The sequence below is a fragment of the Bradyrhizobium sacchari genome, from assembly GCF_002068095.1.
In the GTDB taxonomy this organism is placed as follows: domain Bacteria; phylum Pseudomonadota; class Alphaproteobacteria; order Rhizobiales; family Xanthobacteraceae; genus Bradyrhizobium; species Bradyrhizobium sacchari.
Window position 1 is genome coordinate 1 of sequence record NZ_LWIG01000060.1, and the last position, 106060, is coordinate 106060.

At 60.7% G+C, this 106060-nt stretch carries 76 protein-coding genes, 1 tRNA gene, 5 pseudogenes and 2 riboswitches; of the genes and pseudogenes, 40 read left to right on the forward strand and 42 right to left on the reverse strand.

Annotation, left to right across the window (positions count from 1 at the left end):
• Together A5906_RS36480 and A5906_RS46295 are read left to right on the forward strand one after the other, a co-directional pair.
• A pseudogene (locus tag A5906_RS36480) lies at positions 1 to 532 on the forward strand (integrase core domain-containing protein); the annotation flags it as partial.
• Positions 533 to 545: 13 nt separating this feature from the next.
• Positions 546 to 722 (forward strand): annotated as a pseudogene (locus A5906_RS46295) (nodulation factor fucose acetyltransferase NolL); the annotation flags it as partial.
• A 230-nt stretch (positions 723 to 952) separates the two neighbouring features.
• Here A5906_RS46295 and A5906_RS36485 read toward each other — a convergent pair.
• Positions 953 to 2713, reverse strand: coding sequence for a carbohydrate porin (locus A5906_RS36485; RefSeq protein ID WP_245327100.1), 1761 nt, complete (start codon positions 2711 to 2713; stop codon positions 953 to 955).
• An 865-nt stretch (positions 2714 to 3578) separates the two neighbouring features.
• Here A5906_RS36485 and A5906_RS36490 point away from each other — a divergent pair.
• Entirely contained in the window at positions 3579 to 4187 is a 609-nt protein-coding gene (locus tag A5906_RS36490) for a hypothetical protein (RefSeq protein WP_245327101.1), read from the forward strand.
• 384 nt (positions 4188 to 4571) lie between these two features.
• On the opposite strand, the gene hemN is transcribed toward A5906_RS36490, so the two are convergent.
• Positions 4572 to 5909, reverse strand: coding sequence for an oxygen-independent coproporphyrinogen III oxidase (gene hemN / locus A5906_RS36495; protein ID WP_080140001.1), 1338 nt, complete (start codon positions 5907 to 5909; stop codon positions 4572 to 4574).
• Positions 5910 to 7100: 1191 nt separating this feature from the next.
• Positions 7101 to 7817: a sulfite exporter TauE/SafE family protein gene (locus A5906_RS36500; RefSeq protein ID WP_080140002.1), complete on the reverse strand. Its 717-nt coding sequence runs from the start codon at positions 7815 to 7817 to the stop codon at positions 7101 to 7103.
• 1368 nt (positions 7818 to 9185) lie between these two features.
• Here A5906_RS36500 and A5906_RS36505 point away from each other — a divergent pair.
• On the forward strand, positions 9186 to 9911 hold the full coding sequence (locus A5906_RS36505; RefSeq protein ID WP_080140030.1) for a LuxR family transcriptional regulator: 726 nt from the start codon (positions 9186 to 9188) through the stop codon (positions 9909 to 9911).
• Positions 9912 to 10263: 352 nt separating this feature from the next.
• On the opposite strand, the gene A5906_RS36510 is transcribed toward A5906_RS36505, so the two are convergent.
• From A5906_RS36510 to nodD1, 6 genes are all read right to left on the reverse strand, one after another.
• The coding region (locus A5906_RS36510) for an outer membrane protein (protein ID WP_245327102.1) at positions 10264 to 10823 on the reverse strand (560 nt) is incomplete at its 5' end.
• Between the two features lie 1047 nt (positions 10824 to 11870).
• Positions 11871 to 12113: a hypothetical protein gene (locus A5906_RS36515; protein ID WP_080140003.1), complete on the reverse strand. Its 243-nt coding sequence runs from the start codon at positions 12111 to 12113 to the stop codon at positions 11871 to 11873.
• Between the two features lie 563 nt (positions 12114 to 12676).
• Entirely contained in the window at positions 12677 to 13039 is a 363-nt protein-coding gene (locus A5906_RS36520) for a NolY (RefSeq protein ID WP_080140004.1), read from the reverse strand.
• 1768 nt (positions 13040 to 14807) lie between these two features.
• Complete coding sequence (locus A5906_RS36525) at positions 14808 to 15521, reverse strand: MerR family transcriptional regulator (protein ID WP_186465199.1); 714 nt, start codon at positions 15519 to 15521, stop codon at positions 14808 to 14810.
• A gap of 933 nt (positions 15522 to 16454) precedes the next feature.
• Complete coding sequence (gene nodD2 / locus A5906_RS36535; RefSeq protein ID WP_080140006.1) at positions 16455 to 17447, reverse strand: transcriptional regulator NodD2; 993 nt, start codon at positions 17445 to 17447, stop codon at positions 16455 to 16457.
• Positions 17448 to 18053: 606 nt separating this feature from the next.
• A complete protein-coding gene (nodD1, locus tag A5906_RS36540; RefSeq protein ID WP_080140007.1) occupies positions 18054 to 18998 on the reverse strand; it encodes a transcriptional regulator NodD1 in 945 nt (314 codons plus the stop codon).
• An 837-nt stretch (positions 18999 to 19835) separates the two neighbouring features.
• Between nodD1 and A5906_RS36550 the strand changes: the two genes are divergently transcribed.
• From A5906_RS36550 to A5906_RS36640, 16 genes and pseudogenes are all read left to right on the forward strand, one after another.
• On the forward strand, positions 19836 to 20468 hold the full coding sequence (locus tag A5906_RS36550; RefSeq protein ID WP_080140008.1) for a NodA family N-acyltransferase: 633 nt from the start codon (positions 19836 to 19838) through the stop codon (positions 20466 to 20468).
• On the forward strand, positions 20423 to 21124 hold the full coding sequence (nodB, locus tag A5906_RS36555; protein WP_167523762.1) for a chitooligosaccharide deacetylase NodB: 702 nt from the start codon (positions 20423 to 20425) through the stop codon (positions 21122 to 21124). Before A5906_RS36550 ends, nodB begins: the two co-directional genes overlap by 46 nt.
• Positions 21125 to 21142: 18 nt before the next feature.
• Positions 21143 to 22513, forward strand: coding sequence for a chitooligosaccharide synthase NodC (gene nodC / locus A5906_RS36560; protein ID WP_080140010.1), 1371 nt, complete (start codon positions 21143 to 21145; stop codon positions 22511 to 22513).
• A gap of 11 nt (positions 22514 to 22524) precedes the next feature.
• Positions 22525 to 23154: a nodulation methyltransferase NodS gene (nodS, locus tag A5906_RS36565; protein ID WP_080140032.1), complete on the forward strand. Its 630-nt coding sequence runs from the start codon at positions 22525 to 22527 to the stop codon at positions 23152 to 23154.
• A 13-nt stretch (positions 23155 to 23167) separates the two neighbouring features.
• Complete coding sequence (nodU, locus tag A5906_RS36570) at positions 23168 to 24877, forward strand: nodulation protein NodU (RefSeq protein WP_080140011.1); 1710 nt, start codon at positions 23168 to 23170, stop codon at positions 24875 to 24877.
• Position 24878: 1 nt separating this feature from the next.
• Positions 24879 to 25799, forward strand: a complete 921-nt coding sequence (nodI, locus tag A5906_RS36575) for a nodulation factor ABC transporter ATP-binding protein NodI (RefSeq protein ID WP_136615747.1) — start codon at positions 24879 to 24881, stop codon at positions 25797 to 25799.
• 3 nt (positions 25800 to 25802) lie between these two features.
• Positions 25803 to 26591: an ABC transporter permease gene (locus tag A5906_RS36580; RefSeq protein ID WP_080140012.1), complete on the forward strand. Its 789-nt coding sequence runs from the start codon at positions 25803 to 25805 to the stop codon at positions 26589 to 26591.
• Between the two features lie 320 nt (positions 26592 to 26911).
• Positions 26912 to 28939 (forward strand): carbamoyltransferase family protein, encoded by a 2028-nt coding sequence (locus A5906_RS36590; RefSeq protein WP_080140034.1) that lies wholly within the window; start codon positions 26912 to 26914, stop codon positions 28937 to 28939.
• Positions 28940 to 29105: 166 nt separating this feature from the next.
• Positions 29106 to 30218, forward strand: coding sequence for a nodulation protein NodZ (locus tag A5906_RS36595; RefSeq protein ID WP_080140013.1), 1113 nt, complete (start codon positions 29106 to 29108; stop codon positions 30216 to 30218).
• A gap of 748 nt (positions 30219 to 30966) precedes the next feature.
• On the forward strand, positions 30967 to 31803 hold the full coding sequence (locus A5906_RS36600; protein ID WP_080140014.1) for an SDR family NAD(P)-dependent oxidoreductase: 837 nt from the start codon (positions 30967 to 30969) through the stop codon (positions 31801 to 31803).
• 186 nt (positions 31804 to 31989) lie between these two features.
• A complete protein-coding gene (nifA, locus tag A5906_RS36605; protein ID WP_080140015.1) occupies positions 31990 to 33801 on the forward strand; it encodes a nif-specific transcriptional activator NifA in 1812 nt (603 codons plus the stop codon).
• 1059 nt (positions 33802 to 34860) lie between these two features.
• The gene (locus tag A5906_RS36615) at positions 34861 to 37008 is read left to right on the forward strand and encodes a prolyl oligopeptidase family serine peptidase (RefSeq protein WP_080140016.1); all 2148 of its coding nucleotides are present in this window, start codon (positions 34861 to 34863) and stop codon (positions 37006 to 37008) included.
• 536 nt (positions 37009 to 37544) lie between these two features.
• Positions 37545 to 37663: pseudogene (locus A5906_RS36620) on the forward strand (IS5/IS1182 family transposase); the annotation flags it as partial.
• A 145-nt stretch (positions 37664 to 37808) separates the two neighbouring features.
• Positions 37809 to 38675: an electron transfer flavoprotein subunit beta/FixA family protein gene (locus A5906_RS36625; RefSeq protein ID WP_080140017.1), complete on the forward strand. Its 867-nt coding sequence runs from the start codon at positions 37809 to 37811 to the stop codon at positions 38673 to 38675.
• Between the two features lie 1004 nt (positions 38676 to 39679).
• Complete coding sequence (locus A5906_RS36635) at positions 39680 to 40903, forward strand: GFA family protein (protein WP_080140018.1); 1224 nt, start codon at positions 39680 to 39682, stop codon at positions 40901 to 40903.
• Positions 40888 to 41565 (forward strand): 2OG-Fe(II) oxygenase, encoded by a 678-nt coding sequence (locus A5906_RS36640; RefSeq protein ID WP_080140019.1) that lies wholly within the window; start codon positions 40888 to 40890, stop codon positions 41563 to 41565. The genes A5906_RS36635 and A5906_RS36640 overlap by 16 nt, the downstream gene beginning before the upstream one ends.
• A gap of 883 nt (positions 41566 to 42448) precedes the next feature.
• Here A5906_RS36640 and A5906_RS36645 read toward each other — a convergent pair.
• Both A5906_RS36645 and A5906_RS36650 read right to left on the reverse strand, forming a co-directional pair.
• The gene (locus A5906_RS36645) at positions 42449 to 43519 is read right to left on the reverse strand and encodes a cytochrome-c peroxidase (RefSeq protein WP_080140020.1); all 1071 of its coding nucleotides are present in this window, start codon (positions 43517 to 43519) and stop codon (positions 42449 to 42451) included.
• Between the two features lie 361 nt (positions 43520 to 43880).
• Positions 43881 to 45245, reverse strand: a complete 1365-nt coding sequence (locus A5906_RS36650) for a preATP grasp domain-containing protein (protein ID WP_245327103.1) — start codon at positions 45243 to 45245, stop codon at positions 43881 to 43883.
• Positions 45246 to 45306: 61 nt separating this feature from the next.
• On the opposite strand from A5906_RS36650, the gene A5906_RS42195 reads away from it, so the two are divergent.
• Positions 45307 to 45696 (forward strand): hypothetical protein, encoded by a 390-nt coding sequence (locus A5906_RS42195; protein ID WP_136615749.1) that lies wholly within the window; start codon positions 45307 to 45309, stop codon positions 45694 to 45696.
• A gap of 1286 nt (positions 45697 to 46982) precedes the next feature.
• Here A5906_RS42195 and A5906_RS36660 read toward each other — a convergent pair.
• Both A5906_RS36660 and trpD read right to left on the reverse strand, forming a co-directional pair.
• Entirely contained in the window at positions 46983 to 47159 is a 177-nt protein-coding gene (locus A5906_RS36660) for a P-loop NTPase family protein (RefSeq protein ID WP_245327104.1), read from the reverse strand.
• Positions 47160 to 47412: 253 nt separating this feature from the next.
• On the reverse strand, positions 47413 to 48426 hold the full coding sequence (gene trpD, locus A5906_RS36665) for an anthranilate phosphoribosyltransferase (protein ID WP_080140023.1): 1014 nt from the start codon (positions 48424 to 48426) through the stop codon (positions 47413 to 47415).
• Between the two features lie 4018 nt (positions 48427 to 52444).
• Here trpD and A5906_RS46555 point away from each other — a divergent pair.
• Together A5906_RS46555 and A5906_RS36685 are read left to right on the forward strand one after the other, a co-directional pair.
• Positions 52445 to 52666, forward strand: a pseudogene (locus tag A5906_RS46555) (DUF7694 domain-containing protein); the annotation flags it as partial.
• Between the two features lie 726 nt (positions 52667 to 53392).
• Positions 53393 to 54241 (forward strand): YopT-type cysteine protease domain-containing protein, encoded by an 849-nt coding sequence (locus tag A5906_RS36685; protein WP_080140027.1) that lies wholly within the window; start codon positions 53393 to 53395, stop codon positions 54239 to 54241.
• A gap of 299 nt (positions 54242 to 54540) precedes the next feature.
• On the opposite strand, the gene A5906_RS36690 is transcribed toward A5906_RS36685, so the two are convergent.
• The 3 genes from A5906_RS36690 to A5906_RS36700 all read right to left on the reverse strand — a co-directional run bounded on the left by A5906_RS36690 (position 54541) and on the right by A5906_RS36700 (position 59304).
• Entirely contained in the window at positions 54541 to 54750 is a 210-nt protein-coding gene (locus A5906_RS36690; protein ID WP_161495483.1) for a hypothetical protein, read from the reverse strand.
• A gap of 2550 nt (positions 54751 to 57300) precedes the next feature.
• The gene (gene groL / locus A5906_RS36695) at positions 57301 to 58941 is read right to left on the reverse strand and encodes a chaperonin GroEL (protein WP_080140029.1); all 1641 of its coding nucleotides are present in this window, start codon (positions 58939 to 58941) and stop codon (positions 57301 to 57303) included.
• Positions 58942 to 58989: 48 nt separating this feature from the next.
• Positions 58990 to 59304, reverse strand: a complete 315-nt coding sequence (locus A5906_RS36700) for a co-chaperone GroES (RefSeq protein ID WP_025037205.1) — start codon at positions 59302 to 59304, stop codon at positions 58990 to 58992.
• 401 nt (positions 59305 to 59705) lie between these two features.
• Here A5906_RS36700 and A5906_RS36705 point away from each other — a divergent pair, with 401 nt between their 5' ends.
• Positions 59706 to 59993, forward strand: coding sequence for an usg protein (locus A5906_RS36705; protein WP_018648592.1), 288 nt, complete (start codon positions 59706 to 59708; stop codon positions 59991 to 59993).
• Between the two features lie 197 nt (positions 59994 to 60190).
• On the opposite strand, the gene A5906_RS36710 is transcribed toward A5906_RS36705, so the two are convergent.
• Positions 60191 to 62317: an O-linked N-acetylglucosamine transferase, SPINDLY family protein gene (locus A5906_RS36710; RefSeq protein ID WP_080134261.1), complete on the reverse strand. Its 2127-nt coding sequence runs from the start codon at positions 62315 to 62317 to the stop codon at positions 60191 to 60193.
• 213 nt (positions 62318 to 62530) lie between these two features.
• Here A5906_RS36710 and A5906_RS36715 point away from each other — a divergent pair, with 213 nt between their 5' ends.
• The gene (locus tag A5906_RS36715) at positions 62531 to 63058 is read left to right on the forward strand and encodes a cupin domain-containing protein (RefSeq protein ID WP_080134262.1); all 528 of its coding nucleotides are present in this window, start codon (positions 62531 to 62533) and stop codon (positions 63056 to 63058) included.
• 134 nt (positions 63059 to 63192) lie between these two features.
• Here the strand turns inward: A5906_RS36715 and A5906_RS36720 are convergent, their stop codons facing one another.
• On the reverse strand, positions 63193 to 64443 hold the full coding sequence (locus A5906_RS36720; protein ID WP_080134263.1) for a NupC/NupG family nucleoside CNT transporter: 1251 nt from the start codon (positions 64441 to 64443) through the stop codon (positions 63193 to 63195).
• 161 nt (positions 64444 to 64604) lie between these two features.
• Here A5906_RS36720 and A5906_RS36725 point away from each other — a divergent pair, with 161 nt between their 5' ends.
• Entirely contained in the window at positions 64605 to 65843 is a 1239-nt protein-coding gene (locus tag A5906_RS36725) for an MFS transporter (protein WP_080134385.1), read from the forward strand.
• A gap of 210 nt (positions 65844 to 66053) precedes the next feature.
• On the opposite strand, the gene A5906_RS36730 is transcribed toward A5906_RS36725, so the two are convergent.
• The 7 genes from A5906_RS36730 to A5906_RS36760 form a co-directional block, all read right to left on the reverse strand.
• On the reverse strand, positions 66054 to 66812 hold the full coding sequence (locus A5906_RS36730) for an SDR family oxidoreductase (protein ID WP_080134264.1): 759 nt from the start codon (positions 66810 to 66812) through the stop codon (positions 66054 to 66056).
• Between the two features lie 25 nt (positions 66813 to 66837).
• Entirely contained in the window at positions 66838 to 67596 is a 759-nt protein-coding gene (locus tag A5906_RS36735; protein ID WP_057740901.1) for a proteasome-type protease, read from the reverse strand.
• Positions 67597 to 67808: 212 nt separating this feature from the next.
• Positions 67809 to 68216 (reverse strand): carboxymuconolactone decarboxylase family protein, encoded by a 408-nt coding sequence (locus A5906_RS36740; protein WP_080134265.1) that lies wholly within the window; start codon positions 68214 to 68216, stop codon positions 67809 to 67811.
• 53 nt (positions 68217 to 68269) lie between these two features.
• A complete protein-coding gene (locus A5906_RS36745; RefSeq protein ID WP_245326602.1) occupies positions 68270 to 69409 on the reverse strand; it encodes a flavin-dependent monooxygenase in 1140 nt (379 codons plus the stop codon).
• A 160-nt stretch (positions 69410 to 69569) separates the two neighbouring features.
• Positions 69570 to 70418 carry a transglutaminase family protein gene (locus tag A5906_RS36750; RefSeq protein WP_080134267.1) on the reverse strand — a complete coding sequence of 283 codons (849 nt, stop codon included), beginning with the start codon at positions 70416 to 70418 and terminating at the stop codon, positions 69570 to 69572.
• 110 nt (positions 70419 to 70528) lie between these two features.
• Positions 70529 to 71473 (reverse strand): alpha-E domain-containing protein, encoded by a 945-nt coding sequence (locus A5906_RS36755; RefSeq protein ID WP_080134268.1) that lies wholly within the window; start codon positions 71471 to 71473, stop codon positions 70529 to 70531.
• A 4-nt stretch (positions 71474 to 71477) separates the two neighbouring features.
• On the reverse strand, positions 71478 to 72896 hold the full coding sequence (locus A5906_RS36760; protein ID WP_080134269.1) for a circularly permuted type 2 ATP-grasp protein: 1419 nt from the start codon (positions 72894 to 72896) through the stop codon (positions 71478 to 71480).
• Positions 72897 to 73118: 222 nt separating this feature from the next.
• On the opposite strand from A5906_RS36760, the gene A5906_RS36765 reads away from it, so the two are divergent.
• The 3 genes from A5906_RS36765 (at position 73119) to A5906_RS36775 (ending at position 75143) form a co-directional block, all read left to right on the forward strand.
• Positions 73119 to 73856: a competence/damage-inducible protein A gene (locus tag A5906_RS36765; RefSeq protein WP_080134270.1), complete on the forward strand. Its 738-nt coding sequence runs from the start codon at positions 73119 to 73121 to the stop codon at positions 73854 to 73856.
• 37 nt (positions 73857 to 73893) lie between these two features.
• Positions 73894 to 74421: a xanthine phosphoribosyltransferase gene (gpt, locus tag A5906_RS36770; RefSeq protein WP_080134386.1), complete on the forward strand. Its 528-nt coding sequence runs from the start codon at positions 73894 to 73896 to the stop codon at positions 74419 to 74421.
• Positions 74422 to 74525: 104 nt separating this feature from the next.
• Positions 74526 to 75143, forward strand: coding sequence for a hypothetical protein (locus A5906_RS36775; protein ID WP_080134271.1), 618 nt, complete (start codon positions 74526 to 74528; stop codon positions 75141 to 75143).
• On the opposite strand, the gene A5906_RS36780 is transcribed toward A5906_RS36775, so the two are convergent.
• Both A5906_RS36780 and A5906_RS36785 read right to left on the reverse strand, forming a co-directional pair.
• On the reverse strand, positions 75140 to 75367 hold the full coding sequence (locus tag A5906_RS36780; RefSeq protein ID WP_080134272.1) for a hypothetical protein: 228 nt from the start codon (positions 75365 to 75367) through the stop codon (positions 75140 to 75142). The two genes, A5906_RS36775 and A5906_RS36780, sit on opposite strands and share 4 nt — an antisense overlap.
• 5 nt (positions 75368 to 75372) lie before the next feature.
• Entirely contained in the window at positions 75373 to 76395 is a 1023-nt protein-coding gene (locus A5906_RS36785) for a methionine synthase (RefSeq protein WP_080134273.1), read from the reverse strand.
• A 135-nt stretch (positions 76396 to 76530) separates the two neighbouring features.
• Here A5906_RS36785 and A5906_RS36790 point away from each other — a divergent pair, with 135 nt between their 5' ends.
• The 3 genes from A5906_RS36790 (at position 76531) to A5906_RS36800 (ending at position 78960) form a co-directional block, all read left to right on the forward strand.
• Entirely contained in the window at positions 76531 to 77232 is a 702-nt protein-coding gene (locus tag A5906_RS36790; protein WP_080134274.1) for a glutathione S-transferase N-terminal domain-containing protein, read from the forward strand.
• 142 nt (positions 77233 to 77374) lie between these two features.
• Positions 77375 to 77983, forward strand: a complete 609-nt coding sequence (locus A5906_RS36795; protein WP_080134275.1) for a 2-hydroxychromene-2-carboxylate isomerase — start codon at positions 77375 to 77377, stop codon at positions 77981 to 77983.
• Positions 77983 to 78960 carry an NADPH:quinone oxidoreductase family protein gene (locus tag A5906_RS36800; RefSeq protein WP_080134276.1) on the forward strand — a complete coding sequence of 326 codons (978 nt, stop codon included), beginning with the start codon at positions 77983 to 77985 and terminating at the stop codon, positions 78958 to 78960. Before A5906_RS36795 ends, A5906_RS36800 begins: the two co-directional genes overlap by 1 nt.
• 139 nt (positions 78961 to 79099) lie before the next feature.
• Here the strand turns inward: A5906_RS36800 and A5906_RS36805 are convergent, their stop codons facing one another.
• From A5906_RS36805 to A5906_RS36845, 9 genes are all read right to left on the reverse strand, one after another.
• On the reverse strand, positions 79100 to 79990 hold the full coding sequence (locus A5906_RS36805) for a crotonase/enoyl-CoA hydratase family protein (RefSeq protein WP_080134277.1): 891 nt from the start codon (positions 79988 to 79990) through the stop codon (positions 79100 to 79102).
• 138 nt (positions 79991 to 80128) lie between these two features.
• On the reverse strand, positions 80129 to 81550 hold the full coding sequence (locus A5906_RS36810) for an amidase (protein ID WP_080134278.1): 1422 nt from the start codon (positions 81548 to 81550) through the stop codon (positions 80129 to 80131).
• A gap of 2 nt (positions 81551 to 81552) precedes the next feature.
• Complete coding sequence (locus tag A5906_RS36815; RefSeq protein WP_080134279.1) at positions 81553 to 82716, reverse strand: M20 aminoacylase family protein; 1164 nt, start codon at positions 82714 to 82716, stop codon at positions 81553 to 81555.
• A 13-nt stretch (positions 82717 to 82729) separates the two neighbouring features.
• Positions 82730 to 84235 carry a M81 family metallopeptidase gene (locus tag A5906_RS36820; RefSeq protein WP_080134280.1) on the reverse strand — a complete coding sequence of 502 codons (1506 nt, stop codon included), beginning with the start codon at positions 84233 to 84235 and terminating at the stop codon, positions 82730 to 82732.
• 212 nt (positions 84236 to 84447) lie between these two features.
• Positions 84448 to 86097, reverse strand: a complete 1650-nt coding sequence (locus A5906_RS36825) for an ABC transporter ATP-binding protein (protein WP_080134281.1) — start codon at positions 86095 to 86097, stop codon at positions 84448 to 84450.
• A gap of 126 nt (positions 86098 to 86223) precedes the next feature.
• Entirely contained in the window at positions 86224 to 87111 is an 888-nt protein-coding gene (locus A5906_RS36830) for an ABC transporter permease (RefSeq protein WP_018647026.1), read from the reverse strand.
• 18 nt (positions 87112 to 87129) lie between these two features.
• Positions 87130 to 88071 carry an ABC transporter permease gene (locus A5906_RS36835; RefSeq protein ID WP_018647027.1) on the reverse strand — a complete coding sequence of 314 codons (942 nt, stop codon included), beginning with the start codon at positions 88069 to 88071 and terminating at the stop codon, positions 87130 to 87132.
• Between the two features lie 182 nt (positions 88072 to 88253).
• The gene (locus tag A5906_RS36840; protein WP_080134282.1) at positions 88254 to 89555 is read right to left on the reverse strand and encodes a D-amino acid dehydrogenase; all 1302 of its coding nucleotides are present in this window, start codon (positions 89553 to 89555) and stop codon (positions 88254 to 88256) included.
• 63 nt (positions 89556 to 89618) lie between these two features.
• A riboswitch (glycine riboswitch) is annotated at positions 89619 to 89728 on the reverse strand.
• A 1-nt stretch (position 89729) separates the two neighbouring features.
• Positions 89730 to 89834, reverse strand: a riboswitch (glycine riboswitch).
• Between the two features lie 94 nt (positions 89835 to 89928).
• Complete coding sequence (locus A5906_RS36845) at positions 89929 to 91059, reverse strand: M20/M25/M40 family metallo-hydrolase (protein WP_080134283.1); 1131 nt, start codon at positions 91057 to 91059, stop codon at positions 89929 to 89931.
• A 270-nt stretch (positions 91060 to 91329) separates the two neighbouring features.
• Here A5906_RS36845 and A5906_RS36850 point away from each other — a divergent pair, with 270 nt between their 5' ends.
• The 3 genes from A5906_RS36850 to A5906_RS36860 all read left to right on the forward strand — a co-directional run bounded on the left by A5906_RS36850 (position 91330) and on the right by A5906_RS36860 (position 96499).
• Positions 91330 to 92937 carry an ABC transporter substrate-binding protein gene (locus A5906_RS36850; RefSeq protein WP_080134284.1) on the forward strand — a complete coding sequence of 536 codons (1608 nt, stop codon included), beginning with the start codon at positions 91330 to 91332 and terminating at the stop codon, positions 92935 to 92937.
• Positions 92938 to 93047: 110 nt separating this feature from the next.
• Positions 93048 to 94655, forward strand: coding sequence for an ABC transporter substrate-binding protein (locus A5906_RS36855; protein WP_080134285.1), 1608 nt, complete (start codon positions 93048 to 93050; stop codon positions 94653 to 94655).
• A gap of 212 nt (positions 94656 to 94867) precedes the next feature.
• Positions 94868 to 96499 carry a glycosyltransferase family 39 protein gene (locus A5906_RS36860; RefSeq protein ID WP_347337590.1) on the forward strand — a complete coding sequence of 544 codons (1632 nt, stop codon included), beginning with the start codon at positions 94868 to 94870 and terminating at the stop codon, positions 96497 to 96499.
• Between the two features lie 8 nt (positions 96500 to 96507).
• On the opposite strand, the gene A5906_RS43390 is transcribed toward A5906_RS36860, so the two are convergent.
• From A5906_RS43390 to A5906_RS36870, 3 genes are all read right to left on the reverse strand, one after another.
• Entirely contained in the window at positions 96508 to 96648 is a 141-nt protein-coding gene (locus tag A5906_RS43390; RefSeq protein WP_167523487.1) for a hypothetical protein, read from the reverse strand.
• A gap of 54 nt (positions 96649 to 96702) precedes the next feature.
• Entirely contained in the window at positions 96703 to 97953 is a 1251-nt protein-coding gene (locus tag A5906_RS36865; RefSeq protein ID WP_080134387.1) for a multidrug effflux MFS transporter, read from the reverse strand.
• A 151-nt stretch (positions 97954 to 98104) separates the two neighbouring features.
• Entirely contained in the window at positions 98105 to 98689 is a 585-nt protein-coding gene (locus A5906_RS36870) for a TetR/AcrR family transcriptional regulator (RefSeq protein WP_080134287.1), read from the reverse strand.
• Positions 98690 to 98778: 89 nt separating this feature from the next.
• On the opposite strand from A5906_RS36870, the gene A5906_RS36875 reads away from it, so the two are divergent.
• The 3 genes from A5906_RS36875 to A5906_RS36885 all read left to right on the forward strand — a co-directional run bounded on the left by A5906_RS36875 (position 98779) and on the right by A5906_RS36885 (position 102348).
• Positions 98779 to 99558 carry a crotonase/enoyl-CoA hydratase family protein gene (locus A5906_RS36875; protein WP_080134288.1) on the forward strand — a complete coding sequence of 260 codons (780 nt, stop codon included), beginning with the start codon at positions 98779 to 98781 and terminating at the stop codon, positions 99556 to 99558.
• A 175-nt stretch (positions 99559 to 99733) separates the two neighbouring features.
• A complete protein-coding gene (locus tag A5906_RS36880; RefSeq protein WP_080134289.1) occupies positions 99734 to 101056 on the forward strand; it encodes a hypothetical protein in 1323 nt (440 codons plus the stop codon).
• Positions 101056 to 102348, forward strand: coding sequence for a hypothetical protein (locus A5906_RS36885; protein WP_080134290.1), 1293 nt, complete (start codon positions 101056 to 101058; stop codon positions 102346 to 102348). The genes A5906_RS36880 and A5906_RS36885 overlap by 1 nt, the downstream gene beginning before the upstream one ends.
• Position 102349: 1 nt before the next feature.
• Here A5906_RS36885 and A5906_RS36890 read toward each other — a convergent pair whose 3' ends face one another.
• Positions 102350 to 103852: a hypothetical protein gene (locus A5906_RS36890; protein WP_080134291.1), complete on the reverse strand. Its 1503-nt coding sequence runs from the start codon at positions 103850 to 103852 to the stop codon at positions 102350 to 102352.
• A 289-nt stretch (positions 103853 to 104141) separates the two neighbouring features.
• On the opposite strand from A5906_RS36890, the gene A5906_RS36895 reads away from it, so the two are divergent.
• Positions 104142 to 105074, forward strand: coding sequence for a hypothetical protein (locus A5906_RS36895; protein ID WP_136614992.1), 933 nt, complete (start codon positions 104142 to 104144; stop codon positions 105072 to 105074).
• A 141-nt stretch (positions 105075 to 105215) separates the two neighbouring features.
• On the opposite strand, the gene A5906_RS36900 is transcribed toward A5906_RS36895, so the two are convergent.
• Positions 105216 to 105304 (reverse strand) — tRNA-Leu (locus A5906_RS36900).
• Positions 105305 to 105474: 170 nt separating this feature from the next.
• Here A5906_RS36900 and A5906_RS36905 point away from each other — a divergent pair.
• Positions 105475 to 105900, forward strand: a complete 426-nt coding sequence (locus tag A5906_RS36905) for a twin-arginine translocation pathway signal (protein ID WP_080134293.1) — start codon at positions 105475 to 105477, stop codon at positions 105898 to 105900.
• Positions 105901 to 105921: 21 nt separating this feature from the next.
• Here the strand turns inward: A5906_RS36905 and A5906_RS45695 are convergent.
• Positions 105922 to 106060: pseudogene (locus tag A5906_RS45695) on the reverse strand (FAD-dependent monooxygenase); the annotation flags it as partial.

Sequence of the window (106060 nt, forward strand, 5' to 3'; positions counted from 1 at the left end):
CGACGCTTCCGCATCCTCAACATCGTCGACGACGTCACCAAGGAATGCCTGGGCGCCATTCCGGAGACGTCGATCTCGGGGCGGCGCGTGGCCCGCGAACTCACGGCAATCATCGAGCGACGCCGCAAGCCAGGAATGATCGTGTCCGACCATGGCACCGAGTTCACCTGCAACGCCATGCTGGCTTGGTGCAAGGACGCAGCCATCGATTGGCACTTCATCGCACCGGGAAAGCCCATGCAGAATGGCTTCGTCGAGAGTTTCAACGGCCGGATGCGCGATGAGCTACTCAACGAGACTCTGTTCTTCGATCTCGACGACGCCCGCACCAAGATCACCAAGTGGGTCGCCGACTACAATCACCAGCGTCCACACTCGTCGTTGAAATACCTGACCCCCGCGGCCTACGCCGCCCACCTCACCGGCAACGGACGATCGGCTGCGCAACCCCGACCAGCTCCGCCGATCGTCCGTTGCTCCACCCGCGCCACTTGGCGTACAAAACTCCGAGACTCTAACTGCCGCTGGATGAAAATTCAGTGGCAGGTCACATGGATCCCATACAGTATGGAGAACTTTGGGACCCCACAATGAGGTCTGCCGCGGCTGCATTTCTCGGGACAATAATGGTTGCCGTCGCGCTAGCGGTTCGCTGGACCGTGTGCGACATTCCTTATCTGTCCCAGCTCATGCTCGGAGTGCCACCCCGCTCACTTCGATAAGTAGCTGTAACGGAGATCTGATCATGAGGCTCTCGCAAACCATCCCTGAACCTGCTGTCTGCGCAAGGCAAGACAATCTGGAAAAATGTCCTCGGAAATTGGGTCGTTGCCCTCACGTAATTTGCTTCCCCCGAACGTCTATCGCAGATGCGGCCGATCCCTTCGAGGGGGCGCGAAGGCCCGGTCCCATGCGTCACGATAACGTCCGAGCAGAACGGCGCTTGCGATGATCAGAAGAATATCAACGTGGATACCACCAGATTGAGTGCATGCTCCATTTGCGCCCTGTGTGTGATGCTTGTCGGGTGATGAATGTATGACAGCCCTACGCCTGCATATATTCCCGGAGCGAGACGGGCGGTATATGTTCCGGTGATTGCTGTTGTTTCGCGATGCGCAAGCTGCCCTTTGGCGAGGGCAGCGTCCACCGCAAATTTGCTCCAGCTCGTGTTGCTTGCGACGAGCGCAATTAGATCATTGGGCCGACTGTCAAATGCTCCCTTCGCGTAAAGACGAAGCTCGTAATACCGGCTGATCCTGTTCAGGTCCGGCGGAGCTCCCATGATGGAGAAACCGCCATAGATGCCGCGAGATGGGGTCCCGAGGGCGTCACTCTGCCAGAGCTGCCTGTCCGCAGCGATGTAGTGAAAGTTGTTCCCGCTCTCCCTTTGTTGCTTCGGATCCGCCACATTCGAATAGCGACTACTGTTGACACCAACGCCCGCACGCAGCCACGTGTCGTGAACGTCGGCAGCAGCCTTGCTCTTGTAACCGGCTTCTTCAACGAGAAGGATGCCTGCATTGGGCGTGCTCCAGTTCAAGCCAATGGGATCCCCGGTTATGTGGGCATAAAGACCATCCGGGCTGATCGATCGCTGGACGGAGACCTTGTTGTACAAGCCGTCGCCAATATTGTACTTCAAGTTGACCGCAGGTCTCGGGGCGGCATTGGTGCTCATCCCTCCCTGGAGCAAGGCAGACATGTTCGATCCTGTAATCCCTCCGAACAATGTGCCAGTGAATTCATTTTGGTTTCTGAGGTAACCAAGTTTGAGTTCGAGTGTCCTGTCGAAGAAAGTCTGGTAGTAGGCAAGCGTATTGATCCCCACTCGATCTGGCCCCGGCCGATCCCAAGTCCAGTATTGCTGCTCGGCGCCTACGACAATCTGTCCGTCTGCAATGCCAAACCGGCTAAGATCGTAAGTGACGATCATGAAGTTTGCCGACGCGAAGGTCGGATTCTGGCCCATATAAAGCTGGTTTGCGGTGGTGCTTCTGGCTGCATTCGGCAGCTGATTATTTGCAAAGCTGTTGTGCGACCAACCGATATAGCCGATGCCGACATCTGCCAGCGCCGATCTAACGCCGCCCTTGTCCTGATCAATCGTGTCCGCAGGGCCAGGTATGTTGAGCCATGACCCTTTTTCGCGTAGATTTTCGAATCTTGCGAATGGATCGCTCGTCTTTTGCGATCTCGTCTGAGCGATCCCGTCCGGTTTGCCGCTCTTCTTCAAAGGCACACCCGGGCTTGGTACTGGCGCTGGGGCAGGAGGGCTGATGGCCTGATGGATCAGATCGATCCGGAGCTTTTCGGCGCGATCGGATACCTGTCGTCTTTTGCTGGCCTGATCCACAGGGTGGCTACTTGGATCAAGCCCGCTTCCGGTTTGTGCCAATACGGAATTGCCAACCAGACAAGCCGCTAGCGGAAGTGCGATGAGAAGCCGACCTTGCTTTTCTCTTGATCTCAAACAGAAAGAAAGTCCTGCCATAGCCGAGTGTGTCCAAGGCTCAGGCGTCGCATCAAAGCAATGGCGCAGGGCCCACTTCGGATCCATCTCTGCCGGTAATGAATAGAACGCACCATGGCTTGATTGGCCCAGCATAAGCGCCCGGCGATTTCGCGTATGAGGGCGAGCAAAAGGAGCCAGAACACGATTTATGAACCACTCAGAGTCCCCAAAGCTCTCAGCTCCCGGCGCGATGATCATCTGGTTCGCAGCTTTGTCTTTCTGGATGACTGGGTGCGCCGCGGGCCAGCCGCGAGTGTTGGCTCGGCAAAATGCGCTGGACGAGCGCGCAGGGCTCGCTGTCATGGACACAAAAGCACTGCGGATGCCCACCTTGCTCGAGTTAGACGATTTTCGGCGGCGCTGCGCATCCGCATCGCAGGCTGCTCTGGGGACCAAACGGCAACCACGGCGAAGCAGCGCTCGCGGGCACGAGGCCTGGCTTCACAAAGCGTTTCATTGGTATCGTTGCCGCCGAAACAGGCGAGGATCGCCCAGCTCGCCGAAGAGCCTTTGAATCTGCGCGCCGGTCAATCACACGACAAAGTCCAACCTGGCGGCCCGGGAGACCGGAGGGGCCAGTCATGGAGTAGCTTTGTCGCCGATCGGCGAGCAAGTTGCTGGCCACTTCAGCGCCGTTGGTGCGGCAAAATCTGCCTTTCATCCGAGTCCTTGACGTCCGCAGCGTTCGTTGGTCAGGCTTGCGACGTCCCGTCATCTCGCACAACCTGCCGGAACTGGTGGTTGACCAGGTGTAACGGTAGCGGTCCAATCGGCCATTGCGGCTCGGTCGCCCACGCGTTGGGCTTACGTGGCGTGTCCAAGATGAAGTTGCTGGCCTCGTCGAAGCATGAGGTGGGCTCCAGCCAAAACACTGCTCAGTGGACGGTGGCGTTCGTGCAACGCTGAGAAAATCTGGAAGGTTCTTGTGAATGATGAGAAAGTACTGTTCAGTTCAAGACGAGAACCCTCGCTCGCTGCTGATGCTATCATCAAGAACTCAACCGGTTTGTCGCGTTGAGGGAAGTATCGAAGCCAGGGCAGCCAATCAGGAAGGTCCCCAAAATTGACTATTGGCGACGCGGGCAGCTCTGCAGCGCGTCGGCATCGCGCGCTGTCGCATCGGCAAGTAAGCTTGGATTTCGAGCCGGTGACAATGAACTTGATTGATCAAGCGGCCACCTCAGAGGTGAGGCCGCTCTTGCACACCCCGCCAAGACGGATTCTCCTGGCTTCGCTGCTCCCGCTTGTCCTCGCCGGCTCGTGTACTGCTGGCGCCTGGCTCTGGGCTGACCTTGAACAGGCAATCGAGACACCGCAGGTCCAGGAAGTCGCTCCAACGATGAGCTCGTCACCACAGGACAGTGCGTCCCTGTTAGAGATAAAGTGGGCGCAGCAGAAAGTTGGCGACGAGATCGCGGCGCTCAACCGCCAGATCGGCGCCCAGCGGGATGACCTGAAAGCGCTTCTGGATCAGATCACCATGCTGACTTCGCGGATCGAGTCGCTGCAGACCTCAACACCTGTCTCTTCTGCAGCTTCGGTAGCGCCTTTACCGCCAGTCCCGGCTATTTCAAGCGTCGCAAGGAAACGCATGAAGGGAGCCAAACCACAAGGACCTGTTTCTGTCGGAGGAGCGCCACTGATTGCAGGACCGAAGAGAGCCGAACCTTGAGGTCTAGAACCCCTCTCCAACTGCTCTCGAGAAGGCGGACCGTAGCTTCGCAAAGCTATTCGGGCCGTAAAATGCCCGAAGTTTGTGCGGGAGCCGGCGTATCGAGCGGGATTTTGCTGAACGGGCCGTCACCATCATCGAGAGAACTTTGGGTGTATAGGGCAAAGCCCTTTTACGGATGGTCGTAGGGGGCGAAACGGTGGAACCAGCTGCGCTTCTCTTTCAATCAGCTCCCATCTGTTTAGTCGGGTTCGAGCCCACGTTCGAATGATCGTGTCATCCCACCGCCGCTGCATCCTCGAATCTGCCTGTCTGCCTGACGCTCTTCTTCGAATCGCTGTATGCAAGAACTCAGCGGTTTGGGATCCCGTCCACATGTCTGACCTAACTAAGCGGGATACGGTCGAGATAAGTATCGAAAGCAGCAGCAACGGCACGAATGACAAACCGGTGCTCCTCCCTGATCCGAATGACGCCCTTTTCAAGGTCTACTATCCCGTCTTCGACAAGCATTCCCAGGCGGTCGGTCGAATCGAGAAAAGGAATTGGATCAAATCCGTGAGTAGCGCAGATCGCTGGTACGTCGGCCTGCAAGTCGCACATCAGACGCTCGATGATTACAGCGCGGAGGCGATCTTCACCGGTCAGACAGTGGCCTTTTGCGGTTGCCAGACGGCCCGCGCGAATGTGTTCGTGATAGGAAACGGTTGCGATCTCGTTCTGGACGTAACCCTCACGCAGACGGCCGATGGCTGACGGACCTAAGCCGATTACGGTTTCGCAGGTATCAGCCGAATAGCCCAGGGAGTTGCGGCGCAGCCGACCCGCTTTCTGCGCCAGCGCGAGCTCGTCGTTGGGCAGGGCGAAATGGTCGAGCCCGATCTGGCGGTAACCGGCCGAGACCACCGTATCTGCAATGGCCGCGGCTTGCTCGGCGCGCGCCACATTGTCCGGCAGCGCCGTCTCATCGATCTGGCGCTGGCGTTTCATATAAGAGGGAACGTGAGCATAGCCGAAAGCCGCAAGCCGGTCTGGCCGCATGGCCAGAGCCGTCCGTGTAGAGTCCACGCAAGACCGCACCGTCTGATGCGGCAGTCCGAAGAGGAGGTCGAAATTGATGCGGCTTATCCCATGCTGGCGAAGAGTTTCGACGACAGACGCCGTCTGCACCTCACTCTGCACGCGGTTGACCGACCTTTGAACGATCGCATCGAAGCTTTGCACGCCGATGCTCGCACGGTTGACTCCGGCCACTTGTAATGTTTCGGCCATCTCGGCCGTGAACGCACGCGGGTCGATTTCTATGGCGATGGTAGCTGATTTGCTGAACGCGAAGCAGCGACGCAGGAGTTCCATCAAGGCGAGGAAATCGGCCGGTGCAATGGTGGTTGGCGTCCCGCCGCCGAAATGCACGTCGCTTACCGGCAGAGCGCGAGGCGCTTGCTCTGCGACCAAACGTATCTCGGCATGTAACGCTGCCAAGTAATTGCGGATCGGTCGCTCGCTGCGAGTGAGGCTTGTAGGGAAGCCGCAATACCAACAGATAGAACGACAGAACGGAACGTGGATGTATAGCGACACGGGACCGTCGGGCGGCAGCCGCCTCAACCATGTCTCACAAGTCTTGGCACGGACGGTCGCGGAGAAATCCGGCACGGTCGGGTATATGGTGTACCAAGGCAGGCGAGCGTCGCAATACTTGTTCAGGAGAGACGTCTGCAAAGCCTAACTTTCTCATAGTCAAACGGCATAGTGACCGATGCTCACTGTTATGTCTTTGCGTTGTGTCAAATGGGTCTAACGGGTCCTGAGATCTGGCCTGCTCTCGATTACTGCCAAACGCAGCGTAGGGGTTCAGGCCTGGAAGCGAGCGCCGCTCGTCCGCAATTATTCGGACGTTTATGGTGGCATATGAATTTCTACGAAGTCGCTCGAATGGCGCGACGTGCCGCGACCGGCCTGCGCGCAGTATCAATCCTCGCCGGGCAGCGTCGTTTCCGCATTCCCTGGCGTGCAGCCTTTTTGCGACGGAAACGGGGATCTGAAGACCTCAGCTGAGCTTGTCGCTGGACCTTCAACCCGGGTGTGCGAGGAAAGGCCGATGTGGTTGGTCCGCAATCGACGGACACGCTCCCGTTCAAGGCCGGCGTGTCACGGAGTTGCTTGTTAGATGAGAGCGCCAGGTGCGATTGCAGCATGTGACGCTACGTGCGATTCAAGTCCTTTGGAGCAGCTCACCAAAAACATTTTTTGATTTCAACTATAAAATCAATGAGCCTCAATTCCGCCACGCTGCTTGTCTCATTGCCGCAAGCATCATCACGGATGTACTGATGATGTTGGGGTGGCCCCGGCGCACTTCACCGCCCCCGGCATAAGTGCGTCGGGACGCCTTGGTTCGGCGGCGTCTCGTTTAGATCTGATACAGCAACTCGCAACGACTTGGACGTCGTGCTGATGGCAACGCGAGCTCGGCGAGAGACCTCAGACACGCGAGTTGCTATAGTTTCTATTCTGCTTGATCAGTTGAGGCGTTTTGTTTGGTATCACCTCGCAGCTATTGATCGGCCCAGATCGCAGATCTAAGCAGTTGTTCTTCTGCGTCGCATCACCATGAAGGGATCGGCGTACGCCTTATCTGCTCGCCCGAGCGGCCGACGTTAATCCTCCCGCCGATTGGGAGGCGCGAACCGGATGAGACCTAGTAATGACCAGCTCATGACGAGTAGCCGGAACGCGCTCGGGGATCCGCCCCACTGTCGCTCGACTCTACGGCTTTTCGCGATCGTGTTGGCGGCTTTCAGGGGGGCAAGGGGCTTGGACAAGGCTTGAGCTGCAGCTTGCATCATGTTGTACTTCGAGCTGACCGCGCTGGATCGCTTGCCAATCCCAGGAAAGATGGGAGTTTCGACTTCAAGCGCAAACCAATTGGATGCCAGCAACGAGCAGAACCGCCACGAGGATGAACTTGGTACCTGTCTGGCTCAACCATTTCAGGCCGATTACTGTTCCAGCGACCGCACCCGCTAGCGCGGCGATGGCGTAAAGAGCTAAATTCGGGGACGGAAATTGGCCGGTGAAAAGAGCTCCGACGAAGCCGACCGTGGAATTAGCGAGAATAAAAGGAGCTGATAACGCGGCAGTCTGCTTAGGTGATGCCCAATTCAATGCGATAAGCGTCGGGGCGAGAAACACTCCACCGCCCACGCCGGTCAGGCCGGAAAGCAAGCCAAGGACCGCGCCAATGCTCACGCTTGCCCGGAGCGAAGTTTGGCAAACGCGAGCGCCAGCTCGGCCGCGCCGCATGATCATCACGGCGCTCGCCAGAAGAAGAACGATACCGGTCAGTGTTTTGTACATGTGTTCACCGAGCACAATCAGGCCACCGGCAAGCGACGTTGGCATCGATGAAAGGAGAAGCGGTCGCAGGATTGTCCAGTCTACGACCTTGTTGCGGTTAAAGAGCCACGTAGAATAACTTGCGACAACCATGTTGAGACCAAGCGCCGTCGGGCGCATCTCTGAGGATGGCATATCAAAGAAAGCCATTAGCGCGAGGAAGGCAGTGCCGCCAGCCTGGCCAGCGCTCGCATAGAGCAGTGAGATGATCGCGAAGAGCAGAGAAAGCATGCCTCACCGATCCCTGGCGAAGTTCTCGCCGTTTCCACTAACCCCATCATGATTCGGCATCGAGCGCCGGCCCTATTGCTTTCCCGCTCGGGGCGGATTTCTGAGAGCTAGCCGAGAATGGCCGGAAGTGCAGGTCCAAGTTCTTTAATGAGTGCCATGTGTCGATCCTGCCATCAATTGTCAAAGTTGGCACTTGACTGAGGTGCAAGGTGGCTGAGCTTGGAGCCTGAGACGGTCGGCTCGAGGCGCCGGCGAGAAAAGCAGAACGTCTTGCTCTAGGGCACCTCGTGCCGCGGCTCGCGCAGGCGGTCTGTCGTCTTCTCCCGATGGCATGAATGCTTCGATACGCCCTACATCGGAACCAAACGTCCCCTTGATCTCTTGCAAGGTTGGATTTTGGCGAAATCAACAGTTGGTATGGCACTTGCTAGTCTGACCCGGGGTCCTCTCGCGTCTGGAGATGCGCATGCAAAGTGTCCTCAGCATCAAGCAGGTCTCGCGAGTGCGCGTATCTCTCGTTGCGCCTTTGACTTGGCCCTTTGCTGTACGTTCCGTTCGTTTGCGCTGGACGTGCCGGGCGGGCCCGCTGAGAGGCCGGGCAATGATGCGGAGAATACGGCTTCTGCCCTGGCTGTTCCGTGTTGCGCATCGATCGCGTAGCCGGCGCCGTCACAGAGCGGAGGATCAGGGAACTGTTAGGGATGGCAATTCGCAAGATTGGGGAGAGAAAGACCCTCCTGTTGTGTTTGTCGCTAAGCAGAGAGTGGGTGCTGACAAGGCGCGCGTCGACTCTCGCACCGACAAGCGCATCGGCGTGCTCTACTTTACCCGTATCGCCCAGTTCACTGCCCACGATCTCCTCGTGCTCAGTCGCGACACAAAGCAAAGCGTCGTTCGGACGCAACCGCGCTTCTCGCCATGCAATCTAAGCAGAGCCGAACCTCTATCGCTAGTGCCGTGTGGTTCTTGTCGCCAGCCCAGTCCAGTGCCCATCCACGTTCGATCACTGCCGGCATCAGCAAGCGGGCACCCTTGGAGTCCCATCGATGGCACGGATCATCAACACGGATAATGAGGCGATGATCTCAGCTCTCGTAGTGCGGCATGGCGAGCCGGACCGACCACTTTGCCGTTCAGCGTCGGGGCGGAAATGATGACGCTATCTCCGCTGTTTTGATCAGACGAACGTGCCGGTGAGTCGACGGCAAAGGAACGTATTTGGGAAACGACCTGTGATACATTGCGGGCGCTCAGAGCACCTTAACAAACCTTAGAGTTCAGCTCATGGACTGGAATGTGGTTCCGCCTGACACAAGCGCACTCGAACACGATGACGGGGAGCTCGATCGGCGTGCCGAGGCGCCCGTCATGGACCACTTCAGCTTCACGGAGTGCGCGAACCAGACTCATTCGCTCAGAGCGCTATTCGAGCTTCTTGTAAGCTGTGCCACTAAGGAAGGCTTCAGTGAAGTAGCTTACGGCGCTCTCAACTTCGATGAGCCACTCAGGCTGGCGGAGTATCCACCTCCGACTGTGGCTGTGAAGTGGCCGCCGGACTGGTGCGACCGATACTTCAAACGCAAGTACCATACTATCGATCCGGTGATCCGGCGGACGCCGATGCTTTCGCGGCCGTTTTTGTGGGATCAACTCGCCGTCCACTATCAACTTCAGCCGGACGAAAGGCGCGTACTGGATGAGGCGAGAGAGGCGGGCCTCAAGCATGGCATGAGCGTGCCGTTGTTTGGGCCGTCGGGCAGGGTATCCGTGGTGTCGTTTGCATCTGCGTGCGACGATGCCAATCCTCGGGACCGCCTCGGTCATCTCAACGCGCTGGCTTGTCTCTTTCATGCCGCCCATAGCGAGATCGCCCGCCCCTGCAATGATGGTTACGAGAGAAAAGTGGCACTATCCAAGCGAGAGATCAGTTGCATGCGGTGGGTAGCCGAAGGGAAATCGTCATGGGAAATTGGAATGATCCTGGGAATTAGCCAGAATACAGTCAGTTATTATGTCAAGAATGCGATGCGAAAGCTGGGTGCGACCAGCCGAATTCAAGCGGTGGCTATGGCTATTCGCCTCAATGTTCTTTGAATTTGTAGGAACGAGCACCAAGTGCCAGGTCGTTCGTTTCCAGCTTCTGACAATTTGAGCATGCCACCTTCGGGCAACTCGCCGACACAGCGCTCCTCGGCGCAAGTCTTGAATCTCACGCTGCGTGAGGTTGCGGGACTTCATAAGCTCGATGAGATGTCGAATCGACTGGAGCGTTCCCCAGTGGGTTGGAGGCATGGCGGCCAACACGCCATCCAGCTGATGATCCATTGCTCAGACGAGCTCGCACCTGGTGCTTCGGAGTTGGGGTCGGTGCAGGCAAGGAGAGGAGCTATTGAGGTAAGAGCCCCGACCGCGGTCGGGGCTCCCGACTCCCGCTACCGCGCGGAGATCACCATTTGGGGAACGGCGAGCTGAACTTGTAATTGAGCCGTGCCGTGAGGAGATCGACGTCCTGGTGGACTCGATCCGCGCCAACGGCTGCCGGGAAGCTTATGTTGCTGCGCTGCATGAACAAGTGGTTATACTCCACGCCAGCTGACCAGTTCGGCGTGAGACTGACTTCGGCTCCGGCGCCCAGCACGCCACCCCAACGCACATCATTGCTGTTGGCAATCTCGGCGCCAGTCGCCACCGAGTTGACGTGATAGGTGTTGCTGGTCACCGCAGCACCGCCCTTGCCGTAAAGTAGCACGGCATTGAAAGCGTAGCCGATATGGCCCGTGAGTAGACCAAATGCATCTGTCTTGGTGCCAACGCTGTCTGCCGGGAAGGCGGTGCTGACGTTGGAGCCGCTGAAGTCGGCCCAGTTGCCCTGGCCTTCGAGGCCGTACACCATGTTGAAGATGTGCCAGCGATAGCCAATCTGGCCGCCAATGGTTCCGCCAGTGGAATTATGGCAGCCCTCGGGAGTGAGGCCATTGAAATCCCAGCAATTGCGGCTCGTTCCCCNCCCCACCCGCCATTGACACCGAGATAGTAGCCGGACCAATCGACAATCGGGGCTGCGACCGGCGGCGGCGCTGCCTTCACCTTGACAGGCTGCCCGGCCAAGTCCGTGCCGAATGAGGGAGCGGCCGCACTGAGTGCGCCGATGGTTGCGGTCAGAATCAGAAAAGTTTTCATTCGAGTGTCGTTTCCTTTCGGTGCCCCCCGGCGCCGTGCGTTTAACAATCTGATCGCGAATTGCTGTAACTGCCGCACAACATGTCTTGGAAAGAAATGCGTCCAATCGTACGCAGCGTAAGATTGTGGAGCGCGGCAACTTGCCGCTGCTCCGCCTCCACCGAGATGCTGCGAGGCGCCAGTATCCGCCTTGGGCGGCTTCTTCTTGAACACGATCCGTTCATAATGACCTACAATGCGGCGCAATGTTGGGAGGCCGTTTCGCTCCTTCTGTCGCGAACGAGCACTAAAGCAGCTGCGCCTGCACGCTCCGTGCACGCTGGCTGTTCAGAGAGTTCGGCAATGAAGACTGTCGATCGAGGGCGCGCGTCGGGCGCTCAAGGTCGCGCTTCCGGCAACGCGGCCGTTCTATCGCGGTAATCGCGAGCGACGCCGTGATGCTCGGTCGATCACAGGCTCGATCGCGTTGGCCCCGCGACCTATCATAAATGTGGCACAATGTTCGTCGACTTCTACTTCGACCGACAGACGTCGAGAAGCGATGCGGCTACGTTTGACAACGCTCTTGCTTGAAGTTGCGGCAACATCTGCCGAGCTCAAGGTCAGGGAAGAAAACAGTAGCCGGCCCGCTTGCACCAGCAAATACCAGCGCGGCCGCCCCGTCTCGTCGCCGATGGCTGTGGCGTCTAGCTTCTTGGTTTCGGAGCGCCACGAGAGCTGCAGAGGCAACAGCACTCGCGAACGTTGTCGTCTCGAAGGGAACCGAACATGAGTGGAGGAAAGTTTGCTCGACCACCCGATTGTCCTATCGCATAAGGCCCCTTAAATGCCTTAAGGAAGCTAAATGCTCCCAGCAGTACAGGTGCAAGCGCCTCATTGTCGTCTCGACGATGCCAGCTCAGCTCGCAAGTTGCGTATCGCCTCGTTTGCCAGATTCAGAGTATTCCGCTCCCCGTTTCTTATCAAACACTCAAGGTAAGAGCGCAACCTGCTATGAAGGACCGTTTTGAGATTATGGGCCAGCAACGGATCCTTCTCAACAAAGCCCCAAGCCTTGTCAAATGCGACGCTCACGACAGCATCAGGCACCTGCACTCGGTCGTAGAATTGATCCATCTCAAACACTCCTCGACATCCTGATAGAAGAAGTACCTTCCGGGATTTTGCAGCGTGTCCCAGCAAGCAAGACATCAGCGTCGCAGACCTCTTATCGGGCTGCTCCCGATGCTTCACTAGGACTTATAGATGTTTGTTGAAGTCCGGATGACCGAATGTCGTATTGCCAAGGCGGCATTCGAATAATTCTGGAAGGAGTGAATCGAGTAGGGGTTGTCACGCACGTCCCTGCCCTAGTAGTCCTGTTGGTTGGCGTCGTTCATAAGTTGGCTCCTGTTCCTGCAACAGGAAGATCGGCGTGCGTAGGCTGCCCCGATCCGACCTGCGGGACAGCTCATGCGGCAACGCGCGTTACAGTGTCGAAACTCCGCGCGCGCGGCCTGGCTCGCCTGAAGAGGGGCACGCGACTTGATTCGGGATTGGCGGAAGCGGCGAGCTTGCGGATGAAGAGCCCATAAACCGCAAACCTTCGAGCCCTGGTGCGTACGGCCTTCACCACTGTCAGCCCAGCGACACACCTTCGATCAGCGGCGTCACCCTCCCCAAAAACACCAAATCAAATCTTAGTCTGCAGCTGCACGTAAAAAAATTAGCTTGGCGATCGTCATTCGATTTGCGGGAGTCCGCAGTGCTTCCGGTAATGCCGTCACAGTCTGATCGAAAACGCGTCCCAGCACCTGAAGGTCCTCAGGGTAGTAAACGCCACGGTCTCGCGACAGTCGCATTCGTCGATCGCCGGGTCTCGTATCGGCAAGGTGGCCAAGCTCCAGTTCCGCCGTGATCATTTGGCTTGTGAGTGCGTTGAGAAGTCTTATCGCTTCTAGCGCGTTGCCTTCTTCGCGCATAAGGGTAGCCACGATGTCGAGTTGAAGGTCGATGCGATCCTCAAGGTCCCGTATGCGTGAATTGGAAGGGTCAAGTTCCACGGTATTTCTCCAAGGTGGTGAAATGCAAAACAGGCTGAATAAAAGGTACCGTTTCCCGTTCGCTGGACCGCGCACGCGTCGCAGGAGCGAATGACTGCTGCACAAGCGATGCGCACGGTCGCCAAGAGAGGAGCGCACAGATGTGCCGCGAGATAGGGGAGAGCGAACAGCGTTGTAGATCGCCCGGGACTTGGCTGGAGCGCCGAGCCGTCCAGCGCGTCGGGCCATGGCAGTGACTCCAGTCGACGTCCGGCAGCCAATTGTGCTGTTTTGCTTGGAAGCCGCGGCGACAGCTTGAATTGTTGACGCTGGCGACCTAGGCAGGGCGATAAGTCCAGCCCGCATCGGTGTAAAGGGCAGTTCGCCTGAGCAAGTTCCATGCTGCGGGCGCATGTACCCTCGCCGAAGAGCATGTGTGAGAGCTCTCTCCCTGGAGCCATCAAGTATCATAGCGAAGGGTAGGCGAGAACGTGTTAGATTGCGCGCAAGACGTTGCGATTGGTCATCGCAGTGTATTCGCGTCCCGTATGCCTCGAATGTGAAGCATTGCGTGATGCAGCCACGAGAGGCGTGAATTGGGCTGCGTCCAGGCTGAAAAGGATCCATTGCCTCGTGACATTCGTGAACTGTGCTTCCGTAAACCGGCGATCTTATGCGGTGTTTGGCTCGAATTAGTAAAATCGAAAGTGTTGATGGGATGCATCCAGTTCGTTGATAGCGCACGCCAGCAGTTTCATCGCCTTCATCGAGAACTGGTTGGATGGTTTTCGACGGCGCTCGCCTTAGTGGTCCTGAGCCTTACCATTTGGTCTAGAAGAGGCGTGCCGCTAAGCGAGGCAGAATTGTAAATGTCCGCTTCAGAGGTTCTGGGCTGGAGGGCGGATCAAACGACAGAGCTACTATTTGTCTATCATCGGACGTAACTCCTCCCTCAGTTCGACCCTGGGTAGCTCTGCGAGCGCCGCAACGAACGCGAAAAACGCTGCGAGAGCCGCAAGTATAAAAGAACTGGTGAGCATCGCTGCTCCAAAGTGCTGAGGCGGTCTCATCGTTCGCGACGCGTTTGGTTTGGTAGGCAGCGTTGAATGCCGATCAGTACTTCTTGGCACTTTCAACATAGCCGTGGCGCCAGCGGCTAAACCAAAAATCCGGAAGCCGAGTTGTCTCCCGATCTTTCGAACTGGACCGGGCCGATCACGATATCGATCTGCCGTGAACGAGGTGCGCTTGCTACACGCGCAGCACTGAAGTAGCTGGTCCGGTTCACCGGCTCTGCCCAGACTGAGCTTGGTATCGGCGGGAAGTAGACCCGAAGCGTTGAAGGCCTCGACCTCGGCAGCCGAACCATCGCGCATTTGCGCGCGGAACGCAGCGCGTCTTCCGCTCTTTGCGCTGGCCAAGGTCATCCCTACTTCGGAGCCGCGCGCAGTCGGAGCGGCGAGAGGAGAGAATGCTGCACTCGCAACAGAAGCGTGCCGCCTATTTACCATTGTGTAGGTCCCAATGCTCACCTGAGGTGAACCGCCAGTAGCTCTGATCAGACGTGTCTGCAAGTCGAGGCTGCCCGCCAAGCCAAACGTGCGTTGGCTCGGCGAACTTCCGACTACGGTAAAGCCTACAATCTGACGTTACGTGCGGATCAAGCCCCATTTGGGACAGCGATGGGTGCGTGGGAGCGCAAATTGGCGGGGCGTGACAATCTGTCCGCTCGAGTCCATAAAACTCTAGCCCGCATCAGAGAAGCGGCGATCAACCTAGCATGTGCACGTCAGTACGGCTGATCCTCCAAACCAGCAAGGGCGAGATCGAGATATTGCATCAGGCAGGGATCCCAACCAGCCAGACTGCGGGGTGCGCTTAACCGTGCAAGTACTTTCAAGATCATCGACACGCGTGAATCGGCGCCGGCGATTTCGCTGATCAGCAATCGTGCTGCAACCGCGACAGCTTTTGCGCGTTCGCCGGAAGGGTGCTCGCCGCGGTCCAAACAGTCGCGAAGGTCGTCACGGATCCGCCGCCACCGCTCCTCGCGCTCCGCAGCTAAGTTGCAGGTGCATCGAGCCGCCTGACTACGCGTCTCGACCCGCGACATGGCATTCAGGGTGGCAGGCAGCTCATCCACGCTTACCGGCACCTCGCTGTCGATGGTCATGTTGCGCAAACGGTCGCGCAACAGAGTTGCTCGAGCGACTTGAAGTTCTATGCGCTCTAGATGTTTGCGCAGCAAGTCCGTGAGCGAGGTCGTGCCTTCCATAGCTTTACGGATCTCGATCAGCGAGAAGCCAAGCTCACGCAGGGCGCGAATCTGGTGAACCCGTTGCACGCTTTCGCGGTCATACATCCTGTGGCCGCCGTCAGTACGCTGTGTGGCTGCTAGGAGGCCCGTATGCTCATAATGATGCAGCGTGCGTACCGTTACTCCGGTCGCCTCCGCAAGTTCGCCGATGCGCCATTGACGCCTTCTTGGTGTAGCTCTGTTCATGTTGTTCAATTTTCAAAGCCTACAACCTGACGTCACGTATGATTCAAGCTGCTTTCAAAGCTCCAGCTGAATGTCTTGCATTCGAGCACGAGCACGAGAGTGGTGACTATCCTTAGAATGGCGGCGGATCAACCCTGAGGGGAAAGGGTGATCAACAAGTTCGTCAGGCATGCCAGTTGAGCCTCGCTAGCAGCTGTACGCTCCAGGATGAGCTTAGCGATTGCTGTGCAATTTTCCGGAGTCCGCATCGATGATGGGAGCGCACTGACAGCGCCGTCATAAAGGCGTCCGAGGGCAGAAAGCTCTTCTGGATCGAATACCCCGCTGCCTAATTTCAACGTTCAGCTCCTTGTTTGTCATCGCGTCCAGAGCCGCGCACGTCGTCCAGGCGTTTGGCTGCGGTAGGGCGAAAAGAAGTCATTCGCGCGGCGGAGAGCTATGAAGGTGCGATCCACGACTGCGCGATGCGGTATGGCCACACGCGTGCGGGTTTCTTGATTCGACGGCGCGGCACATCCCGGCCATATGCATCATCGATGACCACTGTGCCCACAATGCCTGTCGGTACGAGTCCGAAGCACCCGATCGTCTCCGTGCATCGGGAGCAACTACTAACTCGGACGGTTGACGACGAGAGCCCTGTGCCGGTCCACCTTCTCGAGACAGGTCCGCACTGCGGCGCGGTTGCAACGCAAAACGCCCGGCTTAGGCGCGAACGCGTTGCTCCATCCCGCTCTCCAAAACCAGGCTAACAGGCTGAGCCGCCGGTCGGACATCGCGCCGAACGCCAACCTGAGAAGGAACCAACAAACGTCTCCTGATGTGCGCCAGGACGATCTTTATCCCGCGATAATGAGCGTAAGCCAGACGAGTTGAATTGTATGTTTGGAGACATGTGTTGGAACATGTGGCTTGTGGTTTTCGCGAACGTCCTTACGACAACGGCGAGACAGATCGTGCAAAATCTTCGGCAGGGTCCCCACCCTGCGAGATGCTGGTGACGGGGAGTTCTTGTGCAGTTGCCATGCGGGTGGCCTCCTGTAACAATATCTCTCGCATCCACAGGCTTTCCGGGTCGCTATTGTGGAGCGCGGGCCATTGGACCGCCTCAGTAAAGGCGGGGAATGGATGCGGAAGCTCGGCGATCTGAAGGGGCATCGTTCTTTGGAAATGCTTTACGAGCCCCAATGGCATCGTCCCTATGCGATTCGTCCCAACCAGCAGAGGCGGGATCATGCTGAAGCTCTGCACGAGAATGTCGATGCGCCGGTCGCGGCCGAGATCGATTAAAAGGGATTGCTCGACCGGCGTCTTGCGCGCACCTTCCTGCTTAACCGCAACGTGGCCCATCGAGATATATCGATCAAAGGTAAGTCGGCGTAGTAGTTCCCTGTTCGTGCGGCAACCTACGCAGACGAGTCTTTCCTCGAATAGCGCCGCCTTGGGATGAGCGCCGGACATGAAGAAGTCCGGCAGGATAACAAAGTCGAGTTCGCCGCGGCGGAGGAGCTCCTCGTGCTCGTCGGTAGGCGCAACCAGTTCGAAGCTGACAGTGGGGGCTTCTCGTGCGACGCGCCCCACGACATTTCGGAAGAATACAACTGTTATGAAGTCAGAAAGGGCGATCCTGAATCGCCGGTTCGATCGAGCTGGATCGAACACGTCTCGCGCCATAATTGAGAGTTCAATGTGCGTCAGAGCGTCGCGCACTGGAGCTGCGAGCGCTTCCGCGCGTGAGGTGAGGACAAGTTCACGGCCCCTCATTCCAAACAGCTCATCGCGGAAATAGGAGCGCAGCCGGGCAACGGCTGCGCTCATGGCCGGCTGACTGAGATTGATCTTGCGTGCCGCTGAGGTGAGGTTGCGCTCGGCTATTAGGGCATCAAGCGCGACGAGAAGATTCAGATCCAGACCCTTAAAACGCATCTCTTCTTTTCCGGCACAAACGTTCTTGCGGCACATAAAACGAGCGGGGCGGCATCTGAAGCGGCCGTATTGGCTCGCCCGAATGGACATTGGCTCCATCCTGCCATCGCGAAAAGATGCTCGCGAAACGACCGCAAGAATGGAGAGCAACCGGTAAGCCGATCAGGAGCGGTGGGAAAGCGTCAGGAGCCTCCAAGCTGATCAGTCTCGCCGCTTCCGGCGGGCCACGCAACTGGACCCGGTCAGTTCGCTAAGGGCAGATCAACCGCAGTGTCCGGTCAGCACCGTGAGCTCGGCAAAGCGCTCGTTCCGTAGCGCAGAGCTAGCCACGGCAGTCAGCCTACAACCTGACGCGGTGTGCGATTCAAGCGATTTTATCGGCCAAGATAACGTTTGTACTGTAGGCGTGTTCTGCCGCGATAGTGCCGGGCGTAACCTGTATGCAGCGCTACCGCACCAAACGTCTTGCGGGAGGACACCAGCTCACCATTCCGCAACTCTACGCGACCGATCGCCGCATCGGGACGTCTGTGGCAGCTTCTCTGCGAGAGAACTTGAAGCGGCGAAAGGGCGTCTGGGATGTTGCGAGCGCAGCTTACGGTGAGCTTAGCAGCGCCTGCGAGTTGGGGGCTCCTCATCCCCACATGCCATGTTGGATGCCTCCTCGAGCAATATCCGCCGCATCCAAATGCTCGCGGGGTCGGTATTGTGAAACGCGGGCCACTGCACAGCCTCGGTGAATGTGGGCAAGGGGAGGGGCGGTTCGACGATCCGCAGCGGCATACGTTTTTCGAAGTGTCTGGCCAGTCGCAATGGCATCGTGCCAATACGGCTGGTGTCTAACAGTATGGGCGGGATTAGACTAAAGCCCTGCACGACGACCTCAATTCGTCTCCTCAGACCGTGCTCAAGCAAAAACCATTCTTCGAGGTTCGGTCTCAACGCCCGTCCGAACTTGGCCGCAACGTGTCCCATCGCGATGTATTTCTCGACAGTAAGCTGACGGGATAGCTGCTTGTTCGCGCGGCAACCCACGCATACGAGGGTCTCGTCGAACAGCGTCGCCTTAGGGTGCGCGCTCGACATGAACAGTTCGGGCAGAATGAGAAAATCGACCTCGCCCCGACGGAGCAGCTCATCGGGCTCATCGGAAAATGGCAGCAATTCGAATCGTACCGCGGGAGCCTCTTGTGCCATGCGGTCCACAATTCTGCGAAAAAAGATGATTGTCATGAAATCCGAGAGAATGACCCTGAAGCGGCGGGTCGACTGAGCTGGGTCGAAGGCGTCCCGCGATATGATCGAGAGTTGGATGTGCAGCAGGGCCTCACGAACCGGAACGGCAAGCGCCTCCGCGCCGGGGGTCGGGACGAGCTCGCGACCTCTCATCGTAAAGAGTTCATCGCGGAAATACGTGCGCAGCCGCGCGATCGCAGCGCTCATGGCGGGCTGGCTCAGGTTAATTTTGCGAGCGGCCGCTGTGAGGTTGCGTTCCGTCATCAGAGCGTCGAGCGCAACGAGAAGATTTAGATCAAGTCCCTTGAACCGCATGTTCTGAGTCTATCCATCGTGTGGATGTGTTCTATCGAAACAATCAATTTTACCAAACTGGGGGATGTTGGATAGCAAACAGAAGTTTGCAAAAGTAATCAGGCGACCCACGATGGCTTCTGGTCCATCACGAGAGCTCACGGAAAAACGGCTGAACGTGCGAGCGCATCGGCCCATCCGTTTAGAGGGCGCCCATGAGCGCGCTATACCAGCCGTCGTGCTTCTTCTCAGTGCGAAGCTCGCTCGCCCAGTCGCCAAGCTGATCCCGATAAACCTTGGTATGCGGATTTCATCCGTTTCCATATTGGACGTTTACTCCCGTACAATTGAGAACGCTTTCAGCCTCGTTCTACTGTCGGGAAATAGCGGCAAGCGCAGGTTGCGGATGTCAATAACTTCAGGCGTCATTCCAAATGGCTCGCCTGTCCAGCGCATTCGGGGCGTACCCAAGATGTATAAGAACGAGTTCGATCTAGTGCCGCTCCGATGCGCCATCGACGAGGCGCGCGGCTCGATGGCTTTGCGCTCAGAGGTCAAAACGCCGGAGGACGATGCGGCAGCAGGCGGAAAAGCGTCCTGGTGCAGACAGGTTTTGGCGCGTCCAATCGTCTCGTCGGCATCTTACCGATTTATGGCGTGCAGGGCATTGGCCAAATGAGGAGTGCGAACCAAGCGATCGCCCCGTCGCGAGCAAAAGGCCGGCGCCGCGGCGCAGCTGGGCGGTGCCGAGCTCCGACAAAGCATGGCGGCGCATTTCAGTATTGATCAACGGTTCGGCGACTAACGAGTTCACGTCACCATCTCGGCTCTTAATTCCACTGGCGCAAGGAAGCTCACATGAACATTGCTGTGTCCCCGACTGCGCAAGGCTCTTCTGCGCGCGCTCAAGTGCATTGGAGTTGTCGTTGGGAGAGCGAACTGCAGCTCGCGGATCATGCCGAGCTCGCGGAGTTCTTCCGCAAGAGTTACGGACCCACGGGTGCGTTCAATGCGCAGCCTTTTGAGGGTAGCCGAAGTTGGGCCGGCGCAAGACCAGAGCTTCGCGTTATCGGTTACGACGCGCGTGGGGTAGCGGCTCACCTCGGGCTACTACGCCGCTTCATCAAAGTTGGTGAAATCGATCTCCTTGTGGCCGAACTGGGGTTGTATGCGGTGCGCCCGGATCTCGAAGGGCTGGGGATCAGCCACGCAATGCGCGTGATGTATCCCGCGCTGCAGGAGCTTGGCGTTCCATTCGGCTTTGGCACGGTTAGGCCGGCGCTCGAGAAACATATGATGCGACTGGTCGGACGGCAGGGGATCGCCACCCTGATGCATGGCATTCGCGTCCGCTCCACGCATCCGGATGTCTATCCCAATTTATCGCCGACGCGCATCGAAGACGTGATCGTCGTGGTGTTTCCGGTTGGACGCTCGATGAGCGAATGGCCGGCCGGAACAGTCATCGATCGGAACGGGCCCGAGCTGTGAAAGAGCGTGTCACACTATCTGCTGTCCGCTGCGACTACGCTGACGTGGGCGGAAGTCGAGCTGTCTATTTGACGTTTGACGATGGGCCAAATCCATTTTGCACGCCAGAGGTGCTCGATGTGCTGGCGCAACATCGGGTCCCGGCGACATTCTTTGTCATCGGCACTTACGCGACCGAGCATCCTGAACTCATCCGGCGAATGATTGCGGAAGGGCATGAAGTTGCGAACCATACGATGACGCATCCGGATCTATCTAGATGCGGATCTGCGAAGCTACGCGATGAAGTGGTGACTGCGAGCGAGGCGATCCGTTTGGCGTGCCCCCGAGCCGTCCCCAGGCATATGCGAGCACCGTACGGCATATGGACACAAGAGGTGCTCGCTATGTCGGCGAGAGCTGGTCTCACAGCTATTCACTGGTCGGTCGATCCGAGAGACTGGTCCCGCCCCGGGGTTGATAGAATTGTGAATTCCGTAATGGCGAGCGTTCGCCCGGGCGCAATTGTGCTCCTGCACGACGGATATCCTCCCGATGAGGAGAGACTATACACTGATGCCACGCTGCGTGATCAGACCACGAAGGCGCTGTCCTATCTAATTCCGGCATTACAGCGGTGCGGGTTCGCAATCCGTCCACTCCCTCAACTCCACTGAACGAAAAACCGACGCCCTATGGATCTGCTCGCCACAACCAGTGCTGCCGCCGTTTCAACGTACGCGCTGCTCTCGACCATCTATAAGAGCGCGCAAGCGCTTTATGCACAGCCGGCGACCAATTCATCGCAGCCGGACAACCTGGGACAATCCGAGTGTATTCTTCCCAGTGTGGACGTCATTGTACCGTGCTTTAACGAGGATCCGAACACGCTCGCGGACTGTCTGGCGTCGCTTGCGAGTCAAGACTACACCGGACAGCTGCAGGTCTTTGTCGTCGATGACGGATCTGCAAATCGCGACGTGGTCGCGCCAATACACAAGATATATGAGAACGATACGAGGTTCAGTATCATCTTGCTGGCAAAGAACGTCGGCAAGCGCAAGGCGCAGATAGCTGCAATACGCAGCTCATCTGGGGACCTCGTCCTCAACGTCGACTCTGACACGATACTTGCTCCTGACGTTGTCACGAAGCTTGTGTTCAAGATGCATGATCCGGAGGTCGGGGCGGCCATGGGGCAGCTGATAGCAAGCAATCGCAGCCAGACCTGGCTGACCAGGCTGATCGACATGGAATACTGGTTAGCGTGCAACGAGGAGCGCGCGGCGCAAGCTCGTTTCGGTGCCGTCATGTGTTGCTGCGGCCCATGTGCCATGTATCGTCGTTCCGCGCTCGACTTGCTTCTTGATCAATACGAAACGCAATTTTTTCGTGGAAAGCCCAGCGATTTCGGCGAGGACCGCCACCTAACGATACTCATGCTCAAGGCGGGCTTTCGAACTGAATACGTCCCGGACGCGATCGCAGCAACAGTCGTCCCGCACAGCCTTGGACCATATCTGCGTCAACAGCTCCGTTGGGCGCGCAGTACCTTTCGAGATACGTTTCTTGCATTGCGCCTGCTCCCAGAGCTCGACGGCTATCTGACGCTAGACGTTATCGGGCAAAATCTCGGCCCGCTTCTTCTCGCCCTTTCGTCACTTGCTGCGCTGGCACAGCTCCTAATCGGCGGCTCTATACCCTGGTGGACGGGATTGACGATTGCAGCAATGACTATGGTCCGATGCAGTGTGGCAGCGCTTCGTGCGCGCGAATTGCGATTTCTCGGTTTCTCGCTCCACACGCCGATCAATATCTTCCTCTTGCTGCCCTTGAAGGCCTATGCGCTTTTTACATTAAGCAACAGCGATTGGCTATCGCGCAAGGTCGCCAACGTGCCGGAAGAAGAAAAGCAGTGTGTCATCTTGCGCCCGAACGCCGGACGAAGCGCCGCAACAACAGGAGGAACGGGGCGGATTTGTAAGGCGGGGTCATCGCACCCTCCATTGAGTATGGCGGCGTCGGAGAGTGTTTCCGGTCGCGATCGTTCAACTGCCTGCAAATGAGTGGTCGGCTCATGACTCTGGACCAAAACCATCAGCTATTAGAGCGAGAGTTGGCGGTCGACGACCCATGGCGCCTCGACAGTAGTTCGTTCGAGCAGGAGCGATACGCGCAAATGCTCCGGATGTCACGTTGCAACGGAGAGGCTGCGTCTGCGCTCGAAGTAGGATGTGCAGCCGGCGCATTCACGAACATGCTGGCTGCGCTATGCGAGCGACTTACCGTTGTGGATGTCATGCCGCAGGCCATCGAGCGAGCGCGACGACGAACCAGTCAGTGGTCACATATTTGTTGGGTGACCTGCGACATTCAGCGGTTCTCGACCACTGAGCAGTTCGATTTGATTGTCGTAGCCGAGGTTCTCTACTACCTCAAGGGCATTGTCGAGATGCAGGCGGCTATCCGGAACCTGGTGAGCATGCTTGCGCCAAATGGGATTCTGGTTTTCGGGTCCGCGCGTGATGCTACATGTCAACGTTGGGGTCATGCTGCCGGTGCCGAAACGGTGATCGCTCTCTTCAGTGAGAGCCTGTCGGAGGTCGAGCGTCAACACTGCCACACCGAGTCGGCAAACGAAGACTGCTTGATCGTCCGGTTTCGGAAACCGGCTCACGCGTCAGAACAGTCAAACGGCGGTCACTAGGCCAGGAGGGCATATGCGAATCTGCGGCATCAAGTTAACGCATGACGGTGCAATTGCTGTCGTCGAGGACGGGCGGCTTCTTTTCTGCGTCGAGCAAGAGAAGCGCGGCAACAGTCCACGCTATCAGTCCGTCGACAATCTCGATGCAGTCGTGCTCGCCTTAGCGGAGCATGGCCTGGATCCGCGGGATATCGATCAGTTCGTCATTGACGGCTGGGACGGGGAGATGGAGTCGCAGTTCCAGGTCCTAAGCGGAGCTATGCCGATAGTGCTAAAAGGCGCGCCATATGTCGAGCGCCATGCTGAGGGGCTCCTTGATTCCGTCGACGGCGTTGGGCTCATCCTTGGCGGCAAGGAGTTTACATATAAGAGCTATCCGCATGTCACAGGCCACGTCGCGTCAGCATACAGCACCAGTCCCTTCGCCAGCGCAGGGAAACCCGCGTTCTGTCTGGTTTGGGACGGCTGTATCTTTCCACGTCTCTACTATGTCGAACCCCGGGGAGCGCGGCTTATCGAATCGCTATTTCCAATGATTGGCCACGCCTATGCTGCCGCGGGCCTTCACTTCGGGCCATACAGGCAACCGAACCGTTCCAATTGGGATCTCGGCATCGCTGGCAAGCTGATGGCTTACATCGCGCTCGGCTCCGTTGACGAAAGCATCGTGGAAGTATTCCAGGAACTTTATGAAACGCGCTTGGCGGCTGACACGGAGCAGGCTCGTCGCTACCGCGCCGATATCAACAATGCGGAATCGTCTCTTGCAGCTATACACGACTTCTTCGAGGCAAGCGCATTGCGCCTGACGGCCAAGCGAGGGGAGGATGTCCTTGCGTCGTTTCATGTGTTTCTGGAACGTCTTCTCGTTGAGCAAATCGCGATGGTTCTGCTGCGACACTCGTCGCTTCCGGGAGCGCGAAATCTCTGTGTCGCCGGAGGTTGCGGTCTCAATATCAAATGGAATAGCGCGCTTCGTGCGACGGGATTGTTCGATGACGTCTGGGTGCCCCCGTTTCCGAATGACAGCGGCTCGGCAATCGGTGCAGCGTGCGGTGCTGCGGCAGCGCAAGTTGGCTTCGGGCCGTTGGAATGGTCAGTCTACAGTGGTCCGGCCCTGCAGGAGAGCGAGCTTCCGCCCGACTGGGAGGCCGCACCTTGCAGTCTGAGTGAACTTGCGTCGGTTCTTGCCGAGAATAAGCCCATCATCTTTCTTTCCGGGCGCGCCGAGCTTGGGCCGCGGGCCCTTGGGGGCAGAAGCATTCTTGCATCCCCAACGTGCGCGGCAATGAAAGATCATCTCAACGACATCAAGCGTCGCGAGCAGTTCCGACCGGTAGCGCCGATCTGTCTGGAGGATCGGGCGCCGGAGATCTTCAGCCCAGGTACGCCGGATCCTTACATGCTGTTCGATCACCAGACCCGGGCGAATTGGCGGGACAAGATCCCTGCGGTGATCCATCTTGACGGCTCGGCGCGGCTGCAGACAATTTCCCGCAACTCTCCCCATAAAATTGCTGCGCTTCTCGTCGAATTTGAGCAACTCACCGGCATTCCGCTGCTCTGCAACACGAGCGCCAACCTGCACGGACGGGGGTTCTTTCCGGACGCTGCGGCGGCATGCCAATGGGGGTGCGTCGAGCATGTTTGGTGCGAGGGCATGCTCTGGAGCAAAACGGTCATCAAGAAGCCATCGTCCACGGAACGACTTCTGTCAGCCTAATATGAACATGTCCAATGTGGCGATCGACCTTGTCGGCGTGAGAAAGTCATTTGGGGACAAGGTTATCGTCAATGACCTGTCGTTCTCGGTTGCGCGCGGAGAATGCTTCGGTCTGCTTGGGCCAAATGGCGCTGGCAAAAGTACGATTGCGCGCATGCTTCTCGGCTTGATTTCGCCTGATCGAGGCAAGATTACGGTCCTCGATGAGCCTGTGCCTTCCCGCGCTCGTGCGGCGCGTGTGCGCGTCGGGGTGGTGCCGCAGTTCGATAATCTTGAACTCGAGTTCACCGTGCGAGAGAATCTGCTGGTGTTTGGCCGCTATTTCGGCATGAGCGCTCGCAAGATCGAAGCGGTTGTGCCATCGTTGCTTGAGTTTGCGCGCCTTGAAAGCAAAGCGGACGTGCGCGTCTCCCTGTTGTCCGGTGGCATGAAGCGGCGGCTGACGCTGGCGCGCGCCCTGATCAATGATCCACACCTACTCGTGATGGACGAGCCGACGACTGGGCTGGATCCGCATGCTCGTCACCTGATTTGGGAACGCCTGCGGGCCCTGCTTGCGCGCGGCAAGACGATCCTCTTGACCACTCACTTCATGGAAGAGGCCGAACGCCTTTGCGATCGGCTATGCGTGCTTGAGAGTGGATGCAAAATCGCCGAAGGCAAGCCAGACGCTTTGATCGACGAGCATATCGGCTGCAACGTGATCGAGATCTATGGCGGCGATCTAAATCAGCTTCGAGAGCTGATCACGCCTTATGCGCGGCACGTCGAAGTGAGTGGAGAGACGCTGTTTTGTTACGCGCGATATCCGGAGCAAGTCAGCCTGCACCTTCGCGGGCGAGCGGACCTTCGCGTTCTACAGCGTCCCCCGAATCTCGAAGACGTGTTTTTGCGGTTGACCGGGCGCGAGATGGAGAAATGAGCGATGAATGATGGTTATGCGTCGGTCATGCCGGCTAATGCGTACAATTGGACCGCGGTATGGCGTCGAAATTACCTGGCATGGAGGAAAGTCGCGCTTGCATCGCTTCTCGGCAACCTCGCAGATCCCATAACCAATCTGTTTGGCCTTGGCTTTGGCCTCGGACTCATTGTGGGACGGGTTGAGGGAACTTCGTACATTGCGTTTTTGGCGGCGGGTATGGTCGCGGTCAGCGCGATGACATCCGCGACCTTTGAAACCCTATATGCAGCCTTTGCTCGGATGGATGTCAAGCGCACCTGGGAGGGAATTTTGTTCACGCAGCTCACGCTTGGCGATATCGTTCTAGGTGAGTTGGTGTGGGCGGCCAGTAAATCCGTTCTAGCCGGGGCCGCAATCGGGATTGTCGCTGCGACCCTCGGTTATGCATCCTGGACGTCGGTTCTTTGTGCGGTACCGACAGTCGCTCTTACGGGCCTTGTCTTCGCCAGCCTGGCAATGGTCGTCATATCTCTTGCGCCAACTTACGACTACTTCGTGTTTTACCAGTCACTCGTCCTTACGCCCATGGTGTTTTTGTGTGGCGCGGTCTTTCCGACGAGCCAACTGCCCGACTCATTTCAGCACTTTGCCGGCTGGTTGCCGCTTGCACATTCGGTCGACCTTATTCGCCCAGTGATGCTTGAGCGCGGCGCCGACAGTACCGCCATGCACGTAGGTGCTCTCTGCGTTTACGCGGTCCTGCCCTTTTTCGCGTCGACAGCGTTATTTCGGCGCCGCCTGCTGCGTTGACGAGAGTTCAGCGAAACGGAGAAAGTCAAAGCGATGCAATGTCATGATGCGTCCGCGGGAGCTCGCGAGTGACCTGGTCTGTCACAGCAGCTTCTGCAACGGCCTTGAGACGCCGCGATCGAGCCAGCTCTACAGCCGCTTGTTCGGCCGATCGGTGTCGGGCGCCCGCACTCTTATTTCTGAGCGCCTGTCGCTAGGCGCCGAGACGGACCTTGCAAAGTCGTGTTGTGCTGTCTGGCCCGCGCACCGGCTACGCGCGACTGTACAGATGAGATCGGTGGGACGGCATGGCCTTGCCGTCATGATCAATGGAGAACGGGATGTTGTGCCTAGGACTAAGTGGCGGCCTTGACAGAATCTATGAAAGGTCTCGGGAGCTGCCGAATACATTTCTTCACGATGGTGCTGCTGTACTGGTGCAGGACGGCCGCGTAATTGCTGCGGTCGAAGAGGAGCGCCTCAACCGGGTGAAGCACTCCAACAAGTTCCCCAGCAATTCGATCCGATACTGCCTCTCTACCGCAGGAGTCGAGCTCAGCGACATCGACCGTATCGCGTTCTACGCGACTGAAGCTTACTGCAAAACCATGCTCGAGCGCCTTTCTGTTTCTCAGCCCGTTCCGTTGGACGCCAAACTGTTGCTGCGGCAACTGTTGGCACGGGAGTTCGGGGCCGAGATCGATCCGTCCCGGTTTTCCTTCGTGAATCACCACGAAGCACATGCCATGAGCGCGTTTGCCATGTCCGGGTTCGAGCAAAGTCTGGTCTTTGCGATCGACGGCGGAGGCGATTTTCTCTCAGGCTTAATGGCGGTAGGGTCTGGCACCGAAATTGCGCAGCTTGTAAGTTTCCCGGAACATAACTCCCTGGGGCTGTTCTACCTCGAAACGATCCGATATCTCGGCTACGGGATGTTCGACGAATACAAAGTGATGGGCCTTGCACCGTATGGTGATGCCGATCGCTATCGCGAGCTCTTCGCGCAGTTCTACGAGTTGTTGGACTGCGGTGGCTATCGCGTTCACCTGGATCGAATCGGACAGGCCTTGGTGCGCAACATCCAGGTTCGGCGAAAGGGAATGCCGTTCACCCAACAGCATCGAGATGTCAGCGCGTCCCTGCAGGAAGCGTTGGAGCGGATCGTGTTTCACATCCTGCGGCACCATCGTGAAGCGACGGGCATGACACGCTTGTGCCTAGCTGGCGGGGTTGCCCATAATTGCACGCTGAACGGTAAGCTGCTTTATTCGGGGCTATTTGACGACATCTTTGTTCAACCCGCGGCGCACGACGCCGGTTGCGCACTCGGCGCTGCATTAATGGTATCAAGCGAGTTAGGCAGGCCAGCGCCGCGCGAGCGACTGCCGGACGTTTATTGGGGACCCGATCTCGGGAACGAGCAAGCCGTGGAGCTTGAGCTCAACTCATGGTCAGGCCACCTCGACATTCGACGAAGTGATGACATAGCATCCAGTGCGGCAGACTGGATGGCAAATGGCGCTGTGATCGGCTGGGTTCAGGGTCGCTCGGAGTTCGGCCCACGTGCGCTGGGTAACCGCAGCATTCTAGCGGACCCGCGGCCTGCGGAAAACAAGGACCGCATCAACGCGATGGTCAAGAAGCGCGAGGGCTATCGCCCCTTTGCGCCATCTGTACTAGAGGAGGATGCGAGCGAGTTCTTTGAGCTCCCCGACGGCACGCGGCAGCTCCCCTTCATGAACTTCGTGGTTCGTGTGCGTGAAGCCAAGCGTAACGTGCTCGGTGCGATCACGCACGTTGATGGGACGGCTCGGCTGCAGACCGTATCGCGCAAGACAAACCCCGCCTACTGGGATGTCATTAATGCGTTCAAGAAGCGAACGGGCATTCCGATACTTCTAAATACCTCATTTAACAACAATGCCGAGCCAATCGTGCAGTCCGTGTCAGATGCGATCACCACGTTCTTGACGACTGATCTGGACGGACTTGTTGTTGGGCCGTTCCTCGTCAGGAAGCGGCCAGCATCACTGCAGGATTGGAGTGTGCTGGGCGCGTCATTGCCGCCGTATGCATCCCTTCATCGTGTTCGCTCCCACACAGCGCCAGATCGTCAGGAAACGGTCTGCGAGATCCGCACGGGACATTCCACCCACTCTAGTATGCGTATCTCACCTGAGCTTTTCGAGATCTTGATGCGAATCGAGGGCGAGGCGTCGCTAGGGTCGCTTTTCGACACAGGCCTGCTGGACCAGGCCAAGCGTGAAGATCTTGTGAAGGAATTGCGGCTCGTATGGGAGCTTCGGGGCGTTCGTCTGCGTCCGCTGCGCGCGGTTTGCGGTCACAATAAAGCGCAAAGCGGAACATAGCTGTGACTCATGAGCATCGCCACGCACATGCGTGCATCTGAGGGGACCAGGCCGGCCGATGCAGAGCGGGGCATTGGGCATCGGACTTCGGGCAGAACGATGCAACACCGCTGAAGAAAGGGCGGATCGTATTGAGAGAACACGGCCCATCACGGATAGCCCTGCTATGAAGTTCTACCGACGCAGCTCGCCGGTACTGCGATTGCAGACCCTGACGTCGGGCGAGAAGATACCCGAGATGTCCGTATTGACTTCTCTTGTCCAACCAGGAGCGCGCGAAAAGGCAAGGCAGATGGTTAACGGTTCGAGCAATGAGCGGTTCGTAGTGTCCCGGCGACGTACGGGCTTTGGCGACTGTCTGTGGTCACTGGCGTCAGCCTGGCGTTTTGCAAAGCAGACAGGACGGACGCTAGCCATTGATTGGCGGGGATCGTGTTATCTTGATGAACCATTCACCAATGCCTTCCCAATCTTCTTCGAACCGGTTGAAGACATTGGCGGCGTGCCGGTAATTTGCGATGACGACATCAACGAACGGTCGTTTCCGGCACCATTCTTCCCGGCATGGTGGAACAAGCCATCTATTGATTGCGTCTATCGCCCGGACGAGCAGATTTTCAGGGAACGCGACCAACTCGATCAACTGTTCCAAAGTCAGAGAGATAGCGACGCTAATACGGTTGTGTGTGATGCCTGCCTGATGTGGCGCTGCGATCAGGAGGCGGAGCGAGAAATCTTCCGGAGCATCAAGCCGCGACCCGAAATTCAAGCTCGGATTGATACTATCTACCGCGAGCACTTCGAGCCGTACAGTGTGATTGGCATTCACGTCCGGCATGGCAACGGCGAAGATATTATGGGGCATGCTCCCTACTGGGCGGACGCGGAGCGCGCCTTGCGACAGGTCTGTAATGCCATCGATAAGGCCAGGGGTTTAGCCCATGCAAGGCCTGTAAGGGCGTTCCTGTGCACGGACAGCGCGGTCGTCCTTGAGCAGGTTTCCGCTATCTTCTCTGATGTTTTCGCGATCCCGAAACAGTTCCAGGCGCCCCAAGCCGGCCCATTGCACAACCCTTCCTTCGGAGCCGAGGGTGGCTTTTCTGCCCTCACCGAGATGTATCTCCTTGCGCGCTGCGACACCGTGATCCGTTTTCCCCCGACAAGCGCCTTCACGCGCTATGCGCGTCTTTTCGTCCCTCGGGTTATAGAATTCGATTTGAACGATCCCAGCCGGTTGATCCTGATTGAACAAGACTCGCAAGAATTCGTGGCTTCATGAATGTCGTAGGGCGCTTGTTCGATCTGATCGCCACTCTTTACATTCAAACGTACTGAGAGTTCTTTTCGGGCTGCAATTGTCTGCCCAACGTGACGCCTCTGCCGCGAACTTCAACCAGAGAACAGAACGATGCGGCGGCCGAATGCCTTCCGCTCAAGCGCGGCGTCGACAACAGTGGCCCTAAGGTGCCGTCGCGGCGTTAACCGATGGAACACGTCGTCGTCTTCTTCGGGCGGCCCAGAAATCGAAGCCAAGCCGTGGTCGGCCGCGGATGAACATATCAGCACGCCGGCTCGTGGTCCGGAATCAACCTGCTCCGCGATATTCCAGTGCTGCTCGGAAGCAGCGCAGTGCAGTGCGCGATAAATCAGGCGGCTACTAACGAATCTGACGTGCGAGGCTGGTAACGTCAGTTTTCGAGTTTGCGTGGCTACTGGCCGTGGCCGCTATCCCCAGCGAGCGTTGAGTTCGACGAGAGGCGCTGGCCAGCCGCAGGCGCATCCCGTTATGCAATCAAGAATGCGTGCGCGGCTCGGGACCCTGTCTTGGAGAAGGCAAGTGTTGTGTGCCCGCGATGTTACGTAGCTGATGCGCCATCGCTGTCACAAAACAAACGCGCCGCTGTCTTGAACCCGCCAAGCACTCCGCGTGCGCGACATTAGGACGCGAAACGCGCGCGGATTTTCGTGCATCGCAGTGGCGCAAATCCTGCTACGTGTGCGCGGGAGCAACAGTAGAGGAGGCGGCCGTGGGTCTCGGTCTGCCAAATGACAATCTGAACGGACGCCCGATGCCCGAAGCACTTTTGCGGCGCCTCGTGCACGCCGATAAAGCGCGGGTTGATCGTGGAGAACCGAAGGCGATGTTGCTCACCGGGTCATCGCGCGGAATTGGCCATGCCACCGCCAAGCTGTTCTCGGAGGCAGGCTGGCGCATCATTTCTTGCGCGCGCCAACCGTTCGACGGCGAGCGATGCCCTTGGAAGGCTGGGAATGACGATCATTTCCAGATCGACCTCAGCAATCATCGAATGCTGCCGCGTGCGATCACCGAGGTCAAGAAACGCTTGGCGGGTGCGCCCTTACATGCGCTTGTGAATAATGCCGGTGTCTCGCCGAAAACGCCCACTGGCGATCGGATGACGTCGTTGACCACGTCAACCGAGACCTGGATGAGGGTGTTTCATCTTAATCTGGTGGCTCCAATCCTGCTGGCGCAGGGTTTGTTTGATGAGCTGAGAGCAGCGTCAGGATCGATTGTGAACGTGACTTCAATCGCCGGCTCGCGGGTGCACCCATTCGCCGGTAGCGCCTATGCGACCTCGAAAGCTGCGCTCGCGAGCCTCACACGCGAACTGGCCCATGATTATGCGCCGCATGGCATTCGCGTAAATGCGATCGCGCCCGGCGAAATCAAGACCGACATGTTATCGCCCGAGACGGAAGCCCGCCTCGTGTCAAGTATCCCGCTGCGCAGAGTGGGAACCCCGGATGAAGTGGCCAAGGTCATCTTCTTCCTGTGCTCGGATGCGGCGAGCTATGTCACGGGTGCCGAGGTGCCGATCAATGGTGGGCAGCATCTGTGAAACGGGCGGCTCGGTGTCGGCGGCTGACTTGGGCTGCAGCAATAGCACTTATGTGCTCCGCTGACGACGCACATACAATCAACAAAAAATGAAACGAGGGCACGCTGCAAGGTTACTGTCGTGCCATGAAAAGGTGTCACGGATCGATGTCATCTCGTCAACACTTGGCGCTAGATCGAGAGTGACATGCAGAACGAAGCTCGCCAATCCCAACATGGCTCCATGGAGGATGATCAAGACAACGGAGACAGGCTCATGCTGCATATTCCCTCCTCGAGCGATAGACCTGCCTCGCAACCGGAGCCGGAGCGTAAGCCCTCAGTCGAGCCGTCGCATGAGAGCGCGCTGACCGGCATCTTCGAAATATCGAAAATACTCAGCGCTCCTGGTCGGCTCGAAGTCACCCTGGCCAACGTTGTTGATCTTCTGCAATCGTTTGTGCAGATGCGACACGGCATCGTCTCACTGTTCAACGATGACGGCATGCCAGAAATGACAGTTGGCTCCGGCTGGAGCGAAGGCAGTGACGAACGTTACCGGAGCTGCCTGCCGCAGAAAGCAATCGACCAGATCGTTGCGACAGGCAGGCCTCTTGTCCTCGAGAACGTAGCCGCCGAGCCCGCCTTCAGCGCCGCCGACCGGGAGGTGCTCGGCGCCTCCGATAATATGCCGGTATCGTTTATCGGGGTTCCGATTCGCATTGATCCGAGGGTCGTTGGTACGCTGACGATAGATCGTGTCCAGGACGACAGTTCAAGTCTCCGGCTCGATTACGATGCGCGGCTGCTCGCCATGGTCGCCAACCTGGTGGGACAAACAGTGCAGTTACATCGCTTGTTCGCCTCCGATCGCGAACGACTGTTAGCGGAGAAAGACCGGCTGCAGAAGCAGATGTGTGAGCTTGGGCGACCCGCTCGCGAGCGCAAGAAGCTTCACGCCCACGGGATCATTGGCGACAGCCCGGCGTTGAGCGGGCTCCTCGAGAAGATTGCGGTAGTAGCCAAATCGAACAGCAGGGTTCTGTTGCGTGGCGAATCCGGTACCGGGAAAGAGCTCGTCGCCAAGGCCATTCACGAATCGTCGTCCCGCGCTAAGCGACCGTTCGTCAAGCTGAATTGCGCGGCGCTCCCTGAGACGGTCCTGGAATCTGAATTATTTGGCCATGAGAAAGGCGCCTTTACCGGTGCGGTCAGCTCGCGGAAGGGGCGCTTCGAACTTGCCGACAAAGGAACGCTATTTCTTGACGAAATCGGGGAGATCTCAGCTCCGTTCCAAGCGAAGTTGCTGCGCGTTCTGCAGGAGCAGGAGTTCGAGCGCGTCGGCAGCAACCAGACGATTAAGGTCGATGTTCGAGTTATAGCTGCGACCAACAAGAACCTTGAAGAGGCCGTGGCAAGGAGCGAGTTTCGCGCGGACCTCTACTATCGCATTAGCGTAGTCCCCTTGCTGTTGCCGCCTCTGCGCGAAAGACGCAGCGATATTCCGCTGCTCGCCGGCGAGTTCCTCAGAAAGTTCAACAACGAGAACGGCCGTACGCTCACCCTTGAGGCGAGTGCGATCGAGGTACTGATGAACTGTGGCTTTCCGGGAAATGTCCGCGAACTCGAAAACTGCATCGAGCGGACAGCGACGCTGTGTGCGGGATCATCGATTGTGAGAAGTGACTTTGCATGCTACCAGGACCAATGCCATTCCAAGAGGCTGTGGAAGAGCACATCGGACGACAGGACAGGCCAGCCGGCACCGACGACCGCACAGTCCATTACTCCGCTGGGTGAAGCGGCCCCGCCGGTGCAGTCTGCCTGCGGACTGACCTCAACGATGCCTCCTGGCACAGTTCTCGTTAGCGGTGCTAAGATGGCCGATCGCGAGCGGGTCATTGCGGCCATGGAAAAATCCGGCTGGGTGCAAGCCAAGGCAGCGCGCCTGCTCGGACTAACCCCGCGCCAAATCGGCTACGCACTGAGGAAATACGGAATCGAGATAAAGCGGTTCTGAACGACCGCATCGGCGGGAACTGCTACTGCCAAGTAGATAGCTGAAGACGATCCCGACAGGCAATCTACCCAATCTGGGGGAGTGGGTGCCCCCGCACTAATGAGCGGCAATGCTTGTCTGGCCTCAATCGGTCCGATGCCCGTCGGTGATTAGCTGCAGTCATCCCGCGAGCAGATCTTGCGTCACTCGGCTGGCATACCCTGCGGAACAGCGCCGTCGGAGGCCCGACTTGTGTCGGCATCCGCTCGTCAGGAAGAGGGGCTCTAGGGTCCGTCGCTAATTGGCGAATTCTGATACTTTCGTACCGATCTGATTCGGCGCGGGAGACTTCGATACGCAAAGGGCTATTCTGGCTCAACGACAAGCGGTGGGCTCAGATAAAGCCGCATCTGCCCACGAACCAGCCTGGCCCGGCGTGGGATGATATCGACATCTTATCAGCGGTATCTTTACATGCTCCAATGCGGCGCGCAGCTGGGGCGATTGCCCGCCCGACTATAGTCCGTACACGACGAGCTACAATCGTTTCAATCGCTGGCGAAGCGCGGACATTGCAGGCGATCTTTGAAGCGCTCGCCGGCTGCGACTACAGCGCCCTTGCCGTATCCGGGCGGGGCTTCGTTCATCTCGTTTGATCCTTATGACTCTGGCGTAACGTTTTGCGGAATCGCCACGGCATGAGGTCTTCGATCCTGCTATGGGGATGCGGTTCAAGTACTTTGAGGGTCTGCTGCAGATAGATAGGAGCGTTTTGCGTTCCAAAGCCGATATGAGAAGTAGGAGAGTATATCTTGGAGGGGACGCGGAGCCCGCGCGGGGACTACCGTTTTTGAGACGATACCGACAACGTTGGTGAGATTGTCGTGCTTGAAACGAAGTTCAGGTGCTTCTCGGCCTCGGGCGACTGGAGATTCCATCTGCTTTGATTGGCCCGCCTCTTGCAGAATTCAGGCAATTCGCAGATGCGATCTCCCATGCGACTCTTTGAGACGAGAGTCCAGCCCCTTCTTAGTTTCCGTCCAGTTCGCAAAAAACGTGGCCGGCTGACCAGTCTAGGACATGCCCCTAAATAAGTCGCTCCTCCTCGCCGCATCAATCTCCACGACTTGCCTGTTCTCCTCGGCGTTTCCCCATACCTTAGAGGCCAGCCTGCCGGCAGGTGACCCTTTTCTTTGGCTTGAGAAGAGGAAGGCGCCGCGCGCATTGAGGTGGGCTCGCAAAGAGACCCGTAAGACACTAGTGACGCTACAATCGGATTGGCGCTATGAGCGCTTTCGCCAGGACGCGCTCACCATCGCGAAGGCCCAAGACGACATCCCGAAGGTTTCCTTGGGATGGCGCGGCCTAGACAATTTCACCCGAGACGAGAAGCACGTGCGCGGCATCTGGCGTCGTACCACGCTTGATAGCTATCGCACCGAGGAGCCGCAATGGGAAACTATTCTAGACGTGGACGCGTTAGCTGCGAAGGAGAAAAAGAATTGGGTTTTTACCCACACAGACACCAGATGCCTACCGCCCGAAGAGCGGCTGTGCTTGGTCAAACTTTTCGATGGCAAAAAGGAAGCTGCATTTGTACGCGAATTTGACCAAGATACGAAGGCCTTCGTCAAAACCGGCTTCAATCTTCCTGAGGGAAAGCAGGATGTCGACTGGGTAGACCGCGACACTATTCTGGTTGCGCGAGATTGGGGCAAGGGGACCATGACACGTGCCGGTCATCCCTTCGTCTTGAAGGAGGTCAAGCGCTCTCAGCCGCTCGCGCAAGCACGCGAGGTGTTTCGCGGCGAACGGACCGATTATAGGGTTGAGCCGTTCGTGCTGCGAGACAGTGAGGGCGCGGTCCATGCGACCGGCGCCATACGAGTCACTAGCCGCCACGAGCGGGAGTATATACTCCGGGGGCCCAAGGGACCAATCAAGCTCCGTCTGCCCAAGCGCGCGGAGATCGGCGGCATCACCGGTGGCCGCCTGCTCATTAAACTTGATAAAGACCCTGACGAAGATTGGGCGCCGTTCGGCGGCGCCGGCTTCAGGGCCGGCTCAATAATCTCGTATGATTTGGCAGAATGGAAGCGGGATCCGCTGCATGCCAGGCCCTCGCTCGTCTTTCAGCCCGGGCCTCGACAGGAGCTCAGCCGGTACCTCATCAGCAAGAGCTTGTTGATACTCACAGTCCTCGACAATCTTCAGGGCAAGGCATTCACCTACAGGTACGACCGCGGCATTTGGCGGGTCACGTCGATCCCACTTCCAGAGAATGCGAATGTCAGCCTGTTAACCGCTTCCGATACTTCCGATCAAGTAGTGTTCGCCGTCTCCAACTACCTCAAGCCGACGTCACTCTGGTACTTTGACGCCGAGACCGAACACCTTGAACCCTTGAAGGTCGCGCGTGAGAGCTTCAACGCGTCTAGGCATGTCGTTGAGCAACTCGAGGCGACCTCGCGCGACGGAACGCGTATTCCTTACTTTTTGGTGCGGCCCCAGAACGCTAAATTCGACGGTTCAATTCCTACTCTTCTCTACGGCTATGGCGGCTTTGGGCATGCCCTCCTGCCGTCTTATGATGGGGTCATGGGACGACTCTGGCTCGAAGAGGGCAACGCATATGTCGTAGCGAACCTGCGCGGCGGCGGCGGGCTAGGGCCGCACTGGCACGAGGCTGCCCAGGGAGCATCGAAGCAGCGCACATGGGAGGACTTCATCGCAGTTGCGGAGGACCTGATCAGGCGGAAGGTCACAAGTCCGCGTCGGCTGGGAGTAGTCGGCGGCAGCCAAGGAGGCCTGCTTGTCGGAGCCGCGCTGACCCGGCGCCCCGACCTCTTCAATGCAGCGATCGCACAGGTACCCTTGTTCGACATGCTTCGGTTCACCAAGCTGCCAGTGGGCGCGCTCTGGACGGATGAATATGGCGATCCCGCCATTCCCGACCAACGCAAATGGATCCAGCGTTACTCGCCCTATCAGAAGCTGGTGCGAGGCAGAACTTATCCGGCTCCGTTCATTCTCAGCGCGACTAACGACGACGTCGTGCATCCAGCGCACGGCCGCAAGGCAGCCGCAAGGCTACGTGCGCTTGGCCAGTCATATTTCTACTATGAAGATTTCAAGGGCGGACATGGGCCCGCCACTCTTGTCGAATTTGCTCGCCAGCAGGCGCTCATGTACATCTATGCACATCGTCGGCTTTGTCCTGATGGGTGAAGTGGAGCACGATCAGATCATCAGTAATTTAGCTTCATCAGCGGACTTACATCAACTCGTGCAGCCCTCGGCAGCTTTGAGATCCTCTCAGTGGAGGCAAAGTGGCGGCCGAATGGAGAACTTTTGATATCCAGGCAGCGCATTGCAAGGGAAGTCGCTAATTAGCCACAGACCCCGCATGCCGACTAGCGCCTTGAAAAGCGGTGCCGGTAATGAGCCATCGTTCGGCCGGCGCCTCCTAGGGTCTGTACCTAATTAGCGACTCCGATTCCCTCGCACCGAGTTGATTCGGCGGGGGGACTTCGATGTGCAAAGGCTGTTCTGGCTCAACCACAAGCAGTGGGCTCAGATAAAGCCAGGGCAGGCCGTAGATATTGCTGCTGGGCCGGCCCACTTGGAACGCGCGCAGCCGATGTTTACCCTCAAGGGCGAACGGCGGCGACGGCTTTTGTGCCGAAATCGTCAATCGCGGCACAAAGCCCGTCATTCCAAATCCAACAGGGTAACCACACTTCAGCAAGCGTGCCTCCAAAAGTTGCAACGTTATCGAGCGCTGTTTCTGCCGGCACAAGGATTTCAGGCGTGTCGCAACTCGATACGACAAACTGGCCAGGAATTCTTGGCTACTGTCCACCTCGCCGCCATCACAGCCTATTTAATCGATATTGGATCTGAGACCCTAGAGCGGCGCATCCCCGGGGGGTTAAGCCGTTTGGACAGCGAGTTGGGGCCAATGACTCCGCGATGGTACAACACTTGCTGTTCTCTTCGCGGGTTGGCGCAACTTTAGGAGCAACACCGTGCACAATGTCGTCTGCATCAAACAAGTTCCGGACTCGGCGCAGATCCGCGTGCACCCCGTGACGAATACAATCATGCGCCAGGGAGTGCCGACCATCATCAACCCATATGACCTCTTCGCGCTCGAGGCCGCGCTGGAGCTGCGCGATCGGTTCGGCGGCGAAGTTACCGTCCTTACCATGGGACCGCCATCGGCAGAGGAATCCCTACGAAAAGCGCTCACTTATGGTGCTGATCGCGCCGTCCTACTCACCGATCGCTGCTTTGCGGGCTCCGATACGCTGGCCACAACGTATGCACTTGCAACAGCGATCCGGAAAATTGGTAAGGAATATGGCCCGACAAACCTCATCTTCACTGGAAAGCAGACCATCGACGGCGATACTGCGCAGGTGGGTCCCGGCATCGCAAAGAGACTGGGCGTTGGGCAGCTAACTTACGTTGCGAAGGTCAGATCCTTGGACGTCGCCAATCAAACAATTGAAGCGGAGCGACGCTCGGAAGGTGGGGTGCAGGTTTTGCATACCAGATTGCCCTGCCTCATCACCATGCTTGAGGCGACGAATCAGATTCGGCGCGGCGCGATGGCGGATGCATTGCGAGCCGCGCGTGCCCAAATCGTAAAATGGAGCGCGCAAGATGCCGGTGTCGAAGACATTTCCAAATGCGGGCTCAAGGGCTCGCCGACTGTCGTCAAGCGAGTGTTCGCTCCTTCTGCGCGGGCCGAGAGGGCGGCGCTGGTTGAGTCCGCCGAGCAACCGGCGCAGGCGTTAATAGACGCAATTTTCTCGCATCAACCGAAGCTCGAAACCGATCTTGCGGCACTTGCTCGTGACGCTCGATCTGGAGAGTCCAGGCAATGTTAGCAAATACGGCCCAGGGAATGTATCAACGCCGCGCCCGTGTCGATGAGCGCGCAACAGGTAGTTACGCATCTCGGCCAGCTACCAATAGAGTTTGCTATGGCATCCGTCGATCTCGCGATCAGTTGGGGCCGCATGTTCCGTAGGCCACGTTATGGCTACGATCGATGCCCGCAGTCGCCCGGGATTGTTGGGTTACGGCCAAACGGGCTTGCGCATATTCCAGATCCTTCGGTCGTGTTCGGCGGCGTGGAAAGCCATTGCTTCGCCCGTAACAGTCACGAGCGAGGACGGAATACGTCAGCGACCCTAGTCACCATATTGGCGCTGCCGTCTGCATGCCCAAGGCGCTCTCGCCGGCTTTAGAGCGCAAAGCCAGTCTATGCGGCGTCTTTGAGGCAATGTCCGCAATTCAGCAGCCCTGTACGGATGTGAACGGCTGCTGGCCGTTCGCTGTTTGGTTCCTGACGTCGGTGCGCAGCCTCTCAAGTGCCATGCACTTGCAATGAGGAGAGGTCACGACCGTAATACCAACTGTTTCGGAATCTCGCGGAGCGAATTCAAGAGTTGGCATGATGATTGCTGCGAGCCAGTAAGAACTTAGAGGTGGTAATCGCGAACGTGAAGAACGGGCGAGGGTCTTTTTGAGATCCTTTGTGCCGGCGAGCGAGCGACATGCCAGCAGGGAGCGGAGGCCTATGAGCTCGGTAGGTACGAACTCGACTTTTCTCCACGCGCATGCTGGCCGTGGCTGGCATTGCGGCATCGGACTGCTTGTGGACCGGAATCCAACCGGATCCTCGCCGGGCCATCAATGAACGCCTTCCCTTCGATGCGCCTGAGCAGGACAGAGCATGCCACTGCCACGCTAAGCAAACTACGAAACTTCGCGCGAAAGGTGAACGCAATCATAGGCCCTTCGAAGCCAATGAACTCAGGGCGGTTAATGGGCCCGGATACGAAGGTGCTTCGTCAAGGACCGGTTCGCTTCTCATCTGCAGGGTCAAATGAAATCTCAAGCGTCTCGATTTGCACCGGATCAACCTCCAAAGATATCCTGCGAGTATTTGACTGAGCATGCGCGAGCCCTCTTCGGCCCGCATCCGTTCGCCTCGCAGATGTCCGACGATCAGGTCGCCAGCCTGCTGCCTGAATACCTGGCGATGTCGCAGGCGTTCCCGTACCTGCAGGCAGCATCACAAAGGGACCTCATATTCGACGCAATGCATCAAAATCAGGATCTTGCGAGGGACATTGAACTGACCAGCGTAGTCGCGAATTTTATCTGCTGGGATGAGACCGGTGGCCATGGCCGGATTCTCCAGGGCGGCAAGGCGGCGCTACCCGATATTCTTTTGACAGAAAATTTTCACTCCAACCTCTTGAGAAAGGATGCCTCGCAACTACTCGGCAGAGCAATACTGCCCAACTATAGCGACAGGACGAAGCAGTACCTCCATTTTCTCTATGCCGGATTGTCATCGAAAGACTCCCTAGTTCGTTGCGCCCACATGGTCGCTTTTGAACTCCATGCTGCTGATATGATCCAGTCACTGTGGACCACCGTGGTAAAAACCTTCAAAGCGCGGCCCGACGATCTTGAGTATTTTCGCGGCCATGTCGGCGGAGAAGATCCCGCGGAGAAGTACCACGGAGAAATGACAGGCCGGCTGATTGATGAACTCGTGCAGCCTGGCCATAGTGATCGCTTTTTGGATGAGTTTGATCGAGCCTATCGGCTCAGCGTCCAGTGGTGCCGCGATCTGCGCGGAATGGCCGCATGCACGGGAGATGATCCATCCGAGGTCCAACATCACGGCCGTTGTCATTGTGGCTCTATCAAGTTCGACGTTAGTGCACCGCGAGAGCTATCGGCAGTTCGATGCAATTGCTCAATTTGTCAAATGTCTGGATTCGTCCACTTGCTCGTACCCGGCGATAAGCTGCGCATCGAGTGCGGTGAAGAGTTCCTCACTACGTACCAGTTCAACAAGAACATTGCTCGGCACACGTTTTGCCGGCTTTGTGGCGTAAAGCCATTCTATAGGCCGAGGTCGAACCCCTCCGGGTTCAGCATAAATATTCGATGTCTGGATAGAAGGACGATCGAGCGCATAAGAATAACTGAGTTCAACGGCGAGCATTGGGAGCAAGCATTCGCGTCAATGCACCAGGACCCGGAGTCATGCTTCGAAGATCAAAGGAGTGAGCTCGAATGGCGCGCTCAATGAATGATAAATCCCGTCTTCTTTCAGAAGAAGTTCTGACAAAGTACCGCATAGAGCTGTTAGTCAAGGGGACGGTCGTGATCGACCCCCAGATATTGTTCACCCAGGACGACTTGGCTAAGATCGATCAGCTGCAGGCACAGATTCCCGAAGAACAAGTGCGCGAGGGAGATGCCGGCGACTTGCACAGCGTCTTTGTCAAACGGGTGAGGGTAGACCCGCCCGGGCGCGCGCCTAGCAACGTGAGTGGTACAGCCTCACGGCAGCTCATGGGGCTACTGGAAAGTAGAGACCGCAGCTTCGCGCTAAAGAAGATCTTCGGAGCATCGACAGATTACGTTGTTCGCCGATGCCAAATGCATCGTATGCCACCTGGGTGCTTTGTCGGCATCCATCTGGACGCGGCGAGTGATCCGGATTTCGACTATTCGGTGATTGTGCAGCTCGCGCGAGATTTCGATGGGGGGGAATTCGTGGTGTATCCAACCAAGTACGAACAGCACGTATTCCGACCGCCGTTTGGTGCCGTTCTTGTCACTACATGTAAGGTCCGGCACGAGGTAAAGCCGGTTTCGAGAGGGGAGCGCCGATCCCTCGTCTTCTTTTGTTCAAAACGCGGCGGCGCGAACCGCCGGATCATCGAAAGTTCTACCGCTGGTCTATGAGGTGGTGTGGCTGAAATGGTCCTCGAACGAGTCGGGTGGCGACGGGCTCTCAAGCGGAATTTGATTGGTTGCCCATCTTGTGGTCAGACTTCCTTAGCGAAGTCTGCCGACAATGCCGGTCGGACGCCATAGCTAACATTGCTGCTTGTAGAGGCCACCACGTATCATCGGAGCAAAGCTCGCTCCGATTATGATCATCTTCGTCGCTGCGTGGAATCGGGAGGCGTATCGGCGCTGGCGATGGTGTACCCGCGCTAGGCGTAGGAAGCTCCGTTGTTGACAGGTTATCGACAACCCCGGGCAGCTCTCGGTAGAGTTCCTACGGCGAAGCGCCTCCGACAGAGAACGATCTGGACGAGACAAGCGGTATCACCTGACGGCAAATGGCTGGCCACATCAGAAACTACAATATCTTCGCAGCCAAGACAGCTTGCAGGATATTCCGTTGACCTGGGACGGAGCTGAGAGTGACTATTGTGCTCTCTCGACGCTGAGATGGTCGTCAGCCTCGACTCACCTGGCCGTTTACCGCTGTCAAGGCGACCGATGAGAGGTCCTTTACCTCCAATCATGCCGACCAGCTTCAACGCAGACATTTGGACCCTGGTGTATCCAAAACCCGGTGATGCGCTGGCGCTACTCCAGCCCGTGCTGTTCCAGGTCAGCAGCCGGCACGATCCCAATCGATAATACCCTTGAAAAAACTTTATTGTCTTTCGGTCATCCGGCGGTGGTAGGACGGTCGGGGCTTCACTTCCGAACAAAATCAGCTTGGGCACCTGCTATATCGGCTAGTGGAAGCGCCGATCCCACAGGTAAACTCCGCTCGCGAATGCCCAGTTCTCCGATAGCGAGTAGTCATTTATGGGCTACGGTGAGGAACCTATTTATCCACAGACGGCTTTGGCGTTTTGTCGGTACGTGTGGGCAATATCGGATAATCAATCTTAGGCAGTTGGCCAGTGAGTGAATTCAGAAACGCGACGATGTCATCTTTTTCCCTATCATCAAGCTTTACGCCTAGTTGAACCTCACTCATGACGCCGACCGCTTGTTTGAGGTCCCAAACTTGACCCGAGTGGAAATAGGGGGGGCGCAATGCGACGTTGCGAAGAGGCGCAGAGCGGAAAACATATTCGTCGCCGGGCGCCTTGGTGACGGCGAAACGGCCCTTGTCGTCGCTCGGTAGCAGGCTTGCGGCTGGCCTTTCCACCACACCGAACGGAAAGTAATCCTGTCCACCGACGTTCATACCGCTGTGGCAAGAGGCGCATCCCTTGTCGATGAACAGCTTTAATCCTGACTTCTGTTGATCACTGAGAGCGTACGCATCGCCCTTGAGGTACCGGTCGAAAGGGGCGCCAGGCGTGATCAAGGTCGCCTCGAAGGCTTCGATCGCCTTTGCGAAATTGTCGAAAGTGATAGGCCTTGCATCCTTGGGGAATGCCTTACCGAACATAACGACGTAACCGGTCATTGAATTCAGTGTGTCGAGCACTCGAGCGGGCGTCGCATTCATCTCGATGCTGGCCTGGACGGGGCCACTGGCCTGCGCCTTAAGGTCTGCCGCGCGACCATCCCAGAACTGCGCCACATTGAAGACTGCGTTATAGACTGTTGGCGCACGACGCGAACCCAGCTGCCAGCGATGACCAACCGACGTCGGGCCGGCGTCTACTCCGCCGGTCCCGAGGTTATGGCATGTGTTGCAGCTAATGACCTGGCTAGCCGATAGCCTTGGATCGAAGAACAGGGTTTTGCCGAGTATGACCTTTTCTTCGGTGATAGGGTTATCCTTGACCGCAGGGGCCATCGAGGGGATCGGATTGAAAATCTGCCTCGCTGTGATCAGCAAATCATCATTGGCGCTTGCTGCCGACGAAGCCAGAATTCCGGCAGCCAGGAGAGATGACTTGCCTGTCCTGTTCAGGCCTCGTACCGCTGACTCACTCATGTACACCTCAGTATTTGTCGACTTGCATCGATCACAAACATGGCGCGGCGAGGACCGCGCGACCCTGCCCGTCTGCAGGTCAGCCAAAGACGAATGGCAATCCTTCGGAATGCGGCTAGGCTGCACCTGGCTCACATCCGCCGCCCTGTTAGTAAGCAACCGCCGTGCCAGTGAAGCTCAAGATCTAAGCCGCCCGATTAGGTCACATCGCAGACTAGGAATAGCTGCCGAGCTATCGCTTGCGCAAAGTCACGATCAGGATGCGCCGTTTAGCATCATAGAGCCCCCGCTCTATCCGGCGCCTGCAGCCAGGCCAGGTCACCCGCCGCACCGAACCTCTTTGCTCCTAGGTTGTCTCCTTTCATTTCGGGGCTCGAGGAAGCGCTGCTTTAGCGCGGGGCCGTGAACTGAGCGGTTGAAGATGTGATCGTTGAGACCTCAGTAGCCGGTGTTGCTTATCGTGGGCCGTGGGCCTATCGGGCGCAATTACAACGCACTCCACAGTGCCAGCCTTTTCGTCCGCGGCAAGTGGGATCACGCCCTCCTTACGTGTGCGGTCGAACAGAAAACCTCCTTTCACTAAACGATCATGCGCTGCTTGAAAGGATGGTGATGGCACATTTCTTACGGATAAAACGACGTTGCAACCGGAATAGTCAAGACCTAGCAGCCGGACGGCAATGTTGTGTAACACTGAGCCGCCACCCCAGCGGCCGTTCGCTTCATTGAACAGCAACCGTCCGTCTATTCCGAAAATGGCGTCGATGTTGATCATTCCGCGATATCCCAGGTCTCGCGCTAGTGCCACAAATCGATAGGCATGCGCCTGCGCAGTCAACCATTGCTCGTTCTCCAGGTCGCTTGGAAGCTCAAGCCCTGTCCAGATCAGAGATCTTTCGGATCGGTCTGTGCTTTTACGCAAACGTATGTTTCCACTGTTGATAAAAACGATTGATGCATCGTCCCGGATTGCATATTCGAGATAAAACAAAGATCGGGCCAAGTGGTAAGATTCCACGACAATCGTGTTACACGAGCTTGTCGTCATCTCAGACCAAAGCGCGTCGGGATCAAACGACCGCCACGAAATCAACCGAGTATCTCTGGCTCCAGGTAGCGGATCGCTTTTTTTGCTGGTCAAGATAACATTTCCGACACCCCCAGCTCCATTGTCCAACTTTACAATGACCCTGCCGGTCTCGGATCTGAGGGAACTGACGGCTCTGAACAGTCCATTTGGGTCTGTCGCTACGGATCCATGAGGGAGCGGAAGTGCGACGCTTGTTGCCAATTGACGGAAGTGGCTCTTGCGATTCAGCAGATCAGGCCCGCGCTGCAGAGCGAAGTCGTCGCCCGTCTTCGGTATGCCGAGTATGGCCGCAAGGCGTGCTACGCCTTCAGTAGAGTAGCAGGGATACATTCCCCAGGCGGATTTCCGACGAATATGTCTTTTGATTCGCTCGACAACAGTCTTAGACAGCAACGTGCAATCATCGAGGATCGCCGATTGGCGACTCGCTTCAGGTACGACCAGGCAAAGACTCGATGGGTCGAAATCGAGCGTCGCGCCAATGAAGGATAGTAAATCCGCCGGGATAACTACCGGCGAGACTATCAGGTCGCCCGCCTGAGCAAACCACGCTGAACGGTATGCCGAGTTGGCCGCCAGCGAAAGTTGAGCGTTTGTTAAATCGGCGCCCGACATCTGAGGCGTACCGGCGTTCATAATTAGGATCCGCGGCATTCGCGAGCTCCGAGCATCTGGACGTGATCAGACTGTGACCGTCATGGCAACCATCATGGCCATGCCGCGCCGTCGTGAGGCCCTAAGAGAGGCCTGCTTTTGCGCCGTCTCGACCTGCGATGTAATGGGATTGAACGGCCCGTCTCCGTCCTGCCGGGCTCAATTGATAGCTCCTTCGGGTTCGTCCCGTGTCGATCCCGTTCGGCAAAAATGCCGGATGTTGCCCAGCGCGGGGTTGGGTAGTTTTCGCGTGAAACGGTTTCGCGCGGCCCCTGGAACGGGCTGTGACCAAATATGTGCGATCATCGCTTCCGGCTCGATCCGGGCCCACGGTCGCAGCGGCCAATGGTTCGCCGCACATAAAGGCCTCTTTGGTATCGCCATGTTTGAAGCCGATGATGCAACGGCACTGGCCTTCAGTATGGTCAATTAACAGAACCTTCTTAACGCCGTCGGGGTCGGTCAACTTGCTGCTCCAGAATGCCACACAATATCTTCCGATGCCGCGCTGGTTACCCCAAGTTCTACGTGCAGGTCAGGCTCTTCGTAAAACTGCGCAGGCCCGCCATCTGTCACACCTTTGCGCAATCGAGTTGCCTTGTTTGCCACCGGAACGAAGTTTGAAGATAGCCGGTTCGGCGAACTGATCTTTGCGCGGTGTTGCGCCAGAAGAGACACTTGCCACAGCTTCAGGAAGTAGCCCCACCCTAGGTGGATAGAATCTTACGTCGATCAATTCAGACCTCATCGGCTCTCTGGCGGTGCTGTCCCGACAGCCACATCGTCCGGTTCGAGGAATGCCGAACCCGTCAAAGTGATGTACGAGCCATAGCGCCGCAATCGGACTTGCTTCAAGCCTCCCCACCTACGGACCATCGGGGATGAGGAGCATGACCGGCCATCGGGCCGTGGATTTGACCAGCTGAGGCATTCGAAGTCCTTCACACCCCAGATAGGTGCCACCCTCAAGAGCCTACGATCTAACGTTACGTCAGATTCAAGCCCGTTTTGGCGGCCGATGACAACATGACCAAGCTCATGCTACCCAAAGAGGGGCCGCCGGGGGCTGGTGTCGCGAGCATTCAACGCTTGCCCTGAAGGGCGGCGCAGTTGTGGTTCTTGGCCCCTTTGAGGAGCGAGCCGCCGAATGTGCAGGCGGCGTCTTCCAACGGGCGTCTCGGTTGCTGACTTTTGACCAAATTTAGAGTTGCAGAGCGTACGCGGGCCATCACCATCGACGGCTCGCCGCTCGGATAGCCCTCTCTCCGCACCGCTTATCTCACCCCGCCCAAGCTGGCGCAAAACTTTTGGCGCCTGCGAAAAGCGCAACGCCGGTGCTGGTCTCGGCGAAATGTTCAATTCGCCTGATAGCTTCACCCTGACGTCCTCGGTGCGCGCGCTGATGCCGAGAATCTTCTGCACCAGCTCGTTGGACTGGACCATGGTCGCGATGCGGATGTGACTCGCCCATGGCTGGGTTGCGCGATCGCATTTGGCTGGCCTCCGCCGCGGAAGACACCGGCATTCACGGTGATATCCCCTTTGAGGTCATTCCTCGCCTCTGCACAACTCCCGTGCGCCCGCTGAGGAGTGAGAACGCCCAGATTCCAAGGCGCTGTATCGAAGCGATGTATGCCGTTTCCCTGCCAGCCGCCCAAGAGGGAGGACAGGGACCCGCTGGTCATTGTGGATCCTTCGGTGTAGACGGCCTCGGCGCACCTAATGCGCTCGCAGGAGAACACGCCGTTTTGCCTCGAGAAGATGTTCATCCAGCGTCTCGTGCAGCACACGCCGAAGCTCTGGTGGAATCGAGCTATCTGTATCGATCATTTCCCGAAACTTCCGAATGATGCGTTCCATCTTTCCCAGTGCTTCATTCCTCTGCCAGGGCATCATCGATTGTCTCCTTTGGCGCGCAACGCACGTTTCGTCCCGGATTCTCACCTCAACAACCGACGCTCGAACAGCCCCGAGTCGACCAAGAGCTGGCTATCGGGCCACGTGCTCAGCGCGAGTTGTTTTGACTGAGACGTGGGTAGGCGGCGCTCACTCAAATTCCGCAGAAGTGACGCGCATTTGCGGCTGGAATATTCTTGCACGCGTAAGCTGCACTCTTGATTGCATAATCGAGCATTGGCCAGCTCGGCTCTCAGGCGTTTGAAACGGCGATCAAGCGGTTCAGTCGAGCGGCTGCAGCGCCGCGATCAAGTGATTCTTGTCCAAGTGCCACGCCCTCCTGCAGGGTCGAGGCCCGCCCGGCCACTACCAGTGCCGCCGCTGCGTTCAACAGCGCGGCATCGCGAAGACGACCTGGTAGACCATCAAGCACTTTTCGCAGCTCAACCGCATGAGCCTCGACATCACTGCTCTCGAGCGCATCGGTGCGGTAGCGGGGGAGCCCGGCTTCCTCCGGCGTCACTTCGAACGTGCGGACTGTACCCGCTTCAACAGCAGCAACTAAGCTTGTGCCCGTAAGGGTTATTTCCTCGAGCCCGTCCGAGCCATGAACAACCCATACCGAATCGGCACCAAGGTTCTTCAAGACGTGCGCCAGAGGCTGCACCCATTCGGGAGTGAACACCCCAAGGATCTGCCGCTTGACTCTGGCCGGATTGGACAGAGCCTCGACCAGATTAAACATCGTGTGGGTTCCAAGTGTGCTCCGGATCTGGCTGATGCGCTGCATCGCCGGATACTCGGCCGACGCAAACATGAAGCCAACGTCGGCTTCCTGCACACAGCGTGCCATTGCGTCGGGCGTGAGATCGACCTTAACGCCGAGGCGCGCCAACACGTCTGCGGTGCTTGAGCCCGAAGATGTAGCGCGGTTGACATTCTTGGCGACAGGAATCCCGACCCCGGCGACGATGAACGAAGCGCACGTCGATACGTTGAGCGAACACATAGCGGTGTCGATCGTGCCACCGATGTCAATGGGATCGCATCGCGTCTCGACCGTGGGCATTATATTTCGCATGGCAGACGCGGCGCCCGTGACTTCTGCGACCGTCTCGCCGCGGACCCTCATCCCGATCAACAAGCCACCGATTTGCGAGGGAGTTGCATCACCCGACATCATGCTGTCGAACGCTGATGCAGCCTCCTCACGTGTCAGAGTGGCGCCGGTGACAACTTTGCGGATGATCGATTTAAGCGGTTCCATCGTACTTTACACGTTCCTTGTCAAAATCTGCGGGCCGTCGGTTCAACCATGCGTCTGCGGAGACCTAGCAACGACCGCCTTGATGTAGCCGCCGGCTGCATCCGCACGTGCTACGGTCCCATAAGTGCTTAAGGCGGCCGTTGGATGAGCGTGGGCCGTGGCGACGCTACAACCTGACGCTAGGTGAGGGTCAAGCTCTCTCCATTCGATGGTGCCGTCAGGAGGAAATCGGCCGCTAATTAGCGCACTGTTGCTTGATGCCAGACGACGCTCTGTCTCGCGCCCGCTTGCCCGCGATGTTCCGGCCTGATCACAAGGCTTTTTGGCCTTCCGGTGCCGCCGTGGCGGATCCATCGAACGGCTTCCTGGCCTGGTTCGAATGTATCGTGCTGAGTAGATTTCAGCCCGAGCTCAGCTGGCTCTGCGAAATAGCCCCACCTGAGGTTAAGTGAGCTTGCGCTGGACAACCTTCAAAGGAGCGATCGCACGCGTCCCTTGATCCGCTCGCTTGAGGTGGTGCGCCGCCCGGCGAACCCTCGGGTGACGTGCTGCACCTCAAGTGGGGCGACTTCTGGGGAGGAGTCGGACCGACAGGTCGCAGCATCTTCACTTCGATCCGCTGCCCTTATTGCCGATGTCGCGCCCGGAGATCACGTAGCGACATGGCTGACTGAGGCTATCTTGCTTTGATCTGAGGCAGGCAGTGATAGCGCTGCGATCTGGTATGTGACTGCTACAAAGGCGGAACACGTCCCCCATGCAGGCCTCTTTCTCCTCTGCAGTCGGCGTTCGATCACGCGCGTTGACCGGCGCGAGGATTACAGCTGTCACTGCCACGCCAAGAGCGATGGCGCGGTAGTAGAGTCTGAGGCACGAAGCCAACTGAATTCGTTGTTTTTGCATCATGGTATGTCTTCAATTCGGTGGAGCTTCTTATCGTTCTTGCTGCGCTTAGCGCATCTTCCTGCCAACCGGGAAGCAGGCGGAACTGGTTAGCTGCGTGCGGGCAAGGTCGTTGTCACTTTTGCCGTTCTCGCTGTGAGCGGCGTGTCACCTCTCCATCACGACAGGAACGACACCTTCCATACCGGCAGAGCCCCGCGCAGGAAGGGGTTACTGGGCGGCTGTGCCGGCGCAGCAGATGGTCATTTTGGAGCTGCCGTGATTGTGCGGCCGGCGCATGTCTGGATCCGCGAGGCATTGCCTGGGGCCTGACATCTGCTGAGGTACTATGGCCAGCCCAATCGCCAGCCGACATGACGGCTAGTCGGCGCGGCGCCGAGTCGAGGCGGCCGAGGCTAGCAGTCAAGGTAGAGAGATCAGGCAAGCCAGGCGCGCTCAGGCCGTTGTTGATGATGCCTTCGATCGTGCAGAGCGACCATGATGAAACGCTGAGACTATGTTTGTGTAGCCGCACCTGTGTTCCACTTATGTGAAGAGGTTGGGCTAGGCATCTGTGAGCGAGGGGTGCTTCGCGTCGAGCCCGCTGAGGCTGCGGTGATGGGAGTGCCGGCCGTGCCGATCTCGAAACGCGCGATGTCGTCCAGCAGGGGCGGGAACAGCCTTTGTCTCCCATTCGATCGTCCCATGCGATGAGACATTCGCAATTCTGTGGCCTGTCAGGAAGCATTTGATTGTCAGAGGTGGTCCCAACCTGTCCGGGATCGTACAATCTAACGTTACGTTCGATTCAAGTCTCTTCGTGGGGCCGATGGTATGAGACAGTCGGACCTGTGCATTCTTCGCACGAGCACCGTCTGCAACGCGTACTTTGCGAATTCTGAATGGCTGCTGTGGATGGGGACTGCCTGCTTCGGCATCCGAGGCCACCAGCGTCGCTGCTACGTGATTATACGGAGCACCGGTGTCGCATTTCTTTGATCTACGAATTGCATGCTCTCTGCATGAATCCGAAAAGTAAACTCTACCAGCCCGACCACTGGCGAGGCCGCGCGGAAGCAACGCGAACGAAAGCGGAAGCGCTCGTTGACGGAAAAGCCAAAGACAGGCTGCTTAGGATTGCCCTGGAGTACGACAAGCTAGCCCGGCGTGCCCACATCTGGCAGATGCGCAAGAATGAGGACGATACGTGGCCTGAGCAAGAGCTGTAAGGGATCGCTGCGATCCATAAGAAAGGTCTCAGCCCGTTGATCTCAACGGCTAGGCAAAATCGCTCAACAGGCCGCCTGCACCGGGATATTGAGGGGGCCACCGGGCGAGGCCCTCGAGGGTTGTGTGACGCACGGTACGTGAGGGCGGAGCAGGCCGCATGCCCAACGCTCCTTAAGGTATATTTGTTGAGTCAGCTTCTCGAAAGCGAACTTTCGTATCACTGCGAATGCAGAACCCAAATTCTAAATTTGCGGCCGCGGCGCACGAGAGGCGCCGCAAGCCTTCCGCGCCTTTGCCATGCATGAGATTATTTCAAAAAGAGCGCTGCGACGCCCCAGTAGATACCAACCCAAAGCAGCGCATTTGCGAGAAGTGCGGCCAGAGGCCAAAAATTCCGCCTCTTCTGCGCTGGCCCGGAGCGACGATCGGTGCCGGTTTGCTTGAACATTGTGTGCTTTGGTGCGCGCCAATGTGGCATTTCATCACGCCCATCGCTGATCAACCGAAGAATTCCAAGCTTTTCATGCCTCCTATCACTCATAAATCGCAGTCCTGTTACTAGGCGAGTGTCAGACTCGTTGTCTGTTGCGCGGCGACCATCCGGCCGATCGTTTGCTCGCGCATCTTCGGTGCAGTGAGGGAGCGTTCTGTCAGCACAGCAATCTACGTGCCACGACGTAGAAGTGTCTGCGCCGCTTTGATGCAAAAGACCGCGCCGGTGGGGGCCACACGGAGTCGTTGCGCGAGGTCGGATTCGCGACGCTCATGTCGGAAACACAACGCTGCAGTGAGCAGCAAAAGGTGAGCAATTCGCGAGCGCCATACCCTAACAACGAGTTAGAAGTTGCATCTTAGAGACGCGGAAAAATCGGCCGATGTTCGCAGTTGCGGACAATGAGATCAGCCAATCATTGTTCCTGACCGTTAGCTTACGAGGAACAAGCGGGATAGCAGGCGATCCGCTGGTATCAGCTTCGAAGAAGGGTCATGCCAGGCCTCTGCGGCTACGGCGAGCGGATTTGAATCCCTTGGAACCCAATCGTGTTTAGTAGATGGCGCATTGCGGCTGTTTAGCCTCGGCGAGACGGTGGCGAGTGATCAAGTGCGCTCCTCACGAAACAATCAGGTCGGCCGAACGGTCTAGTGTCGCCGCTGGTTTTGCGAGCATCATGAAACTAGATGTGCAGGCCAATACAGGGAGCATTGCCATGATGAAGACCGATTCATTCAAGACGAGGTGACCCAAGAGCCGGTGATTTCGTATGCTCAAGCAGGTCGACATGAAACATGGATGGGGCTGACCCTTTGCGTGAAGCGTGCGAGAAGGATGGAATCTGTTGCTGGTGTGCGCTCTACCCGGCGATGCGCGATTCACACTGCCCGGAATCGATGAGCAAAGTGCTTTGCCTTTGGAGGGAGGTAATGACGCAATTACATAACTGGCGAGAAGGTGAAATTGGCGGGTCGGTTCGCCAGCGCGCAGAACGTTCACCCCTCATGCTCAGGCAACTAGCTGCCCCCGAGGGCGGCATGCGAGCGATAGACAACTGAAAACAGGAGAGTGAGTGATGATAGATACCTGCGGCTCTCTCGGATGCTGCGCTGCAGTGTGGTGCGGAGACGCCGGGCCGACAGCCGAGCACGTTGACGTGTTACGAGCGAACGTCATCTACTCGAGCTCAAAGCTGTCCGAGGGGAAGGAGCCGGCGTGCGAGCGCAGATGATAGACAAGCTGGAGGCCGGCCGCGTAGAACACGGCCAGTTCGCTACTGCTCCTGGATCTGGCCCTTGCGGTCTATTCTTTGTGCAAGGGCCTTGCGGGTGTGAACTCAAGATAAGCGGAATCGTCCGTCCTGGCTGGGAGCAGGTCGCTGTCTCGACCCCGCGGCGCTGACCGAATTGGGAGGAGATGTGCTTTGTCAAAGACCTTTTCTGGGATGAGGAAGAGTGCATCATCCGACTGCATCCGCCACATTCGCAATATGTGAATAACAGCCGATATTGCCTTCACTTGTGCAGACCTACTCATCGCGACATTCCGATGCCGCCGCCGAGCTTTGTAGGCATCGTTGGATTGAGTCCCTCGGATGTGGCAATGTTGTTCGCTCGGATGAACGCGACAGCATGACGGACTGAGTTAACGATATCTGGCCGTGAGGTGAGGCGAAGAGGGTGCAGAAGCACCGGTTCGGCGCCGCCCCAGTGAGGGTATCACAAGGGGGATATGTCAGGATCGATCGCCTATGCGAAGGGCGCCGCGGCTGGGCCTCAATTAGCAGCTATTCATCAGGAGCAGCTAACAGTGCTGATCCGAGTAGAGAAATGTCTCGAATGTGCTTGGGGCCATTTATGGAAGGAACGATGGATTGAAATTAGGATCTTAGCAGAAGTCAAACCAGCGTTTTCGAAGCTGTGCTGAACGTGCTTCAGCAGCAGCAACAAGAGCATCTCACTGCGCCAACGAACGGTCACAAGGCAGTCGTTAGGGAATCGGACGACACTCTTTGGAGCAAGAAGTCTGTGCCGACCGGGGAGCGTAACACGATAATGATGAGATAGAGCCCACGCTGACGGTCGAGTCCTGTTTGACTAAGGCGCTGCCCAGGGTCGTCAGTCACGCTGACTGCGTCCGCAATTCCACAAGCTAGTCCTGCCATCGCTGTGCGTGGGTCATGAGCTCGTCGGCCATTAGCCCCGTCTGGAGCCGCGCTCGTGAGCCGAGCTGTCGAGGCACCAAATTGCCAAACCAATTGGTGGTCAGCTCGTCGTCAGCTGGCCGCAATATGGATTGGCAGCAGGATATAATCGGCGCGCTCGCTCTGAGGAATCGCGCTGAAGGCACAGGCGGACCAGCATGTATAATCGAGTTAGTGGCCAATCCACACCCCCTAATCTGGATGACAGACCCAGTCGGTCAGCGGACAGCAGCGAATTTGCGCAAACACTCGCCGATATCGCGCGGCGGGAGAGCCTGCCATCTATGGAATTACCGGACAAAATGGGGCTCTGCTGCAGCAAGCCTCATACCTCGGATGAAATCATTTATAGCCCAAGCACGTCGAACTCCAGCCCATCCTCTCTGTCATCTAGCTCGCATCCATTATCTGAAGAGAGCCATGTCCGTCCTCTGTTTGAATACAGGACTGCTGAATTGGCTGAGGCCAATGCCGACGGAATCTGCGTTGGATTGACAGCGGAGTGGCTCCTCAATCTCCAAAGCAGCCCCTCATCCAGGATGAGTGCTTTGCGGCCGGGTACTGACAGCCACAGCTCTGCGGCTATGCGGCAGTCGCGGTATGAAGATCTCAAGGAAGGATCTCACAACCTTGAGGCAAGAAGCACGATGTTAAGCGAAGCCGGTCTAGAACCGTCCGCCGCACAGACGCGATATGAGTTTGACACATCTATGGGCCAGATTGCGAGCGAGGTCGCCAACGATGAGTCGGCCTATTTGGTCTCCTTGCGTTTCGCCGCAGGTGGCGCCCACACAATTGCAACGTCGACGTCGAACGGAATGACGACCCTCTTTGATCCTAATTATGGAGAGTTTACCGTTCGACCAGATCAGATGGGTGAGTTCTTCGAAAGTCTCGCCGACCGTTACAGCAGCAGCCCGAACCGACTTGATATATCGACTGTCGCCATACAAAGTGTCAGACGGCCTTTACGTAATGAAGAGCTGCCCCCGCCCGCCGGTTCATGATGTCGGTTGTAGGTTGGCGCCGCCACTGACAAGACGGAGGAAGGCGGAGCCGCCCGGAGGGCCGTCAGCGGCGAGCGCTTGAAGAGTCCGACCTTTCGCCTGTCGCGGAACGGTAGCTGTCGCCGCGGATAATCAGCACGAGGCTATGGTGCAGAGCCGGTCAGGGATTCGCGGGGGCGACCACCGGATAAGCCAACACGGTACGCGATTCAACAACGCTGCGCTTTGACGGGATCAGCATCGTATCGGTTTCTAGTGGCGGCTGACCAAGTGGCAGAACTGATGCGCCGGGTGAGGCTCTAGCGGTAGTCGAGTTGGCCGACCATCGGCAGCTTTGGCTTCGTCAGCACGAGCAGCTTCTCGTCCAGGCGCCGCTTGCCATGCGCCTTGACGAAGCCAGCGACCAGCGCCGTCGCCGCAGTGAACTGCACGGTGTAAGCGAACAGGATCGCCTCTCGCCTGGGCACGTTGGGCAAATACGTTTGGCCGACGCCCGGCGGGCGGAGCAACAGTACGGTCTCGCCGTTGACCATCCGTCATGGCGCGGCAAGGCCGCGGATCTGCTTCGGATTCATCGGCCGCCGTGCCTCGAAGTCGAATCCGGCAGGCCCCTTACAGCCAGGATGACTTTCCGAATAATGCGGGGGGCATCCTGAAGTTACGCCCCGGAGCTCTCGCAGCAGAGCGAGCGCGTGCTGGCTATAAACATTGATCTAGATGAACATTGCCTGGTAGTTTGGATCTGATCCCCGTCTCAGGCCGAAAGGAACGCAGTCGCGGCTCGGCGCTGACTGGTTGGATGGATCAGACGCCGTCTCCGGCACACCCACACTCCTGGTTGAAGTTAGCAGCAGCGTGGCTCGGCGCCAAAGACCCCACGCATACACGGGGCAAGCGCTGTCCCTACCACGCGCTACTAACTTCAATATCGTTGTACACGGACTAGCTTTCCAAAAGCTGACGAACTCGACACGAATCATCGCCCATCAATGTTGGTAACCGGCGGCTCTGGTGTGCCATTCACGAATCACCATCATTATCTCTGCGACTGCCGCGACCGTTGGGTCAATACGATCAATCTCGAAAAAGGGATGCGACAGCGCTCCGATGGAGGGTCTCGCTCGATGCCGCCTGTTGTTGTCCTCCGGAAAACGTCGGTAGTGTGTCTGAGTGGAGAACCAATATATGCGCGCCTGGGTAGGCTGAAGCGGGATCATCGCTCAAGGGCGCCCTCGATCGGCTCCACTAAAGGACCGTGCGCCACCCTTGCAATGGACCTGCCTGCGAGTGTCGCAAGCTTCAGCGCCGTTATCGAATGGCTTGAGCATCTTGATGCTGAGCCAAACTGTCAGAGGACGGAGATGGTCAATGTAGTGCTTTTGTTGATCATGCCTGAATTGACAGAGGCCTCATGGCACTGGCTAGGTCAAAGCGGTCATCTCGTTGCGGCATGCGATTCAACCCCGTTCCCAAGTGAGCGTGTAGCACCATAAATGAGGGGCGCTGGTTTTGAGTGTGGGACGGCAGCTCGGGTGTTCTCTTGGGGCGTTGCGAGCAAGGTCGGAACCCGCATCCCCATCGCACAGCCGCCACGGCAAAAAGCACGCTGACGTCAGTACCGACAACCGTGGACGCTGACCATCATGGGGAGGGACGGACCGCGCTCCAGTTAATCGAGGCGGCCCATCCTTTTCGAGTGGCAGCCGTTTGAGAAGAGGTGTCGGCTCCTCTTTAGCGCGAGAGCCTTTGTCGGGGGGCGCGCCGCCCAGGAGTGAGATTAGGTTAGGCCCTCAGAGCAGAGTCTGCCTCAATTTAGAAGCGGCAGTGCTCATGGATGCGTCGGCTTGCGGAAGTTGCATTGTCGCGCGCGGGTACTGCAACGTGGAAAGATGGCCGGCGTTCGCTGAAGTCAGACATACTGCACCAATTTAAGATGATCGTCTGAGAGGACAGGCGAGCGAATAGAACAAGCCGCGTCTTGAGGGAAAGTAGTCAGAGTCCGATTGGCCCGATTGCGGACTTCGACAGAATTTCGTGCCGGCGCGCGATAGGCGACCTCGGCTACACATTGGTAGAGTGTGGGCGTAAGCGCAGTCCAAGCGCGTTGTCGGGGCCGGGGTCTTGCGCCTGCACCGTCGGTGATCAAGATCTATCCTGTCGATATGACGTATCAGAGGCGCGCTGACTTCAACACTCTTCCCATTCTCTTCAAAGACTCACTCAGCGTTGAGATTGGTGGTTCCCCCAAAGAGAGCCTCCTGGTGAAGGAGTCGTCATGTACCAATCCCAGCATAGCGAGCCGATATGCCACACGTAGCTGTTTAAATGATGTTCACCGCCACTCCATGGCTCTCGGCATCGGGCGGTCTTACTCGCGCCACCAATGAAGCCAATGATCGATCGTTCGAGACTGCAAGCAGACTGATCTCTATAGTGTTCACGGCCGCCAACGTTGACCTCTCGCGGCGAGCACCCGCGACTTCTGTGCCCACCATTCGCGTCTCTGGAGCCGGGTGTGCACTATCAAAGCGGTGGTGACGACCCCTCTCACGACCAGACTTATGCCCAACTCCTCATTAAGCAGAATCTCATTCGAAAAATGTCGCAATCATCATTGGGCGGAAGAGATAGCTGCTCTTATTGCGTGGCACCCCACCGCTCCCATCGTTGCATGGGATAGACGGGAGCTTGGAAGCAAGAGAAAGAGTTTGGGAATTTAGTGGGCAATTACCGTGTACTGGGCCGATCCCACCGAGGCGGAGTTGAGGCGGCACAGTCCGCGAGGAACTAAATGAGGCGCGGACCAATCAAGGCACTTCCCAAGGATAACTTGTGATTTTTGACGATGCGCCTGCCCGGGCTTCAAACAAGCCGTCTGGCCACAAGAAAGAAAAGTGGCAAGCAATTGGGTATGGGTCCCACCGTCGCGTACATAGATCGGTCGATGGGCTGGCACTTGGGGCGGCTTGCAAGGGCTACGTTGCTAAGTCGTTGGATGCAAGAAAAACCCTGGCATCTCGCCAGGGTTTTGCGTGTCATCGAGAATTTGAGAACGCGGATCAGAAGTCCATACCACCAATGCCGGGGCCCGCAGGCATTGCTAGACCAGCCGGAGCCTTCTTCGGCAGCTCGGCAACCATCGCTTCCGTCGTGATCAGCAGCCCGGCCACTGAGGAGGCATTCTGGACAGCGACGCGCACGACCTTGGCCGGGTCAATGATGCCTTTGGAGAGGAGGTTGCTGTATTCGCCTGTCTGCGCATCGAAGCCAAAAGAGTACTGCTCGTTGTCGAGGATCTTGCCGATCACGATCGAACCGTCTTCGCCGGCGTTGATCGCGATCTGGCGGGCCGGCCAGGACAGCGCCTTGCGGACGATCTCGACGCCGGTCTTCTGGTCGTCGTTCTTGGTGCGCAGGCCCTTGAGCTGCTCGGAGGCACGGAGCAGGGCGACGCCGCCGCCCGGGACGATGCCTTCTTCCACAGCCGCGCGGGTCGCATGCATCGCGTCATCAACGCGATCCTTGCGCTCCTTCACCTCGACCTCGGTCGCGCCGCCGACGCGGATCACCGCGACGCCGCCAGCGAGCTTGGCGAGACGCTCCTGGAGCTTCTCACGGTCGTAGTCCGAGGTGGTCTCCTCGATCTGCGCCTTGATCTGGGCAACGCGCGCCTCGATGTCGGCCTTCTTGCCGGCGCCGTTGACGATCGTGGTGTTCTCCTTGTCGATCATCACCTTCTTGGCGCGACCGAGCATGTTGAGCGTGACGTTCTCGAGCTTGATGCCGAGGTCTTCCGAGATCGCCTGGCCGCCGGTCAGGATCGCGATGTCCTGCAGCATGGCCTTGCGGCGATCGCCGAAGCCCGGAGCCTTGACGGCCGCGACCTTCAGGCCGCCGCGCAGGCGGTTCACGACCAGGGTCGCGAGCGCTTCGCCTTCGACGTCCTCGGCGACGATGACCAGCGGCTTGCCGGTCTGCACCACGGCCTCGAGCAGCGGCAGCAGCTCGTTCAGCGAGGAGAGCTTCTTCTCGTTGATGAGGATGTAGGCGTCGTCCATCTCAACGCGCATCTTGTCGGCGTTGGTGACGAAGTAGGGCGAGATGTAGCCGCGGTCGAACTGCATGCCCTCGACGACGTCGAGTTCGGTCTCGAGCGACTTGGCTTCCTCGACGGTGATGACACCCTCGTTGCCGACCTTCTTCATGGCGTCGGAGAGGAACTTGCCGATCTCCTGGTCGCCGTTGGCCGAGATGGTGCCGACCTGGGCGATCTCCTCGTTCGAGGTGACCTTCTTGGAGTTCTTCTGCAGGTCCGCAACCACGGCCTCGACCGCGAGATCGATACCGCGCTTGAGGTCCATCGGGTTCATGCCGGCGGCAACCGACTTGGCGCCTTCCTTCACGATTGCCTGGGCGAGGACGGTTGCGGTGGTGGTGCCGTCGCCGGCCGCGTCAGCGGACTTGGAGGCGACTTCGCGCACCATCTGGGCGCCCATGTTCTCGAACTTGTCGTCGAGCTCGATCTCCTTGGCGACGGTGACGCCGTCCTTGGTGATGCGGGGAGCGCCGAACGACTTGTCGAGCACGACGTTGCGGCCCTTCGGACCGAGCGTGACCTTCACCGCGTTGGCGAGAACGTCGACGCCGCGCAGCATCTTGTCGCGCGCTTCAACCGAGAATTTGACTTCTTTGGCTGCCATCTCGAATTTTCCTTGGATGATGTTTGACTGGAGGGAGGAGAGGGGCTCTTAAGCCGCCTTCTTCTTGGACTCGCTGACTTCGAGAACGCCCATCACGTCGCTCTCCTTCATGATCAGCAGGTCCTGGCCGTCGATCTTGACTTCGGTGCCGGACCACTTGCCGAACAGCACGCGGTCGCCGACCTTCAGGTCGATCGGGATCAGCTTGCCGGCCTCGTCGCGGCCACCGGGGCCAACGGCGACGACTTCGCCCTGGGAGGGCTTTTCCTTGGCAGTGTCGGGAATGATGATGCCGCCAGCGGTCTTCTCTTCTGCGTCGATGCGCTTGACCACGACGCGGTCGTGAAGCGGACGGAATTTCATGCAGTCCTCCTAAACATTTGCACGAGTTGAGGATTTTGAATTGTTAGCAGTCGATGCCCGTGAGTGCTAGCACGAGCGAGATTGAAATAGGACAGGAATTTTGCGGGGGCAAGGGCTTCTAGCAGAAAAATCAGCACCCGGAAGCGGGGACTGCCAGAATCTCTTTCCCATCGTTAACCAGCCTTGGAGACCGCTTCGAGGCTCCCTCGGGGACCGTATTAGCACGGGGGCATGTCTGCTGCTAACGCATTGAATTTCAACAGCTTGTTAAACTTTTGAGCTTGAGATGGGTTGTCAGTTTGCGTCACATTTCTCTCATGTGAGCGCATCTCCACCGGGTGGCTCGTAAGCAGCGTACCGGAAAGCCACCCCCAGAATGCGCTCCTGCAAAGGAGGTTGGCATGGGACTGCGGGTTGGGGGCGTTTCCGAGGACTTCCGGAAACAGATGCTGGGCTACGGGCTGACGACGGCACAAATTCTCTACCGGATGCCGGATCATCCCTCGCTGCTCCAGACCTATGTCTGGCAGAACTACGACATGTTTCCGAAATTTCCCGCGCTGACCGACTTTCTGGCCTTCTGGCAGGAGAAGCTCGACGGTCCCTTGTTCTCGGTGACGGTCGCCCATTCCAAGCTGATCAAGCCCGCCGAGCTGCGCGCCGTCGACGGCGTGTTCCGGCTGCATTGAGGGCGAGCCCCGATCTCGTCGCACCAGCCTCGCAGGGTGGGCAAAGGCGCGCTCTTCGCGCCGTACCCACCATCCCACCGCGATCGCAGCTGGCGATGGTGGGCACGCATCCGGCGTCGCTCTTCGAGCTATGGCGGACAAGCCGCTTTGCCCAACCCTGTGAACGCGCTATCTGCTCGACCGGTGCCTGAGGGTCATCAAGCGCCGCTGCTGCAATAGCGCTTCCACATCGCGCGATAGGCCTCGTCCACCGCTTGCGCGTAGGCGACCGGGTTGCAGGCGGCCGCAGCGCGCACCTGTCCGGGCAGTGCGTGGCGCAACTCGTCGAGGTCGCCGAGCTCAGCCGCACGGCTCACCGCGATGTCGACATAGGCCTCCTCGCTGTCCGTCACCCAGTCCGGCAGGCCAAGCGCGGTAAGGATGGAGCCGGCGGCACGGCTGGGCAGGCTCTGCCCGAGCTTGGCCACCACCGGCACGCCCATCTGCAAGGCTTCCAAAGTGCTGACGCCGCCATTCTGCGGGAACGGGTCGAGGGCAATATCGACGCGATTGAACGCTGCCAGATGATCGATGCGCAAGGTGGTTCCGAGCAGATCGACGCGTTCGGCCGGCACGCCGCAAGCTGCAAGCCGCGCCAGCAGATTGTCGCGGACCAGTTGATCGTCCAGCGCAACATCCTTGATCAGCAGTCGCGACCCCGGCACCCGCTCGAGAATCCGGGACCAGGCTTTCGCGGCCTGGTCCGAAATCTTGCTGATGCGGTTGAAGACACCGAATGTGACGAAGCCGTTCGAGATCGCCGGCGTTGACGTCTGCGCAAGCTCGATCGGCAGTGGCTCCAGCGTCACAAAGCACGGCAGATCGACGATCGTTTCCGCAAACAGATGCCGGACCGCGGGAGGAATCGCGACCGGGTCCGAGAACAGATAATCGATCGTCGGCAGCCCGGTGCCGGTGCCGTGACCCCAGCCATGGGCCTGGATCGGCGCCGGCTTGCGTGCAAATACGCTGAGGCGGTTTCCCTTGGTGTGGCCGGACAGATCGATCAGGATATCGATGCCATCGGCGCGGATCTCGGCATCGAGGCGATCGTCGTTCCATTGCGAGGCATCGCGCCAGCGATCGGCGATCTTTCGGAATTCGGCGGTCGCCGGATCTTCTTTCGACGAACAGGAGTAGCACACGACCTCAAACTGTGTCCGGTCGTGGTATTGCAGGACCGGCTTGAATATGAACGCGGCCGAATGCGCGTTGAAGTCCGCCGAGACATAGCCGAGCACCAGTGGGCGATCCGGATCGCGGCTGTTATCGTACGCTTCCACCGCTCGTGAAGCGAACGTCTTGCCGATCCGCTCCCACCAGACCTGCCGCGCCTGCTGATGCTGCTCGACGCTGGCATCGGCCGCGAAATCGAGCGTGAATATCTTGTTGGAGATGGCGCCTGGGAAGTCAGGCTCGATCTCGAGCGCTCTGTCGTAACTGGCCAGGGCTTCGTCGACCCGCCCAAGTGCGGAGAGACAAATGCCCCGGACCAAATGAGCTTGAGCGGCATCGGGATCGAGCGCGATAGCTCTCTCACTATCCTTCAATGCTTCGGCGATTTGCGGGATCTGGAGCCAGACACAGGCGCGCCCGAGCCACCCGTTCATCTCGTCGGGCGCCAGGGCGATTGCCCGATTGCAATCCGCCATGGCGTCGTCAAATCGCAGAAGTTCCTGCAATGCGATGGCGCGGTTCGCCAGCGCCGAGGCATAGTCGGGCTTGATCGACAGCGCGCGGTTCAGGCTTGCGATGGCCTCGTCGTAATTGCGCAGACGGCAGAGCACCCAACCCCGGCCATTGTGGGCTTCGGCAAGTTTTCCGTCGATTGCGAGCGCCTTGTCGTAGCAATCGAGCGCTTGCTGAAGATCGAGGGTCACGCTCGCGTTGCCGAGATTGGACAGGGCTACGGCGAAGTTGGGGCGCAGGGCGAGGGCCCTTCGATAGCTCTCGCGGGCCTCGTCGTGACGTCGCAGCTTGTTCAGTGCGATGCCCCGGCTCATGTGAGCATCGGCAGATTGCGGATCCACGGCAACCGCCCGGCTCAGCAGAATTTCGGCTTCCTGATAGTTCTTGGCATCAGACTCCAGACTGCCGAGCATATGCAGCGCGATGAACTGGTTGGGCGCAAGCTGCAAGACCTGGCGGTAGCCGGCCCGGGCCTCGGAGAGAAGCCCTTGCTTGTGCAGCTGGAGGGCCAGCCCGAGCAATGGCAGCACTTCGGCTTTCTGTCGCTTTTGAAGCCGGGCATTGTGAAATGCACGCTGACCTACGCTGTTGCTCATCAATCAATCCCCCAGAATCTCTTATGGGAGATTAAGTCGGCGAGGGCGCGAATACGAGACGACGGCCGTTCGTGACGACAGCTTCGGGCAAGCTACGAGCGGTTGTGGTCATCGCGTTGACTGGCCCGCAATTGCTGCCCGGTCCAGGACTGGCTAATCTACCGTTGGGTTGTCCCCGTCCGGCGGGCGCGGCTCAGATCAGGGAGACAGACAATGGCCAGGCAAAAGGCATCAAGACCCGCAACCAAGACCGCGGTCAAGAAGCGGAGCGGCACCAAGGCGGCGGCGCGATCCTCGGCGCGCAAGGCGGTGAAGACAAAGGCGCGCGCGGCCGCACCGAAGAAGCCGGCGCGCCCCAGGCAGCGCATCGCGATCAGCCATCATCGCGAAGAAGACTTCAAGGCCGACGGCCTGCGTGCCTACGCAAAATACCGCGACCTCGGCATTGCCGCTGCGACCCATGGCCTGGCGCAGGCGCACGTGATACGCCTGCAAGGCCCCTGCGATCCGGCGGAGGTCTCGAAGCTGCACTTCCACGACGTCGAATTCCAGATGGTCTATGTGCTCAAAGGCTGGGTGAAGACCTACATGGACGGGCAGGGCGAGACCTTGATGAAGCAAGGCAGCGCCTGGACCCAGCCCCCGAAGATCAAGCACATGATCCTGGATTATTCGGACGATGTGGAGCTGCTGGAGGTGATCCTGCCGGCGGAGTTCAAGACGGTGGAGTTGAAGGCGTAAGGGGCTGCGGAAAGAGCGCGCCGGTCTCTCAACTCGTCATTGCGAGGAGCTCTTGCGACGAAGCAATCCGGACTATCTCCGTGGGACGCATTTCCGGATTGCTTCGCTTCGCTCGCAATGACGGGTGGAGAGAGCTAACTCAGCACCCCCACCACCGCCCCCATCAGGCACGTCGTCAGCGTCCCCGATACGATCGACTTCAGCCCGAGCGCGTTGATCTCCTCGCGCCGCTCCGGCGCCATCACACCCAGCCCGCCGATCATGATGCCGAGGCTGGCGAAGTTGGCGAAGCCGCACATCGCGTAGAGCATGATCAGGCGCGAGCGTGGATCGAGCGTATCGGGCGGCAGTTTCGAGAAGTCGACATAGGCGATCAGCTCATTGAGCACGGTCTTGGTGCCCATCAGGCTGCCGGCCGTTACCGCCTGGTCCCACGGCAAACCCATCAGCCAGCACACCGGCGCCATGACAAGGCCCAGCAGGCGCTGCAGCGAGATCGCGGCGCCGCCGATGTTTGGCAAGAGGCCGAGGATGGCGTTGACGAGGTAGACCAGCGCCACGAGCACGAGGAGCATCGCGACGATGTTGAGCAACAGCTCGAGCCCCGCGCTCGTGCCTTTCACGATCGCATCCATCGTGCTCGCGACCTCCATCTCCGGATCCTCCAGCGCGCCGCCGGTGCGCTTGTCCGAGGTCTCCGGCACCATGATCAGGCTGACGAGGATCGCGGCCGGCGCGCCCAGCACGGAAGCGATGACGAAATGCGCGGCCGCATCAGGAATAAGAGGAGCAAGGAGCGTCGCATAGAGCACCAGCACGGTGCCGGCGATGCCGGCCATGCCGCCGGTCATGACCAGGAACAATTCGCTGCGGGTCATCTGCGCCAGATACGGCCGCACGAACAGCGGCGCCTCGACCATGCCGAGGAAGATGTTGGCGGCGGTCGAGAGCCCGACCGCGCCGCCGACGCCGAGCGTCCGCTCCAGCAGCCAGGCCATGCCGCGCACGATCGGCGGCAGCACGCGCCAGTAGAACAGCAGCGTCGTCAGCACGCTCATAACCAGCACGATCGGCAGCGCCTGGAACGCCAGGATGAAGTCCGCGCCGGGCACCTTCAGGTCGAAGGGCAGGGTGCCGCCGCCGATATAGCCGAACACGAAGGCGGAGCCTGCGCGCGAGGCCGCCGAGATCGCGCCGACCGCATCGTTGATGGTGCCGAAGGCATGGGCGACGACCGGCAGTTTCAGCAGCACGACCGCGGTGACGAAGGTCACGGCGAGGCCGATCGCCGCCTGGCGCAGCGAGACCGCGCGGCGATTCTCTGCGAGCGCGAAGGCGATCAGCAGCAATGCGAAAATGCCGAGTGCCGATTGCAGGCGAAGCATGATGTCCCCAAACCCCCAATGATTATGGCCGCGCCTGCGTTGCAAAGGCAATGCCGACAGGCCGCGGAAGCGCCCCGTTGTTGACAAGCGGACCCGTCTCAGCCACGCGGGGAGACCCATCGAGATAAGGGGGCGGACCGCCCGAGGTGACCGAAAAGGCGATGCCAGAGCAGCCAATATCCCAAAATCCGCCGGTCAGCGCCGGCGCGCTCCTCGCCCACCGCGCCTTCCTGTACTTCCTGCTCTCGCGCAGCCTGTCGCGCTTCTCCAGCCAGATCGCCGCGGTCGCGATCGGCTGGCAGATCTACGATCTCACCGGCTCGGCCTTCGACCTCGGGATGGTCGGGCTCGTGCAGTTCCTGCCGACGGCGCTGCTCGTGTTCGTCGCCGGCCACGCCGCCGACCGTTTCGAGCGCAAGCGTGTGGTCCAGCTCTGCCAGCTCGTGGAAGCCCTGACGGCGCTTTATCTCGGCGTCATCACCTATCTCGGCGCGGTCAGCGAGGTGCAGATCTTCATCGCGACCTTCGTGCTCGGCATCGCCGGCGCGTTCGAGAGCCCGACCACCGCCGCGCTGCTGCCGCTGATCGCGCCGCAGGGATCGCTCCAGCGCGCCACGGCGGTCGCGAGCGGTGCGGGGCAGGTCGCGACCATCACCGGTCCCGCGCTTGGCGGTTTCGCCTACGCGATCGCGCCGCATCTCGCCTATGCCGTGATGCTGCTGTTCTGGATCGTGGGGATGATCCTTACCGGCTTCATCCGGCCGCGTCCGCAGGCGGTGGCCAAGGACATGGACGATGCGGACAATATCTTCGCCGGGGTCCGCTTCATCCGCAGCAATCCCGCGATCCTCGGCACCATCTCGCTCGATCTGTTCGCGGTGCTGTTCGGCGGCGTCACCGCGCTCTTGCCGATCTATGCCCGCGACATTCTGCAGACCGGCCCGGTGGGTCTCGGTGTGCTCCGTGCCGCGCCTGCGGTCGGCGCGCTGCTGATGACCATGGTGCTGGCGCGCCACGCCATCTCGCGCCATGTGGGCCTGCGCATGTTCCAGGCCGTGATCGTGTTCGGCCTTGCCACGATCGTGTTCGCGCTGTCGTCCTGGATGTGGCTGTCGGTGCTGTCGCTCGCGATCCTCGGCGCGGCCGACACGATCAGCGTCGTGATCCGCTTCTCGCTGGTGCAGCTGTCGACGCCGGACGAGATGCGCGGCCGTGTGGGCGCGGTGAATTTCCTGTTCATCAACGCCTCCAACCAGCTCGGCCAGTTCGAGAGCGGGCTCACGGCGGCACTGTTCGGCACCATGCCCGCCGCCGTGCTCGGCGGCATCTGCACGGTCGCGGTGGCGCTGTTGTGGATGAAACTGTTTCCGACCCTGCGGCAGGTGGAGAGCTTGGAGTAGGCCCCCGCTCCCTCCACGTCATTACGAGGAGCTCTTGCGACGAAGCAATCCAGAATCTCGCCGCGGAGGCAGCCTGGATTGCTTCGCTGCGCTCGCAATGACGATTGTTGAGATAGCGTGGTGACTTAGGTCACGTCACCCCCGCAGCCGAGCAGCAGCAGGCGCCACTTGACGCCTACTGTGCATGGGGTTGTTTTCGCAGTTTTCTGTTCAACCCCGTCCGACGAACGGCATCTTGGTCGCCATGACAGTCATGGTCAGCACGTTGGCATCGAGCGGCAGGCCGGCCATGTAGGCGACGGCATCGCCGACCGCCTTGGCGTCCATGCGCGGCTCGTGCTTGGTGGTGCCGTCGGGCTGCAGCACGCCGGGGCCGTTGACCATGCGGTCGGTCATCGGGGTCGCGGCATTGCCGATGTCGACCTGGCCGACCGCGATGTCGTACATGCGGCCGTCGAGGTTTGAGGCCTTGGTGAGGCCGGTGATGGCGTGCTTGGTCGAGGTGTAGGCGGCAGAGAACGGCCGCGGCGCATGCGCCGAGATCGAGCCGTTGTTGATGATGCGGCCGCCGCGCGGGCTCTGGTCCTTCATGATGCGGAAGGCGTGCTGGGTGCACAGGAACGGGGCGGTGAGGTTGGTGTTCACCACCGCCTGCCACTGCTCGAGGCTGAGGTCCTCGAAGTTCACGGCGGGTGCGCCCATGCCGGCATTGTTGAAGAGCACGTCGAGGCGGCCATAGGTCGCCTTCACCTTGTCGAACAGCGCGGCGATCTGGTCCGGCTTGGTCATGTCGGCGGTGATACAGAGGCTCTTCCCCGCGGGGCCGAGCTTTGCGGTTTCCTCGAGCATCTCAATTCGGCGTCCGACCAGCACCACGGTGAAGCCGGTATTCATCAGCGCCAGCGACGCCGCGCGCCCGACACCGGTGCCGGCGCCCGTAACCACTGCGATTTTTTTTGCTTCACTCATCGTTCCTGCCTCTTCTCTTAAGCTGTCAGGTTTTGGGTTCTTTTTCGTTCTTATAGGGCGGGCGCGGGATGTTCTGATGCGCGGCGCGTAAGGCCGCCGACCAGCGCGAGCGCAGATCGTGGAAATAGGGCTCGCCCGCCTCGATGCGGTGGTTGAGATCGGCCTCGCAGGCGTCCGTGCGCACCACCAGGACATCAATCGGCAGGCCGACGCCGAGATTGGACCGCATGGTCGAGTCCATCGAGATCAGGCCGGTCTTCAGCGCCTCGTAGAGCTCGACGTCGTAATGCATGGCGCGGTCGAGCACCGGCTTGCCGTATTTGTGCTCGCCGATCTGCAGGTAAGGCGTATCCGTCGTGCACTCGATGAAATTGCCGGCGGTGTAGACCATGAACAGGCGCATGCGCGCGCCCTTGATCTGGCCGCCGAACAGGAAGGAGACGTCGAAGGAGACGTCCTCTGACTTCAGCGCCGGGCCTTCGGTCGCATGCACCGCCCGGATCGCCCGGCCGATGCGCTGGGCGGCCTGGAACATGGTCGGCGCGTTCATCAGCGTCTCGATCTCGCCCGTATTGGGGTCCTCGAGGCCTTCGGTCAGCGTGGACAGCACCGACTGGCTGATGGCGAGGTTGCCGGCGCTGGCGATCGCCATGATGCGGTCGCCGGGCTTGGAGAAGATATGCAGCTTGCGGAAGGTCGAGACGTTGTCGAGGCCGGCATTGGTGCGGGTATCGGCGATCATCACCAGACCGTCCCGAACCAGGATTCCGCAGCAATAGGTCATTTCCAGTCCCCGAACGCGTTTGCGCGGAATTACTAGCGAATTTCAGGGAAGCATGAAACCCCCGATTCCCGCGGAAAGGGTCGTCATTCCGGGGCGCGAGGAAGTCGCGAGCCCGGAATCCATTCATCCACTAACCTTGCCGTCCGATGTATTCCGGGCTCGCGCGGCGCGCGCCCCGGAATGACGGGACGGAACGGCTTGGCTTTCCCACCTCAATCCGCGCTATCGACCAGAAACGCCGCATCGACGGGGACGCCGAGGGCCGTGACCAGCCGGTTGGTCTCCGCGGCCATGCCGACGATGGCGAGCAACTCGCCATATTCGGCCGCGGTCATGCCCTTGGCCCGGGCGCTCGCAGTGTGCGAATGGATGCAATAGCTGCAGCCATGCGCGACCGATACCGCGACATAGAGCATTTCCTTGACCTTGGGATCGAGCGCGCCCGGCGCCATCACCTCCTTGAGGCTGTCCCAGGTCCGCCGCAGCGTCTTGGGATCATGCGCCAGCGCGCGCCAGAAATTGTTGATGAAATCGGACTGCCGCACCTTGCGGATGTCGTCGAAAACGGCGCGCACCTCGCTGGAGAGTTCGTCGTCCGAAAGCAGTTTTACAGTTGCCATGAGGGCCTCGCGGGATCGGGTCTGATCCCGCGAGTTTAGCACGGCTGATGCGCTCAGGCGGCATCCTCGGCCGAGCGGCGCAAGGCGAGCTTGCCGACGTCGACATACTGCCGCTGCTGCGCATGGGCGTGCTGGGCTGCGACGTGAATGTCGCGCAGGCGCCGCTGCAGCGGCGATGTGTCGTAGACCGCGCTGCTTCCGGCCAGCGCGAAACAGGCATCCGCGATGCCGACGCAGGTCGTGGCGAGCCAGGTCGCCGATCGAGCCCCTTCGATCACGAGGTCTTCGTTGTTCAGCGTGCCGGACTGCGCGTGGCGCCAATGGCCGGCAACCTGGACCTCGTGAAAGCCCTGCGCGGCGCCGAGGTCGGCGGAGATCCGGCCGAGTTCGTACTGGAAAGTCTCGGACTCCCGCATCGGGACCGCCGCATATAATTGCTGCCGCCCTGTATGCGCCAGCGCGAGCAGGTCATCGACCATGCCCTCGGCGAGGCCCACCGAGAACGCGCCGTGAAGCAACGGCAGCCATTGCCGTAGTGCTTGATAAAGCGGACCCGACTGACGCGGGGCGGCCTCGAGATCGAAGAAATTGGCCTCGGGAACCAGCGTCTCCCGTAGCGTGACGTGATGGCTGCCGGTGCCCTTGAGCCCCGCCGCGTGCCAGGTGTCCTCGACGTCCCAGTCGCGCGCCGGCAGCGCAACGACGCGAAGCAGCGGCTTGCCCTGTGGGCCGGGGATCGGTTTGCCGTTTTCGGTGACGATGCAGAACCCGCCGATCCAGTCGGCATGCGTGCAACCGCTGGCGAACGGCCAACGGCCCTTGACCCGATAGCCGCCCGACACGCGTTCTGCCGTTCCACCCGGCTGGGATGAGCCGCAGATCGCAGTATCAGGTCCGTCCTGATAGATGCGCTTGTACAGTTCCGCGGGTGAGGCTGCGACGAAGAGGCTGCTGGCTCCGGCGACAACCGCGATCCAGCCGATCGAGCCGTCGAGACGGGCGAGCGCCTTGATGACCTCCAGTCCGGCGGGAAAATCGAGCTCCAGTCCGCCTTCGCTCCGCGGGACGAACATGCGAAAGATCCCGATCGATCGCAGCCGTTCCACGAGGTCGGGCGGGATGCGGCGTGCAGCTTCGATCTCTGCGGTGCGTGCCGTGATCTCGGGTGCCAATTCCCGGATGCCCACAAGCATGGCTTTGTGGGGATCGCGCAGTGCGAAGTGGTCGCTGAGTCTTTCTTGAAGCCGCATCTGTCTCAACCTCTGTTGCGGGAACGGATCGCAACGGAGGTTGAACAGACAATGCTACGGCGCGGCTTCAACGCGGCGGTCGTCGGTTACGGCTGTAACGCTGCTAGCTCTGGCGCTGGGACTGCGATTGCGATTGGCCGCCGCGGCCGGCCTGTTCGACCTTGACCGCGACTGTCAGCGTCTCCGCGCCGCCGCCATAGCGGGTGCCGCGCACGGGGGCCGCCCCGAGATAATCGAGGCCGATGGCGACGCGGACATGGGCATCGGTGGTGCAGATGCAGTTGGCGGGATCGAAGCCGACCCAGCCGAGGTCGGGGACATAGGCCTCCGCCCAGGCATGGCCGGCATCCTGATGCACCGTGCCGTCGGAGCGCAAGAAGTGGCCGGAGACGAAGCGTGCCGGCACGCCGCCGGTGCGGGCGCAGGCGATGAAGATGTGCGCGTAGTCCTGGCAGACGCCGCGCTTGAGCGCGAACGCCTCCGCCGCCGAGGTGCCGCTGTTGGTCGGGTCCTCGTCGAAGGTCATGTGGTCGCTGATCTCGCTCATCAGCGTGTGCAGGAAGCCGAGCGTGTCGCTCTCGGCCTCGCTGCGCAGCTGCCGTGCGACCGCCGCCATCGCCGGATTCACCGAGGTGAGGTCGGTGGCGCGCAAGAACATGCCGGCCGGAAAGCGCTCGTCGGCGCCGCGCAGCACGCCGCCGGTGTCGTGGGTCTCGATCAGCCCTTCGGCGGTGATCCTGATGTCGCCGACGGGCCCGCAGGACAGCACATGGGTGACGTTGCCGAAGGCGTCCTCATGGGTGTCGAGTCTGGTGTCCGTGGAGACGTCGATCTGCCACTCCGCCACATATTGTCCGTCATGGCTGCACGGCGTCATGCGCAGGATCTGGATCACGCTGGTGGCCGGCGGCTCGTAGCGATAGGTCGTGGTGTGCTGGATTCGCAGGCGCATGGTGGACCATTGTTCTGGCGTCGTCACTCCGGAGCGATGCGCCAGCATCGAACCCGGAATCTCGAGATTCCGGTCTGATCCTTCGGACCATCCCGGAATGACGGCGTCTATCAGATCAAATACTGCTTCGTGATGATTTCGCCCAGCCTGGAATTGTCCGCAATGAATTCCTGAATGAATTCATGCACGCCATGCTGGAAAATGTCGTTCATATTGCTGTGTTCCAGCCGGTTGCGGATGCCGCGGGCGTGGCGCTGGGCCGGACCCTGGCGGCCATAGGCAACGCCGATCTGGTCGAGGTTGCGCACGAGATTGCCATAGCAGCTGGCGAGCGAGCGCGGCAGCGTGTCGTTGAGGATCAACAGATCCGCGATCAGCCACGGCTTCAGCGTCTCGCGATAGACCCAGTGATAGGCCGTCAGTGCTGAGACCGAGCGCAGGATCGAGCTCCACTGGTAGAAGTCGAGCGGCCCGCCGACATGCTCTTCCTCAGGCAAGAGCACATGGTACTTCACGTCGAGGATGCGGGCGGTATTGTCGGCGCGCTCGAGATGCACGCCCATGCGCGAGAACCAGTAGGCGTCGTTCCGCAGCATGGTCCGGTAGGCCGAGCCGTCGAAGCGCAGCGAGGTCTCCTGCACGAAGCGCAGGAATTTGGCGAGGTCCTCGCGCGTCGAGGTGCCCTTGCTCCAGACCGCCTGCAGCTCGATCCAGGCCGAGTTGATGGTGTCCCACATCTCGCTGGTGAGCGCGGTGCGCACCGAGCGCGAGTTCAGCCGCGCCGCCTCGATGCAGTTCCGGATCGAGGACGGGTTGTTCGGCGAGAACGAGAGGTACTCCACGACGTTGTGCTCGTTGGCTTCCTCATAGGTCTGATAGAAGCTCGCGGCGACGCCGGCCGTGAGCAGCGCCGAGTCCCATTCGTTGGTCTTGCCGATATAGGCGGCGGGAAGCGCGGTGACGCGCAGCGTCGCATCGATGGTGCGCGCGAGATATTCGGCCCGTTCGACATAGCGGGCGAGCCAGTAGAGGTTTTCGGCGGTACGCGACAGCATCTCTCTACTCGTCCAGAATCCAGGTGTCTTTGGTGCCGCCGCCCTGGCTCGAATTCACCACCAGGGAGCCTTCCTTCAGTGCGACGCGGGTGAGGCCGCCCGGCACGATCGTGGTGCTCTTGCTGCCGGTGAGCACGAAGGGGCGAAGGTCGACGTGGCGCGGGGCAAGGCCCGACGCCGTGCAGGTCGGGCAGGTCGAGAGCGCCAGCGTCGGCTGGGCGATAAAACCTTCCGGCTCGCGCTTGAGCTTCTCGCGGAAGGCCTCGATGGTCGCCTTGGTCGCGGCCGGGCCGATCAGCATGCCGTAGCCGCCGGAGCCGTGCACCTCCTTGACGACGAGCTCGCCGAGATTGTCCAGCACATAGGCGAGGTCCTTCGGCTCGCGGCAGCGCCAGGTCGGCACGTTCTTCAGGATCGGCTCCTCGCTGAGATAGAACTTCACGATGTCCGGCATGTAGGAGTAGATCGCCTTGTCGTCGGCGATGCCGGTGCCGACGGCATTGGCGAGCGTGATGTTGCCGGCCGCATAGGCCGACATCAGCCCGGGCACGCCGAGCACGGAGTCGGGGCGGAAGGTGAGGGGATCGAGGAAATCGTCGTCGACGCGGCGGTAGATCACATCGACCCGCTTCACACCCTCGGTCGTCCGCATGAACACTTCATTGTTCTTGACGATGAGGTCGCGGCCCTCGACCAGCTCGATGCCGAGCTTGTCGGCCAAGAACGAGTGCTCGTAATAGGCGGAGTTGTAGACGCCCGGCGTCAGCAGGGCGACCGTCGGCTCGCCGGATGCGCTTTGCGGCGCGACCGAGCGCAAGGCCGCGAGCAGCTCGTCCGGATAGCGCTCGACCGGCGCCACCCTGTGGCGGGCGAACAGGTCCGGAAACAGCCGCATCATGATCTCGCGGTTCTCCAGCATGTAGGACACGCCGGAGGGCGTGCGCGCATTGTCCTCCAGCACAATGAAGTCCTCGGCGTCGACCCGGACGATGTCGATGCCGGCGATGTGCACGTAGACGTCGTGCGGCACCTGCTGACCGTTCATCTCGGGGCGGAAGACCGGATTCTGGAAGATCAGATCGTCGGGGACAACCTCGGCGCGGAGGATGTCGCGACCATGATAGATGTCGCGCAGGAACATGTTCAGCGCCTTCACGCGCTGCTTCAGGCCCTTCTCCAGCAGCGCCCATTCCTTGGCGGACATGATCCTCGGGATCACGTCGAACGGGATCAGGCGTTCGGTGGATTCGGAGTCGCCGTAGACCGCGAAGGTAATGCCGATCCGGCGAAACAGGAGCTCGGCTTCCTGGCGGCGATATTCGAGCGCCTCCGGAGGCGTCTCCTTGAGCCAGCGCGCCAGCTCCTGGTAGGCGGGGCGAAGGTCCCCGCCGGGAATATTCATTTCATCAAACGCGACTGCCATAGATCCCGACTTGTCTCCCTGGCCATGCGGCAAGAGTGCATGACTTTCATGTGGTAGCAAGGGCCGGGCCAGCGCGATAAGCATGGACTGGCAGGATTTAGCGGGGACGGACGGCGGCTTGCCTGAAAAAATGGCTGAGGACTGCTTATTTCGGCAGCAAAACCGCGTGACTTCAACGCGTTACCTCGGCAAAGTCGGTGCCACAGGTGAGGGACAGAGTTTATGAGCGAGATCGTCACGGCGGGCATTCTGGTCATTGGGGACGAAATCCTGTCGGGCCGGACCAAGGACAAGAATATCGGCTTCATCGCCGAATATCTGACCAATATCGGCATCGACCTGAAGGAAGTCCGTGTCGTCTCCGACGACGAGGCCGACATCATCGCCGCGTTGAATGCACTGCGGCATCGCTACACCTACGTCTTCACCACCGGCGGCATCGGGCCGACCCATGACGACATCACCGCCGACAGCGTCGCCAAGGCCTTCGGCGTCGGCATCGACCATCACCCGGAGGTGGTCGCCCGCTTCCGCGAGCGCTGGAGCGAGCAGGACCTCAACGAGGCCCGCCTGCGCATGGCCCGCATCCCCGATGGGGCCGAGCTGATCCAGAGCGCCACCATCCTCGCCCCCGGCTTCAAGATCGGCAATGTCATCGTGATGGCCGGCGTGCCCTCGATCATGCAGGCGATGATGGACATCGTCTCGCCCAAGCTGAAATCGGGCGTGCGCATGCTCTCCGAATCGGTTCGGGCCAATGCGCGGGAGGGTGACATCGGCAGCCCGCTGCGGGCGATCGCCGCCGCCCATCCCGACACCATCATCGGCAGCTATCCCTTCATGGACGAGGAGCAGAAGCCAAACACCAACCTGGTGGTGCGATCGCGCGATGCCGACAAGCTCGCGGCGGCGATGGCCGCAGTGAAGGAAATGCTGGCGGGATTGAACATCACCCGCTAGCACCAAGTTGCCGGCGGACGAATGGCAGGAGACGACGATGGCGGGTGAAGCACCGGAACTGAGTGCGCAGGAGCGGGCGGGCAAGGCCTTTCCGGTCTCGTGGGACCAGTTCCACCGGGATTGCCGGGCGCTGACTTGGCGGCTCAACGAGGTCGGTCCGTTCCACGCGGTCATCGCGATCACCCGCGGCGGCCTGGTGCCGGCCGCGATCGTCGCGCGCGAGCTCGGCGTGCGCGTGATCGATACGGTCTGCATTGCGAGCTACGACCACAACAAGCAGGGCGAGCTGCAGGTGCTCAAGGGCATTTCCGAGGCGGCGATGAAGCTCGGCGGCGGCACCGGCAAGGGGCTTCTGATCGTCGACGACCTCGTCGACACCGGCAAGACCGGCAGGATGGTGCGCGAGATGCTGCCCGACGCACATTTCGCTACCGTGTACGCCAAGCCGATGGGACGTCCGCTGGTCGACACCTTCATCACCGAGGTGTCGCAGGACACCTGGATCTTCTTCCCCTGGGACACCGCGCTGTCCTACCACCCGCCGCTGCGCGACGGGGCGGCGTGATCGCCGTCGTTGCGAGGAGCGAAGCGACGAAGCAATCCAGACTGTTTGCGCGGATGCATTTCTGGATTGCTTCGCTTCGCTCGCAATGACGGGCGGAGGCGGCCATGCCTCTGCAAAACCGCGTCACGCCGACCGGCGACGTCATCGCGACGCCGCATCGCGGGATGTTCACCGGCAACCGCGGCATCATCCATGATCCCGCGACGAAGACGCTGCTGAAGAAGCGCTGGTCGACATCGGCGTGGATCACCTGCCTATGCGAATTCCGGGGATGGCGGCGGCCGGTGATGGCGCGTCGGAGCTGGACCGAGCTGTTCTTCCTCGACGAGGCCACCGCCTTTGCGGCCGGGCACCGGCCCTGCTTCTTTTGCCGCCGCGACGATGCCAAGCGCTTTCGCGCCGCGTGGGAGAAGGGCAATGGTGTGAGCGGCATCAGCGCGAAGGCAATGGATGTCGTTCTGCATCAGGAGCGGCTCGATCGTGGCAGGAAACGGCTGCACGAATTGCCGATGCCGCTCGCGCAATTGCCTGATGGCGCAATGGTGCAGCAGGGTGACGAGAGCTTTCTGGTGACGCAGGGCAAGGCGTTGCGGTGGTCGTTCGCGGGCTACGCCCCGCATGCACCCGCCCTCGATCGTCCGATGTTGCTGACGCCGCCGTCCACGCTGCGTGCGATCATCGCCGGATATCAGCCGGTGCTGCATCCGACGGCGCGCAGCTAGCGCAGCGACTTGCCTTCTTCATCGACGGTCATCCGGGCATCGCGCAGCGCCCATTCGCGGATCACCTGTCGGCAGCGGGTCAGCTCGGCTTCGCTCGCGGCATGCGCATCCGTCGATGCCCGTTCGACCATCGCCTTGCAATTGACGAGCACGGAGCGGTCCTCCGCGCGCGCCGAAGCCGCGGTCGCAACGACTGCCGCGGCGAGGATTGCCGGCCGGATCATCGCCGCTACGAGAGCCTTTCGCGCGCCAGCGCCGCGCCGGCGCCGAGCGCCATCAGCTTGGCTTCGGCGATCTCGCGCCGCATCGGCGCCATGCCGCAATTGGTGGTGGCGATGATGTTGCTCTTGGGAACGAATTTCGACACCGCGTCGATCACCTTGACGACGTCCTCGGCGGTCTCGACCGTATCGCTGGCGACATCGATCACGCCGGCCTGCACGATCTTGGTCTTCAGGAGCGCGAGCAGGTCGAGCGGCACTTTCGAATTGCGGCACTCGATCGCGACCTGCTGGATCGGACTCGCGTCGATCGCGGGGAAGATCTGCTCATACTGCCGCCATTGCGCGCCGAGCGTCTCCTTCCAGTCCGTGTTGGCCTTGATCCCATAGCCGTAGCAGATGTGCACGGCGGTGGCGCAGGTGAGGCCCTGCGCGGCGCGCTCCAGCGCCTTGATGCCCCAGTCGTTGACCTCGTCCATGTAGACGTTGAAGGCGGGCTCGTCGAACTGCACGAGATCGACGCCGTCGGCCTGCAGCGCCTTGGCTTCTTCGTTCAAGAGCTCGGCGAAGGCGAACGCCATCTTGACGCGGTCGCCATAATAGCGGTCGGCAATGGTGTCGATGATGGTCATCGGGCCGGGCAGGGTGAATTTCAGCTTCTTCTTCGTATGCGTGCGCGCGACGCGCGCCTCGAAGGCATGGACGCGGTCCTTCAGCCGGAGCGGCGCGACCACCTGCGGCACCATTGCCTTGTAGCGGTCCTTGCGGATGCCCATCTCGACCTTGTGGGCGAAATCGATGCCCTCGATCTTCTCCAGAAAACCGTGCACGAAATGCTGCCGGGCCTGCTCGCCCTCGGTGACGATGTCGATGCCGGCGTCCTCCTGGATCTTCAGCCAGATCAGCGTCGCGTCACGCTTGGCGCGGGCGAGCTCGTCGCCTTGGGACTTCCAGGGCGCCCAGAGCATGTTGGGCTCGGCGAGCCATTCCGGTTTCGGCAAGGAGCCGGCGATCGTGGTTGGAAACATCATGGCGGCTCTCCCGGCAGGTTCAGTTGCGCCCCTTCCTGCCATGTCCTAACGTCGAGGTACAGAACAACGAAAGTCGCTCTCTATTCCAGCGGCGGCGACAGGGAAGGCGCAAAAGGAAAGGTCAATGGAAAGGTCATGATCGACCTCTATTACGCACCGACGCCGAATGGCTGGAAAATCTCGGTCATGCTGGAGGAACTCGGGCTTCCCTATAAGGTGATCCCCGTGAATATCCGCGCCGGCGAGCAGTTCAGCCCTGAATTTCTGGCGCTCTCCCCGAACAACCGGATCCCCGCGATCGTCGATCATGAGCCGGCCGACGGCGGCGCGCCGTTCTCGGCGTTCGAGACCGGCGCGATCCTGATCTATCTCGCGGAGAAGACCGGTCGTTTCTTGGCCAGCGATTTGCGCGGGCGCTCCACCACCATCCAGTGGGTGATGTGGCAGATGGCGGGCCTGGGGCCGATGCTCGGCCAGCACGGCCATTTCGCGCTTTATGCGGCCGAGAAGATCCCTTACGCGATCGAGCGCTATCGCGACGAGGCGGCGCGGCTCTACGGCGTGCTCGACCGGCAGTTGGCCAAGACCGGCGCCTATGTCGCCGGCGACTATTCCATCGCCGACATCGCCTGTTTTCCCTGGACCATGACCCACAAGGCGCAGGGCTTTACGCTCGACGACTATCCGAGCGTGAAACGCTGGTACGCCGAGGTTCGGGCGCGGCCGCAGGTGCAGGCCGGGCTTGCGATCGGAAAATTCGTGAAAGAGCCGTTCGACGAGGAATCACGCAAGATCATGTTCGGCCAGCGTGCGAAGGAAGTGTTGGGAAAGCGGTAGGCTGTTCGCCACAACCGTCATTGCGAGGAGCCCTTGCGACGAAGCAATCCAGGCTGTTTCCACGGATGCATCTCTGGATTGCTTCGCTTCGCTCGCAATGACGGGTGAGAGAGCGGGACACACGAGACACAAGGAAAACGCCATGATCGAATTCTTCTTCGACTGTTCCAGCCCCTGGACCTATCTCGCCTTCCACAACATCCAGCCGCTGGCCAGGGAGTGCGGTGCCGGGATCGTCTGGCGACCGATCCTGGTCGGCGGCATCTTCAACACCGTCAATCCGAGCGTCTATGCACAGCGCGAGAAGCCGGTGCCGCTGAAGGCGCGCTACATGAAAAAGGACCTCGCCGATTGGGCGCGCTCGGCGGGCCTGTCGATCAAGATGCCGCCGACGGTGTTTCCGGTGAACAGCGTCAAGGCGATGCGCGGCTGCATCTGGTTGGGTGCGGACACGGTGCCGTTCGCGACCGCCGTGTTTGAGACCTATTGGGGCGAGGACAAGGATATCTCGCAGGACGCGGTGCTGGCCGGGATCTGCAGCAAGGTCGGCATCGATGAGCAGAAATTCTTTGCCGGCATCTCCGAGCAGGGCATCAAGGACCAGCTCAAGGCCAACACCGAAGAGGTCGTGGCGCGCGGCGGCTTCGGTTCGCCGACGATTTTTGTCAACAAGACCGACATGTATTTCGGCAATGACCGCTTGCCGCTGATCCGCGAGGCCCTTGAGCGCAACAAGGCGAGCGCGGCCTGATGGTGCGCGCTGTCGTCTGCCGCGCGCTTGGTGCGCCCGAGACCTTGGGGTTGGAGGAGTTTCCGTCGCGCGCCCTGAAGCCGGGCGAGGTCCGCGTCGCGATCCGCGCCGCTGGGCTCAATTTTCCCGACGTGCTGATGGCGGCCGGCGAATATCAGCTCAAGCCCGAGCTGCCGTTCACGCCCGGCATGGAGGCTGCCGGCGACGTGACTGAATTGGGCGCGGAGGCGAGGGGCGTCGCCGTCGGGGACAAAGTCATCGTCAAGATGCGCCATGGCGCGTTTACCGACGAGGCCGTGGTGACGCCGTCGCAACTCACCCCTAAGCCGTCCACCTTCGACTATGCGGAAGCTGCGACCTATCTCGCCGGTCACGGCACGGCCTATCACGCGCTGATCGATCGCGGCCGGGTCGAGCCGGGCGAGGTGCTGCTGGTGCACGGCGCCGGCGGCGGCGTCGGCCTTGCCGCCGTCGAGATCGGCAAGTTGCTGGGCGCGACCGTGATCGCAACGGCCTCCAGCGACGACAAGCTCGCGATCGCGAAATCGCGCGGTGCCGATCATCTCATCCGCTACGATCGCGAGCCGTTTCGCGACGCCGTCAAGCGCATCACCAACGGCCGCGGCGCCGACGTCGTGTTCGACCCAGTGGGCGGCGAGGTGTTCGAGAACTCGATGCGCTGCATCGCCTGGGGCGCGCGCCTCTTGGTGATCGGCTTCACCGGCGGCATCGGCTCGGCGAAGACCAACCTGCTGCTGATCAAGGGCGCCAGCGTTCTCGGCGTGCGCGCCGGCGAGGCGGCACGGAAAAACCCCGCGCTCGGCGAAGTGCGCCTGAAGGCGCTCTTGCGGTGGGCGGAGGAGGGCAAGCTGCGCCCGAACGTCTCGCACCGACTGCCGCTAGCGGAGTTTGCGAAGGCGATGCGGCTATTGATCGATCGCAAGGCGATCGGACGCGTGGCGCTGGTGATGGAGTGACCTCCACCACAGTCATTCCGGGGCGCCCAAAGGGCGAACTCTGGTGCGCAATTGCGCACCAAAGAATCTCGAGATCCTCAGGTGCGAAAGTGCGCACCATAGTTCGATGCTTCGCATCGCCCCGGGATGACGCTTCGCGTCACTTGTACTCCCGCTCCGTCCACCACGGGAAATAGTCCGGCATGTCCGTCGACACCTTGTTCTTGAACTGCGCGGGACGCTTCTCCAGGAACGACACCACGCCTTCCTTGACGTCGTCCGAGCGGCCGCGGGCGTAGATGCCGCGGCTATCGACCTTGTGCGCTTCCATGGGATCGTCGGCGCCCATCATGCGCCACATCATCTGGCGGATCAGCGCCACCGACACCGGCGCGGTCTTGGCCGCGAACTCTTTTGCCAATTCGCGAGCGGTCGGCAAGAGATCGTCGGGCGGGACGACCTTGCTGACGAGGCGGCCGGCGAGCGCTTCCTGCGCCGGGAAGACGCGGCCCGAATAGCACCATTCCAGCGCCTGCGAGATGCCGACGATGCGCGGCAGGAACCAGCTCGAGGCGGCCTCCGGCACGATGCCGCGCTGGGAGAACACGAAGCCGAAGCGCGCGGCCTCCGAGGCAATGCGGATGTCCATCGCGAGCTGCATGGTGACGCCGATGCCGACCGCAGGGCCGTTCACCGCCGCGATCACGGGCTTGAGGCACTTGAAGATGCGCAAGGTCACCTGGCCGCCGCCGTCGCGCACCTGCGGATCGCTGTAATCGACCTTGCCGTCGGCGAAGCGCTTCACCGGCCCGCGCCGCGCGTCGCGGTCGAAGGTATCGGCGCCGGAGGAGAGATCGGCGCCCGCGCAAAAGCCGCGGCCGGCGCCGGTGACGATGATGGCGCGGACATTGTCGTCCTTGTCGGCGGCGTCGAACGCGTCGATCAGCTCTGCTTGCATCTGCGCGTTGAAGGCGTTGAGCTTGTCGGGCCGGTTCAGCGTGATGGTGAGGATCTGCTCTGAGACCTCATATTTGATCGTCTCATACGCCATGGTGGTTTCCTTCCCTGTCATTCTTGAATCAATTCTGTCATTGCCGGGCTCGACCCGGCAATCCATCTTTTTTGAAGAGGATGGATGCGCGGGTCGAGCCCGCGCATGACGATTTGTGCTGAGACGCTGGATGCGTGCTCAACGAGCCGGTGGCTTCGGCCAGGGTTTCTGTGCGCCGCGCAGGCCTTCGAACGCCTTGGCCATGCCGAGCACGCCGATGTCGTCGAAGCGGCGGCCGACGATCTGCACGCCGATTGGAAAACCCTTGGCGTCGAAGCCGCCATTGACGGAGACGGCCGGATTCTCCGACATATTCCACGGCACGGTATAGGCGATGTGCTCGAACGGCTTCATGGGATCGTTGGTCGGTGAGGCCCACTCCGCCGGATAGTTCACGTTCGGCGCGGTCGGCGAGATCACATAGTCAAGCTCGCAGAACAGCTTTGACGCCGCGGCGCGGATCGCCATGGTCTGGTTGAAGCCGCGGATGACATCCACACCCGAGAGCTTCGCACCGGACTCGCCCCATTTGAAGATGTAGGGCAGCACCTTGGCCTGCTCGCCCGGCGTCAGCTTCGACAGATCGTCCCACATCCGCGCGCGCCAGAAATTGTCGAGGCCGTCGAGCATCTCGCGGGTGAGGATGCCGTCGACTTCCGTCACGACTGCACCCGCGGATTCAAATGCCTTCGCGGCCCTCACCGCGACCTCGCGCACCGGCTTCTCCAGCGCCAGGCCGCAGCCGGGATCGAGCATCAGGCCGATGCGCAGCTTTCGCGGCGACTTCTCCAGTCCCTTCCAGTTCAGCGGCTCGGCCGGCAGGCTCATGCCGTCGCGTCGGTCGGGCTTTGCGATCGCGCTCATCATCAGTGCGCAATCATCGACGGTGCGGGTCATGGGGCCGGCGACGCGGCCGACATAGGTGGGATCGATCGGCACGCGGCCGAAGCTCGGCTTCAGGCCGACGAGTCCGCACCAGCCGGCGGGCAGGCGAACCGAGCCGCCGATATCGGTGCCGAGATGCAGGGGACCATAGCCGGCCGCGGCAGCGGCGCCCGCGCCGGCGCTGGAGCCGCCGGGGTTCTTGCTGAGGTCCCAGGGATTGCGCGCCAGCGCATGGAAGCTGGAGAGACCCGAGGACAGCATGCCGTAATCGGGCATGGTGGTTTTCGCGAAGATGATCGCGCCGGCTTCGCGCAGCCGCGCGGCGGGCGGGGCATCCTTCTCTGCCGGCACCAGCTTGACGCTGGCCGCGCCCAGCGGCACCGGCACGCCCTTGGTCGCGATGTTGTCCTTCACCGTCACAGGCACGCCGTCGAGCGCGCCGGACGGCTCGCCGCCGGTCCAGCGCGCGGTCGAGGCCTTTGCGGCCTCGCGCGCGCTTTCGGGATCGAATGCATAGAGCGCCTTGAGGTGCGGCTCCCACGCAGCGACATGCGCGAGCACGTCCTCCAGCACCTCGCTCGGCGAGAATTGCTTGGCGCGATAGCCCGCGATCAGGTCGACCGCGGAAAGATCGTGCAGCGAGGTGACCGCCTCCTCGGCGCTCTTTTTATGCATTGCTAGCCTACCGGCATGCGCGTTTCGATGATGCGGGCGAACATGCTGGCGCCGATCGGCAGGATCTTGTCGTCGAGCACGAAGCCGGGATTGTGCACGGGCACCGAGCCGTCGTGGCCGACCCAGAAATAGGCGCCGGGAATGGTCTCCAACATGTCGGCAAAATCCTCGCTGCCCATCTTCGGCTGGGTGCGCGTGATCACCTTGGCGGGGTCGACGACGGTGCGCGCGACGTCCTCGACCACCTTCGACTGCTCGACCTGGTTGACAAGCACGTTGAAGGTATCGCGGATGTCGACGTCGATGACGCATTGGTAGGCGTTTGCGATGCCGGCGCAGATGGTTCGGATGCGTTCGCTCACCAGGGTGCGGACTTCCTTCGAGAAGGTACGGATGGTGCCGCAAAGATGCGCGTCGCCGGGAATGACGTTGTAGGCGGAGCCCGCATGGATCTGGGTGATCGACACCACCGCGGCCTGCAACGGCTCGACGTTGCGGCTGACGATGGTCTGGATCGCCTGCGCCAGCGTGGTTGCGATGATCACCGCGTCCTTGGAACGCTCGGGCATCGCGCCATGCGCGCCATAGCCGGTGATGCGCAGGTCGAAGAAATCGGCGCTGGCCATCGCCGGGCCGGGCAGGATCGCGATCTCGCCGTGGTTGAGGTCGGGCGCGTTGTGCAGGCCGTAGAGCTCGTCACACGGAAACTTCTCGAACAGACCGTCCTTGATCATGGCGCGGGCGCCGCCGAGGCCTTCCTCGGCCGGCTGGAAGATCAGATGCACGGTGCCGTCGAAGTTCCGGGTTTCGGCGAGATAGCGCGCGGTGCCGAGCAGCATGGTGGTGTGGCCGTCGTGGCCGCAGCCGTGGAAGCGGCCGGGGATCTTCGAGCTCCATTTCAGGTTGGTGTTCTCTTCCATCGGCAGTGCGTCCATGTCGGCGCGGAGGCCAATGCGCTTGCTGCCCGAGCCCTTGCCCTTGATGACGCCGATCACGCCGGTGCCGCCGAGGCCGCGATGCACCTCGATGCCCCAGCCCTTCAGCTTGTCGGCGACGATGCCGGAAGTGCGCACTTCCTCGAAGCCGATCTCGGGATGGGCGTGGAGGTCGCGCCTGATAGCGGTGAGTTCGTCGGCATAGCCGTCGATGCGGTCGATCGTGGGCATGTGTCCTGTCCGGTTAGCGTGAGGGAGGATTGAAAACGGGGCCGTTCGGCTTGATGCGGATGCCCGGGCGCAGACGCGTCCAGGGCAGCGAGGCGGTATCGGCCGGCATCGCGCCCGGCGCGGCGCAGATCATCAGCTTTTCCGCAATCGGTTCGAAATCGGCGCGGAAATGCACCGAGCTCTTGTTGACCAGGATCTTCTCCTGCGTCGGCTCGATGCCGACATAGCGGTACATCGCCTGGTCAGCGAGCTGGGCCTTGTGCGAGGAGACGACGACCCGGACGTTGCCGATGCGCAAGGCTGCGGAGGGGCCCATCTCCATCTCGCGGCCGCCGTAATAGGGGCCGGGTGCGATGAAGCGGCCGTCGGAGAGCTTTTCGACGACGAAGGTCTCGCGATAGGGCTCATCGCCGGGAATACCGGACTTGCCGCCGAGCGATAGCGTCACGGTGGCGCCGACGCCGGCCGCATGCGCGGCCTTCGCCGACTCCGGATCATAGATGGCACCGGTCGCAGCGCTGGCCTTGTTGCGCACCAGCGCGCGCAGCATGCCGGTGGTGTCGGAATCGCCGCCGGCGCCGGGATTGTCCTGGGTGTCGGCGATGATGATCGGCTTGCTGGCGCCCTTCGAAAGTTCCATGGCGTGGCGGACGCCGTCGTCGGGCGTCCAGATCTTGCCGTCGAAATCGTCCTCGTGGCTTTCGATCAGCTTGACGATGGCGTCGGCCGCACGGTCGGCATCTTCCTGCGTCTTGCCATAGGCGAACACGCTCGGCCCGCAATCGCGGAAATCGGCGGCAGGGAAGCCGGGCGCGAAAGAAAGGGTTGGAACCGCGTCGCTCTCCCACGCGGCGAGCTCTTCGTAGATACCTTTGGTCGGAAAGTCATTGGTGCATTGCCAGCTGATCGCGATCAGGAAAGGCAATTGCCGGAACGACTTTGCGAAACGCTGCTTCGTCTTCAGCAGCAGCGCGAGATGCTTTGCGCAGGCGCGGCCTGTGTCAGCCATGTCGACATGCGGATAGGTGCGGTAGGCGATCAGCGCATCCGCATGTTCCATCATTGCGGGCGTGACATTAGCGTGCAGGTCGAGGCTTGCGACCAGCGGGACATTCTTGCCGATGACGCGGCGCACACGCGCCAGGATCTCGCCTTCACCATCGTCGAGATGCTCCGTGACCATCGCGCCGTGCAAATCGAGATAGACCGCATCGATCGGGCCCGCGGCCGCGATGCCGTCGACCATCACCTTCACGATGCGCTCGAAGGCGTCCTTGGTGACATGTGCCGACGGGCTCGCCCCGCAGGCGATGGTCGGAATGAGTTCCCAGCCGTTCGCCTCCGCGCTGTCGACGAAACCGGCAAGGCCGACATTGATGCGGCGCATCACCTTCAGGACGTCGGCACCTTCAGTCATCGCCGGCCAGCCGCCGCCATGCTGGAAGTCCGCGAACGTCGCCTTTGTCGGCGCGAAGGTGTTGGTCTCGTGCAGGAAGCCGCCGACCGCGATACGTGTCATTCAATCCAGTCCCGGGCAAAGAATGCCGCGACGTTACCCGCCTTTGCGGCAAGCGCAAGCAAGGCAGACAATCGCGCCACGCATGGCCTCAAGCTGTTTTGGGAATGCTTGCGGCGCTCACCGTCATTGCGAGCGAAGCGAAGCAATCCAGAATCTTTCCGCGGCGGCAGTCTGGATTGCTTCGCTTCGCTCGCAATGACGGAATATGCGGATCAAGCCGTAGCCGCCACACCCTCCGCTACCGGCCGGAAGTTCGCAAAATCCCAGTTGCGTCCCGGCGCCGCATCCAGCAGTGCCTTGGTGTAGGCCTCCTGCGGATGCGTCAGCACTTCGGCGGCGGGGCCCTGTTCGACGACGCGGCCGTGCTGCATCACCACGACCTCGTCGCAGATCTGGGCGGCGACGCGCAAATCGTGGGTGATGAACAGGATGGCGATGCCGAGCCTCTTCTGGATCTCGTCGAGCAGTTCCAGCACCTGGGCCTGCACCGAGACGTCGAGCGCGGAGACCGCTTCGTCCGCGACCAGCACGTCCGGATCGAGCGCAAGCGCGCGCGCGATCGCGATGCGCTGGCGCTGGCCGCCGGAGAACTGGTGCGGATAGCGCGAGACCGCATCGGCCGGCAGGCCGACGAGCTCGAGCAGCTCGCGGGCGCGCTTCATCGCGTCGGCATGCGAGACGCCGTAGTTGATCGGCCCTTCCGCGATGCTCTCGCCGACGCTGACGCGCGGATTGAGCGAGCGGTAGGGATCTTGGAACACGATCTGGATCTTCTGCCGGTGCGGCTGCAGCAGGCGGCGGGAGATGTCGGAGATCTCGCGGCCCGCAAGGCGCACGCCGCCGGAGGTCGGGTCGATCAGGCGGACGATACAGCGCGCCACCGTCGACTTGCCCGAGCCGCTTTCGCCGACGATGCCGAGCGTGCGGCCCTTGCGCAGCGTCAGCGTGACCTTGTCGGCGGCGACGACCTCGCGGCCTTTGCCGAACAACGCGCGTTCCTTGTAGACCTTGCTGAGCTCGTTGGCCTCCAGCACGATAGGTTCGCGGCTCTCCTCGCGCGGCGGCCGCGGCACCAGGCTCGGCACCGATGCGAGCAGGTTGCGGGTATACTCCATGGTCGGATTGCGCAGCACGGTCTCGAGCGGACCGGTCTCGACGAGGCGGCCCTGCCGCATCACCGCGACACGGTCGGCGATCTCGGCCACCACGCCCATGTCATGGGTGATGAACAGCACGGCGGTGCCGTGATCGCGCTGGAGGTCGCGGATCAGGGTCAGGATCTGCTTCTGCGTGGTGACGTCGAGTGCGGTGGTCGGCTCGTCCGCGATCAGCAGCTTCGGCTCCAGCACCAAGGCCATCGCGATCATGATGCGCTGGCGCTGGCCGCCGGAAAGGCGGTGCGGGTAGGAGGCGAAGATGCGCTCGACCTGGGGCAGGCGAACCTGCTCCATCATGTCGAGGATGCGCTTCTTGCGCGCCTTCGCGTCGAGCTTGGTATGGGCGCGCAGCACCTCGTCGATCTGGCGGCCGACCGGCACCACCGGATTGAGGGCGGTCATCGGCTCCTGGAAGATCATAGCCATCTGCGTCGCGCGGAGCTGGCGCAGGCGGCGATCGGTGGCGGTGAGCAGCTCTTCGCCGACCAGCTTGACGCTGCCGGAGGTCGGCACCAGCGTGCCCTTCGGCAGCAGGCCCATCGTGGTGAGCGAGGTCACCGACTTGCCCGAGCCGCTTTCGCCGACGAGGCACAGCGTCTCGCGCTCGCGCACCTGGATCGAGATGCCGTCGATGATCTTGGCACCGCCCGGCTTCTTGCCGACGGAGACGACGAGGTTGTTGATGTCGAGAACGGGGTTGGTCATCAGGTCACTCCGTCGTCATTGCGAGGAGCGAAGCGACGAAGCAATCCAGAATCTTTCCGCGGAGGCAGACTGGATTGCTTCGCTTCGCTCGCAATGACGGAACAAGGGGATGGGCCGGCGAAACAATCACTTCCCCTCCCGCTGCTTCATGCGGGGATCGAGGGCGTCACGGGCGGCATCGCCGATCAGGTTGATGCTGAGGATGGCGATCGAGAGCAGAAGGCCCGGCCAGAAGATCAGCGAGGGCTTGATCTGGAAGTACTGGCGGCCCTCGGCCATGATGTTGCCCCAGGTCGGCGTCTCCGGCGAGATGCCGGCGCCGAGGAAGGACAGGATCGCCTCGGTGAGAATTGCGGAGGCGCAGACATAGGTGCCCTGGACGATCAGCGGCGCGATCGTGTTCGGCATCAGGTGACGCCACATGATCTTCGGCAGGCTGGAACCGACCGAGATCGCGGCCTCGACGTAGGGCTCCTCGCGCGCCGACAGCACGACCGAGCGGACCAGGCGCGCCACGCGCGGAATCTCGGGGATGGTGATCGCGATCAGCACGGTCCAGATGCTGGCGCCGGAGAGCGAGACCACCGCGATCGCGAGCAGGATGCTCGGCATCGCCATCAGGCCGTCCATGATGCGCATCATCACGGAATCGACCAGCTTGAAGAAGCCGGAGACGAGGCCGATCGAAAGCCCGATGACGATCGACAGGATCGCCGAGCCGATGCCGATCAGCAGCGAGATGCGACCGCCATAGACCACGCGCGACAACAGGTCGCGTCCGTATGCGTCGGTGCCGAGCAGGAATTGCGCCGAGGCCGGCTTGAGCCGCTGTGACGGTGCGAGCTGGATCGGATCATGCGGCGCGATCAGCGGCGCGAGGATCGAGATCACCACGATCAGGGCGAGCAGGAACGTCGCGGTCGCGATGATCGGCGTCGAGGTGAGGAAGCCGAAGCGCGGCCGCAGCGGCGACGTGATCGGAATGGACGACTGGGGAAGGGTATCGACCGACATTTTGTTCTTGTCCTTGCCTCAGTACCGGATCCGGGGATCGAGCAGGGTGTAGGCGACGTCGATGAGAAGGTTGACGACGACATAGATCAGCGACGTCAGCAGGATCATGGCCTGGATCACCGGATAGTCGCGCGCCAGCACCGCATCGACAGTGAGGCGTCCGATGCCGGGGATGTTGAACACGCTCTCGGTGACGACGACGCCGGAGATCAGCAGCGCAAAGCCGGTGCCGATCACGGTGATCACGGGCACGGCGGCATTGCGCAGGGCATGCCGCATCATCACGGCGACCTCGTTGATGCCTTTCGCACGCGCCGTTCGCACGTAATCTTCACCGAGCACGTCGAGCATCGCCGCGCGCGTCATGCGCGCGATCAGCGCGATGTAGATGAAGGACAGCGCGCAGGTCGGCAAGATCATGCGCTCGAAGAACGGGCCGAAGCCGTTAAAGATGCTGCGGAAGCCCTGCACAGGCACCAAGCGCAAATCGATCGCGAAGACCTCGATCAGGACATAGCCGACCACGAACACCGGAACCGAGAAGCCCAGGACCGACAGGCCCATCACGAAACGGTCGATCCAGGTGCCGTGCTTCCACGCGGCGATCACGCCCAGCGGCACTGCGACGATGACGGCGAGGATGATGGTGCACAGCGCGATCGAGATCGACGGCTCGACGCGCTGGCCGATCATCTTCATCACCGGCAGGTTGGAGATCAGCGACGTTCCGAGATCGCCGTGCAGCAGCTTGTTCACCCAGGTGATGAACTGCACGATCAGCGGCTCGTTGAGGCCGAGCGATTCCCGGATGCGCTCGAGCCGTTCCGGTGTCGCATTGTCGCCGGCGAGGATCGCGGCGGGATCGCCCGGCGTCAGGCGCAACAGCAGGAACACGAACAGCGCGACGACGCCCATCACGGGCACCGCGGCCAGAACGCGGCGAATGAGATAACCTAGCATGCACCTATCTCCGGCTGCGGAACTTGTGGGGCCCTGGAGCGCCCGTGGATTCGAACGAGTCTATCATGCGCGCCTGTCACTCGGGCTGGGAAGGCCGGCCGGAGATGCCGGTCTTTCGGGGCAAATTGTGTGCCAAGGGCAGGGCGGTCGCAAGGGGCCGCGCCGCATCAGATCGGAACCACTCAAGATGCATGGCGATACTCACGCTCAACCCCAAGTGACGGCACCGCCGCCGGCGCGTTGATCCCGCGCCAGCCGTCGATGGTCTCGGCGATCATCTGCGCCGTTGCCGCCGACAGGGTCCAGCCGAGATGGCCGTGGCCGGTGTTGAAGAACACGCCCGGTGTCCGCCCCGCGCGCACCACCGGCATCATGTTCGGCATCATCGGGCGCAGCCCGGCCCAGGGCACGACGCGCGAGGTTTCGATGTCGGGGAAGTTGCTGCGCACCCAGTCGACCAGCGGCTGCACGCGGTCGGCGCGAATGTCGCGGTTGAAGTCGTTGAACTCGGCCGTTCCGGCCACGCGAAAACGATCGGCGCCGAGCCGGCTGGTGACGATCTTGGCGGCTTCGTCGAGCAGGCTCACGGTCGGCGCCGCGGCGCGGCTTTCGGCAGTGTCGAGCTGCACGGTGATCGAGTAGCCCTTCACCGGATAGACGTTGATGCGATCGTCGAGGAGGGCGGCGAAGTGGCGGCTGGCGACGCCGGCGCAGACCACGATTCCGTCCGCCTTCAGCATGCCGCGCGTGGTTGCTGCGGCATCCCTTGCGGCAAGTTCGGCCCAGCCGAGCACGAAGCCGCTGCCGGCGCGCGCGATTGAATCGATATCGGCTTCGTGGACGAAGGTCGCGCCGCGCCGCTTGCAGGCGTCCGCCAGTCCGCGGGTGAACTTGTGGATATCGCCGGTCGCATCCGACGGCGTGTAGAAGCCGCCATAATACGCCTTGCGCAGCGTCGGCTCGATCGCGTGGATTTCCTCCGGCGTCACCGGACGGCGATCGAGGCCGCCCTCCTGCAACAGCGCGTTGACGCGCAGGCCGGATTCGAAACCTTCCTTGTCGTGATAGATGTGGAGGATGCCGCGGCGTTCGAGATCGAAGTCGATGCCTTCGCGCGCCGCGATCTCGAACAGATGCTTGCGGGCTTCGATCGCAAGCCGTGTGGTCTCGATGGTGTTGGCCCGGTAGTTGCCGATGTTGGCGACGAACTCGCTCATCCACGAATATTTGTGCCAGTTCGGCCGCGGGTTCATCAGCAGCGGCGCATCGCGCCGGAACATCCAGCGCAGGCCTTTCAGGATCGTTGCGGTAGAGTTCCACACTTCGGCATTGCTGGCGGAAAGCTGTCCGCCGTTGGCGAACGACGTCTCCATCGCGGCATAGCGGTGCTTGTCGAGCACCGTCACCTCAAAGCCGCGTTCGAGCAGGGCATAGGCAGTCGTCACGCCGGTGATGCCGGCGCCGATGATGGCGATATGAGTCATGGCAGGTCTCGGGGCTCCCGTGAGTTAGGATAGGCGAACCACCGGCCGAAGGCCGTTGGCGCCCCATCTGTCACGGTTACCTGAGAGCTTGATCCGCTGCGGCTCCTGCAACGGACGATCCCCTTCGGTGGACGTCGCGATTGCCTAAAATCGCGCCGCCTCTCTCCAGATTGTCCTGACGATACAGTCCTTTTGCCTGAGAGTTTCCGGGGCGGTTGCTCCGTCGGCGCCGCGACGAAAGCTGAAAACCTTCGTTGCGATCTCTCCCGCATCGTCGCGTGGACAATCGACCAGTACGATACGCCTCATTTTTAGACAAGGCTAAATTTAGACCGCGACTGCCAACGCATTGTGCAGTGCGAAGTTGTTGCAGTCATTCCAGCGTCGCCAGCAACCCCGCCATCAAACGCCCACGTTCGACGAGGCTGTCGACCTCGATGAACTCTTCCAGCGTATGGCCGTTGCCGCCGCGCACGCCGAGGCCGTCGAGCGTGGGGATTCCCATCGCACCGGTGAAATTGCCATCGGAGCCGCCGCCGGAGCTCGCGTGCGGCAATTCCGCGCCGAGCGATTTGGCGATACCGCGTGCCTTCTCATACAGCGCCATGGTGCCGGCATCCGGTTCCCAGACCGGCCGTGTCACGCCGCGCGTGACCTTGAAGGCGACGTCGTTGCTGGTGCCTGAGAGTGCCAGCATCCGCTCGACGCCGCGGTCGAGATCGGCCTGCCGCTTGGCCATCGACAGCGCCTCTCCGGTCGCGGTCGTGGCAACGCAATTGACCCATTGTCCTCCATGCACGACGCCGACCGAGAAAGTGCAGTCCTCCGTCGTCATCGCGTCGATGGCGAGGATCTGCCGCGCCATTTCGCGGATCGCCGAACGTCCCGCCGACAGCGTCGCGCCGGCGTGGCTCGGCCGTCCCGTCGCCTCGAGATTGAAACGCGCAATGGCGTAACGTCCGGTGGTGACGCCGTTGTCGGGGCGGCCCGGCTCGGGCACCAGCACGTATTTGTTGCGCGCGGCTTCCGCCTCGATGATGTCGCGCGTGGAAGGCGTGCCGACTTCCTCGTCGGGTGTGAACAGGACGGTGATCGGCAGCGGTGTCGTGAACGAGGCGCGCGCCAGCTGCCGGATCGCTTCCAGCGATAGATAATTGCCGCCTTTCATGTCGTAGATGCCTGGGCCGTAGCACTTGTTGCCCTCGCGCCGCCATTTCAGCTTCTCGATGGTGCCGACCGGGTGGACGGTATCCATATGGCCGGCGATCAGGATTCCCGGCTCGCCCTGCTTCGGATGCGGAAAGCGCGCGCGGATCACGCCGCCAAAACCCTGACGGCCGGCGATGCGCTCGATCGTCGCACCCATGATTGCCATGTCCCGCGCCGCGATATCGAGCATGCGGTTCACCGCGCCCGCGTCCCAGGTCGGGCTTTCGCATTCCACCCAGGAACGCAGGCCCTCGAGCATGGCCTCGGAATCGAAGGGAAGATTGGCTGGATTCATCTTAATGTCTCTCAAGCTGCGAAAGATGGAACGCGCATTGCACTGGCGCGGGGCAGGACAAGCGGACAGCGTTGTAGAGCGAAACCGATCTTTGTGGAGCCCGTGCACGTGCCGCGAGGGGCTGCAGCGAAACCGGATTGACGCGCTCAATACTGTCTGCAAGTCTCGAAAAGATAAAGGCATTGCATGAGGTTAGTTCGCCCAAGGAACGAACCGGATGCCCAACCAATAACCTGCCTTTGACCAGTTTCACGTCAGGAGAAACATTTTATGTCCAACTTCATGCGCCGGGGGCCTCGCGGGTTCGCCTCCAAACTTGCGCTGTCGGTCGTCGCGCTTTCAACGGCACTGGCCTCGCCGGTGCTCGCGGCCGGCAAGACCCTCACAGCGGTCATGCATTCGGACCTTCGCATCATCGATCCGATCTTCACCACGGCCTACATCACCCGTGACCACGGCTACATGGTCTACGACACGCTGGTGGCCCCCGATTCGAGCTTCAAGATCCAGCCGCAGATGGCGGACTGGAAGATCTCCGACGACAAGCTCACCTACACCTTCACGCTGCGCGACGGCCTGAAGTGGCATGACGGTGCGCCGGTGACGGCGGAAGACTGCGTCGCCTCGCTCAAGCGCTGGGCCGCGGTCGACGGCATGGGCCAGAAGCTCATGGACTTCACGGCGAGCATCGAGGCGACCGACGCCAAGACCATCACGCTGAAGCTGAAAGAGCCCTACGGTCTCGTCCTCGATTCCATCGGCAAGCCGTCCTCGCGCGTCGCCTTCATGATGCCGAAGCGTCTCGCCGAGACACCGCCGGACAAGCAGATCCCCGAGCAGATCGGCTCGGGTCCCTTCAAGTTCGTGCAGGGCGAATTTCAGCCGGGCGTGAAGGCGGTCTACGTCAAGAACACCGACTACGTGCCCCGCAAGGAGCCGGCGAGCTGGACCTCCGGCGGCAAGGTGGTGAAGGTCGACCGCGTCGAGTGGATCACGATGCCGGACTCGCAGACCGCGGTGAACGCGCTGCAGTCTGGCGACATCGACTTCATGGAAAACCTTCCTTACGACATGCTGCCGGTACTTGAAGCGAACAAGGAGATCACGATCGAGGTCTCCAACAAGTTCGGTTTCCAGACTCTCGGCCGGATGAACTTCCTCTATCCGCCGTTCGACAATGTGAAGGTGCGGCGCGCGGCCTTCCTGGCGATGAACCAGAAGGACGTTCTCGACGCGCTCGTCGGCAACGCCAAGTACCAGAAGGTCTGCGGCGCGTTCTTCGTCTGCGACACGCCGCTGGCGACCGAAATCGGCGCCGAGACTCTGGTGAAGGGCAACGGCATGGCCGAAGCCAAGAAGGCGCTCGCCGAGTCCGGCTACGATGGGACCCCGGTCGTGGTGATGGCGCCTGGCGACGTCACCACGCTCAAGGCGCAGCCGATCGTGGCGGCCCAGCTGCTGCGCGAGGCCGGCTTCAAGGTCGACCTGCAGGCGACCGATTGGCAGACGGTGGTGAGTCGTCGCGCCAGCCAGAAGCCCCCGAAGGAAGGCGGCTGGAACATGTTCTTCACCAACTGGGTCGCAGCCGACGTCGCCAACCCGATCGCCAATCTCTCGATCGGCGGCCAGGGCAAGAAGGGCTGGTTCGGCTGGGCGGAAGACGCCAAGATCGAGCAGCTCAAGGACGCCTTCGTCCGCGCCTCCTCGGTCGAGGAGCAGAAGAAGATCGCAGCCGACATCCAGAAGGAAGCCTATGAGCAGGTGATCTACATCCCGCTCGGGCAGTACCTGCTGCCGAGCGGCTGGCGCAAATCGCTCACCGGCGTGCTCGACGGTCCGGCAACCCCGCTGTTCTGGAACGTCGACAAGTCGGAGTAAGGCCTAGATAAGGAAAGGCGCATCGCGCGCCTTTCGTTTCGACCGTTACGCGGCGCCGCTGTCATCAGCGGCGCCGCTCGCCAGCCAGCCGCTCGCCAAGGAGAACTTCAATGTTCGAACTCATGCGTCGGGGGCGTAGGTCGTTCGCCTCCAAACTTGCGCTCTCGGTCGCGGCGCTTTCGGCACTGGCCTCGCCAGTTCTTGCCGCCGGCAAGACCATCACTGCCGTGATGCATTCGGATCTGCGCATCCTCGATCCGATCTTCACCAGCGCCTATATCTCGCGTGACCATGGCTACATGGTCTATGACACGCTGATCGCGACGGATTCGAGCTTCAAGATTCAGCCGCAGATGGCGGATTGGAAGATCTCCGACGACAAGCTGACCTACATTTTCACGCTCCGCGATGGTCTGAAGTGGCATGACGGCACGCCCGTCACCGCGGAAGATTGCGTTGCCTCCCTGAAGCGCTGGGCCGTCGTCGATGGGATGGGGCAGCAGCTGATGCTGTTCACCGCGAGCATCGAGGCGACCGACCCCAAGACCATCACGCTGAAGCTGAAGGAGCCGTACGCGCTCGTGCTGGAATCGATCGGCAAGCCGTCCTCTCGGGTCGCCTTCATGATGCCGAAGCGTCTCGCCGAGACGCCGGTGGACAAGCAGATCCCCGAGCAGATCGGCTCCGGCCCCTTCAAATTCGTGCAGGGTGAATTCCAGCCCGGCGTGAAGGCGGTCTACGTCAAGAACACCGACTATGTGCCGCGCAAGGAGCCGGCGAACTGGACCACCGGCGGCAAGGTGGTGAAGGTCGACCGCGTCGAATGGCTTACGATGCCGGACGCGCAGACGGCGTTGAACGCGCTGCAGTCGGGTGACGTCGATTTCATGGAATTTCCCGCTATCGAAATGTTGCCCGCCATTGAAGCCGACAAAGACCTCAAGATCGATATCCTGAACAAGTTCGGATTCCAGACGGGTGCACGGATGAACTTCCTTCATCCGCCGTTCGACAACGTCAAGGTCCGCCGCGCCGCGTTCCTCGCGGTCAAGCAGAAGGACGTGCTCGATGCGCTGATCGGCAATCCCAAATACTACAAGACTTGTGCTGCGGCCTTCATTTGCGACACGCCGTTCGCGACGGACGTGGGCGGCGAGACCCTTGCGAAGGGCGGCGACATGGCTGCGGCCCGGAAGGCGCTCGCCGAGTCCGGGTATGACGGGACACCGGTCGTGCTGATGGCGCCGGGCGATGTGCTGACGCTGAAGGCTCAACCGATCGTGGTGGCCCAGCAGCTGCGCGAAGCCGGCTTCAAGGTCGACCTGCAGGCGACCGACTGGCAGACGGTGGTGAGCCGCCGCGCCAGCCAGAAGTCTCCGAAGGAGGGCGGCTGGAACATGTTCATCACCAACTGGGTCAGCGCCGACGTTGACAATCCGATCTCCAACGTCGCCGTCGGCGGGCAGGGCAAGAAGGGCGGCTGGTTCGGCTGGGCGGAGGACGCCAAGATCGAGCAGCTCAAGGACGCCTTCGTTCGCGCGACCTCGGCGGAGGATCAGAAGAAGATCGCGGCCGAGATCCAGAAGGAAGCTTACGACCAGGTGCTTTATATGCCGCTGGGTCAATATCAGGCACCGAGCGCGTGGCGGAAGTCACTCACCGGCGTGCTCGACGGCCCGGCAACCCCGGTGTTCTGGAACATCGACAAATCAGAGTAGGGCGAAGGCGCGGCCTCGCGCCTTTCGTTCCGAACGTTACGCCAACGTTACGCCGCGGTGCCGCTGTCGTCAGCGGCGCCGTTTTCGTTTGTTGCTCTTGCGTGGCTTGAGATGGCGGGCCGCTTTTTAACTCTTCCAGTTTCTAATTGTTGCTATTTGTTTCCATCCTGAAATAGATGTGGCGTCTCAACGCATCATTTTCCTTGTCCCATTTGCGTCCCGTGCCGTTCGATTTTGCATTCCAGGCGATGGCCGAACGGTCCGATCGTGCGCCGGCGCGATGGCGCCGCCCGTTCCTGCATTGGCTGAGCGCAGTCGAGGCAGGCTGGGCCGTGCCGCTTCTCCTCGCCTGCTTCGTCGCGATCTGGACGCTTTACCTCGTCATCGCTTATGCCGGCGGCGGCCTGCATCCGGATACGCTCGAAGCCTGGGCCGTTGGCCGGAATTTCGCCTTTGGCTATCAGAAACATCCGCCGCTGATGGGGTGGGTTACGGCGGCATGGACCTCCGTGTTTCCGCTCAGCGACTGGTCGCTGCAATTGATGGCGATGGCCAATGCCGGGCTCGCGCTGTTCTTCGTCGACCTGATCTCGCGGCAGTTCGTGACCGGGCACAAGCGCGTGCTGGTGCTGCTGCTGTTGATGTTGACGCCGGCCTATCAATTCCATGCCCAGCGCTTCAACGCCAATGCGGTGCTGCTCGCGACCTGGCCGCTGGCGACGTATTGCTTCCTGCGCGCATTCGAGACGCGCGCCGCGTTGTGGGCGGCTGCGGCGGGATCCACGACGGCGCTGGCGATGATCGGCAAATATTACTCGATCTTCCTCGTCGCGAGCTTCGTCTTTGCCGCGCTGGCGCACCCGGGGCGGCGCGCCTATTTTTCCTCCGCTTCGCCCTGGATCTCGGTCGTCGTCGGGCTCGCGGCGCTGTCACCGCATCTGTATTGGCTCGCGACGACGGGCGCATCGACCTTCACCTATGCGCTGGCCCACGCAAACGGCAACGTCGTGAGCTCGCTCGGTGAGGTCAGAAACTTCCTGCTGGGGCTGGCGGCGGCCATGAGCGTGTCGGCTGTGTGCTGGGCGCTGATCGCCGGCACGCGGCTGAAGCAGTTTCCGGCGGATTTTGCCGCGATGAGCCCGGGCCTACGACTTCTCTTCTTCATCGCGATCGGAACGATCGCGCTGCCGGTGCTGACGTCGCTCGCGATGGGGACAGATCTGCCGTCGCTGTGGGCGTTGCAGGGGCTATTTCTTGTGGTCGTGCTCGTGGTCTGCGGCGCCCGCTATCCGATCGAGCGCTTCCACACCGTCAACGTCACAGTGATCGTGGCCATCGTCGCGCTCGCGGCAGTTCTGGTCGCGGCTCCGATCCATGCCATTTACCGCAACAAGCACGGCTACGAAGAAGGGCGGAATTTCTACGCACAGGCGGCTGACAGGGCGACGCACGAGTGGCGCGAGCTGACCGGGGAGCCGCTCAGCATCGTGACCGGCGACGACGCGCTGACCTTCGCCACGGCATTCTACAGCCCCGACCATCCGCGGCATGCGCGCCCGCTGGTGTATCAATACCCCTGGGGCGTGCCGCGCAAAGCCATGGCGGATGGCGGTTGGGCCGCGCTCTGTTTCCACGACCAGGATCTTTGCCGCGGGTGGATCGAGTGGGTGTCACCCCAGGCCGGACCCTCGGTCAGGCGCGAGTTCACTGTGCAGGCTTCACTGTGGGGCCGACCCGGCCTGACGCGGCAGATGATCCTGCTGATGGTGCCGTCTCGCGGCGAGCGGGCCGCGCCCGAGAGCGCCGCCAACGATTTCAGCGCGAGCAGGCGAGCTGCGGAGTAGGCGCGCGCTCAGCAATGACTGTCGCGCACCTGCTCGAGCCCTTCGCTGGCGAAAGGTGCAGTGAACGCGGCCTGCTCCGCATTCGGCTCGGGCCGCTTTGCGTCCGTCGGCTCCGAGGCGTGGCGGTCTTTGCGGAGTTCCAGTTCCATTGTTGCGGCCTTTCGAATTGCTGCGGTACAACATCAAGGCCACCGTGAAGTTCCTCAGGTCACGGGACGATGATGCGGCTTGAACAGCCGTCCTTTCTCCACCACCAGCACGATTCCGAGCGCAGCCAGCGTCGACAGGAAGAAGCCGATCGAGAACGGCAGCAGCGTGCCGTCAAAGCTCTGGCCGATCGCCATGCCGACCACGATGCCGATCAGGGTCGTGATCGAGCCGTAGAGCGATGAAGCGGTGCCGGCGATGTGGCCCTGCGGCTCCATGGCCAGCGCGGTGAAGTTCGCGACCATCATGCCAAACGAGAACATCATCAGCGCCGAGAGCACCATGAACAGGGCAAGCGGCAGCACACCGAGGCTTTCCGTCAGCAGCATCACGCCCGCTACGACCGTGTAGAGCGTCAGCGCGCCGTGCGAGATCACGCGCATGCCGAGCCGTCCGACCAGCTGCGCGTTGAGGAAGCCCGCCACAGCCGTACCGGCCGCGATCGCAGCGAAAGCGATCGGAAAATAGCGGCCGAGGTGATAGATGCCGGTGAAAACCTGCTGGGCGCAGAACACGTAGGCAAAGAGCGCGCCGATGACGCTGCCGGCGGCTGTCGCATAGCCGATGGTCTGGCGGTTGGTCACGGTCTGGCGAAAGGCCGAGAGCACATCGGCGGGCGCGAGCGACCTGCGCTCCGATTCGGGAAGGGTTTCAGGCAGCCGCAGCACGCACCATGCGAGCGCGAGCAGGCCATAGAGCATCAGCACGACGAAGATGCCGCGCCAGGCCGTCACCAGCAGCACGGCCTGTCCGAATGACGGCGCGATCACGGGCACCGCAATGAACACCATCATCGCGAGCGACATCACGCTCGCCATGCGGCGGCCGACATAGCAGTCGCGCACGATCGAGGTCGCGATCACGCGCGTTGCCGAGGTGCCGAGCCCTTGCAGCGCGCGCGCCAGCAGCAGCGTCTCGAACGAGGGCGCGGCAACCGCGAGCACGCTCGCCACCGCATAGACCGCCATGCCGCCGAGCAGCACCGGACGGCGACCGAAGCGGTCGGACAACGGCCCCATGACGAACTGACCGGCGCCGAAGCCGATCAGGAAGGTCGACAGCACGAGCTGGAGTTGATTGGCGACGGGAATGCTGAACGCCGTCCCGATATTGGGCAGAGCCGGCAGCATCATGTCCATCGCAAGCGGATTGAGCGCCATGATGGACGCAATCACGATAACGAATTCGGGAAAACCCATGGGCCGGTGTCCCGAGGACACCCAACCGTCGGCATTGACGTCGGACAAGAAGCTCACCTCTGAAATTCAGGGCTTTTTCTAGCGGTTATGCTGCGGCGCACAACCCATGTTTCGGGATGGCTGTCAGGCAGGACGACGGCGGACACGAGTTGGTGAGGTCGCCCGCCACTCCGGCCGCGGCGTCGAGGTTAAGGGCGGCTTAAGGCCGACGGTTCTGAGCTGATTCGACCAGGCCAAGCGCCAATTGTCCCGCGGTCTCCACGTAATCCAGGTCGCGATGGATCAGCATCACGGTCGTGGCGCCGTCGAGCAGGATCACGATCTGGCGCGCGAGCGCCGCGGCATCGGCAACGCCGTGGCCCTGCAATTCCGTTGCGAGCCAGGCTTCGAAGCGCTTCTTGTGCGCCGCCCCGGCCTTGACCGCAGGATGTGCCGGGGTGTTCGCGAGCTCGGCGATGGTGCGGAGGAATCCGCAGCCGCGCCAGCGCGGCGTGTTCACGGAGCGTCCGAGCTTGGTGAAGAGACCGCGGACCTTGTCGGCGGCGCCGCCGTCGGTCTCCGCGAACCAGCGCATGTAAAGCTCCAGCGTCGGCTGGTCCCTGGCCGCGATGGTTTCGGCGACGAGCTCGTCCTTGCTGGTGAAATGATAATAGAGCGTCTTCTTGGTGACGCCGGCCGTCTCGGCGACGGCATCCATGCTCACCGCCTTGATGCCTTCGCCATAGAACAGGCGCGTCGCGGCAACGACGATCTGCTCCCGCGTGCTGTCACCGCTTCTCGACATGGCCTCAAATGTATACTGCCTAGTGAGTATACACGGCAAGGCCGCTGTGGCTGACTTCCGCGCCTGTTCGACCTGGAAGGAGCCTGCACTTGTCCGATCTCGTCCTCGCGCAGACGCGCGGCGCCGTTGCACTGCTGACGTTCAATCGCCCCAACAAGCTCAACGCGCTGAGCTACGCCCTCATCGACCGTCTGATGACGACCCTCGACCGCATCGAGGACGACGCCAGTGTTCGTGCCGTCGTGCTGACCGGGGCAGGCGACCGGGCCTTCTCGGCCGGCGCCGACATCGCCGAATTCTCGGAGAGCGTGAAAGCCGGGCCCGATGCCGCGGTGAAGGCGTTCGTGCGGCGCGGCCAGGCGATGACGGCGCGCCTGGAGGCGTTTCCGAAGCCGGTCATCGCTGCGGTCAACGGCATCGCCTTCGGCGGCGGCTGCGAGATCACGGAAGCCGTGCATCTTGCCGTCGCGAGCGAGCGGGCAAGCTTCGCCAAGCCGGAGATTGCCATCGGCATCACGCCGACCTTTGGCGGCACCCAGCGCCTGCCGCGGCTCGCGGGCCGGAAGCGTGCGCTGGAACACCTGCTGACGGGAGATTCCTTTTCTCCACAACGAGCCGTCGAGATGGGATTGGTCAACCGCGTCGTGCCGCACGAGCAGCTCATGGACGCCACCTTCGCGCTGGCGGGTCGCATCGTCAGGCATTCGCAGCTGGCGGTCGCCCGGGTCATCACCGCCACCACGCGGGGCCTCAACGTCTCCATCTCCGAAGGCCTTGCCATCGAGGGGGAGCAGTTCGCGCGCATGGCGGCGACACAGGATACGCGCGAAGCGCTCGACGCCTGGCTGGCCGCACGCGCGTCGCGGTAGGGGGCGTGGCGACGGTTTCGCCGCCGTCTCAGCCGGGGCCGGCAACCAGCCATTCACCATAAGATCGCGGACGCCGCATCGGGGAGATGAATCCGCAACTCATCCTGTCCATTGTGGGCCCGATGGGGCGCCGCGCAGGCGCCCCGAGGGAACCCACCAAGGCAGGTATTTCGCGATGTCCGACGTGACCGGCATAGCACGAGGATTGGGCCCCTCGCTTGACACGAGCGCAGGGCGAAACACCTGGCTTGCCTGGCTCATCGGGCTGACGGCGCTGCTGGTGCTCGGCAATCTTGTCAGCGACGGCTCAATTCCCCTGAATTACGGCTGGGATGTTCGCGTCAATTGCGCCGCGGTCGATGCCTATGCCGACGGGCTCGATCCCTATTTCGTCAAGAATTTGAAGGGCACCAGGTTTTCCTACCCCTATCTGCCTGTGACGCTCGACGTGTTTCGTCCCCTCTGCGCGGGCGGTGTCCTCGTCGCTCATCACATGAGCCTATACCTCGTGCTCGCCGTGCTCTGCGCCCTGGCCCTTCCGGGTCTTGGCCCGACGCGCACCAGCCCGCGCGATGTTGCGCTCAGGCTGCTCTGCGTGTTCGGTGCGTTCCTCGGCTTCGAGTGGGTCTGGGCGTCGGGGAATTTCGCGATCCTGGGCGGCGTGCTGACCGCAGTCGCGCTGAGGCTTCTGCTTTCGCCGGCCTCCGGCGCATGGGACCGCGGCTTCGCCTTGCGCGTCGGCGGTGCCGCGCTGCTTGGTCTCGTGACCTCTTTCAAGCTGGTGTTCTGTCCCGTGATCGCCGCGCTCTATTTCCTGCCGCTGCCGCGCGCGCGCAAGCTGGCGCTGGTCGCGGTGGCCGCGTTCGGCTTCGCATTGCCGATCCTGATCTCGAGGCTGTTCTACGCCGACCTGTTCTCGAGCTGGCTGGGTGTGCTGACGAAGCAGATCCCCGATCAGCATGTCGTCGAGCTCATGGAAAACAATCCGTCGCTGCTGCTGCTGGCGCGCAGCCTCCTGGAGCAAGTCGGGCTAGGCGACAGCAAGCCGGTGATGTTCGCGACCTATGGGATCGCAGCGCTCGCAATCGTGCTCGTGCCGTTCGTCCTGTCCGTCCTGCGCGAGGTCGGCAGCGGACCGGTTCGGGAAGGGGAATCGCTTCTGGCGCGGCTCGATCGCTGGCTGATCGAGCATCCCCGCGTCGCCACGCGCGTCACCGTGCTCGCGATGTTTGCGCTCTATGTCAGCTCGCCCCGCCTCAAGGAATATGCCTTCTTCGAGCTCGCGGTCTATGCCGCGGTTCTCATCGCCGATCTTCCGTCCCTGGCACTCGCCGCCATGCTCAGCGTCGGTCTGCTCGCTCCCGGCATGGTCTCGATTTCGGGACACACGGTGGAGGGCGGCTTCATCCTCCTCATCGTCGCGCTGGCAACCTTCTGGATCCTGCTGCTGGATTTTCGCGCGGAGCCGATGCGACTTGAGCCGCGGGACGCGCGTTGATGACGAGCCTCGCCTCGTCCGCAGATGCCCGATCCCTGGCCGCGAACGCGTCAGGAAGCCGCTGGCGGACCTGGGTGATCCTGGTCGCGGCATTGCTTGTCGCCATGTCCGTCACCGTCGACTTCGCCGCAGAGGACACCTTCGGCTGGGACGTACGGATCAACTGCGCGGCAGTGGATGCCCACCTTGCGGGGCTCGATCCCTATTTCGTCAAGAACCTCAAGGATACGAAACTCTCCTACCCCTATCTTCCGGTCACCCTCGACGCGTTTCGGCCGCTCTGCGCCGGCGGTTTTCTGGTCGCCCATTACAAGCCGACCTATCTCGTCCTTGCGTTGATCTGCGCGCTGCTGCTGCCTGGTCTCGGCACGGCGCGCCGGGGTTGGCGGGATGTCGTGCTGCGAGGCGTGTTCGTGCTCGGTGGTTTCCTCGGCTTCGACTGGGTCGTTGCGACCGGTAATTTCGAGATCCTCAGCGGCCTGCTGACGGCGGCCTCGCTCGCATTGTTGCTGCGCTCTGTGCCGTCCGGCAGGCGGGGTGAGGTGAGCCTCATGCCGCAGCTCGCCGGGGCGGCCGTGCTCGGCCTCGTCACCGCGTTCAAGCTGGTGTTCTTGCCGGTCCTTGCCGCGCTCTATTTCCTGCCGCAGCCGAGACGCCGCAAGCTGCTTCTGGTTGCGGTGGCGGCGGGCGCGTTCGTCCTGCCGATCCTGGTTTCGCTGCTGTTATATCCGGATCTGTCTCGGAGCTGGCTCAGCGCGATCACCGGCCAGATCCCCGGACAGCATTCACCCGCAAGCGAGGTCAATCCGTCGCTGTTGCTGATTGCGTCGACGCTTGCAGGCCAAATTGGACTTGCCGGCAGCAAGGTGTTCGTCATCGGCCTCTACGGGGTCATCGCGATCACGCTTGTGCTCGCGCCGTTCGCGCTTTCGGTGTGGCGCATGTTCAAGCGCCAGGGCGAGCCTCGGACAGCCTCGCTGCTTCAGGCGTTTGACGACTGGCTGGTGAATCATCCGGGCGCGGCGATGCGCATCACCGTCCTCGCGATGTACGCGCTCTATCTCTGCACGCCGAGACCGAAGGAATATACCTTTTTTCAGGTGGCGCTCTACGCGGCCATTCTCGTCGCCGATCTGCCCGCGATGATGATGGTCGCCGCACTCACGGTCGCGGTCGCCATTCCGGTCCTGGCGTCGGCCTCGGTCACCGCCTTCATGGGCGGGTATGGCCAGCTCACGCTCGCGCTGATCTGCTTCTGGATTCTGCTTCCGCGCGAACCGCAGCGGATGTGATCTATCTCGGCGCCGGCGGCGCAGTGTAGAGGCTCATATAGGCGCCCGTGTAGTCTTCTTTCCAGCCTCGCCGGCCGACGAGGAACTGCCGGAGCTGCTCGTGTCCGCGGACCCAGAGCACCGCATCGATTCTGTATTTGCTGATGACCGAGTCCCAGGCGGCCTCGTCGATGTCCCAGCGCACCAGCTTGAGATAGTCGCGCAGCAATTCGTCCGGATAGGCGGTCGCGGCCCGGCCGTCCACGAACATCGGCACCGATCCGTGGGTGCGGAAGATCAGGAGCCCGCCGGAATTCCAGTGGTTCAGCACGCGCGAATGCGTGGAGTGCGCGAGCAAATAGCCGGCATCCTCATCCGAGAGCATGTCCGGCAGCGCCAGCGCCGGTCGCACCTGCAGGAAGCTGAGCGGCAGCACGAACACACCGATGATCCCCGCCGCCAGCATCGCGCGGCGGATGTCGAACCGCGACAGCCGCTCGGGCAGCAGCCGGTCGACATGCAGCGCCATCGGGACTGCCGAGAAGATGAAGAAGAACGCGATGTACCTGAACTGGTAGAGGCCCAGGAACAGGAACAGCCAAGCCAGCAGGCGCGGCTCCACCGGAATGGGTTTCGAGTTTCGATAGTGCAGCTCGAGCGCAATGAACGTCAACGCATAGGCGATGCCGGGGATGCTTCCGGGCAGCTCCATGTTGTGGAGATAGGGACGCCATTCGCCGATATTGGCCTGGATGAAATGGCCGAGCGTCGCCATCACGCCGTCGTAGATGTGCCATCCCAGGGGATTGACGAAGATCGCAGCAACGCACCCGATGCCCGCGAAGCAGTAATTCCTGAAGTTCGCCCAGTCCCGTCGCAGCAAGGCGACGCCGGCGAAGACGCCGATGATCGGAAAGGCGAGCATGAAGCCGCCGTGCAGATTGACCCACAGCACCATCAACACCGGCAGCAGGAACCAGCTGCGCCGCTGCAGGCATTCGCCGTAGAAGATCACCGCGAACAGCATGGTCGCGATATTCGGCGATGCCGCCAGATAGGTGTTGGGCGCCGCCTCGTAGCAGGGGTAGAGCAGGCATGCGGCGAAGACGGTGATGCAGACCGCCGGCACCGATGCGCCGCTGCGCAGGCCGCATGAGGTGAGGTATGCGACGATGACCGCGCCGCAGGCGACGACCAGCAGGACGATCCCGGCAAGGCCCGCGTGCTGGTAGAGCACGCTGGCAATCACGTCCCAGAGCCACGACAGATTGTACCAGCGCTTGTCTGCGAGCGTGAACGCCCACGGATCCTGAAACGGGATCTCGCCGCGCTCCCTGATCAGGTCTCCCGCCGCGATGTGCCAGCCGAGGTCGTAGTGGCTGAGCTGGACCGGACCGTTCGAAATGTAGAACACCGACAGGAACGCGATCAGGACGAGGTAGATCTCGCGCCCGTGCAAATGGCGTCCGAACGCCGTGGGCGCCCCGCCAATCCCGGTCCGGGACCAATTCTCGCGCGCGTCCATGAAAACTCTCACCATCGAAGCCGGCGCTGCAGGCTGCCGCGTTTCCCTTGAAGCCTGCGGCAACGGCGGCAGACATCGTTCGATTTAGGGGAGGACGGTCTAAGGTCGGGTAAAGGTCGGTTGCACTATGCAGGCGAGTTGGTGAACGAATGCTTGCGTGAAGGTAGGCGTCGGCGGGGGTGCAATCTGGGCGAGAAATGGTAAACTATAGCAATCTGTCACTGAAAACTGCTGGCATTCTGTCTAAAATTATCGCTTGATATCTCCGGGCTACGAGATCGAGGCGAGAATGAGTGACACACCGTCCCAGTCATCGGCTCCGCAGGAGCGCGGCCTTGCAATTACCACGGCGCAAGCGACCGTTGCGGCGGCGGCCCTGGCAGTCGTTAGCGCCATTGGCGGCGCGTTCATTCAATCAATGACGACGCGCGACGTTGAGGCGGGAAAGTCGTCAACTGCCCTCAGCATCGAGAAGACAAAGGTCGACGGTAGTCTGGAGATCGAACGACAGAAGCAGGCAGCGGCAACCGAGCTGGCGAGGCGGGAATTTGAAACAAAGCTCATCCTGAAGGCCATCGAAACGCCGGATCGGGACGAGGCGGTTCGAAACCTCAAATTCTTTTTGAATGCGGGTTTCATTCAGGACCCGGATCAGAAAATCGTCAATCTCAGCGCGAGTCAGTATCCTTCGATTACGCCACCGCCACCGACCGTTTCCGTGCCGTTCGAGAGACGCCCGGCTGGGCAGCCTCCTACTTCTCAGGATCAGGTCAATCCGAAGTTATTTGAGGCGGCTTCCTCGTTAGTCGGGTATTCCACGGCCAATGTGCCGGGGACAGGTCGCGGGATGCTTGCTTCGGCATGGTCGGTCAACGAGGTCGCGCGGATTGCACTTGGAAAGCCAATCAGTTCTTCAAATGGCGATAACGGGTTGAGCATCCTCGCAACCTTTGAGATCTTGAAAGCTCGTCATATCGAGCAACCGATCGCGAAGGTGAAACCCGGAATGATCATCGTGTCGCCCACGCAAGGAAGTGCAACCGGGCATATTGGAATTACGGGGACGCCGTTGGCGGATGAGCCCGATAATTTCATCATTTTCTCGAATAGCTCAACCAGTGCTGCGTTCGCGCAAAACTTCACCTTGCGGTCATGGAAGGCACTCTTCGAGGAGAAGAAGCTGGAAGTTCATTTCTTCGAGATCGATTTCAAAGCGCAATGACTGGGCACGCGAACCCCGTGTCAAAGGCGGGGGCTGATAGTGCCCGACCGCGTGCCGGTCGCGGCGTCGATCTCCGGCGGCGTCTTGCGACCGCGGGTCTGTTTATGATCGTGCGGCCGCGCCATTCCCGGTCAGCTCTCATGGTGCGGGCAGCCGGGGTCGAACCGGCACAGCGCTTGCGCGCCGAGGGATTTTAAGTCCCTTGCGTCTACCAATTCCGCCATGCCCGCTTGATCCAACGAGATCAAACACTTAAGTCCACCTGCGGCCGTCTGGAATTGGCGTTTGCGGCCCGGCGGGTGTCCTTCCTTAAGCGAGCCGGGCGCACAAGGCAAAGCCTCAATCCGGACATCTGTTGCTGCTTTAGGCATTCTCAATCCACGGGGACTATTCATCCGGCATGGCTGCTTCGCTTTCATCTCCGCTGCGCTTCTGCGGCGCGTTTCTCGTGCTGCTCGCGGGCGGGGCGGCCCTGGCCGGCTGCGCCGGCATCAGCGAGACGGTCGCGCCGGCCTTTGCCGATCCCGCCAAGTACGATCTGTACGATTGCAAGCAGCTCGAGACCGAGCGCAAGGCCCTCACCGCCCGCACGACCGATTTGCAGAGGCTGATGGACAAGGCGGAGACGGGGGCCGGCGGGGCCGTCGTGTCCGAGCTCGCCTATCGCAACGACTACGTCGCGGTGCGCGGGCAGGCGCAGCTCGCTGAAGACGCCTGGCGCCGCAACAGATGCCGGGAGACGCCGCCGGGTGCAGCTCCGGTGGCCTCAAGTCCGCAGCCGCCGGTGATCAAGCCCGCTCCGAGATCCGGCAGCGTCGCGCGCTGAGCCGGCACGAATGCATCAGCCTCAGGGCCGCCAGCGGTAGATCCAGTCCTGGCGTGCCAGCATGCGGTCCGGGCCAAGCGCACGGATCGCAAGATCGCGCGCCATCGCGAGCGGCCCGGTGAGATGATAGATGCGGCCCTGCTGCCGCGCGGTCCGCTGC

Bases quoted from the DNA above. Each gene is read 5' to 3' on its own strand.
- A5906_RS36650 (WP_245327103.1), bottom strand. From the start codon at position 45,245: ATGAACGCCGGTACGCCTCAGATGTCGGGCGCCGATTTAACAAACGCT.
- A5906_RS36515 (WP_080140003.1), bottom strand. From the start codon at position 12,113: ATGGATCAATTCTACGACCGAGTGCAGGTGCCTGATGCTGTCGTGAGC.
- A5906_RS36760 (WP_080134269.1), bottom strand. From the start codon at position 72,896: ATGGCAGTCGCGTTTGATGAAATGAATATTCCCGGCGGGGACCTTCGC.
- A5906_RS36800 (WP_080134276.1), top strand. From the start codon at position 77,983: ATGGTGCGCGCTGTCGTCTGCCGCGCGCTTGGTGCGCCCGAGACCTTG.
- A5906_RS36640 (WP_080140019.1), top strand. From the start codon at position 40,888: ATGGCGCGCTCAATGAATGATAAATCCCGTCTTCTTTCAGAAGAAGTT.
- A5906_RS36820 (WP_080134280.1), bottom strand. From the start codon at position 84,235: ATGACACGTATCGCGGTCGGCGGCTTCCTGCACGAGACCAACACCTTC.
- A5906_RS36720 (WP_080134263.1), bottom strand. From the start codon at position 64,443: ATGCTTCGCCTGCAATCGGCACTCGGCATTTTCGCATTGCTGCTGATC.
- A5906_RS42195 (WP_136615749.1), top strand. From the start codon at position 45,307: ATGGCAACCATCATGGCCATGCCGCGCCGTCGTGAGGCCCTAAGAGAG.
- A5906_RS36885 (WP_080134290.1), top strand. From the start codon at position 101,056: ATGACGAGCCTCGCCTCGTCCGCAGATGCCCGATCCCTGGCCGCGAAC.
- A5906_RS36895 (WP_136614992.1), top strand. From the start codon at position 104,142: ATGAGTGACACACCGTCCCAGTCATCGGCTCCGCAGGAGCGCGGCCTT.
- A5906_RS36485 (WP_245327100.1), bottom strand. From the start codon at position 2,713: ATGATCATCGCGCCGGGAGCTGAGAGCTTTGGGGACTCTGAGTGGTTC.
- trpD (WP_080140023.1), bottom strand. From the start codon at position 48,426: ATGGAACCGCTTAAATCGATCATCCGCAAAGTTGTCACCGGCGCCACT.
- A5906_RS36500 (WP_080140002.1), bottom strand. From the start codon at position 7,817: ATGCTTTCTCTGCTCTTCGCGATCATCTCACTGCTCTATGCGAGCGCT.
- nodC (WP_080140010.1), top strand. From the start codon at position 21,143: ATGGATCTGCTCGCCACAACCAGTGCTGCCGCCGTTTCAACGTACGCG.
- A5906_RS36840 (WP_080134282.1), bottom strand. From the start codon at position 89,555: ATGACTCATATCGCCATCATCGGCGCCGGCATCACCGGCGTGACGACT.
- A5906_RS36790 (WP_080134274.1), top strand. From the start codon at position 76,531: ATGATCGACCTCTATTACGCACCGACGCCGAATGGCTGGAAAATCTCG.
- A5906_RS36765 (WP_080134270.1), top strand. From the start codon at position 73,119: ATGAGCGAGATCGTCACGGCGGGCATTCTGGTCATTGGGGACGAAATC.
- nodB (WP_167523762.1), top strand. From the start codon at position 20,423: ATGGCCGGCCGGAACAGTCATCGATCGGAACGGGCCCGAGCTGTGAAA.
- A5906_RS36890 (WP_080134291.1), bottom strand. From the start codon at position 103,852: ATGGACGCGCGCGAGAATTGGTCCCGGACCGGGATTGGCGGGGCGCCC.
- A5906_RS36700 (WP_025037205.1), bottom strand. From the start codon at position 59,304: ATGAAATTCCGTCCGCTTCACGACCGCGTCGTGGTCAAGCGCATCGAC.
- A5906_RS36870 (WP_080134287.1), bottom strand. From the start codon at position 98,689: ATGTCGAGAAGCGGTGACAGCACGCGGGAGCAGATCGTCGTTGCCGCG.
- A5906_RS36505 (WP_080140030.1), top strand. From the start codon at position 9,186: ATGGACCACTTCAGCTTCACGGAGTGCGCGAACCAGACTCATTCGCTC.
- A5906_RS36755 (WP_080134268.1), bottom strand. From the start codon at position 71,473: ATGCTGTCGCGTACCGCCGAAAACCTCTACTGGCTCGCCCGCTATGTC.
- A5906_RS36775 (WP_080134271.1), top strand. From the start codon at position 74,526: ATGCCTCTGCAAAACCGCGTCACGCCGACCGGCGACGTCATCGCGACG.
- nodD1 (WP_080140007.1), bottom strand. From the start codon at position 18,998: ATGCGGTTCAAGGGACTTGATCTAAATCTTCTCGTTGCGCTCGACGCT.
- A5906_RS36635 (WP_080140018.1), top strand. From the start codon at position 39,680: ATGAAATCTCAAGCGTCTCGATTTGCACCGGATCAACCTCCAAAGATA.
- A5906_RS36825 (WP_080134281.1), bottom strand. From the start codon at position 86,097: ATGACCAACCCCGTTCTCGACATCAACAACCTCGTCGTCTCCGTCGGC.
- A5906_RS36850 (WP_080134284.1), top strand. From the start codon at position 91,330: ATGTCCAACTTCATGCGCCGGGGGCCTCGCGGGTTCGCCTCCAAACTT.
- A5906_RS36815 (WP_080134279.1), bottom strand. From the start codon at position 82,716: ATGCCCACGATCGACCGCATCGACGGCTATGCCGACGAACTCACCGCT.
- A5906_RS36590 (WP_080140034.1), top strand. From the start codon at position 26,912: ATGTTGTGCCTAGGACTAAGTGGCGGCCTTGACAGAATCTATGAAAGG.
- A5906_RS36855 (WP_080134285.1), top strand. From the start codon at position 93,048: ATGTTCGAACTCATGCGTCGGGGGCGTAGGTCGTTCGCCTCCAAACTT.
- nodU (WP_080140011.1), top strand. From the start codon at position 23,168: ATGCGAATCTGCGGCATCAAGTTAACGCATGACGGTGCAATTGCTGTC.
- A5906_RS36845 (WP_080134283.1), bottom strand. From the start codon at position 91,059: ATGAATCCAGCCAATCTTCCCTTCGATTCCGAGGCCATGCTCGAGGGC.
- A5906_RS36830 (WP_018647026.1), bottom strand. From the start codon at position 87,111: ATGTCGGTCGATACCCTTCCCCAGTCGTCCATTCCGATCACGTCGCCG.
- A5906_RS36615 (WP_080140016.1), top strand. From the start codon at position 34,861: ATGCCCCTAAATAAGTCGCTCCTCCTCGCCGCATCAATCTCCACGACT.
- A5906_RS36730 (WP_080134264.1), bottom strand. From the start codon at position 66,812: ATGAGTGAAGCAAAAAAAATCGCAGTGGTTACGGGCGCCGGCACCGGT.
- groL (WP_080140029.1), bottom strand. From the start codon at position 58,941: ATGGCAGCCAAAGAAGTCAAATTCTCGGTTGAAGCGCGCGACAAGATG.
- A5906_RS36780 (WP_080134272.1), bottom strand. From the start codon at position 75,367: ATGATCCGGCCGGCAATCCTCGCCGCGGCAGTCGTTGCGACCGCGGCT.
- nodS (WP_080140032.1), top strand. From the start codon at position 22,525: ATGACTCTGGACCAAAACCATCAGCTATTAGAGCGAGAGTTGGCGGTC.
- A5906_RS36685 (WP_080140027.1), top strand. From the start codon at position 53,393: ATGTATAATCGAGTTAGTGGCCAATCCACACCCCCTAATCTGGATGAC.
- A5906_RS36525 (WP_186465199.1), bottom strand. From the start codon at position 15,521: ATGAACAGAGCTACACCAAGAAGGCGTCAATGGCGCATCGGCGAACTT.
- A5906_RS36660 (WP_245327104.1), bottom strand. From the start codon at position 47,159: ATGATGCCCTGGCAGAGGAATGAAGCACTGGGAAAGATGGAACGCATC.
- A5906_RS36740 (WP_080134265.1), bottom strand. From the start codon at position 68,216: ATGGCAACTGTAAAACTGCTTTCGGACGACGAACTCTCCAGCGAGGTG.
- nodI (WP_136615747.1), top strand. From the start codon at position 24,879: ATGAACATGTCCAATGTGGCGATCGACCTTGTCGGCGTGAGAAAGTCA.
- A5906_RS36710 (WP_080134261.1), bottom strand. From the start codon at position 62,317: ATGAGCAACAGCGTAGGTCAGCGTGCATTTCACAATGCCCGGCTTCAA.
- A5906_RS36835 (WP_018647027.1), bottom strand. From the start codon at position 88,071: ATGCTAGGTTATCTCATTCGCCGCGTTCTGGCCGCGGTGCCCGTGATG.
- A5906_RS36645 (WP_080140020.1), bottom strand. From the start codon at position 43,519: ATGAGTGAGTCAGCGGTACGAGGCCTGAACAGGACAGGCAAGTCATCT.
- A5906_RS36550 (WP_080140008.1), top strand. From the start codon at position 19,836: ATGAACATTGCTGTGTCCCCGACTGCGCAAGGCTCTTCTGCGCGCGCT.
- A5906_RS36805 (WP_080134277.1), bottom strand. From the start codon at position 79,990: ATGGCGTATGAGACGATCAAATATGAGGTCTCAGAGCAGATCCTCACC.
- nodD2 (WP_080140006.1), bottom strand. From the start codon at position 17,447: ATGCGTTTTAAGGGTCTGGATCTGAATCTTCTCGTCGCGCTTGATGCC.
- A5906_RS36595 (WP_080140013.1), top strand. From the start codon at position 29,106: ATGAAGTTCTACCGACGCAGCTCGCCGGTACTGCGATTGCAGACCCTG.
- A5906_RS43390 (WP_167523487.1), bottom strand. From the start codon at position 96,648: ATGGAACTGGAACTCCGCAAAGACCGCCACGCCTCGGAGCCGACGGAC.
- A5906_RS36880 (WP_080134289.1), top strand. From the start codon at position 99,734: ATGTCCGACGTGACCGGCATAGCACGAGGATTGGGCCCCTCGCTTGAC.
- A5906_RS36745 (WP_245326602.1), bottom strand. From the start codon at position 69,409: ATGCTTGTGGGCATCCGGGAATTGGCACCCGAGATCACGGCACGCACC.
- A5906_RS36580 (WP_080140012.1), top strand. From the start codon at position 25,803: ATGAATGATGGTTATGCGTCGGTCATGCCGGCTAATGCGTACAATTGG.
- A5906_RS36725 (WP_080134385.1), top strand. From the start codon at position 64,605: ATGCCAGAGCAGCCAATATCCCAAAATCCGCCGGTCAGCGCCGGCGCG.
- A5906_RS36705 (WP_018648592.1), top strand. From the start codon at position 59,706: ATGGGACTGCGGGTTGGGGGCGTTTCCGAGGACTTCCGGAAACAGATG.
- A5906_RS36750 (WP_080134267.1), bottom strand. From the start codon at position 70,418: ATGCGCCTGCGAATCCAGCACACCACGACCTATCGCTACGAGCCGCCG.
- A5906_RS36905 (WP_080134293.1), top strand. From the start codon at position 105,475: ATGGCTGCTTCGCTTTCATCTCCGCTGCGCTTCTGCGGCGCGTTTCTC.
- A5906_RS36810 (WP_080134278.1), bottom strand. From the start codon at position 81,550: ATGCATAAAAAGAGCGCCGAGGAGGCGGTCACCTCGCTGCACGATCTT.
- nifA (WP_080140015.1), top strand. From the start codon at position 31,990: ATGCAGAACGAAGCTCGCCAATCCCAACATGGCTCCATGGAGGATGAT.
- gpt (WP_080134386.1), top strand. From the start codon at position 73,894: ATGGCGGGTGAAGCACCGGAACTGAGTGCGCAGGAGCGGGCGGGCAAG.
- A5906_RS36735 (WP_057740901.1), bottom strand. From the start codon at position 67,596: ATGACCTATTGCTGCGGAATCCTGGTTCGGGACGGTCTGGTGATGATC.
- A5906_RS36785 (WP_080134273.1), bottom strand. From the start codon at position 76,395: ATGATGTTTCCAACCACGATCGCCGGCTCCTTGCCGAAACCGGAATGG.
- A5906_RS36795 (WP_080134275.1), top strand. From the start codon at position 77,375: ATGATCGAATTCTTCTTCGACTGTTCCAGCCCCTGGACCTATCTCGCC.
- A5906_RS36715 (WP_080134262.1), top strand. From the start codon at position 62,531: ATGGCCAGGCAAAAGGCATCAAGACCCGCAACCAAGACCGCGGTCAAG.